The sequence below is a fragment of the Streptomyces sp. NPDC003042 genome (genome assembly GCF_053591315.1).
The window spans coordinates 56,783-146,327 of record NZ_JBSFTP010000011.1 but is presented as its reverse complement, the minus strand read 5'-3'; the positions used below and the strand labels follow the sequence as shown (position 1 = coordinate 146,327).

Here is an 89,545-nt window from a genome sequence, read left to right as displayed (position 1 = left end):
ATACGACGGGTCGAGAAAAGCTCGAACATGGGAATTCTCCATTCGGAATCAAAAGGGTTTACAACCGCCCCGCGGAAACAGGCCGGGAACAATTCGTCGGCCTCGGATTCTCCGGAAGTTCCCCGGTGAGGACCTGCTTCAAATAAACCCTGAGAGAGAACACCCGTCACGCCACTCGAATACGTGGCTTGACGTCGAAAACCGATCTTGGTAAAAGGCTGCCGCCGTTGCCGGTGCAAGCCGTGCGGCATCCGGCGCAACCCTCCGGCGGCCACGTCTCCACCGGCCGCGACCAGCTCGGTCGGTACCGTTGCCGTCCGCCACGGATCTGTACCTGCGCGGAGTCGACCGCGTGGGAGCTGTCGCCGCGGTGAGCGGGGCGCCCCGGGGTCAGACGGCTGTGCGCCGGAGCGTGGTGCTGGGGGTCAGTCGAAGTCGAAGGTGGCGACGACGGGGGCGTGATCGGACTCGGGGAATTTGCTGTCGGTGGCGAAGGCGAGGGAGTCGTCGTGGAGGATCTCGCTGTGGATCTCTGAGCCGCGGTAGTGGGCCAGGAGATCGCGGGTAACGAGCATGCGGTCGATCATCTGGCCGCGGCCGCCGCCGCTCCGCGTTTCGCCTCGTACTGCGCCCGGAGCGCCGCGTCCCACCTGTGGCGTGGCGCCACCGATGATTCGCTCGAACCGGCGATACGACCACATCTGAGCTCGATCATGCTGTCGCCGACGACTTGAAACCGACGAGTTCGTCGAATCTTGGAGGACCCCGCCCGGGAACCGGCGGCAAACCTCCGTCCTCATCAGGCTGAGCGGGGCGCGTGCGTTCGCTCGGCAGAAACGGCCTAGCCGCCCGGCCATCGTGGCAAACGGCGGCCGGAGGGGTCGGCGCATGCGTCCGGTGAGTGCCCGGGCAACCCGCCCGCCCGCCCGCCCGCGCGTGCCGCCGGGGACCGCCCACCTCCACCGTGGGGATTTCGCGATGTGGACCTCGTCCCAGCGGTGAGGCCCTCAGCGGCCGGGACATCGGCGATGCGCGTGCGATCATCCTGCACCTGCCCCAGGAACTGGTCCCGCTCTGCCACGTGACAGGCTCAGCGAGCTCTTCGCCCGCGGGCTGTCGGCCCGGTCCGGGCATGGGTAGGGTCCTGGCGCGCTACCTGGAGTCCGTGGCGGAGGAAGCGGCGACCCTGGACGATGGCGCGGGGGCCCGGCTCGGCGCCACCAGTCTCGACCTGGCCAGCGGTTTCCTCGCCGAGCAGGTAGGAGTCCAAGAGCGGCTGCCGCCGGAAACGCGACAGCAGGTCCTCCTGGCCGCCATGGACACCTTCATCGAGGACGACCTCGCTGAACCGCACCTCACCCCCGAGGCCGTCGCGGCCCGCCACAACGTCTCGGTGAGGCATCTGCACCAGCTCTTCCGCAACCGGCCGGAGACCGTCTCGGCCGGGATCCGGCACCGGCGGCTGGAGCGGTGCCACCAAGATCTCGCGCCGCCGCACTTGAGCGCCGTGCCCGTGTACGCCATCGGCGCGCGCTGGGGCCTGACGAGCGCCGCCGGGTTCAGCCGATCCCTGGGCCACGTACGCAATGGCTCCCGGGGAACACAGGAGCCTCGCGTTGAGCGCCCGCGATCCGGGCACAGCGTCCGGGCGACCCTCGTCATGACCCTCGTCATGACGTGCCACGGGATCCCAGGTGCGCGAGGCAGCGACACGTGCCCCCGCAGCCCCCGCCGTGCACGTGATGACAAGAAGCACAGCGCTGTACGCCAACGACAGGGCCCCCTCCGCTGCCTGAGCCGGCCTCCCCGGCGACCGCCACGTACTGGTCTGCCTTCACAGCTCAGTACGGCCGAGCCCGCTTCGCGAAGGCCGGCGACAGCTCGTTCCGCGAGGCGCTCGGGAAGGCGACGGTGTTCGGGTCCCCGTCCGAGACGTACCGGTTCTTCCCGGCGGCGAGCTTGTCCAGCCAGCGCGACGAACCGAACTCGGCGTCCTCATCCCTGGGCCCCGCCGAGCGGATCCGAGGGATCGCGCCGGGCGTGAACGCCTTCGCGAACGGCGAGACCGAGGGGTTGGCCCCCACGAGGTACACCCCGTCGTAGCGGTAGCCCGTGCCCCGCGTGGCGACCCCGGCCGGCTGAGGCATGGCACCGAAGGGCAGGGCGAGCGAAGTGACCTTCGTCCCGGGCGCTGCCTTCTCGATCGCCTGCTGTCCGGCGTAGATCGCCCGCGTGGCGCCCGCCTGGTCCAGGGAGCGCAGGTTCTCGTGGCGGTCGGTGTGGTTGGCGACCTCGTGCCCGTGCTCCTTCAGCCAGGTCAGTGCCTTGGCGGACCCTGTCGCCGAGAAGGCGTCCGCGTTGACGAAGAAGGTCGCCACCGGCTTGAACTCCGGGTGCTTCTTCGCTGTCTCCGTCAGGATGGCGATGGCGGTGTCCGGCGCCGGGGTGCCGTCTGGGTTGAGGCGTACCTGACTGTTGGTCGAGTCGTCGAAGGTGAGGACCACCGGGTGCGTGCCGGCTGGGATGTCGATGCGGCCCGTCTGGAAGTCCCGGGCGGTAACCGGCACATACTTCTCCCGCGCGAGGCGGTCCAGCTCTGCCCGGAAATCGGCCGGAGTGCGGTCGTAGACGCTGGTCGGTTTCTCGGTGAGCTGGTGGTACATCAGCACCGGCACCTGGCCGAGTTCGTTGGCGCCGACCTCCGCCGGCGCTTTCGCGGCGACGGGGCTGACCGCCGCTGGTGAGGCGGCCGCATGGCGCTCCCCGCCGGCCGGTGACGGCCCCGTGGAACAGCCGGAGGCGAGCAGGGCGGCGCCGGCCAGGGCGCCGAGCGGGACGAGCGGGTGGCGCATGAGAAGTCCCTCCAAGGCGAACGTGTCCCGCCATACCTACCTCCGACGAGAGACCACCTACCGCACGGTCCCCTGCATGGCGCAGCCGCCACGCCGGGAACGAACGCGGCGTTCGTGTGAAATCCGGCAAAAACGTGGCGACTAGGACACGGTCGGGCAATGAATGGAGACAGCATCCGGCCCACGGCACGAAGGACGTCATGATGTCCCCCAAACGCATATCGCACTCGGCCCCCTCCCTCCGTCTCCGCCGCCCGGCCCGTCGGGGCGCCCTGATAGCGACGGCCGGAGCGCTCGCGCTGGCCGGAGCGGGCGTCGGAGCCTGGTCATTCCTCGCGCCGGCTCCGGGCATCCAGGGTCTGAGCGAGGGCGCCGTCCTCGACGGGCGCAAGGCCGCACAGGTCAGCGCCTACCTCGCCGCTGAGGAGGCCGGCGGCAGGGACAAGCTGCGCGCCACCCTGGACGGCACGGCGGTCCCCGTCACAGCGGAGGGCGCTCGCCTGAAACTCGCCCTCCCGCGCCTCACCGAGGGCCGGCACACCTTGGTGGTGACGGGCAACAGCAGCTTCCCCTTCGCCTCGTACCGCAAGGTCGTGGGCTTCAGTGTGGACGCCACCGCTCCCGAGCTGAAGGTGGCCGACCCCCAGATCAAGAACGTCGCCGCCCCCGTGACCATCACCGGCAATGCCTCCACCGACGCCGAGGTGACCGTCAACGGCAAGAAGGTCCCCGTGGACAAGGCCGGGGCCTTCAAGATCACGGTACCCAAGGGCACACCCGTCGCGACGGTCACCGCAGTGGACCGCGCCGGAAACACCACCACCAAGGACGTGTCCGCCCGGGGACGCCGCCCCATGATCCGTGCCGCGCACATCACCGCCATCGGATGGGGCGACAACACCCTGCGCGGCAACATCCTCGCCCTCGTGCGCAGCGGCAAGCTCAACGCCATCGAGCTGGACGTCAAGGACGAGGACGGCGAGGTCGGGTACGCATCCCAGGTACCCCTGGCCCGCCAGATCGGCGCGGCCAAGGGCTACTACGACGCCCGCAAGGCGATCGCCGAGATCCACGCCGCCGGCGCCCAGGTCATCGGCCGCATCGTGGCCTTCCGCGACCCCAAGCTCGCCTCGGCCGCCTGGAAGTCCGGCAAGCGCGACCAGCTCGTCCTGACCCCGGCCGGACAGCCCTACGACAGCGGCCACTACGGAGCCCTCTCCTTCACCAACTTCGCCAACCCCACGGTCCGCAAGTACAACCAGGACCTCGCCGTCGAAGCGGCCCGGCTCGGCTTCGACGACATCCTCTACGACTACGTGCGCCGCCCGGACGGCCCGCTGTCGCAGATGCGCTTCCCGGGCATCGGTACCGCCACGCCCGAGCAGTCCATCACCTCGTTCGTCGCCGACACCCGGACCGCGCTGCGTCCGCACGCCAAGTACCTCGGCGTCTCGGTCTTCGGTATCGCCGCCACCCGGCCCACCGAGATCGCGCAGGACATCGGGGCCCTGGTCAAAGTCACCGACTACATCGCACCGATGGTCTACCCGTCCCACTGGGGGCCGGGAGAGTACGGCGTCGCGCACCCCGACACCGCCCCGTATGCGATCGTGCAGCGTTCGCTCGCCGACTTCGCCCGCCAGGCGAAGGGCACCCAGACCGAAATCGTCCCGTGGCTCCAGGACTTCTCGATGGGCAGCACCTACGGGCCGACCGAGGTGGCCGAACAGATCAAGGCCGCGGCGGCCAACAAGATGAATTCCTTCATCCTGTGGAACGCCGGTGCCCGCTACCAGGGCGCGGCGCTCCAGCCGATCGCCACGCGCTGACGGGGCCGGCCGTGCGTGTCTGAGTGGCTGTCGGCCGTATGGGAGGCGGGGCGCCCGGCCCGCCTCCCAAGGGAGTTGCCGCGTCGGCGCGTGCGACGGCTGGCGGCAGCGGCCGTGCACGCTCCAGCCCGACCATCGCTACGGAGTCGCCGGACGGCTCAGTTCGACGGGTGTCGCGGGCAGGAAGCAGCCCGGCCGTCTGGGCACCAGGGGTGGCCGGCTCACATACCCGCCCGGCGGAGCCTGCCACCACGTACGGATTACAGCGTTTCCCCGACCGGGTCCGCCCAGATGTCCCGAGGTCGGACCGATGCCACAAATGGGCACATGAAGATCCCTCGCTGGCTGCTCGTCGCAGCCCTGGCACCCACGCTCGCCCTGACGACCACACTCGCGAACGCCCAGGGTGTCTGGCTGACCCTGCCCGGGCTGTCGACCCCGGCCAACGGCCTGGCGTCAACGACCGCACCCTGCCCCCAGGACATCAAGGGGTTGAAGGGGACCTGTGTGTACGCCTTCGGCGGCCAGAACGGCAGTTCCCCCACCCTGAACACGGCAGAGGCCTACAGCCCGGCCACGGACACCTGGAGCACGCTGCCCGCTCTGCCGACCGCCCGCTATGCGCTCGCGGGGGCGACCGCGCCCTGCCCCCAGGACGTGGAAGGGCTGAAGGGGACCTGCGTGTACGCCATCGGCGGCTTCACCGGCACTTCGTGGCCCGACAGCGCCTTCGACACGAGCACCGTGGAGGCCTACAGCCCAGCCACCAACACGTGGAAGACGCTGCCCGGGCTGCCCACCGCCCGCAGCCAGCTGGCGGCGAGCACCGCGCCCTGCCCCAAGGGCATCGAAAAGCTGAAGGGCACGTGCGTGTACGCCATCGGCGGCGCCTTCGGTGACACGGTGGAGGCCTACAGCCCCGCCACGAACACCTGGCAGGCGCTGCCCTCGCTGGGCACCGGCCGTGACGCCCCGGGGGCGGCGACCGCACCCTGTCCCAAGGGCGTCGAAGGGCTGAAGGGGACCTGCGTGTACGCGCTCGGTGGCTTCAACTTCACCGACGAAGTCCTCGCCACGGTGGAGGCGTACAGTCCCGCCACGAACAGCTGGCACACACTGCCCTCGAAGGACACCCCTGCCGTCGCCCTCGGGGGTGCGGCCGCACCCTGTCCCAAGGACGTCGAAGGGCTGAAGGGGACGTGCGTGTACGCGCTCGGCGGCTTCAACTTCACCGACGGAGCACTGGACACGGTGGAGGCGTACAGTCCCGCCACTAACGTGTGGAAGGCACTGCCCGGTCTGCCCACTGCCCGCTTCGAGCTCGCGGGGGCGACCGCGCCCTGCCCCAAGGAGACCCGAGGACTGCAGAAGACTTGCGTCTATGCGCTCGGCGGCGCGCGCGACGACGCGTTCAACGCCCTGACCACCGTGGAAGCATTCGCCGTCGAGGACGGACACCGGTCGTAGCTGAACCGGCTCAGCATGCGCAGCGGGGTGGGCGGCCCGGCTCGCCCCGTCCTACAGCCAATCCGTCCCTGCTCCTTCGGCGGCAGCTGCGTGACCGGGCGACGGCGCTCCAGGTGGCTGGCGCAGCGCTCGCGTGTTTCAGGACGCCGGAACGTCCCGCCAACAGTCCTGCCGCTTTGCAGACGCAGTCCACGCCGAGGCCGGCGTACGTCACCCCGTACCGGACCACCCCCGACGAGCCGTCGACGGTGCCCCGCACACGCGACCGGCCAGGACAACTCCACCCAGAGCCCGCCCGCCCCCGACCTCACCCGCTCCGCACCGGGACATCGCCCAACACCGCCAACGGCGCCGACCCCGGCACGGTCAGCCCGCTTCACCGTCATCCCACCGGCCCCTCCCCCAGCTCAGCCAAACGCATCCGCGTCGATGTCCTCGGCCCAGCCGGACGGGCGGTCCATCCCGGTCGCGTCGTCCGCCAGGAGCAGCACCGGGTCGTCCACCCGGACGGGGGGTACGCGTACGCCCACCGGAACCGGACACGACCACCGTGGCCGCAGAGAGGCAGGCCGGTGGGCACGCCGATCTTGTCGTTGGCCAGCAGCCAGTCGACCACCGCACGCCGGTCCGACTCCGGACGCACCTCCGTGCCGCCCACCGGGTTCGGGACGTCCGCGTGACGTCGGCGCCAGTTCACGACTGCGGCTCGGCCCACCCCGGCCATCCGCCCGACCTCCGTCAGCCCCACCATGTCCGGTCCGTGGCGAGGGGGGCCAGCGCGGCGAGCGGGGAACGGCGGCCCGGCCCCGTCCGACCTGGTCGAAGTCCATCCCGCGAACGCCGAGCCGCACCGCGGCCTGATCCGGACCGAGTAGCACCTGCCGGCCGAGCAGGGCCGCCAGATCCCCCGGCAGCCACCGGCGGGGCCTCAAGTACCTCGGAAAGGATCACCTCGCGGCGGGTGTCACACCCCGTCCCAGAGGTTGAGGCCCCGGTTCCAGTGCCTGTACAGGCTCCGCGTGTAGCCCCCGCGCCGCTCGTCGGCGACCGGGATGGTGCTGGGCATCGTGCTCTCGCGGGCCCCGCTGCGGGCCGGCAGGATCGGGCGCCCTGCCCTGGTCGGAAGGGTGCGATGCTTCAGGCAGGCCGGCAGTGAGCCGGCTTGATGAAAGGTGACGTCACATGGCAGCAGGATTTTCTGAATGGAAAGTAAATCGACAGTATTCGGAGAACGAGCGTGTCGTTCATTCTGGTAAGCAGTACCGGTGCCTGGTAACGCACAAATCCAATTCCGCAAGCAATCCGACAACGACCGTCAAGATGTGGCAGCCCTACACCGGTTAATCGGCCTGCATTTCACCGTGCCGCAAACGCCCGAGCCGCGCTACGCACATCGTCCCAGCTCGAGGGCGCTGGGCAAGCCAGTGGGACCCTGGGCAAGCTAGTGCCGCATCAGGCAACGTTCGCCCTGTCGACCACGGCTCGTAGCCGGTGATCGTCAGCGTGACGGTTTCGCCAGATGATGTAGCGGCGGATCGTGCTGGCCTGCTCCTTGTGGCTGGTGTGGTCGGTGCCGTCGGGGGTGAAGTGGCGCAGGGCGGTGAACTGGGCCTCGATGCGGTTCGGCCACGAGCTATTGGTAGGCGTGTAGGCGAACGCGACGTTGCTGGCCGCGGCCCAGTCGCCGGCCCTGCTGCCCTTCTTCGTCGTCAGGTGACGAGGGCCAGGGTGTGGGCCGAGCTCCACCGCCTGGTCCTCGACGAGCCCGGCTCCCGCAGCGAGTTGGACTGGTCCCGCTGCGCGATCGACTCGGTGAACATGCGAGCCTTGAGAAGGGCGATCTGACGGGTCCGAATCCTGTAGACCGGGGCAAGTACGGCTCGAAGATCCACTTGATTACCGAGCGAACCGGTCTGCCCCTGTCCGTTGGAATCTCCGCAGCGAACATCCACGACAGCCAGGCCCTGATGCCCATGGTGAAGGGCATACCGCCGATCCGCTCACGCCGAGGACCCCGACGGCGCAGGCCGGGCAAGCTCCATGGCGATAAGGGCTACGACTACTCCCACCTGCGGCGATGGTTACGTGAGCGTGGCATCACCCACCGCACTGCCCGAAGAGGTATCGAGACCTCCCAGCGACCGGCATCGCTGGACCATCGAACGCACCATCTCATGGCTCGCCAGCTGCCGACGTCTGCACCGACGCTATGAACGCAAGGCCGAGCACTTTCTGGCTTTCGCGGCCATTGCCTGCACCTTCATATGCCTGCGCCGTCTTGTCAGCTGATGTGCCGATGCAGCAGCTCTATCGCCATGGTGTGGTCGTATTGCTCGGCCACGTCCATGGGTTCTGACCATCAGGGTCCTGGAGCTGCGGGTCGGCGCCGAAGGCCAGCAGGATGGCAGTGGTGTGCACGGTCAGCGGGCATCGGCTCTGCAGGGTGCTGTCTCCCTCGACGTCAATGGCGTGCGTCAGGAGCGTCGAGTTGCCTTGCACCGCGTTGGGATCAGTCCCGGTGGCCAGCAGGCGGGCCAATGTCTCGGCGTCCTCGTGCTCCACCGCAAAATGGGCAGGCGTCCAGTAGTCGTTCACGGGGCCATTCAACCGGCCCAGCCCATCCGCCAACGGGCTTCCACACTGTCCGAACCACCAATTGAGATGACGTCTTGATGCGGATCCGAGGTGGGGGACTCGCCTGGGGGTGGAACGGAGGCAGTCACGGCTTCCAGTGATCATGAGGTGTCGAGTCCCTGATCACCACAACGTGAGACAGTGACTGCCCGCTCATCTCCGCCTGTCCCCGGCGGTCCGGGCCAGCTCGCCGACGCGCCACCGGCCTCACGGCGAACTCCCCGGCTTGCTGACCTGCCCGGCCGCTGTGCCGACCCCCGTCGGCGCAAGGGCCGCCGCCACCCGCTCGCCTTCGTCCTGGCCCTGGCCGCGGGCGCGGTCTTGGCCGGCGCGAAGTCCCTGGCCGCGATCTCGGAGTGGACCGCCGACCCCCCGCCCGCTGCGCTGACCGCCCTCGGCGGCCCATGCCGGGACCCACGGCACGGACCGGCTGCCCCGGCCGAAGCCACCGTGCGCCGTGTTCTCCAGCGCATCGACGGCCACGCACTGGACGCGGCCGTGGGCACCTGGCTCGCACGGCGCGACCGCACCGCCGCCGGGCCGGATACGCACGGCGAATGGCCACGGCCCACGCCGGCCGTGGACGGCAAGACCGTGCGCGGCGCTCGCCGTTCCGACGGCACGCAGGTCCATCCCCTGTCCGCGATGAGCGAGGGCGGCCTCGTCCTCGCCCAGCGGGAAGTGGATGCGAAGACCAACGAGATCACCGCCTTCCGGCCCCTGCTCGCCCCGCTGGACCTGGCCGGCCGGGTGGTCACCTTCGACGCCATGCGCAGCCAGATCTCCCACGCCCGCTTCCTGGTCGAGGACAAGCACGCCCACTACATCGCGCTGATCAAGGGCAACCACCCCCCACCCTGCACCAGTGGCTGAAGTCGCTGCCGTGGCGGGATGTGCCGCTGGGCGACAAGACCCGGGCCACCGCCCACGGCCGCGACGATCCGCCGGCTCAAGACCGCCACCGTCAGCAGGATCACCTTCCCGCACGCGGCGCAGGTCGTGCAGATCGTGCGCCGCCGCCGGATCGTCACCACCGGCAGGATGCCCCCGGAACGCGTTTACGCCGTCACCGACCTGACGGCCCAGCAGGCCAACCCGGCCGAGATCGCACAGCATGTCGCGACGACTGGGGCATCGAAAACAAGGTCCACCACGTCAGGGACACCGACACCGCCTACGACGAGGACGGCCTCCCGAGTGCGTACCGGCACCGCGCCTCGCGCCATGGCCACCCTGCGCGACCTGGCCATCGGCGCCCTCCGGCTCGCCGGTCACGCCAACATCGCCGCGGACACCCGCCACCGCGCCCGCGACACCACCCGCCCGCTCGCCACCCTCGGCATCACGCGACCAAACGGACACATCGCCTGAACGACGCCGCCCTGCTCAGCGTCCGCGAAAGCCGTCTCCTCTGCGGTCTCGCGGACTGCCGCCTCGGCGGCGGATTGAGGTGTCCGCACCCGAGCTTGCGGCTGAGTTGGGTGCGCTGAGGTCGCTGTCCACCAACTTCCACGTCTGGTGGAGCTGAGTGCCGGCGTCAAGAGGTCGGTGCCGCCCGGCGCAGCACGGGCATGACTCGATCCCGTCGGCCAGGAGGCGGCGGGCCTAGCCCCAGCTGACCGGCTTGCCTTTGCCCTGCGGACAGTCGCCGCGGTGAACGCGGAACGGCTGCGGCCCGAGCCCCGTGCGGATGAAAGTGAGCTGCTGTGCAGGTCGTATTGTCGATCCGCAACAGGGATGCAGTCGGACATCCCCGGTGGGACATCTCTTCCGGGCCTGAAAGGGCCGCCGGGACCGTACGAATCAGAGGTGGGAAGACATGACCGTTCTGGTGGTGCTCGGCGTCTTGGCGCTTGCCGTCGGCGGGTGCGTATGTGTGGTGTGGGCGGAACGCGGCGGGCCCCACTGGGTCCGCGTGGTGGCAACCGTGACGCTCACCGCGGGCAAACTGCTGCGCCGCTCCGGGAAGAACAAGCGCCGGAGCTTGAACGGGAGCACCGACAATGGCGACTAGGCCAGAAGTCCTTTGTCAGCTGGTCTTGTCACGTTTGGTGTGCGGCAGTTCGCCGCTTGTATGAGGTCTACTGTCCGCGCCGCCTGTTCCGATCAGGCGGTACGGGCGACGACCCAGCTGGGGAACGAAGAGCGAAACCGAGGGTTCCAACCGCTCTTCTGTGACGGCTGCGTCATTCCGAGCCAGCGAAGGGGTCAGGCGGTGAGAGTGACGCAGGGGAGGCCCACGCTCGCGCCCCCGCGGAAGCCTTCCGCGCAGAGCCGGGTGCCCGCGGGGAAGTGTCGTTGCGGGTACGCCTGGTCCCGGTAGGTCCTGAACTTGGCGACGTCCTCGGCCTTGGTGTTGGCGCTCCAGCCATCCGTGGTCCACACCCGGGCACTGATGCGGTTCGGCTGGTTGGTGTTGGTGACCGACACCTCCACCCGGCCGAGGTAGGTGCCCGTGTCGTAGGTCTCGATGCAGACCGAGTGGTTGCACCACTTGCCGGCAGCCGCCGCGGGCGGGCCTGCGGCGATGACACAGCCGAGAGCCGCAGCGACCGCTCCGATTCCCGAGGCGATCTTCTTGGTGATGTCGTGCATGGCAAGCGACCTCTCTTCTTGGACCCGCGACGAGGCATGGATCCCGGCGGCACATGCGTGCCCGGCGGGGCCACACAGATCGCGTCGTCATATATGTGTGGCCCCGAACAGACCAACGCCAGGCTGTCGTCCATGCCCATGAGCACGGTCACCGCGGTGGCCTGCCGTTCGCGGAGTTGGTCCTGCCATCGCGAGTCCAGTGGCGAGGGCCTCGTCCTTCTCGGATCAGTGCGGCGCAGGGCTGTAACCGAGCCGCTTCAGTCCCGGCTGTACCCGTCGCCGAAGTTCAGCGTGTGCTCCAGCACGTCCTCCAGCGGGTCGTCGATCTGCCCGGTGTTGATCAACGCGACCACTGGCGCGTTGTGCGAGTCACGGTGATCCTCGTCTGCTGCGGCCGTACCGGCAGCGAGGATGGTGAAGGCGGCTGCGAGCGCGCCAGCGATGATCTTCTTCATGTCCCGAGCAACGACACCGGACTTCACAGGATGCGGTCATCACGCCACACGGGCCCCGAAGGGTTAACGGAGCTCGGTACGTTCAGCCCACGTGGCGGGCCCCCGCGCGGGCGAAAGCCGGCAGACGGCGGTCGGTGAATTCAGCGTCCCCCGGGCCTCCTCACGGTCACCCCCTTCCCGCGGCTGATTCGACGGCCGCACCGCAGGCATCAAGGACGGCGTACGCGGGGGTGCACCGTCTCCAGCTCAATGACAGAGCCGCGGGGCAACGGGCCCGGCCGGCGGCTTCTTGTGCGCAGGCCGGCTAGAAGGTGTAGCGGGTGTGGCTGAACACCTGGCCGTCGTGCCCGAAGCCGTACGCCGTGCCGGGTGCCACCGCAAACAGCAGGTCGTTGCCCTTGCGGATGCTGTCGCAGAAGCCGTAGAACGTCCCCTCCGGCGAGGTGATGTGGTCCCCGTACTGCGCCTCGAACGCGGCGATGACCTCGTCCTGCCGCGCCGGATCCGTCACCCGCTCCGCCGTGCCCTCGATCACGATGTCGAAGCCTTCGGAGAGTGAGTTGTGCCCTGTGGTGAGGGCGCAGTGGGCATTGGCGGCCAGGTTCTTCGCCTTCTGCTCGCCCGGCCCGGTGCTGAAGTGCAGCGCCCCGTCGTGCCAGGCGGCGATCAGCGGCGTGACGTGCAGCCGGCCGTCCGGCCGGACCGTGGTGATCCAGAAGACCTCGGCGGCCCGCAGCTGGCGCTCGGCCTCGGCCCAGTCGGTGGCGGTGACGTTCTCGGCGCCGGGGCGCGGGTTGAGTGCGGAGCTGTAGCGGGCGTCGAGCTCGGTCTTGGGCTGCTTCGGCGTCATGCGGAACTCCTTTCCCTCTTCCTGTAACGAAGGCTACGCAGCCCGGCCCGGCGGCGCTCAGGCCCGGCTTCTGGCAGAGATCAATGAGCACGAGGAACAGCACAAGCAGGACCGTCTGCTCGCCAAATACCGCAACTACCAGCAAGGAACCATACCGCCCGGCCCCGCCGCCCGCGCTCTCATCGAGATCTTCGCGAGTGTCGACGGATGCCTCACCGCCGCGTCTGACGGCGGCGACGACCAGATCCGCTCCGGCCGTCTGGGGCAGCGACCAGGAAGTGCGGGCCCGGGTCGGTGAACCAGCAACCAAGCACTCGGTTCCGCCAAGAGAGCGCTCATCCGCCACCTACGGCGCACAGTCACACCCGTGATCGCATCCCCACCTGTGACTTCGAGCGATAGGTGGCCAGGGGCGCTCGAAGCCGCCCCTGGTCAGCCCTCCGTGACGATTCGTAGTGGGCCACTATGTCGACCGCTAGTCGGCCATCGGGGATCCGAACCACATGGCCGAGTCCGATGCGGGAGACCGACGTGCTTCGGCCCCGTGCAGCTGCGCAGCGCGGGCCGAAGGGGTGCCGTCCTCGTTCCGACTCAGGTCACTGGACTCCGGTGGCTCTGGTCACCATGCGGCGATGACCGGCGCGTCGGGTTCGTGCTGCCGCCAGGCCTCGTTGAGGCGCGCGAGCCGGTCCGCGGCGGCGATGCCGCGCAGGGACGCGACCTTGCCGTCGCTGACTTCGAACGCCACGGCGCCCACGACCCGGTCGTCGACCACGGCGAGGACGGCCGGGGAGCCGTTGACCAGCGCGATGTGGAACACGGGCGAACCGCCGGCCAGCCGCCGCTTCGTCGGCGTTGGCTTGAAGCCGGCCCGCACGTAGGAGGCGACCCGCTCGGGCGTCTTGTACCGCAGCAGCCGCTTGGCCAGTCCGGCGCCGTCCGAGACCGCCGTCACGTCGGCGGTGAGCAGCGCCACCAGCCGTTCGGTACGCCCCGACGTGGCGGCGGCGAGGAACTCCTCGACGACCCGGCGGGCGGACGCGGGGTCCACCTCACCGCCGCCGCGGCGCTCGGCAGCGACCCGGCGTCGGGCCCGGTGGACATGCTGCTGGCTCGCGGACTCGGTGATGTCGAGGATCCCGGCGATCTCGGCGTGGCTGTACGAGAAGGCCTCACGCAGGACGTATACGGCCCGCTCGACCGGCGAGAGACGCTCCAAGAGGGTCAGTACGGCCAAGGACACCGATTCGCGCTGCTCGAAGGTGTCGGCCGGGTCGAGCATCGGGTCGCCCTCGAGGAGGGGCTCGGGCAGCCAGGCACCGGCCGCTCGCTCGTGGCGCGCCTGCGCCGAGCGGAGCCGGTCGAGGCAGAGATTGGTGACGACCTTGGTCAGCCACGCTTCCGGCACCTCGACCCGTTCGCGGTCTGCGGCCTGCCAGCGCAGGAACGTGTCCTGCACGGCGTCCTCGGCGTCGGCTGCCGAACCGAGCAGACGGTACGCGAGCGAGGCCAGCCGGCCCCGGCTGGCCTCGAACCGATCGATGGCTGCGCTGTCCATGCGGAGCAGCCTATGCGGCGACCCTCACACCGGCCCGGTCAGGTGCGGTGGCCAGGCGGCGCTTGCGCTTCGGCATGCCGAAGGTCGGGTGGGCGATGCCCCACCCGGCCCCCTTGAGCACGCCCGACTTGAGCCGCGCGGCGGCCCGGCCGCCCAGGTACCAGGACTTCGGCCGGACGTCCCCGTCCACCATCTGGAAGATCGCGTCCCGCCGCCCGAGGCTGATGTGGTTGCCGTAGTACTTCAGCCCGGTGGTCGGGACCTCGCTGCCCGTCAGGCGCGCGATGATCGCGGCGGTCGCCTGCATGTTGGTGAAGCCTGCCGAGGCGCAGGACATCGGCAGGGGTCGGCCGTTCTCGCCGATCGCGTAGGCGCAGTCACCGGCGGCGTAGACATCCGGGTGCGAGACCGAGCGCATGGTGCGGTCGACGACGATCTGGCCGGTCTCGGCGACCTCCAGGCCGCCGGCGGCCGCGATGGGGTGCACGGCGAACCCGGCCGACCACACGGTCACGTCGGCGGGGATGGACGGCCCGGCGACACCGCCGGCGATCGCCCGTGTCGGCTCGACGGCTTCGATGCGGGTGTGCTCGTGGACGGTGATGCCGAGCCGGTCGAAGGCCTGGCGCAGGTGACGGCGCGCCTTCGGGGCGAGCCAGGCGCCCAGCTCGCCGCGGGCGGCGAGCGCGACGGAGAGGTCGGGCCGGGACTCGGCGAACTCGGTGGCGGTCTCGATGCCGGTCAGCCCCTCACCGACGACCAGTACGGTGCCGCCCTCGCCCAGGCCGGCCAGGCGCTCGCGCAGACGCAGCGCCGAGGACAGGCCGGTCACATCGAAGGCGTACTCGGCCACGCCGGGGACGCCATGGTGGGCTACGGAGCTGCCGAGCGCGTAGAGAAGCGTGTCGTACGCGAGCTCGCCGTCGCCGTCCTCGCCGGTCACGGCGACGGTCCTGCGCTCGGGGTCGACGCCGGTGACGCGCGCCAGGCGCAGCCGCACACCGGTGCCCGCGAATACGTCGGCGAGCTTGCGGAACGCGAGGTCCTGGCCGATCGCGAGCTGGTGGAGCCGCATCCGCTCAACGAAGTCGGGCGCGGCGTTGACGACGGTGATCTCGGTGTCGGCCGGGGAGAGCCGGCGGGCCAGGTTTCCGGCGGCGAAGGCCCCGGCGTATCCGGCGCCGAGTACGACGATGCGGTGCTTCATGGCGTTGCTCCTGTCTCGTTCGCGTGCCCCTTGAACGAGACGGCGCCCCGATTGCTGACAGGAGCCGGGTGTGACGCGGGTCACCGAACCGAGACGAGCGGCCGAGCCTCCGACAGACGCTTTGGCCCGTCTTGGGCAGTCGAAACAACTTCGACACCAGGCCGCTGGGACAGCCACGCGGTCCATGTCCCGCACTCCGGACATACCGCGCCTGGCACGGTGCACGGCACGGCAACACGCACTATCACGCTATCGCGATGTTCACGTCCACCGACAGCACCGTGGCCGCACCACAGAAGTTGAGCCAGAACCCGTTCTCATGGACACAGCCAGCGCGCAGGAGCGCCGCTGGTCACGGGCTTCCGGGAGGCCGTAGCAGCTTCCGCGAGGCAGGCTGTTCCCATGAGGTCCCATCCTCGCTCACCTGTCCGACAGGGAGCGTCCTCTCGACCAGAAGTGGGCGGTCACGGCGAGGTCCTGTTCACGCTGGCGCAGTGTGCGCCCTTCGCGATCGCGCTGAGCGTGCTGGGCATCGAGCTCTCGCCCGCACACGACCTGGTCACCGGTCCCGTCCTCACCACGACGCCGGCGCTGGCCGCGCTGACGATGGGCCCGATGGGCACGCTGTCGGCGGCAGCCCTCGCTGTGGGTGTGAACGTGACCTCCGCGACCTACAACCAGTCGTGGGGAACCCAGACCCAGCTGATCATCGGCAACTTCCTGGGGCTGATCGTGGTGTCTGTGGCCAGTGTCATCCTGAGCAACGCGGTGCGCACGCGCCGGCAGAGCGAGCTCGACCAGGTCCGCCGGATCGCCGTGGCGGCTCAGGAGGTCGTCCTGCGGCCTGTCCCCGAGCGCCTGGGACCGGTACGGGCGGCCAGCCTGTGCCTCGCGGCCGGGACAGGGGCGCAGGTGGGCGGCGATCTGTACGAGGCCGTCCAGACGCGCTACGGCGTCCGCCTGATCGTGGGGGACGTCCGGGGGAAAGGGCTGTCCGCCATACGCGCGGTCGCGGTGGCATTGGGCGCGTTCCGGGAGGCCGTTCACTACGAGGACGATGTGCAGGAGGTCATGAACCATTGCGCGGCCGCGCTGCGGCGAGAGGCCGCCGTACCGGGTACCTACTCTCAGGCAGACCTTCCCGAAGTCCTCATGGAGGGATTCACCACCGCGCTCATCGCCCAGGTGCCGGACGAACACGTGGTGCACCTGGTCAACCGCGGTCACCCGCCTCCGCTGCTGCTGCACCAGGGCAAGGTTCAGGCCCTGGTGCCCGCCTCGCCACTGCCACCGCTCGGCCTCGAAGACCTCGTCGACGGCCCTCCTGCCAAGCCCGAGAGCTACCCGTTCCTGCCCGGTGACCGGCTGCTGCTCTACACCGACGGCGTGATCGAAGCCCGCAACCGTGACAACGACTTCCTCCCGCTGCCGGAGACCATGGAGCGGATACCCGCCGACACCTCCCCGCAGGAGTTCCTGGACGAACTGCACAAGGCATTGATCCGCCACACCGAGGGCCGCTTGACGGACGACGTGGCGATGATCCTCATCGACCGGCTCGCACCGGTCCTGAAGGTCGGACTGTGACAGGGCGAGCCGTGCGGCCGTCACGAGTCGGCAGTGGGTTCTGGCGGTGACGAGCAGGGCGGGGCGCTCAGTCGTCGGCGATCTGCAGGGCCAGCGCGAAGTGCTCACCGTCCGTTCCCGCGAGCAGGCTGTCGAACAGTGGGGTAAGCCCGTTCACGGCGCCGCATCCGGCATCGTGGTTGGTCCACCAGCTGGCCTCCGGTCCGAGCAGGGACACCACACGGTCCGCCGCGCGCTCGGCGGCCTCGATGGGCAGGTGCCGGTGGCTCGGCCAGACCAGGTCGACGGCCGCGACCCCTGCCAGGAACGCGGCAGCCTCGTGCGTTTCCACCGGTTCCAGTGCGGCGCAGATCTGCGGGGCGGACGGCGGGGCGTACCCGGGCAGGAAGCGCCGCCAGGCCTCGTCCACCGCGACCTCGGCCAGCAGCGTGCGGATCTGGGCCGCCAGCTCTGGCAGGTCGGGGTCCGGCTCGGTGAACCGCCCGGTCGCCACGTACACCCGCACCGGCGTGGACAGCTCTGCCATGCCGGCTTCCAGCTCGGTCAGGATCCCCATGGACGTCACAGCGGTATTCTGCCGGACGCCCCCGCTCGCTCCTCTCTGGGCCGCGCGCAGCCGAGTGGCGACGCCCGGTGCTCTCGCTGTGCTCGCCGCCGACGAGGACGGCACAGTCCGCTGGAACGCCATGCTCAACCCGCGTAGCGGCGAAGCCCTCCTGCGCGCGCTCGCGCAGCGGGAACGGGCCGAGGCGGGACCCGGTACTTCACAGGCGGTCTGTCCAGCCCGTGACGAACCGCCATGACTCATCGCGGTGTGCCGGGAGGTGTGGGGGGAAGGGTGTTCAGCAGGGTGGTGAAGTGTTGTCGGAGGTGGTCGCAGTCCTGCGGTGAGTGGCCGATGACGGTGGCTCCGATTTTGCCGTGAGGCTCAAGGGCGGTCCAGAAGTGGGGGATGACGCCGCGGGCCTGCTGCTGGTCGAAGGTGAGGCCGGGGCGGGTGGCCAGTGCCCGGATCACGGCTTGGGGGGTGAGGCCCTGGTAGGCCGGGTCGATGATGGCGTCGGTGCCGGTGTAGTGGATGTCAGTGCCGTGGTGGGTGAGGCGGCCGTCCTCGCGCCAGGTTCCCGGGACCAGGGCGCGGACGGTGCGGTGGGGATGCGTGGTGCCGGTCTGGCGGAGGTTCAGCTCTGTCGCACTCGCCTCCCACCGGCCGTCAGGGCTTTGACGGGTGATGAAGTCGATGCCGACGTGACCGCGGATGCCGAGGCGGCCGAGTTCTTTGGCGGCGGTGAGGGACATGTCGCTGATGGCGGCGCGGTAGGCGGGATCGGCGGGGAAGCGGCAGCCGAGGTACTGCAGGTCCTCCCCCAGGATCTGCTCGTGCGTACCCAGCAGTTCGGTGGTGAAGCCGCCGTCGGGGTTGCCTCGGATGTGCAGCAGGGTGCTGGGTGAGCGTTTCAGCCCGCCGCAGGGGGTGGAGAGGTACTTCTCGACGATGGCGCCGTTGGCGGCCACCCCGGCGAGGAACTCGGTGCGGGAGATGTTCGCGGTCAGCGGTGTCAGGTTGTCCAAGGCGTTCAGTACCGCGGCGTAGCGGGTGTCGGTGAGGGTGACGGAGGCGATGCCGTGTCCGGAACCGTATCCGTCGTCGATCTTCACCAGCCAGCGTCCTGGGCCATGGGTGCGGGCGAGAGCGGCCGCGTGCTGTGCCAGGGCGGGCAACCCCCGGACGGGGTCGTAGCTGCCGGCGGCATGCGGCAGCCGGGCGGCGCGGAACACGGTGCGGCTGCCGGACTTCGAACCCCACCGCAGTGTGTTGCTGGGACTCTCGCCCACCTGAAGGCCCAGCCACGCGGCGATCTCGTCGATGCGGGGGCTTGACTGGTAGCAGGACAGCGGTTCGACTACCTGGCCGCGCGCCCGGGCCCGTGCGATCAGCAGCCTTGTTCGCTCCAGGAGTTCAGGCCGCTCAAGAAGTTTCTCGCTCAGGTGCCGCTCGCTGCTGTCCGGAAGCCCGATCAGGGCGTGCCGAAGCAGCCGGTCGCCCACGGTGCCGGTGGGGACGAGGGAGAGCAGGTAGCGCTCCACCGCGGCCGGCACCGGGGGTGCCTGGAACATCAGTACCGCCAGGTCCTCCTCACACCCCACACTCAGCGACTCCCACAGCCCCCGCACACACGAAAGCCACCGGCCCAGCCCCTGCGCCATCTCCAGCTCGGCGAACTCCTGGGACGGGCAGCAGACACGAAGCCTCAGGTCCGGCCGGCCACTGAGGTAGGCCTCGAACCGGTCGAGACGCCGACTGATCTCACCACTCATCGAAACCACCTCCACGCGAGCGGGTCCGGCAGCACGGATGACCGGTCATGCGCCGCTTTACGGAACCAGCAAGACCCGGGTCCGCGATGGCTCGCCGCCGACAGCGCGCAGCAGCGAGGGCATCGGCCTGATCAGGCTGACGACGTCGCGGTCCCGCAGCAGCCCCAACTCGTGACCCGGGCTCGCGGGACGGGGCGCGCACCGGATCTCACCGTCACCGGCCGTGACCACCGTCAAGAACGCCTGCGGCACGCCTGCCTCGTCCACGACCGCGGGCCGCAGCCCCATGAGCCCGGACCCGGTGATCACCACCAGCCCCTCCACACACGCCACACCGTCCACGGTCGGCGCGTGAGCGCGGCAACTCACCTGGATGGTGGAGATGACCCGCACCCGCGATCCGGCCGGGACGTCGCAGGTGATCCGCGCCCCCGGGTCGATCAGGCAGTCGTCCCCCACCGTGACCGGCCCGAACACATGCACATCCCCGCCGATTTGCACCCGGTGCCCGATCCGCGGATGCCGGCGAGGCTGAACACCGCCCGGCGCCCTGGCGACGATGTCGCGGGCCCCCAGGACAACACTCTCCACGAAGTAGCAGTCGTCCCCGATCACGGACTCCTCCCCGATCACGGTCCCCAACCCGTGATCGACGACGAACCGCCGCCCGATGACGGCCCCCGGGTGGATCTCGACCCCCGTAGCCAGCCGGAAACGCTCGGAGATGCAGCGCGCCCGCACGGCCAGTTCCCCCGACAGCCCACGCGAGGCGTCCAGCGCCCACACAGCGTGGGCCAGCCTGTAGGCCATCACGGCTCTGAAGGCGAGGTAGCTGGAGTAGATGTAGGCCTCCTCGCCGCGCGCAGCGGCGTCTCGTTGCGCGAACGCGGCCAGATCCTCGGAGACTTGCGCACTGATGCGGCCCAGAAGCGGCCGCATGACCCCCTCCGGTACGACCAGGTCATGGGGCCCGCCGGCGTGCTGCCAGACTCCCGACAGGTCCCGGGCGATCGTTCGAAGAGTGATCTCTCTACGCGACACGGCCATCCTCCTGTCGTGCATGGAGAACCTGCAAGGTGTGGCCAGGCGATTTTTCAAGTCTCCCCCAGCCCCTGGTCGACCCCCACCAGATATCCGCCAATCGGGTGACACGGGTGGGTATCACCGCTGTTCAGAGCCCCGCGCGATCGCTTCGATACCCGCTGTGACCGCCGGTCGCCATGACCTTGGTGATGGATGCTGTGCCGCCGTCGATGCGGCCGCTGTTGCCGGTGCCCCATCGGGCGGCTGCCCGGGTTCGCGGAACCCCCGCGCGCACGCAGGGCCCCGCGCCCCGGCGAGCGCGCAGGGCGCGGCCACGCTCTGGACGCGGCGTGGCTGTGTCTGTTCCGCCCAGGTCCGGGTGAACCGTTCGTGGACGGGGTCCGGGATCGGTGTGGCGTCGTATGCCGGGGCGGAGGGCGCAGGGCGGGGGCCTTCGTCCGTGAGCCGGTCGATCAGGGTGCGGGCGCCGATCGCGGCCGGGTCGCCGATCGGGCGTTCGGTGAGCGCCCAGGCGGCGGCGGTTGCGGCGGCCCGCAGCCCGTCGGCGTCCAGGGGGGCGGGGCGCGGCCGGTGAGCAGGGCCGCGGCCCAGATCTCGGGCAGGCCGCGGTCTGCGGCGAGGGCTGCGGCGTGGCTGCCGTCGTTGGCCGTTCGCCGGAGGGGTGGTGGCGTAAACCCTGTCTGGCGCGGGAGCGACCAAGCCTTATCAGGGGGCGCAGGCCGCCCCCGCGCTGCGATCAGGTGGCCGACAGGTCAGCCGACGGCCACGGCGAGGCCTGCCCGCCGCTCCCCGCCCGGGGCGCAGCGTACGGGCGCTCGGACCATGACGAGCGGCAGTGGCTCCGGACGGGCGGGAGGTGCCCCAGGGCTCGGCGCCCGGGGCCCGGGGTGGCTCCAATCCTCCCGGACAGCACCGACGCCTCCGTGGTCGCGGCCGCCGAGCGGGTCAGCCGCTCCTGCGAACACACGGCTCCCGCCCCGAACGTCCGCCGGCTTTGCCCCTGCGAGGAGTGCAGGGCGGAACGCACCTCGGCCTGGACTCATCCACTGCACACGGCCGCGAACGAGCGGACGCATGCCGCGTCCCGAGAGGTCTCAGCGGAGCGTGCGGTGGTGGCGGCCGGAGCGCCGCAGGTGCACGACCAGGTGGATGAGGGCGGCGGCGAAGACCGCGATACCGATGATGAGCAGGTAGAGAAGTCCCTCGGCGGCGACGCCGATGATGCCCAACACGATGGCCACGATGACGAGGATCAGGAAGAGCGTCATGACACAAGGCACCTTCTGACGGGTGGGTCAGCGGCGGGCGAGCTGCCGCTCGCCGTTCGCGCCGGGCTGGTAGGGCAGGCCGTAGTGCGCGAAGACCGCGGCCTCGTCCTCGGCGGGCAGGACATCGTCCGTGCCGATCGCCGGCGACTTCTTCACCAGCGACTTGTCGTAGTCCACCTTGACGTAGCCAGGCCCCACGATCGCGCCGTTCAGCGGGACGAAGACCAGGTGGTGGCGGGTGGGCAGTCCGACCTGAACGGTGGCCATGGCCGGCTGGTCCGTGCTGGTGTCCACGTAGACGGCCTCCAGCACTCCGATCTTGTGGCCTGCGGAGTCGACGACGTCGTGAGTGCGCCACTCTCGGATATCCGCGATCTGGATCATCCCGAGTCCCTTTCCCGCAGCGGTGTGCCGGTAGGTGTCGTACTTATCAGCCTGCCCCGCAAAGCCCGCCCCCACCAGCCTGGACACCCGCAGCGGCGCGCGGCAGGGCGGGGTGCACTGGGCCTGGCCGCCGTACGGCGAGCCGCCCGGGCCAGGGGCGGGGCTGCGGGCATTCTGGGCGGCTGTTCAGCTTCCCGAGGCGCGGCTCAGCTGAGTGTGGGGGTCCCGGGCTGTCGCTGCCGGGGACCACGCCACATCCGCCGCGGGTGTGTGTCTGCGCTTCCGGAACGCTCACCGCAGGCACAACGGGTGGCCGCGCAGGCGGGCGCGGGGCGCGACAGAGCACGGCAGCGTGGCTGACCCCCGTGCCAGACCCCGCACCACCACCACCCGCATCGATCACGCTGCTCCTCCCCGACGGGGAGGAGCAGCCTCGCGTGCGACAGACGGCCATGGGCGGCGGTGCGGAGCCGGTCGAGCACAGCACGTGGGTGACCGCCGCCCGGCTCCGACCACGGCGGGCACCGGGTGCGACGCCGCCGAGGTACTTCTGCCGATCCTCCCGCCACGGCCAGAACGACGTGCCCAGCTCCGACGACGGAGTGGCCCTGGCCCTGCCGGACGGTCGTGCTCAGACGGTTACCGAGCGCACCGTGGCGCGCGTTCACACGTGCCTTGTCACACGCCTGTGACAGTCGGCGGACACTCTCGCGAAGTCACCCGAACAAGCTCTTAACAAGAGACAAAACGGGCATTCAGCCCGCTGCTTCCGAGGACGCGAGCAGTGATGACCCAGCCGATCCGGCGGAGGAAATCCCATGAGCCTCACCCTCACCATGCCGCACACCCAGGCCCCCGCAGCCGCGCTGGCCCCCCGCGAGCAGGAAGCGCTGCGACACATCGCCGCAGGCCGCACCTACCTGCAGACGGCCCGCCACATGGGACTCTCCAAGCACACCGTGGACGCCTACCTCCGCCGCATCCGCGCCAAGCTGAACGCCCACAGCACCGCCGAGCTGACCCGCCTGGCCATCGCCCTCGGGCTGTGACACTCGGCCACCCACCCATTGCATCCTGTCACCACGCCCGCCGGCCGCCTTACCGGCGGACCACAAGCACCCGCCCGCGCCCCCTCCCGGCTCAATACCCGGACAGCACCGCCGTCCCCCCGCCCGCCGCGAGCGGCCCACCGACCGAGCCACGTCCTTGCAGTGGATTCCACCTCCCGGGTGCCACTCCATCGCGGGCGCAGCGCTGCCGCGCTCCAGGAACCGGGACGCCGGGACGATGCCGCCGCAGTCATGCCTCGGGCACCGGCACTCCTCGACCAGACGGGAGTACACCACCCCCGTGCCGAACAACCCCCGACGGGGAGTCGGCGGTACCCTGCGCCGGGCCGGCCAGGACAGCTCCACCCAGCACCGGCCCGCCGCCGCAGCGGCCCGGCCGTTTAGATGTCATCGAGGGCGAACCGTCGATCGTCGTGGTGTAGGTGGCGATGCCGCCCGGCACGCAGGCGGCGCCGAACTCGACCAGATTGCTCGTGGTCCGGCCGTGCGCGCGGTGCCCTCGCTGAAGGGGCCGCTGGAGACCCGGCCACCCTCGAAGCCGTAGGACTGCGATTCACCACGAAACGACATCTGATCGATGGCGTAGCCCGGGCCGAAGGGCCCGGGGCGGGCGTCTCCTGACCCTGTGCTGACAGCGTGACTCCAGTGGAGTTGGCTCGACGCAGCTGTACAGCGATCTCGGTGATTTCCCGCTGGTTGGTCACCTCTCTGCCACCCGGGCCGCGCATGCTTCGATGATCGCCGGCGTTACCTGCGGGAGGTCCTTCGAGCCGGGGCCTGTGTTGACTTCGCAGATGGTGAAGGTGCCATCGGGTTCGAAGAGGAGGTCGACGCCGGCCAGGTCTGCTCCTACTGCGACGGCGGCCCGGCATGCGAGCCGCTCCCCTGCGGGAAAGCGCCCCAGGCACGGCTCGGACGTGCCGCCGAGCGCCACGTTGGATTTGAAGCCCTTGATGCTGGACCGGACCTTCGCGGCCACCGCGCGGCCGTCGACGACGACCACGCGCAGGTCGCAGCCTGGGCGGAACCCGTGGTAGCGCTGCAGCACGTAGGGAACATCGTCCCGGAGACTGCCGTGGAGATCCTCGAGTATCTCCCGGGTCGCCCGGAAGACACGGCTCCCGCCTCTGCCGCGCACCGCCTTGACCACACACGGGTCAGGAATACCTGTGTTGAAGAGATTCGGCAGGGCGGCATGGACAGAGCCGTAGGTGTCCGGGACCGGAAGCCCGGCCAGTGACAGCAACCGGAGCTGGCGGAACTTGTTCTCGCAGTTGAGACGGGCCTCAACTGAGTTGAAGACGACACTCCCCATGGCCTCGAGATGTGACACCAGCGAAAGCCCGCAGTCCGTGTCCGCATCAACGCGCGGATAGACCACCGTGGGGGCCTGTAGCGGGCGGCCTTCGAGGTCGCGGAGGACGAGCCGACCGCCGTGGACACCCATGACCAGATGGTCGTACATCACGACGGCCTCCGGGCCGAACGCGTCGCGGAAGGCAGCGACGTCCTCTTCCGGATAGCCGAGATTGTGCTGCCTCGGGCCGAGGAGCAGCCACATGTCAGGGCGGGCGCCCTGGTTCTCCATGCTGTTCACCACGCCCATCGCCCCTCGATCGCGAGTCCGGATCCCGAGTCTTCCGCAGTTCTCACCAGCACACGTACATTCGGGGCACACCTCTGGGCCTGATTCACACCGGTCGGCCAGGCTCCTGGCCCGGAGTGACGCCGGTCAACTCGGATCCGCGGCACTGATCGACGGAGGCCTATCCCCCACAGCGTCTTACCCACCAGCCGTCGTCGGGCGAGGCGAACGGGTCGGGCCGGGTTTGGGCTATATACCGGTCGTCGAGCGGTTTCACCAATCCCGCGCGAAGGGACGGACCTTCTCGGTGCTGAGCCGTGCGCGGTCGTCTGCCGGTAAGACTTTCTGGAGGGCCACGGGTGTTGTGCCGATGCGTAGGCTGTGACCTTCTTTCTCCTTGGCCCCGGCCGCAGACCCGATGTTGTCGCTGAGCAGTCCGGACCCGGTGGGGTGCCCGCAGCAGGCAAGCGCTCCAGGTGGCGTTGGGGGGTGTTGTGCGGCTCCGTTGTCACTGCTACGGCCGTGGTGCTGACGGGTTCGGCCGGGCCGGTGCCCGCCCGGGCCCAGGCGCCGGCCGGGATCACCGCACCCGTCAAGGGCGCGGATGTGGTTCTCGACGGCGGGCACCTGACGCTGGGCCAGATGAACGCGGTGCTGGCCGGATCGGCCGGGCCCCTGCGGCTCGCTTCGTCGGCTGCCGCGAAGATGGACCAGGCACGTGCCGGGGCGCTGGCCGCGCTGAAGAGCGGCCAGCGGGTGTACGGGTGGAATCAGGCCCTGGGACCGCTGAAGGACCATCCGCTGACAACGGTGCAGCAACGGGATTTCCAGCGCAGGATTCTGCGTTCGCACGCGGCAGGGGTGGGTGAGGAGGTTTCGGCCGGGGTCGCCCGGTTGGCTTTGGTGTTGCGGGCGAACGCCATGGCTCGCGGTCACATGGGCGTGCGGCCGGAGATGGTGCGGCGGATGCTGGCCCTGGTCAACGCCGGGGTGACCCCGGTGATGCCCTCGGTCGGGTCGCTGGGAACCGGTGATCTGCAGCCCATGGCGGCCGCCGGGATGGTCCTGACCGGAGATGGCGCGATGGCGCGGCTGCGCGGGGGTCCCGCGCGCCCGGCCGGGCAGGTGCTGGAGCAGGCGGGCCTGCCGAGCACGTTCGCCCTGGAGGCGGGTGAGGCCTTGCCGCTGATCAGTGGGAGCGGGGTACTGACGGCACGCTACGCGGCTTCGGTGGTCCGGGCGGAGAGGTTCCTGGACCAGTTCGACGGTGCGTTCGGTCTGTTCCTCGAGGCAACCCGGGCCGAGGCCGGTTCGCTCGACGCGCGTACGCATGCCGAGCGCCGTGTGCCGGCCGAGGAAGAGGAAGCAGCTTTCCTGCGGGAGCTGACCGGGGACAGCGAGTGGATGACGGAGGAGGGACGCAGGCGCTTCGGGGAAAAGTCACCTCGGGTGCAGGACGCGGTTTCGGTGCGCGCGGCCCCGCACATCGTCGGCACGGTCCGCCAGACTTTGCAAGAGGCGAGGACGATCATCGGCCGGGAGGCGAATGCCTCGACGTCCAACCCGCTGCTGTTCAAGACCGGTTCATCGTATGAGTTCGTGATGGGTGGGAACTGGGACGGGGCGCAGATCGGTCATGCGCTGGACACTCTGAACGCGCAGATCACGGATGTGGCGGTGCTCAGCCACGAGTTGTCGGGACGGTTGATCTCCTCGAAGTGGAGCTACGGGCTGCCCGACAACCTGGCCGCCGAGCCGGTCGGGCTGAACTCGGGCATGGTGCAGGTCCAGACGGTCGGTGCGGCTCTGATCCCGGAGATGCAGGCGCGGGCGATGCCGGCCGGGGTGCTGTCGCGGCCGGAGAAGTTCGGCCAGGAGGACCACAACACCATGGCCATGGCCTCGGTCCGAAACCTGGACGACAATCTCGACCGGGCCGAAACCGTCCTGGCCGTCCAGTTCCTCCTTGCCGCCCAGGGCGTCGACCTGGCCAAGCCCAAAATGGGCGAGTTGACGCCGGCGAAGCGGACCACCGAACTCCACCAGCGGTTCCGAGACCACATCCCGGCCCTGGGCCAGGACCGCTGGATGACCCCCGACGTCGAAGAGGCCGTGGACCTGGTCAGGCACGGCCGACTGCGGCCCAACGGAAGCTGAGGCAGCGTACTCCGGCGGGCCCGTCCTCCTGGGACACAGGCAAACGCTGCGCGGCGCTGAGTACCGAGGAGGCGTACCGGGCCCTGGCCGAGGGCGTACCTGGTTGCCCGCCCTGTCAGCCAGACGTTGCCCTGGGTGTGCCGGAGTGACCGGCCGGCTGCAGGGTGGAGGTCAGCGAACAGAGAGACCCCGGGGTGGTCATGGACCCGGGGTCTCGTGCTGAGGAACCGCCCGCGGCTGGACTCCCCCACCGCCGGTGGCCGCGGCCGGGACGGCAGCAGGTCTGCCCACGGGGTGTGCGGGGTCTGGGGGACGGGGGACGGGGGATCATCGGGGTGTGATCACGCAGGTGACCAGCCGACCGGAGCCGCCCACAGCAGCGGAGGTGCTTCGGGCCCGGTACGCCGGGCGGCTGCCCGCCTCCCTGGACAAGGTCGCGGGGCCCAGGACGGGTCGCATCGAGCTGCCCCCTCACATCGTGTGGTCTGGTCTTCGGGTGTTCGACCTGGACCGCCCGAAGCTGTCGCTGCCGCGGCGTCCGGACCGCGCACCCTGGTCAGCCGGCACCGTCATCGGTACCAAAATTCGGGCACTGGCCGACCGCGGCACGGCACGAGACCTCGCCGCGTCCACGCCGCCGCCCAGCACCGTCCCCGCCCGGAGCCGGAGCGCCTCGGTGCCCGTCATGCACGCGACGGCTGCTTTCCCCTCGAAGACCTCCGCGACCGCCTCGTCGGCGCCGACTGGACCGACGAGCGTCCGAAGGTCAACGGGCAGGCAAGCTTCGAGGCGGGTCAGCAAGCGCGACGCCCCCGGTGAGGTAATGCCGGTCGACGAGCAGTACGTCGCAGTTGCGCTGGCGCTGCACCTACACCGACCACTGGTTCGCCTCACCGTCGCTCTCGTCGATCTGCGGCATGCGGCATGCGGGCGGCCAGTGGCGAGCGCTGACGAGCAGGCCCGCGGCGTGCGCGGCCTGCTGACCCCCAGCTGGTGCAAGGGTGCGGGCCAGGTCAACCGAGGTCCGGGCCGGCCCGAGCATCACGGTCCTGTGCCGGTGTGCTGCTTGTTCCGTACGCTGGCGGCATGCGCATGCGCCCCACGCTGAGCTGGACGCCTACCGAGGACCTACGGCCTGGCACCACGGATCCGGAGCCGGTCGCCGACGCGCTGAGGACCGGCGGTGTGCTGGTGCTCAGCGGGGCGGGCATATCCACGGAGTCGGGCATCCCCGACTACCGGGGTAAGGACGGGAGCCTGAGTCGGCATACCCCGATGACCTACCAGGAATTCACCGCCAGTGCTCAGGCCCGGCGCCGGTACTGGGCGCGCAGTCACCTCGGGTGGCGCACGTTCGGCCGTGCCCGGCCCAACGCCGGGCACCGGGCTGTGGCGGCGTTCGGGCGGCACGGCCTGCTCGCGGGTCTGATCACCCAGAACGTCGACGGCCTGCATCAGGCCGCCGGCAGCGAGGGCGTGGTGGAACTTCATGGAGGCCTGGACCGGGTCGTGTGCCTTTCCTGCCGCGCCTTCAGCTCGCGCCGTGAACTCGCCCGGCGGCTGGAGGGGGCCAATGTGGGCTTCGAGCCGGTGGCCGCCGGGCTGAATCCGGACGGTGACGCCGACCTCACCGACGAACAGGTCGGGGACTTCCGCGTGGTGCCTTGCTCGGGGTGCGGCGGCAGCCTCAAACCGGATGTGGTGTTCTTCGGCGAAGCCGTTCCGCCGCGGCGGGTCGAGCAATGCCGCGAACTGGTCGGTGAGGCGTCCTCGCTGCTGGTCCTGGGCTCCTCGCTGACGGTGATGTCCGGGCTCCGGTTCGTCCGTCAGGCAGCTCAGGCCGGGAAGCCCGTGTTGATCGTCAACCGGGATCCGACCCGTGGCGACCGGCACGCCGTCACCCGGGTGGCGCTTCCCCTGGGGACGGCCCTCACCACCCTGGCCGACCGACTGGACATCTCCGTAGACGGCCAGACAGCGGCCTGAACTGGGCAGGAACTGAGACCTCCGCGGTAGCGGGCCGAGGGACCTGGGGCGGGGCCGGTGCGGGTGCGGGTGCGCCTTCCGCCGCGAGCGGGCCACGGGTCGGGGACCGGCTCCCTCACCGACCTCGGCACGGACTGGGCGTGACGCACCCGCCCCCGGGGCGCTGCCGCCGGGTCAGTTCCAGGCCTGTCGTTCCTGGCCGCGAGGGTCGTCGACCTGGGTCCACTGCGCGTCGATGCGCATCGTGGCCCGGCGCTCGCTGTCGTACGGGTCCCAGCCGGGGTTGCTGGTCCTGGCGAACCGGACCCACGTCTCGTGCACTCGGGCGGCGAGATCCGCGGGGGGCTTGTCGGGCCGAGCAGGCCGTTGGGTCCGTTCAACTACGCGAGGTCGAAGACGAAGGGGAGCTCCATCGCGTGGGGTGGCGCCGAGCTCTCCGTTGAGGGCGGGAGCGCCACGCGAACTCGTGGCCGAAGGGGGCGGACTGGGGGTGGGCGGCATGAGCACTGGCCAGTGCCCAGCTGCCCGCGCCGAGCGCGGCGTCGCCCATGATGGCGGACCTCAGCTCACCGAAGGACGCCTCCGGGCGCGCCTTCCGGTACGTTTCGACGAGCTGCGCCGGATTCGGGTGCGCGCGTGCCGCCGCCGCGTCGACGTCGGCGCCGAGGCCGACGGAGACGGATTCGGCGGGCTGCGTGTCGAGGACCAGGCTGAAGGGGCTGAGTCCGATCAGCGGGTCGCTGTGCGTCTCGCTCTGCAGGTCGATGCCCGCGGGCCGGTTGGCGGCCTCGACCAGACGCTCGTCGGAGATGTCCGCGAAGGCGTCGGCATGGGGATCGGTGCCCACGGCCGTGGCTGCGGCCTTGGTGACGCGGGCAGCCTGCTCGGTCGTGAACGCCCCAAGGCCGCTGCCCCTTTGGACGATGATCCGGCGGAAGAGGCCCGTGGCTTCGGGGTGGCGAGCACGCCGCCGACAATCGTTGCCCCGGCCGACTGGCCGAAGAGCGTGACGTTGCGCGGATCACCGGCGAAGGCAGCGATATCCTCGCGCACCCGGCGCAGCGCGGCGACGACGTCGAGCAGGCCGCGGTTGGCGGGCACTCCGGGGATGTCGAGAATCCCGCGATACCGAGCCGGTAGTTCAGGGTGACGAGGACGACGCCGTCGCAGGCGAAGCCGGAGCCGTCGTACATCGAGGACCGCGTCGATCCGGCGACGAATCCACCGCCGTGGACGAACACCATGACGGGCAGGTCGCCGCCCACGGAGGCGGCCGTCCAGACGTTGACAGCACGGTGGCGTCCCGTACGCCGTCCCAGGACTCGTGCGGCTGCGGGTGCGTTGTCGGCCGCCCAGCCCGGAACCTTGCGGCGGGTGGCGTGCGCACCCTGGATGACATTTCACTGTCCTTGTCCACTGCCGTGTCACCCTGCGGCCCGGGGCACGGCTCCGGGGCCGTGGTTGTGGTGGTGGTTGTGGACCAACCGGATTTCAGAGTCGGTCGAGCGGGGCCCACCGCTGGATGCCGAACGCACCGCCGCTGCGTTCCCCCACGAAGTGGGCGGGCAGGACAAGCGCAAGTCGGCTCCCGTTGCGCGGCAGGGTCGCTTCCTGCGGTGCGGTGGCGTGGGCCAGCTTCAGGGCTGTCGCGGACGGGGAGCCGGGATCGGGTGTAGCCACCACCAGGGACGGTCCGCTTCCTTGCGGGCTCTGCAGCGTCTGCTGGGTGACTGTCAGTGTCCCCACCAGCGGGTGGCGCATTTCGTGGTCGGCGACATCACAGGCCACGATCCGGTGATCGGCCCACATCGTGGCGAACTCCGCACTGCGCATGGTCAGCTCGCCGATCAGCCCGGCCAGCAATGGATCGTGCAGCCACCAGCCTCATGGCATCACGCACGTCCCGTCTGACGTGACCGGCACCGGACCCGGTGAGCAGACGGTGCCTGGCCCTCTCACGGCGTGGCCTCGCTTGACCTTGACACAGTGACAAGGTCTTCACTGCAGCCAAGGAGGTGGTCCCGATGACCATGCCGAAAGAGGACACGGACATGATGCGAGCTCTCCAGGGATGGGAGAACAGCAGCTCGTCGGTGCGGCTTCAGGCAGCGCTGGCGGTCGGCACGACCCCAGACACGCGGTTCATCGACAAGCTCATCGAACGATGCGCGATCGAGCCCGAATTTAATGTGCGTGAAATACTTACGTGGGCACTCACCCGCCACTCGTCATCGATGACGGTCCCAAAGCTTCTCGATGAACTCCGCTCGGAGCGTGCGCAGGCACGAAGCCAGGCGTTGCACACGTTGTCCAAGATCGGGGATCGGCAAGCGTGGCCGGCGATCACACGGGCGCTTCTGACCGACGCCGACGACGAGGTGGCGCGGAGCGCCTGGCGAGCAGCGGGCGTACTCGTGCCCGAAGGTGAAGAAGCAGAGTTGGCCGGAGTGCTGGCGACACAGCTCGGGCGCGGCGAGCGTGAGACGCAGTTGAGCCTCAGCCGGGCACTGATCGCGCTCGGTGAGGTGGTCATGCCGACCCTGCGCGCCGCGATGACGGATCTCGACCCTCGCGTGCGTCAGCACGCGATCGCCACGGAACGGCTGATGCGCAACCCGGATGCCGGATTCGAGTTCGCGATCGAGGAGGCCAAGCGCATCGTAGCCCTCGGCACGACCAGCAAGGAGGGGTGATAGGCAGTGTTGATCGGTGATGTGGCACGACGGTCCGGGGTCAGCGCCCGCATGCTCAGGCATTACGACTCGCTCGGCCTCGTGCGGCCAACGGGTCGTACCGCCGCCGGCTATCGCGAGTACTCCAGCGAGGACGTCCGGAGAATCTTCCATGTCGAGAGCCTGCGGTCATTGGGTCTGTCGCTGCGTGAAGTCCGGCGCGCGCTCGATGATCCCGGCTTCACGCCCTCGGAGCTCGTCGACGACCTCATCCGCCAGACGCGAGAACGCATTGCAGGTGAGACGGAGCTGCTCACGCGACTCCGTCGGATCGGTGCCGCGGAACCCGCCGGCTGGGAGGACGTCCTCCAAACCGTCTCGCTCCTTCAGGCGTTGGGGTCAAAGAGCGCTGGAACGCGCCAGCGCGCGGCCCTGTCCTCAGTCTCAGAGGTTCCGGTGCCAGTGGAAGCACTGGTCGAGGCAGCGCTGAGCGAGACGGACCCCAACGTCGCCGGAGCCCTTCGATGGGCTTTGGCGCAGTTGGGCGATGGCGGATTGCCACTGCTGGCGGAGGGCCTGGGCTCACCGGTAGCCGAGGTGCGGAAACGTGCCGTCCAGTCCATCGCCGAGATTCCGAACGGTGAGGCGACCGCACTGCTGCGGGACGCCCTCGCGAACTCCCACATCGTGGTTCGCAGGTATGCAGCTCTGGCGCTCGGGGCACGTGGAGTGGCCGACGCGGTCCCGACGCTCATCGACATGGTCGTCGAGGAGACGAATGACGTCGACGCGGCCGATGCACTGAGCGCGCTGGCGAATGATCCCGCGTTGGCGGATCAGATCGCTACGAGGCTCATTGACTGCCTCGCCGATGGCACGGTTGAATCGTCTGCACGTCGACGGCTGACACAGGCGCTCGCGGATATCCCGGGAATCACAGCGTCACGCGCCCTCGCCGATCTGTCACATGACGAAGACCGTGCCGTTGCGCTTACCGCGGCATACATTCTCGGGATACGCAACGCACGATAACGGATCTTTCGTGCGGCCACTTCCCAGGCGCGGACGAGCGCCGGCACCTCGTCCGGCGACGCACGGAGCAGGAGGACGCGGGGCGCCACAGGGGGGTCGTCCGGGAAACCGCCCGCAGTCAGCAGCTCATCGTCCGGGCCCGCCCCCACGGCGTCGTCCGGGCCACCCCCAATCGCCTTACATGTCGCCGATGGTGAAGTGGTCGATCGTCGTGGTGTAGGCGATGATGCCGCCCATCACGGCGACCAGGGCCACCCTGGCCGGAGGCTTCCCGGGGACACCAGGCCGGCCCGGCGTACGCTCGTCGACAGGGGACTCGTCGTCGACATCGTCGAGGTGGGCGGCAGGGCTCACCGGGGCCGGTTCGGCGTGCAGTGTCCACCATCACCCATCACCCATCACTTCATCGTGCCCCTCGTGCTCGTCACCTGCCTCTATAGGCTCCTCGGCGAGCCGGACCCCGACGAGACTGCGGGAGGATCCATGACCGCGCTCGGTGACCTGATCGAGATCGACGACGTGACCGTGCTTGTCCTCGGGCAGGAACTGGATTTCGAGCACGATCAGCGGACGTCGCCAACGCCCTCGTACACCGGGTCGGCGACACGCTGGTGCTCGTCGACACCGGCGTCACGGCGGCCTTCCGCGCGGCACTGCGGGAGGCGGCCGACCGGGTCGGGCACTGGTCCCGGGCACTGGTGCTGACTACGCACGGCCATCTCGACCATGTCGGCAACAACGACCTGGCTGACGAGCCCCGGACCTACGAGGAGCGACCGCTGGAGCGGATTCGGATCGGCTCGCTTCCGCTTCGATTCACCGGCTGGACCTTCGCCGACGGCGCGGTCCGCCTGCTGCGCAGCCAGGGCCACTGCACCGGGCAAGTGATCGTGCACCTGAGGGACAGCGGCGTTCTTCACCTGTCCGACGAGGGCAACGGACCCTGCGGTGCGATGGTTGACGCCGACCAGCTCAAGATCCAGACCGCGCTCGGCGCCGTTGCTCTCCTCTTCGAGGAGGGAGAAGCCGCACTCCTCACCGACGGACACACCTTCGCCGTGCGCCGTGGCGCTGAAGCGGTGTCCTACCTGGACGGGCTGCTGGAACAGGCCACCGCCCTGCAGGAGGCGGCACTCAGGCTGACCAGAGAGAGCAGGCAGGTTCGGCCAAGCGCTTTCACCACCCGCTACGCGGAAATCGTCGCTGAACTGGGGGTCGGCGGCGCCAACCCGAATGCGATGTTCACCGCCATGATGGCGGTCAACCAGCTCCGCGAGATCGGACTACGGCCGGAGTCCGGCGACGTCGACGCCCCCTGGTCCCGGCCCACGCTCCAAAACCCCGCGCAGACGGATACGGCGTGGTCTACGGCGGCATCGCCGGCTGCGGACTGACGGGCGCGGAGCCTCAAGGGCCGCCAGGACCTCGTGGGGTCAGAACTCCGCCGCGTGCCGCGCCGCTGTCGGCGACCAACTCCCCGCACGACGTGTCACGGCCGTGCGCGGTGATGGCCGCCGAGACGCCGTCCGTACCAGCACCGGAGAAGGTGACGGTGAAGCACCGATGCTCCATCGCCTGGGCCGGGCCGAGAATCGGTGCGGCTCGCTCATAGATGACGGAGAACGACACCACCGCGCGCACGGTGGTGTCCGTACGACGCAGGTCGTACAGTCCTCCGTGCGCCGGTGCCATGTCGGGGCCCGAGGTGATCACTTTCCGCAATTCCTGCTGGTCGAAGGGAAAATCGGCCTTGCGGGCGAGGACCTGGTCCGCGAACCGCTCGGCGTACACCCGAGTACCCTCGAAAGCCTCTTCCTCCCGCACGTCCTCGCTGTGACTGGTGATCAGGAAGGCTTCGGGCATCATCGCTGCCACGACCCGGCAGAACTCATGGGAAGAGGTCGGCAGAGTCCAGCTCCGTGCAGCACCCGACCTGGCGGACTTGGGGGCGCCCTAACTGCTGCACACCTCGATGACAGGTTTGGTCGAGCCGTCCGGCGTGTGGGTGACGCTCTTGCCATCCCGGTTGAACGTCACCTTGTAGGTGCGGTCCTCCGTCTGGCCCGGCTCGAGGATGGCCTGGACGTAATGGCCGCTGCCATCGATGACGACGGCGCGCCCCTGGTCGATGACGACGTATGCGTTCCCCCTCAGGCCGCACATCGGCAGCCCGTTGACGGCTGGTGCGACCTCGCCCACGCGGTAGGCGCGCGAGGGTGTCGGTGCCGGCTCGGGGGCGTGGCGCGGGTGGCTGGATTGCCTGAGGGTGTCGACAGCGACGGCGGCGTTGAACTGTGAGCCGTTCGGGCACTGTCCGTCGATGCCCCAGGTCTGTATCCGGTCGGGTTCGTAGTTGGGGTCGCCGGGCCTGCCGCGTACGTCCGAGGCGATCTTGGTCGTCCCGATGTAGGTCTGACCGCCGTACTCCGTGCCGAGCTGGAGGCGCAGCAGAGCCTCGCCGAACAGTTGGGAGCCGGCGGTGATGGTTGGGGGCGGCGACTTGCTGACGGGGCAGACCACGGTGATTTGCAGCGATTCATTGGGCCCGACAAGGGAGGGCGTGGTCCAGGCCGGGGCATCAGGCGGCGGGGCCTTGGCCGAGGTGGCGGACGCGGCGCCCACACACAGTGCGCCGGCGCAGGCGGCGGCTATCAGATGTCGAGACACACGCATGGCATCAGCCCTTCTGCGGCGGACACCCCCGAGCGGTCCATCTATAACCGCAAAGCGAGATCATTACTCCATTCAGGCCAGCCGACACACGTTCCCTCTCGCGTCGTGCCACCGCGCAGATCGGCCCCAGGCCAGGCTGGCCGAGAAGGCCGGCGCGACCGAAACGAGGCCGCGGCAACTCTCGCTCAGGAGACCCATCCGCTCATCGACGCCATCGCCTCCGAGACGGAGTCGGGCGCAGTCGCGGCGCACCAGGCCAGACCGGACGGCACGTGGGAAGGATCCTGCGGGCCGTCCAGGCCGCCGCCGATGCCGATGCGGATGCCGAAGGCCGGATCGACTGGAGCAATGGTCAGCATGGGCGTCACCTCCTGCCGGGCTCATCAGCAGCGGCAGGGCTCAGGCCCGCCCACCGAGATTCCCGGCAGACGAACCACGCCCACCCGTTACCGGCCCGACGAGGCGTTGGGCCGTTCAAGGGGGTCAGTGGGGTGATGCCCCGCAGTTGATCCCCGTGCGTGAGCAGATCCGGGTTCCGCGACCGGCGCGCGCGCCCGGCCGACGGGCGCACGATCACAGCCCTTCCAGGTCAGGTCCACGCGCCCACTGCCCGGCCGGCGGGCGCCGTCACCGCCGGACGTGTCAATTCCTCAGCCACATGCGCACGACGTGCTCAGCTCGTGCTTCGAGATGGACCTGGTCGCACGATCGTCTGATCGCTCCAGCCCTGTGCTGCCGCGGTAGGGCGTGATCTTTACGGGAGTCCGACCAGGCCCCAGCCCCGTAGTCCGGCTTGTGTGACCACCTCACCCCACTCGTGCATGAGCGCGACGGCGTCGTCGAAGGTACCGGGCCGGGCCGCCCAGCCGCGGGCCTCGGTGTTGAAGGGCTCGCGGAGGTCCTCCAACCGGGGTGCGGCCACTTCCCAGGCGCGGACGAGCGCCGGCACCTCGTCCGGCGTACGGAGCAGGAGCACGCGGGGGCGCCACGGTGCGGGGTCGTCCGGGAAACCGCCCGCCGACGGCAGGTCATCGTCTGGCCCCGCCCCCACGGCGTCGTCCGGGCCGTCCCACACCAGACCGCCCAGGAAGCGGTCGAGAGCGTCCCTCAGGTCGGGCGCGGCCGACGCCCTCATGTCGCCCCAGGCATTGGCCAGATGAAAGTGCCAGCTGTACGAACCGGTGGTCCCGAAGAACCGGTACTCAGCGCACCACAACGACTGCCGCTGCCAAACCCAGCCACCCCTCACCGCAAGGTCGGCCTCCTCGCACGGAACGCAGCAGAAGTCCGGGTACACGGCGTCGGTCAGCACCTCCAGGCGCCCGCCCGCCGGTATCCGGGCCAACTGTTCCCAGTCGGCCATGACCACGGTGATGTCCAGTCCCATCAGCACAGGCTAACCACCGGATGCGGAGCCGATCAGGCCTGGGCGGGCAGGGAGTTCTGCGCGTGATCGGCCGGGCAAGGCCTCACCGGGGTCGATGGCGGCGTGGAGAGTTTGCTTACGCGCTGTTCCTCAGGGCCGGGGTCAGTTCGTACGGTTGCGTTGAATGCCTGAGCGGGAATGGATGTTGATCGCGCGCCGTGCGCCGCCTCAGTGGAAGTGGTACTCGGCCGGCTGCGGGAGCTGGAGGACCGCGCGAGGCGGGAAAGCCGGGTACGCAGCGCGGTGGAGGAGCTGTTGGAACAGCGCCGCAGGCAGGCCCGATCTCGAAACCCCTTTGAGGGCCCAGGTCGCCGGCTGTGAAGTACGCGCAGGGCGGCGGGTTGACCGACGCGGGCCGCGCGGGGGCGGATCCGGCTGCAGGCCGTGGAACGCTTCGAGGGCGGGGAGAAGGACCGGCAGGTCGGCCGCACTGCGGCTGTCGGGTCGGGCAGGCGGCCTTCCTTCTCCCGCACGCGGTCCCCGGAGCCGGGAAGGCCGCCGCCCCCGCCGAGAGCGGCAAGGGCAACGTCACCCTCGGCTCCCGCGTCCTCGCCGCCATCAGCCTCGTCATCGGCCTCGTCTGACTGAAATACCTCCGGTGGCGGAACTGACCAGGCCTCGAAGCCGTCCAGGAGCCGTTCGCTCCCGCCGTGATCTCCAGCGTGTAAGTGGCCCCTGCGGGACCGCCCGTGTGGTGGTAGGTCCATCCGGCCGAGCCCGCCTGGCAGGGCGTCACAACACGCCCAAAGATGCTCCTGAATCCCCGCCCGGGACACCAGCCGTCTCAGGAGACACCTTGCACATCCGAAGAACATTCCCACCCACCCCCACCAGAACCTCGCGCGGCCGACAGAGGTTGTGGCTGCTGTTCCTGTCCGTCGGCCTGTTCACCTCCGCCGTCGGCTCCGGCCCCGCGGCGACCGCCGCCGGGGGCCCGTCCCCGGCCACGCGCTGCGACAAAGCGCCGACCGGCGTCAGGGTCCAGGACCACTGGCTGGACTTCACGGTCCCGGCTGGGCTGATGCCGGATCCGAAGTTCGACGGCCGCCCGGCGAAGATCCAGGTCCACCGCGTCCGGCCGGTGTACGCCCACGGCAAGTGTCGCGGCGTGCCCAACCGGGCCGCGGTGCTGGTCCACGGCAGCCGAGTCCCCGGCACGCCGTCGTTCGACCTGCGGCACAACGCGCCCGACGGGGGCACGCTCAGCACGCAGCGGGCACTCGCCCAGGCGGGCATCGACACGTTCGCACCCAGCCTGCTCGGCTACGGCCGCTCGACACGCTTCGCGGACGGTCTCGACGACCCCGGCAACGCGAGCCTCAGGCCGTACAACGCAGACGGGAGCTGCTCCCACCCCGAGGGGTGCGACCGCGCGCACCTGCCGATCTTCCCCCTCGACCAGCAGGGGACACTGTTGCTGAACAACCCTCTCGACGGGCAGCGGCGCCCCCACTCCAGCAATCACCGCTTCGCACGCACCGACGTGTTCGTACGCGACATCCGTCAGGTCATCGACCACGCCATCGCTCGCGCGAAGCCGTCGGACGGCAAGGTCACCCTGATCGGCTGGTCTTTCGGCGCCAACTACGCCGCCAGGACGCTGCACACGGATCCGGCGTTCGCGAAGGAGAAGGTCAACCGTGTCGTGTTCCACTCGTCCGGCTTCGACACACCGACCGAGGAGGTGACCCCGCCAGCGGGCTTCACCAGCTTCCCCACGAGCCTCGCCACACGGATGTCCATCGTCTCGGGTCCGACGATGCCGCCCGGGCGGGCCGAGGTCTGCACCGGCCACCGGATCCCCGGCACGCAGGAGCAGTTGTGGGGGCAGATGATGGAGGAGGACCCGTTGGGCAGCACGTGGGGTGGTGACAGCCCGACCAACCCCGCCGGCCTCAACCGCTCACCGACATTCTCCCTGTACGGCTGGAACGCCCAGGTCGCGGGAGAGCTGACGACGACGCCCTCGCTCGTCATCCACGGCACCGACGACACCGTCGCCAACCCGGCCTGGGGGCCGGCCATCTACAACAGTCTCGGGACGTCCGACAAGGTACTCGTACAGGTACGGTGCGGCAGCCACCTGCTGCACCTCGCGGGCTGCTCGGGCCCCCGCTGCATCCCGGAATCGGGAACGCCGTACGGCGGCCGCCCCGGCCGCCCCTGGGCCGGCCCGCACTCCACGTACCAGGCGGCACTGACCGAGTGGATCGAGAACGGCACCTTCGACGGGGCCGCGAACGGCCACTTCGTGGTCAATGAGAGCGGCGTGGCGAATCCGGCCGCCAGCAGGTGAACGTACGAAGGGCCCGGCATCGGCCATGTCCGATGCCGGGCCCTTCGTACCTATGACCGGCAAAGCGGCCTGCACTCCAATTCCCTTGCCGGTCTGACCATTTGTGAATCTCTCAGCCTGGGACGTCTCGGCGATCCCTTCGAGCGGGGCCCCGAACACTCCGGCCTCCGGCCACTGCCGACGCCACCGCTCCACCCACCGCTCCGACATCACCCCATCCGGGTCAGCAGCCCATTGCCCAGGTGTGGGAGTCGCCGTTGTCGTTCGCAGCTCCGTTGTAGTTGACCTCCTGGCCGGGGGCCAGACAGATGGTCATGTGGCCGCCCTGGTGTGCCCGGGAGTACACCTTGACGTGGTCCTTGATACCCGGACCCGAGATGCCGTGATTGGCCCACGAGGAGTCCTCGTCGGCGATCCAGGACTCCCACCAGCCGTCATCGCCTGACCAGTTGGCGCGCTGACCACCGAAGTCGGCGCTCTCCCAGGCGCAGAACTGTCCGCTGGGACAGTCGGCTGCGCCGGCCGTGGTGGAGACCGTCAGGGCTCCGGTCATGGCGAGGAGGGCAGCGGCAGCGGACGTGATGATGCGTTGCATGGTCATGAGGGGTTGTGCCCTTTCGGTTCTGCTGGTTCCAGATCTTTGGTCGGGTCGGTTCTCTGACTGAGCCCATGGGGGGCTTTTGCGGCGGAGGTCAGGTTGGCAGCTCGTTGCAGGGCGAGCTTGCGCAGCTGTCGGTAGGCGGCCAGTTGCTCGCGCCGCTCGGTACGTACCTTCGCCAACAGGGCGGGCTCCAGGCGGGATTCGATCTCGGCCAGGCCGCTCTCGCGGTTGCAGCGGTCTGTGACGGCCGGTTCCGGCTGGTCCGGGTGCGTTCCGGACAGGTGTCCCGTGCAGCGTTTCCAGCGGGCCGTCGCGGCGCGGTGATGGGGGTCATCCGTCATCCGCGCCTGTGCTTCCGCGCTCAGATTGTTGACGATCACCTCGGCTTCGAACCACCGCTTCTGATCGCCGTAGAGAACGCGCCGCGCGTCGGCGAGGCAGCCGTCCGTGTTGGCGGTGACCGTGTGTCCGGTGGGGAGGGTGAAGGACAGCTCGCGGGGGTCAGTGCCGAAATAGGCGGCCTGGAAGCGCTTGTTCTGGCCGGAGGTGGTCTTCGGGTCCTCCGGTACGGACGGCAGGGTCAGCCCCTGCCCGGACAGACAGCGGGTGACAAGGGCAAGCTGCGCGTACTTGATGAGGTCGCCCTGAGCTTGTTCGCCGGCCGGGATCTCCCGGTGCGGGGATGCGGTCGGAGGAGCGGTGCAGCCCGTCAGCAGCAGCGCCACGGCCGCGCCACAGACAACGCGGATCAGTCGCACAGTCCGGCCGACCTTGCAGTCCACGGTTCCGGCAACGACGCCGTCGAGACGTACCTGTCCCGCGCTACGACGGTGATGATCTTCCTCACTGCCGGTGAACGAGCGCTGTCGCCGAAGGTCACGCCTCGCAGAGAGAGGCCGCGGGTGAGGCGGCGGCGGTCGTGCCTCAGGTGGTGGGGGTCAGTCCGGTGGGAACGTCCCATTGGTAGCGTCGGCCCTTGTTCGTCAGGCGCAAGCCCTGCTTGAAGACGGCCAGGCCCAGTTCGTTGGACGCCTTCGCCAGGAGGGGCACGGTGTCACCGGCTCGGCCGTAGCCGAGGCTGAGGGGTGACTGGGCCTGGAGGGCGAGCTGGGTGAGGTCGGCCGGCGGGACGGAGACGACGTCGGCGGCGCGATCCCCGGCGAGGTGGCGGATCAGGGTGGGTCCGACGCCTGCGAACAGCGGCCCCGGCAGGCACTCGCGGATGAAGTCCAGTACCCCCTTCGTCAAAACCGTTCCGGCCTCGGAAGAACGCTGCTGACGGTGCAGGACGGCGTCCACCAGCGCGGTGCCGTCCTCGAACCGGGCTGGGTTGGCCCGCTCTTCGACGCCGAGGATGTGCCCGATGACCCGCCAGATGTGGAAGAACGCGTCCCGGTCCGCGGCCGGCAGATCCACTCCGAGCCTGCCCAGGCCCCGCGGGATGATGACCGAGAAGCTCATCAGCGTGGCGGCCAGGTCCTCTTGGTTGACGGGCAGCCCCCAGGAGGTGTCCCAGTCCTCGCGGCGGGAGAGGTGGTAGCGCATGGTCGCGTGCAGCAGGCGGATCTTCTGCGCCGAGCGCACCCCGAGGCCGCCCGGCGCCAGGCCGCCGGTGTCCAGGACGTCGACCACGAACTGCGCTGTCTCCATCAGCCGCCGGTACACCCCGGAGGTCAGACGCGTCGAGCGGTAGAGCACTTGGGCGCCGTCGGCGCAGCCGTAGCACAGCGGCAGGGAACCGCACAGCAGCGTGGTGACGATGTGGCCCTGGTAACGCCCGAGCAGTGCCTGGCCGCGTTCGATGAGGGACGGATCGGCCCAGGAGGGCAGCAGGGCGCTGCGGGCGAAGTACTCCTCAAGTTTTGGAGGCAGGCCTGCGGGGACCGCCTCACTGTTGTGGTCGATGCCGGCCAGTGCGTGGCGTACCTGCTCCTCTTGGCCGAGCTCGTAGACCTCCTCGATCGCGGCGTCGGCGAGCGGGTCGCCGGCCTTGCGCAGAGGGTCCAGCAAATCGTCGGTCCATACGTGTGCGGGCATGCGTACCTCCACAACCGGATTTACCGGCACCAGGGAAGAGAGGGCGAGTATGGGGCGATCGCTCCGAAGCGCCCGTGAACACGCACAGTTGTAGGACCCCGGCACCGGTGGGTACACCCCCGCTCACCCGCACGGCGCAAGCCGAATCGATCCGTCGCGCCCAACCGGCTGAAGCCTGCGGGCCCACTCCTCTGAGCCGCCGCGGGTTGGCCGCCGCCATCTGGGCCGGCCGGGCTCACTGGGCCGATACGACACGGTGCCCCGTGGTCCGACTGGAAGAGGGGGTGGCGCACTCCGTTTAAGTGTCTGATTAAAGCCATACAGGACCTGTGTGGTTGCACGATATTCCTTCCTCCAAGGGTGAGCCGCGGGAGATCCGAGGACGATCCCCCGCCGCCGCACGGGAGTCCGGGCGTCGGCCCGTCAACTCCTGGAGGAATGTCATGCGTCGCCGTCTCGTCCCCGCCCTCGCCACTGCCACCATGGCCGCTGTCCTCGCCCTCGCCGCCCCCGCCTCCGCCGCCCCCGCGGACAAGCCGCAGGTGCTGAGCAGTTGGACGCAGACCAGCGCGTCCAGCTACAACGCCTGGGTCTCGGCGCGTGCCAACCAGGGCAACTGGTCGGCGTACGGCTTCGACTGGTCGACCGACTACTGCTCCTCCTCCCCGGACAACCCGTTCGGCTTCCCCTTCCAGACCTCGTGCGCGCGCCACGACTTCGGCTACCGCAACTACAAGGCGGCCGGCTCCTTCGACGCCAACAAGGCCCGTCTGGACGACGCCTTCTACGCGGACCTGAAGCGGGTCTGCGCGCAGTACACGGGCGTCAAGAAGACCTCGTGCGACAGCACCGCGTGGACCTATTACCAGGCGGTCAAGGCCTTCGGCGTCTCCCCGGCCAACGGCTTCCCGGCAGATGCCCCGGCGGCGGCGCCCGCCGCCTGACCGTTACGGACCCACGGCTCGCCCGGCGAACGGCAGCACATCCTGCCGGGCGGCCGGGCGGCCGGGCCGGCCGCGACTCTTGCCTCGCCTATTTGCATCAGTCCCGGAACGTCGGCCCTGCGTCCCGTGAAGCGGGTGGCGGGTCGCGGCCCGGGCCGATGTTGGGCGCCGACTCGTCGCAGTGGGGCAGGTCCGGCGGGGTGCGTTTCCGACGGTCTTGCGCTCTAAATGTAGGAGGCCATCAGGTCACGATCCACTGTGATGGTGTCGTGGTCCAACGGGGGCAGCCCCAGGTGGTCACAGATCAGTTGGGTCAGCTGCCCCTCGTAGTTCTCGTTCTCGTAGTCCAGCCCAGCCGCTGTGATGAGGGAGGCCACGTCTTCAGCGCGCGGCCCGGTCCGCCGCTTCTCGGGTGATGTCGGCGTAGAGGCGGAAGAGGACTGGGCGGGCTTCGCCGCCTTCTCGTTCGTGCAGCGCCGCCCAGCACCGGGCGATGAGCTCCCGGGCCTGAGTGCCGGGCCAGGGCTGGGGCAGGAGTTGAGGCGGCAACAGCGGGTCGGGCTCCATGGCGCGGGTGAGTTCGGCGGCCAGCTCGACCGCGATGGTGAGGCGTGCGGACGGGGAGAGTCCGGCAGGGCCGGTGAGTCGGGCGAGGCGGGGCCGGGCGATGCGGCTGAGGCGGTGGTAGCGGTCGGCGATCTCCTGGAGGGGCCACAGGCGGCGGGCGAGTTCGGCAGGCTCTTGGGTGTCGCCCTTGCGCAGGTCCGTCGTGGTGAGAAGGGTGAGCGCGCTATGGGCGCCGAGACGGTGGGCCGCTTCTTCGACGTACGGTTCCCAGGTGTTGGCGCAGACGTACAGTCCGCCCTGGAGCGGGGCGCCGCCGAGGTGGACGAGCGTCTCGCGCAGGTCGTCACGGGCCGTGCGCGCCGATTCGGGCACCGCGAAGGCGGCCAGGTGCCAGACACCGTCCCAGGGCGCGAGCCCGGCGTCCTGCTGGAATGCGTGCCGGAGGAAGTCCGCGTTGGGGGCCAGGGCACGCGTGGTGTCCACGGTCGCGTGCAGCTCCGCCTTGCGGCCGCGGCCCTCGTGGGTGAACCGGCCCTCGGCCACGAGGCGTTTGACGCACAGCCGCACCTGCTGGTCGCTCATGCCGAGGGTGTTGGCGACGGCGTAGAGCTCGTCCGCGCCGACGGTGCCGTCCTCGCGGATCAGCGCGTGGACGAGCATGCGGGTGGGGATCTCGACGTGGTCCTCCGTCTTGGCGCTCACAGTTCTCTCACCCCTCCAGCCCCTTTCGTTCCGACGGCGCGACGCATGGTGGTCACCGCTCCGAATCCCAGCAGCCCCCGCAGGTAGGGCGTGCCCTCGGTCCGCACGGCCGTGAAGCCGCGCCGCTCGTACAGGGCCCTGGCTCGCGGATTGGTGTCGATCACATCAAGTCTGATCTCCCGGCAGTGCTGTTCCGCCGCGACGGCGGCCACTTCCTCGATGAGCAGGCTCCCGACGCCGCGGCCGCGTATGCCCGGGTCCACGGCGATGCCGTCCATGACGAGCTGTCCGGGGGCCGGGTGGCGTTCGAACAGGGCGAGGAGCAGGAGTCTGCGCAGTCCTCGCACGTGTCCGTACGCGCGCAGCACGGCGGAGGCCGATCCCCCGGTGAGGGCACGGCCGCCGAGCTGGTAGCCGGCGAGGCCGACGAGCTGCCCGTCGAGGAACGCGCACACCGCGCGATCGGCGTTCAGGTGGGCGGCGATGAAGGGCACCGCCTTGTCCGGCGGGTTCAGCGCGGGGCCGAGTTTGCGGCCGAAAGCGTCCCAGTACAGCTCGGCCGCCCGCCGCTCGGCGCCGGCCGGAAGGCCCCGCCGGACCGTCACTGGTCCAGTACCGGTGTCCGTCGCGTCCAGTCCCATGCCTGCCACACCCTCTCTTCTCGCTGCACCCGAGACTCAAAACTATCATTCTCATGACGACCGTGCTCGAACTGATAGTTTTAGTGAGCGCTCACCCGAACAGAGGCGGTCAGATCCCATGTGTCCAAAGATCCAGCCCAGACGGCACGGGCTCCGCATCACCGCGTGGTCACTCGTGACGGTCCTGGTCGTGGCCGCCGGTCTCGTCGGTGTGGTGCTGTGGCAGCACTCCTACGACATGGACGAGCAGCGGGTTTCGATCCGTCACGGCGGCCACACCCTCGACGGAGTACTGGCCACCCCCAAGGACGGCCGCAAGCACCACGGCCTGGTCGTGTACGTCCACGGCGACGGCCCCGTCGACGCCACGCATGACGACGGTTACAAGCCCATGTGGGAAGCGAACGCCAGGGCCGGCTACGCCTCACTGTCCTGGGACAAGCCCGGCGTCGCGGGCGCACCCGGGAACTGGCTCGGTCAGTCCATGGAGGACCGGGCCGACGAGGCAGCCGCCGCCATCGCCTGGGCGCGCGCCCGGCCGGACATCGACGGCGAACGGATCGGGCTCTGGGGCGCCAGCCAGGCGGGCTGGGTCCTGCCGAAGGTCGCCGCCAAGACGCCCGTGAGCTTCGTCATCGCCGTCTCGCCCGCGATCAACTGGCTCCAGCAGGGCCGCTACAACCTCCTCGCCGAGCTGCGCGCCGAGGGCGCATCAGCAGCCCGTACCAACGCGGCGATCGCCAAGAGCGACACCACCCGAGGGCTGCTGCAACGCCGCGCGCCCTTCGAGGAGTACGTCAGGGCCATGGGCGGCGACGCGGACGGCATGACCGCCGATCGCTGGGGTTTCATCTCCAAGAACTACACCGCGGACGCCACGCAAGACCTCCGCGCCCTGCGCGGCGTACCGGTGCTGCTGGCCCTCGCGGGTCATGACATCAACGTGGACACCGCCGACACGGAGCGCGTCTACCGCCAGGTCTTGGACGCGGGCGGTGCGATGACGGCCGAGCACTACCCGGACGCGTCCCATTCATTTCTCAAGCAGTCCATCGAGCAGTCGGACCTCAAGATCACGCTCACGGCGCTCTTCTCGCCCCGTTCACTCTTCGCGGACGGATTCCTGGACGACCAACGCGAGTTCCTCAAGCGTGTACCGCCCGGTGCACTGTGAAGCGAACGCCGACAGCCGACGTGCGGCCCCCGCGTACGCGGGGGTCGCACGTCGACGCCGCATGTCCGCGCCGGTCAGGCGTCGTGAGCGCCGAGGAAGTGGAATCCGGGGCGGGGGTGCATCAGGAACTCGTGGTGCGAGATGTTCCAGGCGTAGGCCCCGGTGAGCGCGAAGATCACCCGGTCGGCAGTGCGGAGAGCGTCTACCGGGGCGCCGTGCGCGAGGACGTCCTTGGGGGTGCAGAGCTGACCCGAGAGGGTGGCGTGGCCGGTGACGGTGGCCGGGCGGGGCCAGCGGTGCGGCCAGTCCTCGACGGGCAGCACGGTGAACGGCTGGTCGTGGCCGCGGGTGGCGGGGGTGCGCAGGTGGTGGGTGCCGCCGCGGACCACCGCGAAGTCCTCGCCGTGGCTCTGCTTCACGTCGAGCACCTCGGTGGCGTACCAGCCGCAGTACGCGGTGAGGGCCCGCCCGGGTTCGATGCGCAGGGTCAGCCCGGGGTGGCGGTCGAGCAGCTTCTCCAGCCCGGTCCCGAAGGCGGTCCAGTCGAAGCGCGCGGCCGGATCCGCGTAGTCGACGGCCATGCCGCCACCGACGTTGACCTCGTCGATGCTGATGGCGTGGCGTTCGGCGAGTGCGGCGGACCAGTCCGTGATCTGTTCCGCGACCTCGAGCTGGGCGGAGGCGTCCAGGCCGCTGGCCAGGTGGGCGTGGATACCGCGCAGCCGCAGTTGACGGCCGAGGGGGCCGGCCAGCAGGCGTACGCATTCCTCGGCGGTGTCCGGATCCATGCCGAACGGGGTGGGCCGGCCGCCCATCGCGAGGGCGACCGAGTCGAGTTGGCCGGAGGCGACGGGCAGGTTCACCCGCAGCATGATGTCGACGGAGGCCTGCGGCGTGGCGGCTTCCAGTACGGCCGCCAGCCGGTGCAGTTCCTGTACGCCCTCCACGTGCCAGCGGTGCACCCCGGCGCGGACGGCCTCCGCGATCTCGGCCGGGGTCTTGCCGGGACCGCCGAAGGCCAGCGGGGCGTCCGGCACGGCCCGGCGCACGTGTGCCAGCTCTCCCCCGCTGGAGACCTCGTAGCCGTCCACCGCCCCGCGCAGTGCGGTCAGTACGGCGGGCTCGGGATTGGCCTTGGCCGCGTAGTACAGCTCGACGCGGGCCGGCAGCGCGGCCCGGACCGCCGCCGCGTGCGTGCGCAGGGCGTCCAGGTCGTAGACGTACGCCGGGAGCGCTTCCGGCGTGAGCGCGGCGACGTGGTCGCGTACCAGAGGGGTGACGGTCATCGGGTGCTCCAGACGGACGGGCGGGCGGCTTCGGCGAGGACGGACTTGGCGATCGGGGACGGCAGCTGGACATAGCCGGCCGCGCGGTCGGCCTTGCGTTCCCAGCGGGTCAGCAGGTTCGCCTTGGCGGGAAGCGGGACGCCGGCGAGCAGGGCGCTCAGCCGGGGCGGGCAGCCGTGTTCGTCGGCGTAGGACCGCAGGGCGCTTCGGACGCCCTCCCAGAGGGCGCCCTCCAGCTCGGGGTACTGGTCGGCCAGCGCGGCGAGCAGCTCGGAGATGTGGTTGACGAGGAGGCAGTAGACCACCCGGTCCCAGCCGCGCTGGGCGTCGTAGGCCATCGGCCCGGCGACCTCGGGGGGCAGCTGCGCGAGCAGCGCGGCGTTCTGCTCGGGGACGAGCTTGGTGCCCTCCAGGTCGCGGAAGAGCACCTGGGCGGGGTGCCCGTCGCCGTCCACGCCGATCAGTACGTTCTGCAGGTGCGGCTCCAGCACCACGCCGTGGTCGAAGTAGGCGGCGAGCACGGGCGCGAGCAGCAGTCGCAGGTACGCCGCCCACCAGCGCAGGGCCTCCTGCGGTTCGGCGCCGTGGAGGAGCCGGGAGATGTGGGCCGAGCTGGTCGGGTACTCGTCGGCCACGGCCGCCGCGAGCAGCGGGGTGACGCCGGGCCGCACGGAGTGGTCCAGGCCGTCGCGGACGATCAGTCCGAAGCCCTCGAACAGGGCGAGGTCCGGGGTGCCGTCCGGGCCGGGCAGGGCCAGGGTGCGGAAGGCCGGCTCGCGCAGCATGGTGGCGTCCGGGAACCGCTCGGCCAGCTCGCCGAGCGCCGGGGCCAGCAGCCTGGTCAGCGCGACGGCGCCGGTCAGCTCGTAGGCGGCGTTCTTGCGCAGGCAGTTGGTGATCCGGACGTTGAGGCTGAACTTCAGGAAGGCGCCCTCGCCGTAGAGGGTGCGCACGGAGGCGGTCGGGGTGAACGGGGCGCCGCCGGGGCCGAGGTCCAGTACGTCACGGCGCTCGATGGCCGCCCGCAGCGCGGGGTTGTCGCGCAGCAGCTCGTACTGCCAGGGGTGTGCGGGCAGCAGCCGGTATCCGGCGGGGACCTCGCGCAGACCGTCGATCAGCGCGGTCGTCGCCGGGTCGAGGCTCTCCTCGGCGAGGAGGTGGGCGCGCACCGCGAGGTGGCGCAGCGGGAAGGAGGCGCGCGCTTCCGGCGCGTACGCGGCCCAGGCGGCGCGGCCCTCCGACCGCGACTTGGGGGCGGGGTGGAAGCGGTGGCCGAACAGCAGGGCCTGCTCGGACTCCAGGTAGCGGTCGGCTTCGGCCTCGCCCCGGTCCGACAGCGCGCTGGCGACGCCCTCGTGGCTGGAGGCGACCTGCCCGAGGAACTCCTCGTTGCCGACTCCGCTGCGCAGGGTCAGTTCCTGCCCGAGGTGCTCGGCCAGCTCGTGCCAGCTCAGTTCTGCCCAGCCGTCCGCGCGTTCCTCGAAGACCGGCCCGGTGAAGCGGTGCGCGCCGATCAGGGAGGTGCGTCGCAGCGCGACGCGGAGCAGTACTCCGCGCCGGGGAAGGCGGATCAGCAGTCGGCCGTCGACGACGGCGCTCTGGTGCTCGGGTCCGGACACCTCGCGCAGCAGGCAGTTGAGCAGGGTGTGCGCCACCGCGTGGTCGGCGGAGGGCAGGCCGACGGTGGGCGAGGTCAGCGACTGTACGGGCGCGGGCATCAATGACTCCAACGGGTACGGGGGAAAAGGGCGAGCGCGGCCGCGCCGAGCGCGGTGGCCAGCGCGGCGGCGGTGCCGATCAGCACGGGCGCGGAGGCGCCGAGCGTGCTGTTGGCGAGGGCCGCGACGGCGCCGGCGGCTACCGCGCCGCCCTTGGAGACGAATTCGAGGGTGCCGAACATCCGGCCGGGGGCGCGGCCGCTCGCGGCCTCGGCGGCGAGCACCGAAAGGCAGACCAGGCCGAGGGTGAGCCCGACGCCGAGCAGCAGGCGCACCAGGACGAAGGTGAACAGCGAGTGGGTGACGGCGTGGCCGGCGAGGCCGAGGGCGACGAAGGCGAAGCCCAGCGCGATGCCGGTCCGGGGGCGGTCGAGGAAGCGGCTGTGCACCCGGGCGGCGAACACCAGGTAGCACAGGTGGGGCAGGGCGAACAGCACCCCGGAGACGGTTCCGGAGACGCCCGGCAGCCGTTCCTCGACCAGGGCTATGAGATAGGGGAAGGAGATGATGGTGGAGAAGACGAACGCGAACTCGAAGGCGTAGAGCAGACGCAGCGGCCCCGCCGCCGGTACGGGCCGGGGAGCGGTGTCTTCCTCGGTGCGGGACGCCGGGCGGCCCGGTTCGGGCAGCATGGCGAGCAGTCCGGCTGCGGCCAGCGGAAGGACCGCCATCACCAGGTACTGGCGGTGCGGTGATATCCACGGGGTCAGCGCCCCGACCAGGATCGGGGCGGCGACCAGCGAGGCGCGGGCACTGCCCTGCATCAGGGTGAGGGCCTTCGACAGCCCGGGGCCGTCGAGGGCGGCGGCGAGGTAGCCGTTGGTGGCGGCGAAGGTGCCGCCGAGGAAGCCCTGCAGTACGAGGGCGACCGTGAAGGCCGGCAGGCTTTCCGCGGCTCCGGCGAGCAGGAAGGAGACGGTGAGGCCGAGTTGGGCCCGCAGCAGGAGCCGCTTGCGGCCGAAGCGGTCGGCCAGCCGGCCCCAGAGCGGGGCGCCGAGCGCGCTGAACACCGTCGGCACGATGTAGAGCACGCCGGCCCAGCTGCCGGTCGGGTCGCCGAGCGCGGGCAGGATGGCGGTGAGGTACGGGGGCAGGCCGAGGGCGGCGAAGGAGGCGACGAAGTAGCACGCGGCGATGGCGTGCACCTGCTGGCGGTCGAGGCCGGCCGAGCGTCTCCTGGCCGTCGCGGGGTCTGCCACGGTGTCGGCGCTCATCGGGCGATCCCCGCCCGGTGGAGGTAGTTCGGGCCGCTGGTGTAGTGCTTGTTGATGTCGGCGGCGCCCGATCGCTGCTTGCTGAGCAGGGTGCCCGCGGTGACCATGGCCTTCACCGGCAGCCGGTCGGCCTCCAGCAGGTCGGCGCGCAGCGCGGTGCCGTCGTCGCCGAGGCGGTCGACGGCCTCCGTCAGCCGCTGACGCAGCATGCCGAGGGGTCTCTCCAGCGGGATCCGGCCCCGCGCGGACAGGGCGAAGGCCAGGGAGGCCGTGCAGAGGTGGCCCGTGATGGTGGTGAACAGGTCGGTGAGCGGACGGTCGCTGTCGGAGAAGATCCGGGCGTCGTCGAACTCCTCGGGGCGCGGAGCGAGCTCGCCCAGGGTGGCCTTCAGGCGCAGCCCGTTGATCCGCAGGCCGTCGTTGTCCTTGTAGAGCAGCCGGAGTCTGGTGGCGCCGTCAACCCGGTCGAACACCAGCGAGGTGTTCTGCTGGTGCGACTCCAGGGCGATGCCGTAGCGGAAGAGGGCGGTCTGCCAGTCGAGCAGCAGGGTGAGGAAGGCGTCGTAGAGGGCGAGCGGGTCGCCGTCGTAGAAGCGGTCGGCGAGGTGGTCGAGGACCAGTCGGCCGCTGGGCGCGGTGGCGGGCAGCGAGGCCAGCGGTACGGTCACCGCTTCGTCCAGGCCCGCGGGGTAGCGGCGCAGCAGCACGGCGATCAGCTCGTGGCCGCCTTCCGCGTAGGTCTGCTCGTCGGCGTGCAGGATCGTTTCGGTGAAGCGCGCCTGCAGGCCGATCACCGTCTCCAGCAGGCGCTGTCCGGCGGCGCCGTCCGGCAGCACACCGGCCTTGATGGTGCGGCGGTTGCGCATGCCGAGGGTGGCGGTGGCCAGCGGCAGCTTGAGGTGGCAGCGGGGGTCCCGGGCGACGGCCACGGTCCGCATGGAGAGCGTGGGTACGACCTCGAGGTACGGCTTCGGGCCCTGCACGGCCACGCCCTCCAGGCCGGCCTCGCGCAGCGCGTCCGCCAGCGGGGCTCCGGCGGTCAGCGGGTGGACGGGCAGGGTGAGGTGGTCCTCGACGGCCAGTGCCGGCAGGCCGATCGCCTCGGGGGTGGGCCACCAGTCGGGCAGCGGCTCCGCGGTGTGCAGTTCCAGCGCGCCGACGGGTACGGCGATCCACCGCAGCAGGAAGGGCGGGTGGAACTCCGGTGCGTAGCCCGCCAGTTCCGCCTCGGTCAGGCCCGACCGGCCGCGCGCGGTCGGGTACACCGGGTGGTCCAGGTAGGCGGCCAGGGTGTCCTGGGCTATCGAGGCGCCCATGCCCGACCAGTGGGCGGGGTCGCTGCCATAGCGGGCCGCGAGTGCGTCCAACACCTCGGGCTGCGCCTTGTCGTGCAGCTCCATGGTGGCCAGGGTCTGCCGGCACTCCTCGGCGAAGGCGTCATGGCCGACCCGGTCCTCGGGCTCGGCCCGCTCGCGCAGCGCGGCCAGGATGGCGTTCAGGGTGACCAGTTCGGCCCCGTCCACCTCCAGGAGCGGCAGCCGTGCGGCGTACTCGCACTGGAAGCCCTCCTCGGCCACCGGCAGCAGCAGCGCGCCGCCGTCCTGGTCCCGGTCCAGGCGCAGCCACAGGCCGTCCGCCCGGTGTACGGGGACGCTGCGGGTGCGCAGCCCGAGTACGTCCTCGCGCAGCAGCGCGGACAGCACCCGCAGGGTCAGGCTCTGTTCGGCGCTCACGGGGTGATCTCCCACTGGTGACCGGCGGCGAACTCGGCGGCAACGCGGCGCAGTTCGTTCAGATCCGGGCCGAGTGTCCAGATCATGCCGAGGTAGTCGCGGTTGGTGCGGTAGTGCGGGTGGCGCTGGCCGACGGCCCGCAGGGGGCGGTAGGAGAGCTCGACGCCGTCGATCACCAGGTCGCACGCCTCGGGGGCGGCGCTCAGGGTGCCGGCCCGGTCGGCGAGGACGGCCAGGTTGTGGGCCAGGATGTCCGTCCGGGCTCCGAGGTCGGCGGGGAGCGCCTCGCCGAGGTGGGCGCGAAGGACGAGTTCGAAGTAGGGGATGCCCAGGAACCGGGCCATCGCCAGGTCGGTCCGGTCGCCCACGGCGCGGTAGTTCACCTCGATGATCCGGGCCCGGCCGTCGGCCTGGACGACGAACTCGGTGTGGCAGGCGCCGAGGCCGACCCCGACCGCGTCCAGCTGGGCGAGGACCTGGTCCACGACGGGGCGCGGGTACTCGTGGACGAACTCCATGACCTCCTCGATGAAGGCGGGGAGGGCGGAGATCTGGGTCCGGAAGCCGCCGAGTACGTGGCGCACGGTGCCGTCGCCGAGGGTCTCCAGCGTGCACAGTTCGCCGTCGAGGAACTCCTCGATCACCAGGGCTGCGCCCGTGCGGCGCTGCTGGATGTCCTTGGCGAGCCGGATCAGGTGGTCGAGGTCCTCGGCCAGCGCCACGTCCTCGCTGGCCACGCCCTCGCGGGGCTTGACGATGCAGGGGAACGGGATGTCGAGTCCGGCGAGTGCGGAGGGGTCCTGGCCGGGGGCCAGTTCGGCCGACCGTACGGCGTCCAGCCCGCGGGAGGTCAGGTGGCGGCGCAGTTCGGCCTTGTTCTTGGCCCGGAGCGTGGCCTTCCAGTCCTTGGCGGGCAGGTCGAAGTACTGGGCGGCCAGAGCGGCCTGGGTCTGAAGGTGGTCGCTGTTGGTGAAGACGGCGTCCGGTGCGTGGTGGCGGGAGATGCGGCTGACGACCTCGCGGAAGTCCCGGACGTCGCACTCCAGCACCTCCGGGGCGAAGGGAAGTCCCGCGTAGGCGCGGCGGTGCGGCTCGGCCGAGTCGGAGAGGACGGTGACGTCGAGTCCCAGTTTCGCGGCGGCCGGAAGGAAGCCCTCCGTGACGGAGTCGGTGGGGTTGAGCGCGAGCAGGTACAGCCGCATGGGGACGGTCCTCTCCTGTGGTGGTGACGGCGGTGGTGCGGTAGGGGCGGGCCTCGTCGGCCCGCCCCGGACCGGTGCTACTTCGGGGCGTCGACGCCGGCGGCCTTGGCGATGTCGTTCAGCATCTGGTCGGCGGCCTGCACACCGATGCCGGACATCCAGGTCTCGTCCGGGACGTTGAAGACCTTGCCGTTCTTGACGGCGTTCAGGCCCTGCCACACCGCGGTGCTCTGGACCTCGTTCTGCTTGGTCTTGGTCGGGTCGTCGGCGACGGTCACGAAGACCAGGTCGGCGTCGGCCTTGTTGATCTCCTCGGCACTGACGTCGAGCATCGCGGCGTCGACGTCCTGCGACGCGGGGCGGGCGAGGCCGACGTCCTTGAGCACGGTGCCGCTGAAGGAGGCCTTCTGGTACAGGCGGGTCGGACCGGCAACGAAGCGCACGACCGAGGCGGTCGGCACGGTACCGCCGTTCTTCTCCTTGATCGCCTGGCCGAGCTTGGCGGCGCGGGCCTGGTAGTCCTCCAGCGCCTTCTTCGCCTCGGCGTCCTTGCCCAGGGCCTGGGCGTACAGGGCCAGGTTCTCCTTCCAGGGCTGGCCGGTGGTCTCGGCCAGGACGGTCGGGGCGATGGCGTTGAGCTTGTCGTAGACCTTCCCGTGGCGGACCTTCGAGGAGAGGATGACGTCCGGCTTGAGGGAGGCGATCAGTTCCAGGTTCGGCTCCGTCATCGGGCCGACGTCCTTGGCGTCCTTGACCTTGTCCTTGAGGTAGTTGGGGAAACCGCCCTCGGTCTTCATGTGCGGGGAGACCGCGCCGACCGGGGTGATGCCCAGCAGCGTGACGTCGTCCAGCTCTCCGCTGTCCAGGACCACGACGCGCTTGGGCTGGGCCTTGATCTCGGCGGTGCCGGCGGCGTGCTTGACGCTGCGGGGGAAGGAGGCGGCGGAGCCGGCGGCGGGCTCGGAAGCGGCGGCCTTCGGGGTGTCGGCGCCCTCGCCGCCGCCGCAGGCGGCGAGCAGGGTGGTGGAGAGTGCGAGGGAGAGGACGGCGACGGGCAGTCTGCGGGCGAGAGCGGTGCGGGCCATGAGGGTTCCTAGTCTGTGCACGGGGACGGGGTGGAGCGCCGGGATCCCGCCGCTGAAGGCGGGCCGGAAGAACGGGAGCCGGTGATCGGGGACGGGTCAGACGGCTGCGGTCGGTGCGCTGACGCGGCCACGGGCGGAGACGCGCGCGGACGGGATGACCAACGGGGTGCCGGTCTCGGGGTCGGGGACGACCCGGCAGGGCACCTGGAACACGGACTCGACCAGTTCCGCGGTCAGCACCTCGGCCGGCGGCCCGGCGGCCGCGAGTTTGCCGGCGTCGAGCACGACCAGGTGGTCCGCGTACCGGGCGGCTTGGCCGAGGTCGTGAAGCACCATCACCACCGTCCGGCCGGCCTCGGCGTGCAGGTCGGCGACGAGGTTCAGTACGTCCAGCTGGTGGCGCAGATCCAGGAAGGTGGTCGGCTCGTCGAGCAGCAGCAGTTCGGTGTCCTGGGCCAGGGCGAGGGCGATCCAGGCGCGCTGGCGCTGGCCGCCGGAGAGCTGGTCCACCGGCTGGTCGCGCAGAGCGGCGGTGCCGGTGCGCTCCAGCGCCTCCTCGACCGCCGCCTGGTCCGCCTTCGACCAGGGGCTGAGCATCCGCTGGTGGGGGAACCGGCCGAGCCTCACCAGCGACTCGACGGTGATCGCCTCGGGCGTGACGGGCTGCTGCGGGAGCAGGCCCATCCGGCGGGCCAGGACCCTGGCGGGCATCCGGTGGACGTCGGCGCCGTCCAGGGTGACCGTTCCGGAGGCCGGGTCGAGGAGCCTGACCAGGCCGCGCAGAAGGGTGGACTTCCCACACGCGTTGGGGCCCACGATGGCGGTCACCGCGCTGCCGGGGATCGTGAGGTCGAGGCCGTCGATGATCACCCGGTTGCCGTAGCGCAGGTTGAGGCTCTGGGTGGCCAGCTCGTTGGCGGTCATGAGTCGTTCCTCTGGGGAAGCCGGCCCTGGCGGATCATCAGCCACAGCAGCCACGGCGCGCCGAGGGTCGCGGTGACGGCGCCTACCGGCAGGCCGTGGACGGGCAGGACGTGCAGGACGAGAAGGTCGGAGGAGAGCAGCAGGACGGAGCCGAGCAGCGCGGTCAGTGCCAGCGTCGCCACGGTGGGCGGGCCGGCGAGCAGGCGGACCAGGTGGGGTACGGCGAGCGCCACGAAGGCGACCGGGCCGGTGAGCGCCGCGGCCAGCGAGGCGAGTGCGATGGTGAGCAGGAGCAGCCAGAGCCTGTCGCGGTTCGGCTTGAGGCCCAGGCCTCCGGCGGAGTCGTCGCCGAGGTCGAGTACGGAGACCCGGCGGTTCATCAGGAAGGCGCCGGTGGCGGTCAGGGCGATCGCGCTGCCGGCCGCCCACACCTCGGGCCAGTTGCGTCCGTAGAGCGAGCCGGTGGTCCACTGCATCGCCGAGGTGGCGAGTTCGGCGGGGAACCGGACGATCATCAGGTTGACGGCCGCGGCCAGGCCCTGCTGCACCGCCAGGCCCACGAGCACCAGCCGGGTGACGGCCATCCGGGAGCGCCATGCGAAGCCGCCCAGCAGGACCGCGGCGAGCAGGCCGCCGCCCAGCGCGGCGAGCGGGATCATCGCCTGCGAGGCGCCGGTGGCGAGCATCAGGGTCGCGCCGAAGGAGGCGCCGCCGGTGACGCCGATGGTGTCGGGGGACGCGAGCGGGTTGCGGAACAGCCGCTGGAGCATCGAGCCGGCCACGGCGAGACCCGCGCCGGCGATCAGCGCCGACACGACCCGGGGTGCGCGGAACTGCTGCACGACCAGCACGTCACCGGGCTCCCCCAGGCCGACCAGTGCGCGCAGCGCGTCCCAGCCGGACATCTTCACTTGGCCGGTGGCGAGCGCGATACCGGTCAGAAGCACCAGCAGCGTGACCGCGACGGCGCACCACAGCAGCGTACGACTGCGCGCGCGGGCCCTGGCGCTACGGCGGCCGCGGGCGGGCGCGGCCTCGGGGGTGGTGAGAACGGCGGTCATCGGGCCACCTTCCGGGCCAGCACGGCGAGGAGCGGCGCGCCGAGGAAGGCCGTCACGATGCCGACCTCGATCTCGGAGGGGCGGGCCACGACCCGGCCGAGCACGTCGGCGGCGAGCAGCAGGACCGGACCGGCGATCAGGCAGCCGGGTACCAGCCACCGGTGGTCGCCCCCGAGTAGCGGGCGAACCAGGTGCGGGGCGGCCAGGCCGATGAAGGCCACCGGCCCGGCAACGGCCACCGAGCAGCCGGCCAGCAGCACCACGGCGAGGCCGCCGATCAGCCGGATCCGCGCGACCGGCACGCCGAGCGACTGCGCCGCCTCGTCGCCGAGGGCAAGTGCGTTGAGCGCCGGGGAGATGGCGAAGGAGGCGACCAACCCGATCACCACGAACGCCAGCACGGGGGTGAGCACGTCGAGGTTGCGGCCGCCGATCGAGCCGGCCAGCCAGAACCGGGCCTCGTCCAGGGTGCGGTGGCTGGCGAGCATCAGCGCGGAGGTCCAGGACATCAGCACCACGCTGAGGACGGTGCCGCTGAGAGCGAGCCGGACCGGGTCCAGGTCGCCGCCGCGGCGGGACATGGCGAAGGCGGCAAGGGCGGCGGCCGCCGCCCCGGCGAAGGCGAACCAGAGGTACTGCACCGGCTGGTCGAGACCCAGCGTGAAGATGGCGGTGACCACGGCAAAGCTCGCACCGGCGTTGATGCCGAGAGTGACGGGCGAAGCCAGGGGATTGCGGGTGACGCCCTGGGCGACGGCCCCCGCCACTCCGAGTGCGCCGCCGACCACCAGGCCGATGAGGGTCCGCGGAACCCGAAGACCCGTCACCACGTCAGCGTCGCCGCCGTGCCCGCCGCCGAACAGTGCGTCAAACACCGTGGGCAGAGGGATCGCACGCGTCCCGAGGGCAAGGCTCATGGCTGTGCACAGCAGCAGCGCACCGAGGCCGGCGGTCAGCAGCAGGAGCCGCCGCACCGCCGAGGCCCGTTGCGCCGCCGGGGCTGTGGGAGCCGGCAGATCGAGTTTCAGCACAAGAAGCGATCTTAGGTTAGGTTTACCTAAATTCGTCAAGTCGCGTCCACCGGAGCGCCGTACGAAGACTCCACCACGGCACTATAAGGTGAGCCTCACCTTAGTCGATGTTGGTCGATGGTGGTCAACGTTGGTCAATGTTTGGAGCCCCCATGTCCGAGACGCAGCTGGTCCGGCCACCCGTCGCCGGTCTGCTCGACGGGACGTACCGGCGCCTTACGGAGCTGTGTCCCGCGCTGCGCGTGGAACTGACGACGACCCAGCCGCCCCGAACGCCCGCACGGACCTGGGTCGAGGCAGCCGGACTCGATCAGCACCGCGAACAGCTCATCGCCGACGAGAAGGCCCGCATTCTGGCCGAGTACGACTGCACCCCCCGCGGACACGTGGCGGCCTCCCGCCTGCTCCATCACTACCTCTGGTCCCTCTGCCTGCTCGTCAGCGGCCCTTGGCACCTGGAGCGCAGGGTGCCGAGAATCCGGCCCGAGGACCTGTGGATCGACTCCCGGACCGGTGACCTCGCCCTGCGCCCCGGTGACTTCGCGTGCCTGCCCGGCGACCCTGCCGCCGGCCGACCCGGTGCGCGGGTCCTCGCCGGGGAGGACGAGCTGCGCGCCGAACTGCGCGCCGTCGTCGCCGAACACGTCACACCCGTACTCGACGCCTTCCAAGACCTGCTGAAGCGCGGCCCACGCGCCCTGTGGGGCATGGTCACCGACGATCTCGCCTCCGCCATCTGGTACGTGGGACGCATGCTCGGTGAGGAGGAGGACGCCATCCGCGCCGCCACCGCCGTACTCCCGGGCGACACTCCGCCCTTCCCCGGCGCCGCCGCGTTCCGTCGACTGCCGGGCACGGACGGCCGCGTCCACCACACCCGCACCCGCCTCGGGTGCTGCCTCTACTACGCCATCCGCCCGGCCGAGGCCTGCCTCACCTGCCCCCGCACCGCCGACGCCGAACGCGTCCGGCGGCTGGAGCAGCCGCCGACCGCTTGAGCGCGGCGCGATGAGAGGGAAATCACCTCTCCGCCCCGTCGTGGCCACTGCTCAAGCGTCACCAAATGGGACAAGCCACCCATATTTCATATTCAACTCGGTTTATCTACATATACCCCTTGACGGTGCGTCAGTCGCAAGGGCCCGATGCATAATCGGGCCCGGTCGTCTCCGGAAGCGGTGGAGCCATCGGAACGCCGACCCTCCCCCTCGGCGGAATTCCGCACCGGACCGATCCTCAAGGCGTTGTAGATGTCCCTGGTCAGCCGCACCCGCCTCGCGGCCCTGCTCGCCGCGCTCACCGTCGGCGCCGCCGGGGTGACGACCTGGGCCTACGGATACGGGAACGCGCAGGAGCCGACGGCCCCCGAGGTGACCTTCCGCCCAAGTGTGACCGAGGGCACAGTGCTTCAGGTCGTCGCGCATCCCGACGACGACCTCTTCTTCATGAACCCCGACCTGAGCCGCTCCATATCGACGGGCGTCAAGGTCGCCACCGTCTACCTGACCGCCGGCGAGTCCGACGGCAGGAACGAGGCCCACGGCCCGCACCTGGAGGACCCCGCGCGCCCCGCCGACCACGCCGCCTACGCGGAGGCCCGGCAGAACGGCATACGCGCCGCCTACGCGCAGATGGCCACCGGTGACCGCACCAGCGCCTGGCAGCGCAAGTCCGTACCCACCGTCGGTGGGGGGAGCGCCGAGGTGGACGTCCTCGTCGCCAGGCCCGAGGTCAACCTGGTATGGATGCAGCTGCGTGAGGCCCGCAGCATCTCCGACGACAATCCGGACAGCCTCCGCGGCCTGTGGGACGGCAAGGTTCCCGCCCTGGGCGCCCAGCTGGCCTCCGGGACGCCGGTCAAGACCTCGTTCTCGTACACCAAGGAGCAGGCCGTGGAGGCCATCGCGGACGTCTTCGCGATGTACCGGCCGACCACGATACGGACTCAGGACCCGACGCCCGGCCGGTCGCACGGCGGCGGCGCCTTCCTCGACCACCAGGACCACATGTACGGCGCCCGCTTCGCCCAGGCCGCGGCCGAACGCTACGCGAAGTCCGCGGGCCGGCCGCACTTTTCGGTCCAGAACTATGTGAGCTACCCCAACAGCTCCCTGCCTCCGACACTCGACCCGCAGGCGGCCGAAGAGAAGCTCGCCTACCTCAAGACCTACGCCTGGACGGACCACCAGGACTGGTGCGGCAGCCCGGCCGGCTGCGGCGACCGCAAGACCGCGACCCGGCCCGCCGGCGCCGGATGGAGCCAGACCATCCGCTACAGCCGGGGCGACGGCACCTCCTGGATGACCGAGGGCGTCCCCGGCCGGCTGTGGGCCTTCGCCGTCCTGGACGGCCGGATGGCGTACTGGTCGCGCAGCGGCCCCAAGGCCCTCTGGCAGGGGCCCCGGTTCCTCCCCGGCGCCGGCATCGACGCGGGCATGACAGCGGCCCGGCTCCCCGACGGCAGGATCGCGGTCTTCGGCACCCGCACCACCCTGGGCGCCACACCCCAGGAGTACGGGCGCGACCTCGTATACGCCGTCCAGGCCGCGCCCGACGGTGGCTTCGGCCCGTGGCAGTCGCTGGGCACCCCGGACACAGACGACATATCGGGCACCTCGGCGATCAGCGCACCGGCCGTCGGCGTGGACCCCACGGGCCGGATGACCGTGTACGTACGCGATTCCCGGCGCACCCTGCGCGCCCGCGCACAGGCGACCCCGGACGGCGTCTTCGGCGCGTGGCAGGCCCTGGGCGGGACCGGTCTGCAGGGCGACCCGGTCACCGCGACCGACGGGGCGGGGCGGCGCCACGTGTACGCGGCCACGGCCCAGACCGTGCTGGCCTGGGTGCAGCCGACCGCGGACACCCCGTTCGCCGGCCCCTTCCCGACCGGCCTGCCGGCGACCACCGGTCCGCTCTCGGCGAGCCCGCAGGGCGACGGCGTCCGGCTGTACTTCCGCCGCCCCGGCACGGGCACCGTCGGTACGACCCTGGCCACCGCGGGCGGGCCCGCGCCGACGTTCTCCCAGGTCACCGAGGCGGGCGGCGAGGGCGGCTACGGCGCCGTCGGCGTCGCGGGCCACCTGCTCGCGGGCCGCGCGGGCGCGGGCACGCTCGGCGTGTCGGGGCCGGACGGCGCGCCGTCCTGGTACGAGTCCCAGATGCTCTTCACCGGCGCACCGGCGGCCGTGGCCGAGGTGGACGGCACGGCCGTCGCCGCAGCCCTCGGCCTGGACGCCGGTCTGCACATCACGACGGCTCCTCCGGCCGGTTCCGAACCGCTCGGCAGCCGCCCGCCCTCCTCCCCGTGGCACCGGGCGGTCCAGCCCTCGACGGTCGGGCAGACCGGGCGCGCGGCCTCCGTGTCGCAGCGCTGACCGGTGCGGGCGAGGATGGCGGCGGGCCACGCCGGGCCCGGCGAGGCCGACTCCTCACCTCCTGACCACCTGACCACCTGACCACCTGACCACCTGACGATCGAGGCTCCCATGACCCCTTGCTCCACCGCACGCGGGCGCGCGGGAACGGGAACGGTCCGCGCCGTGGCCTCCGTCGCCGTGCTGGTGGCCCTCGCCACCGGGTGCAGGAACGACGCCACGCCGGCCTGGGGGTACCCGGAGCTCGGGGCGACCCTGGGATCGATGTCCCGGGCCCTGGAAGAAGGCTGTGACGGGACGGCCCCCGAGAGCTGTGCCGACGACCTCGACCGGCTCGACGCCTTGGCGCAGCGCGCCTTCGCCGAGGTCCTCGACCACCAGCTCCTCGACGACGCGTACCTCGAAGCCCGGAACGAGGTGGACCGGGCGAGGGAGCTCCGCCTCGCCGCTGCGGCGCACGCCCGGTCACACGGTGATCCGCACTACCTCCCCCTCGGACGGGCGGTGGCGGCCGAAAGACTCGCCTATCGGAACCTCCTGGCCGCGCTGGAGAGGATCCGCACCGCACCGCCGCCGGGTGACGGGACGGAGCCCGTCTGAGCCCCGGCCCGTGCCCGTACCCCTGCCCTCCCCTCCGCTCCCCGCCCCACCGCAGCGTGAGCACTACGGCCGCAGGGGCGGGGTGGGGAGCAAAGCGCCGTCGAGCGCCACGAGGGACAGGACGGTGATCGAGCCCGTCCACGCGAGGGGAGCGACCGAGGAGGGCCTGCCCTCCTTGTCCACCTTCTCCGGCAGCTCGCCGAGCGAGTTCCTCTTGGAGAGGATCCAGTCCAGGACCTGTTCGGCCTTCGCCGGTCTCGCCGTAGCGGCCCATGCGAGCGCGAAGAACGCCGTACTCGGCGTCCAGGCGTTCGCGCCCCAGGGCGCCGTGGGGTCGTTTCCGGGCGTCAGCCCGCCGTTGGGCAGGAGCAGCGCCCGGTACGTGGCGTCCAGCGCCCCCGGCAGGCCGACCGGGGCCGCGTTGAAGGGCGGCGCCATGAACGCCACCGCGCTGTCGTGCCCGTGCCGTCCGTCAGGGGTGCGCTGGTACCCCAGGGAAGCGAACCGCGCGGAGATCCCGGAGGAGAGCCGCCGCGCGGCCCCGGCCCAGCGTGCCGCGTCGTCCGGCCGGTTCGCCTCCCGGGCGAGGTCCGCGGCGGCGTTGAGCCCGGCGAGCAGCGGCGCGGCCGTACCGATGTTGGCGGTGGCCGTCATCAGCTCCCAGTAGTCGGGGGACGCCGGGGGGAGCCCGTCCGCCCGCAGGGAGCCGGCCGCGTGGTCGGCGGCCTTGCGGATCACCGGGTAGAGAGTGACCAGCCGGGCCTGACGGGTGGCCCGGGGGGCCGTCCGGTACCACTGCCAGGTGGGCCAAGGGACCCAGCCGTTGGCGTCGAGCTGCCACCGCCTGTGGTCGGGCGGGCCGGATCCGTCGAGCTTCGTCCGCGCCTCCCAGGTGCCGTCCTTGCGCTGGGTGGCGGCGCTGTAGCGCAGGATCCGGTAGGCCTCCGCGTCATGGCCGGTGTGTGCGAACGCGGCGGAGGCGAAGCTGGAGTCGCGCGGCCAGGAGTACTGCCAGCCGGGACTCCACCCCGCGGCCATGGCGCCGTTCGGCTGGAGCAGGGCGCGCATGGACAAAAGAGCCCGCTCGGCCGCCGTGCGGTGCGCCGCCGACCTGCCCGGGACCCGGCCGGACGCCAGCCAGGCGCGGCTCTGCGCGATCTGCTGCCGTGCCGCCGGATGGTCGGGGGCGACCACTGCCGACGCCGTCCCGGCGGCGGGAAGGTACATCCACCGGCCGGACGCCAGCCGCAGGACGTTGCTCCCCTCGACGTACCGTGCGCCTCGGGCGACGGACCGCGGAACGCCTTCCACGGCGGTCGTGTTGGACAGGAGACCGACGGTGGGGACGACGAGCATCGTCAAAGGCACGTAACGGCGCTCGGCCTGACCGCGGCTCGGTTGGCCCGCGGCGAACACGGGAACGGCGACGCTCGCCAAGGCCGCCGTCACGACCGCCCAACGGCTGAGAAGGACCCGCGGCATCGCCACTCCCTCCGCCGGTCCCGCGTAAGCGTGGACCCGGATTTCTCATCCTGGGAGAGCCATGCGAAAGTTGCCACGGAATACCGCCATCCGGGTGAACGAGGAGTCCCGAAGCGCCTCGCGGCTCCGTACCCGTCCCGGCGCACCCGGGATGCCGGTGGCGGCGAGCCGTGCACATCATGGGTGGGCCGTGCGGTCAGCGCACCCGGCCGGCGCATCGGCCGCCTCTTCGGCCCGGCCCCGCTGCGAAGGACTGGTAGATGAGCACTGCTGCGGCCGAGGACGAGGACGTCCAGCCCCCTCCCTCCGAGATCGCCCGGGATACCGGCCGCCCCCTCCTACGACTCCTGCCCGCGGCCGGGGCGACGCTCGTCGCGGCGGCCGGAGCACTGGTCGCCGTCGGATGTTTCCTCGGGCTCTACGTACGGCCCACGTCCGACGACTGGTGCGCCGCGTGGAAATCCCGCGACATGGGAGTCCTCGGCATCGCCTCCGATTTCTACATGACGCAGAACGGCAGGATCACCAACGCCCTCCTGAGCGGTCTCGTCTACGGAGACGGACTGGCCGGGACCAAGATCCTGCCGACGCTCATCGCCGTCTCCTTCACCGTCGGACTGGTCCTGCTGGGGCGCCACTTCGTCCGGTTCCTCGGCGGCAGACCCCCGATACTGGTGCTGACCGCCTGCGCCCTGGTCGTCCAGGCGCTGCTCTACTTCGCGGGCACCCGCAACTATCAGGTACTGCTGTGGGCCCCTGCCACGATCTCCCACACCATTCCGAGCGTCATCGGCCTGTGGGCGCTCCTGCTGGCCGTCCGGACCGTCGGCCATCCCCGTACCGCCGTCCGTGCGGCCGGCTTGGTCTCGGCATTCGTCATCGCCTTCGCCCTCGGCACCCTGAGCGAGCCGTTCTCGCTCGTCAGCGGACTGCTCGTCGGCGCCGTCGGGCTGCTCTGCCTGCCCCGGCTCGGCCTGGCGCGGGACTGGCGTCCCTTCACCTGGTGCCTGCTCTGGTGCTCCGGACTCGTCTGTGGTCTGGCCGTCCTCTACACCTCCCCGGGCGCCCAGTGGCGCCGGGCCCAGCAACCGGCCAAGGATTCCCTGCTCTCCGCGCGCGAACTCAAGGGCACCGTCAGGGACTGGCTGCACATGTGGGACTCCGTCAGCGGGCAGTGGGCCTACCTCGGAGCCGCCGCCGTCGGCGTCCTCCTGGGCCTGGCGTGCGTGCTCCGCGGTCCCGCGCCCGGGAAGCGGGAGCCGCGGCGGACCGTCCCGCGCAAGGTGCTGATCGCCGCGCTTCTGCTCCCGGTGCCCGTGGTGCTGCTGGGGTCGTTGGCGGTGGTGGTGGGCCTGCGCAGCGGCTACGGCCCGAGCGGGTGGACGTACGCCCGTACCTGGACGAGCTATCTCGTACCGATGGAATTGGCGCTCTGCGGCTACGGCGCACTGCTGGGAGCGCGGGGCGGTCGGTGGCTCTCGGGCCGCCGCACCACCGACGCGGTCCTCGTGACCTGCGCCGTGGCGGCGGGCTGCCTGGCGCTGGCCTCGATGGCCGCGCTCGTCCCGAACGTCCGGCAGCTCACGACCACCACGGTCGCCCGTTCCGAGGCCTGGGACGCCCAGGACTCCCGCATCAGGAGCGAGGCCGCGCGGGGCGCCACGGACGTGGGCTACCGGCCCCTGTACATCGGCAGTCTCGCCGAGCCCTTCTTCACGGGGAACTACGAGCGGGACTGGGTCGCCGCCTGCGCGTCGAAGTGGTACGGCGTCGAGCGGATCCACCGTCGCTGAGCCGCAGCCCGCGTCATCCGCCGACGGACCAGCGGGGGCTTCGCCTTCTCGGCCAGCTCCTCCTGGCCCGGGGGCGGGTCGGGGCGGGTCGGGTCGGCGATCTCGACGGGTTCAGGGAACCGGGCGCAGGCCGTCGAGGGTGACGGCGACCAGGCGCCCGACCGCGGCCTGTGAGGTGAAGGCGGCCGCGGCGGTCAGGGCGTGCAGGCAGTACTGGGCGAGCTCGCCGGGCGGGACGTCGCCGCGCAGGTCACCGGCCTCGGCTGCCTCGGCCACAAGGTGCTGGAGCATGCCGTGCAGGTGCCGCTCGGCGTGGGTGACGTGCTCCCCCTGGTGCAGGAGGGCGGCGAGTTCGCCGCCGTGCCGCTGCCGGGCGATGCCCGCGTACGCCTCCAGCACTGCGGTCAGGCGCTCCACGGCCGTACCGTTCTGGTCGCGGATGCCGGCGAGCTGGTGGAGGTGGGCGGCGACCTGGCGCTCGTGCCAGGCCAGCAGCACGGCTTCGACGTCGGAGAAGTACTTGTAGAGCGTGGCGCGGCCGATGCCGGTCTGTTCGGCGATCTGGGACATGGTCACCGACCGCAGGCCGCCCGCAGTCACCAGTTTCGTGGTGGTGTCCAGGATGGCCTCGCGCACGGCGGCGCGGTGCGCGTCGATCGTCTCGTTCCACAGCTTCGGCACCCACCCAGGATACGGGCGTCCACGGGAGATACACTCGGTTTCAGGCAGAGACACTCTGTCTCGAAAAAGCGGTGGAGGGCGTCATGGCAGGCTCACCGAATCGTCACGACGACGAAGATATGGGGGCGCCGCGCTGGGTGAAGGTTTCCGCGGTGATCGCCGTCGTGCTGGTCGCGGTGTTCGTGATCGTGCACCTGGCGGGCGGCGGCATGACGGGGCATACGCCGTGACCCTGTTCCCGCCGCGGCTGCGCAAGCTGACGCTCACCCTCCACGTCACCTCCTCCGTCGGCTGGCTGGGTGCGGTCGGGGCCTTCCTGGCCCTGGCCGTTGCCGGCCTGACCAGCACCTCACCCCAGACGGTGCGGGGCGCCTACGTGGCCATGGACGTGGTGGGCTGGTACGTGATCGTCCCGTTCAGCGTCGCCTCCCTGCTGACCGGAATAGCGCAGTCCCTCGGAACGGTATGGGGGCTGCTGCGGCACTACTGGGTCATCGCGAAACTGCTGATCACCGTGGTCGCGACCCTTCTCCTGCTGGTCCACATGCAGCCGGTCGGCCACCTCGCCGACGCGGCCGCCCGGGCCGCGCCGGCGGACGGCGAGCTGGAGGGCATGCGCATCCAGCTGATCGCGGACGCGGCTGCCGCCCTGCTGGTGCTGCTCACGGCGGCCGCCCTGTCGGTGTTCAAGCCGCGCGGGGTGACCCGCTACGGGCGCCGCCGCCAGCGCGAGCAGAGCCCACAGCCGCGATGAATCGTTCACGCTGAGCCGCTTTCGGCGCCTTCGGTCAGCCGAGGGCGCCGAACACTTCGTTGCGCGCCCGCTCGCAGGAGCGGCCGGCTTCGACGTAGACGGATCAATGCTGGTGGCCGCCGTCGTGCCCGGGCTCCTTGCTGGCGTGAGTGTCTTTCGGAGAGGCGGTGGGCTGAGGGGTCGGATTGGTGGTGTCGCTGCCATGGCCGGCGTCTTGGCCTTCGTCGCTTCCCTTCTCGGGCACGACATCACTGTGGCTGTGTCCACCTCCGGACCCCTCGGCCATGGTGGGAGCGATGTGGCGCAGGCCCAGGAAGGTGAGGGCCGCGACGACCAGCACGGCCAAGCCCATGAGGCCGAAGATGCGCCGCCACGGCCTGCGGTCTTCCTTCAGGAAGAAGGCGACGAAGGACAGGACGATGCCGAGCGGTATCAGCACGGCGCAACGGTCCGGGAGGTCCGCGAAGTGCTGCATGCCGCCGCTGAGCATGCCGAGGCCGAAGGAGAGCATCGTCGAGGTGCCGAGCACGCGCAGCATGCGTGAGAGGGGCTGCCTCTCGGACGCGAGGACGATGTCGTTGAGAACGGTTGCCAGGAGGAAGACCAGCACGCCGGACCCGGCGATCACCGAGTAGCGGGTCGGGTCCATGGGGTGGTGGACGACTGCGCCACTGATGAGGCCTGCACCTACGTAGTAGCCGACATAGCCGAGGTAGCGCCACGGCATGGAGGCGCCTTCCCGTCTGCTGTTGGAGCGGCGTTGGCTGCGGGTCGGCTGCGACGGGATCGGGGGCGGGGTCGGGGTCGTCGCGGCGAGACTGGGCGAGGAGGACAAAGCGGATTCCTTCAACGGAAGTTCAGTGGGGCCCGGGGCTCTGAACGAGACAGGCGGGCAGGACGGTGCCGGGGATCGGACCAGCTGGGCGCAGCGCGACGTGAGTCGGCCATGCCATGGCACGGCGGAGGCGCATCGCAAAAGGCATGGCCGAGCCGCCGCTGGTGCACGGGCGGAGATGGCTCGACTCACGGGTGTGCCCAACAGGTCGTCGACCGGTTGGGCGGCGTGAAGGCTTAGATCCGTAGGACCGCTGAGTCCGGCACGGGGGCAGACGCCAAGAGGGCCGTGACGGTTCGAGTGGCGCCGGATGCGTGCGCGTGCGGAGGCCGGTGAAGGCTGTGGGCCTCGCACGGGACGGGCAGCGCAGCGCCCTGTTGGGGCTGGCCGGACACGCACTGGTGAGCCGCGTGATCGGGCTCGGGAGCATCCTGGTGGTCGGTGTGCCACTGGCCGGAGTGCGGGTCGGGCGCCCCGTGGCTGTGCTCGGCGGAACCCGGGTCCGGAACGTTCAGGGCTACCGCGTTGGTCGGCGCCCCCAGGTGGGCGTGGCCTGCGGCGCTCTCCGCGCTGACACCGTGCGTGTACATCAGCGTGAGGAGAAGCGCGGCGAACACCCACGTACGCCACGGGCCCGCCGCACGAGAGCGGGACCGCGGCGCGCTACGGGTCGTCCGGGGCACAACCATGCCGGGGAGCATAGCGCCACGCCGACCGTGGACCTCCTGTGGGGCGGGCGTCAGCCGAGTGAGGTGATGAGGTCGTTGCACGCCTGCTCGCAGCTCCGGCAGGCTTCGGCGCAGATACGGCAGTGTTCGTGCGTGTCGGCATGAACGGCGCATTCGTCGCCGCAGGCCTTGCACACGGTGGCGCAGGCGGTCAGGATCGCGCGGGTGATGTGGGCGTCGTAGCCGGTGTGCCGCGAGAGGACCGCTGCGGTGGCGGTGCAGATGTCGGCGCAGTCCATGTCGGTACGGATGCACTTGGCCAGATCTCCCACCATGCCCTCGGACAGGCAGGCGTCCGCGCACGCCGTACACGCCTGCGCGCAGGCGATGCACTCCTCGATGCAGCGGGTGAGCTTGGCCTGGTCGATGTCGCCGAGGTCGGCCGGGTAGGTGGCGAGCATGTCCTTGACGGTGCTGGACATGAGGTACCTCCCTGTCCGCGGGCCGGCAGGCCGGGGCGGCCGCCTGGAAGCCCCCGGTACACCTCCAGCTAACGCCCCTCAGGGCGAACGCGCCCGGCCGCAGCGTCAGTGGTAGGCGTGGACGACGGCGTGGCCCTTGCCGCGGCCGATCATCCACTTGTTGACCGGGGTCGTGATGAAGAAGGCGACGACGAAACCGCCCAGCAGCGCGGTCCAGAACAGCGCGTCCGACAGGTGAGCGTCCATGGCCCCGGGCGTCAGGGCGATGATGCCGTTGTCGACGAACTCCATCACCGCGATCGAGACGGTGTCCGCTGCCAGCGCCACCTTGACGGCGGACTTGAAGTCCAGACCGGCCCGGAGGACCGCGAACAGGGTGAAGGAGTAGCCGAAGACGAACGCCAGCGCGATCGCCAGGACCATGGTGGGCACGTTGCCCCACAGCAGGGCGGTGCCGATGACCATGCCGAGGATCTCGCCGATGGCGCATCCGGTCAGGCAGTGCAGTGTCGCCTTCGCCGCCGTCCCCCAGGAAGCGCCACCGTGCATGTGCGCATCGTGGCCGCCGGCCGCCTGGTGTGCGGTGTGGTCGTGAGCGGTGCTGGTGTGGTGTGCGCTGCGGTCCATGGCCGTCATCCCCATTCCCGTCCAGTGTGGCCCGTGACCCACACCACACAGTGTAACGCATACCCCTGAGGGGTACCGGTACCCATCCCGGCGGGACCAGCGGGGCCACCGCCTTCGACGGGCGTGGGTGCGAGGGTCGGAGTCAGAGGTTTTCCTTGGTGACGTCCTCTGCCACCCGGCTCTCCGCCGCGTGCGGGTCGAGTTCGCTCAGGGTGAGGAGGGACACGTCGTCGCTGAGACGCTGCTCCCATTCGGCAGCCATGGCCTCCTGCTGTTCCCGGGGCAGCTGTTCCACCGCTTCTCGTCTGGCCGGGGCGAGGGCTTTGAGGAACCGCGACAGGGAATCGATGTCCATGGATGCTTCCTTCTGGTCCGCGGCAGCGCGGCCCCGCGCGCCTGTCCTCACATCCTTTCGCGGCAGAGCGGCCGGGGGACGCACCGTGCGCCGCCAAGTCACCCTCCGGAGCCACATTCACCCGCGTGCACGACACCAACACGGTTGGCGTCGCCGCAAGACGGAACGTGCGACGGGCTCGGCGGCGCGCTCCACCGGGGAAGAGTGCGATCCCCGGACCGGCGCAGCTGGCAGGCGCCGGCCACGGCCGGACGTGCGCAGTGGTCACCATGCCTCAACGTAGGGAGCGCTCCCCGGTCGCGGATGCCGCCGCGAGACGGTCAGCGACGGCCGGCGGCAGCTCGTGGTCCAGTGCGCCGGGCGGAAGGTACTCCGCGGGGCCGACCCAGTGGTCCCGTTCCCCGTACTCGAATCCCTGCCACAGGGGTTCGCCTACGCGGGCGGCGACGTCCTGCCGGAGTCGTGGGAGGAGGGCGTAGAGACGGTCGCCGGGACATTGGGTGGCGTTGTAGTCGCGGTGTCCGTGGATTTCGGACGGCGGCAGGCCGTACTGGCGACAGATGTGCGCGCACAGTGCGACCAGCGCCCCGTACTGCCGGGCGGGGGGCTCGGCGCTGGTGTAGGTGCCTTCGTTCTCAATGCCCACGGCCAGGCCGTTCTGGCCGACGCAGTGGGCGGAGCGGACCTGCCGGAGCCCGGAGGTCAGTTCAGCGAGACTGTGATGGCGTCCTTCGGTGACGTACGCGCCTCGACTGATGGTGAAGTGCTGGCCGGTGTCGATCCAGCCCTGCGTGTCCATGTGGTAGTTCTGGATCGCGCGTGCGAGGGCGAAGGCCCGTTGTGGGGAGTAGTCCTCCGCGTTCGCGGTCGCCGTATGGTGCACGATGATCCGCTGCGGAGGGGTCGAGAGGATCGCGACGGGCTCGGCCGGCGGCCTCGCGCCCCATGCCTCACATCCGAAGATCGGCGGGCCCAGGACGGCCGCCGCGTGCGCGGCCTTCGCCTGCGGCCACGTCGCCGCTGCCCCGAATCCGAGCGCACTGGTGATGACCATGCGGCGGGTCAACCGGCGCGGCTGCCCCGGAGGGCTTTGCGGGTAGGCGTAGGACGCCATGGGCAGAGGCCGCTCGCGTTGACGCGTCGGGGGTGTCCATGGCATGGCAAGGGCGGCAGCGAGGGCGCGAGTGCGCATGGGGATCTCCCTCACAGGGGGCTGGGCCTGTACGCGACCGCTGCCGCGCGTACCGCCCAACGAACAAGTGATCAAGAAGCAACGCCCCGGACGAGGCCACCACCCGAAGCGCGTGCGAGGGCCTCGCGGCTCCTTCGCGATGGGCGGCGTCAGACCTATGTTCCGCCACGACGTGGCGCTGGAGCCCGATCCCTTCACGGCCTCCCTGTGGCGGGAGGAGCCCCCTGGCGCTGCCTCGCAATACCGGGGAACCGGCCACGGTCCGGCCCGACGCCAGCCACGTCGTCACCGGTGGCCTCAGCGGCGTCGGCGCCGTGTTCGGACTCCCGGCCCTCAGGTGAGCAGGGTCCTGCGCCGTCCCCTCCCCGCAGTGTCGGCCGCGAGGGATCAGTGCCCGGGACGGCCACCTCCGGCCTTCGGTTTCAAGGAGGCGATCAAGAGCGAAACGATGCCGGTCACGACCAGGCTCCCGATCATGACCATGCCCACGCCGATCCCGAAGAGCCCGCTCGAGTCGTCCGACCAGTCGTAGGCTGCGGCCACGGTCAGCCCGGTGGTGGTACCGAACACCGCGGCCACGACGCACTCCCGGGAAGCCGCCCAGTACACCAGTGCCAGCAGAGTCACCCCGAGTCCGATCACCTGCCACGCCTCGTAGGGGCCGGTCGTCGAACCGTCGGGGTGCACGTCGCGGTGCTGGTCCCAGCCCAGCCAGGCAGCCCACACCGCCATCGTCACCCCGGCCAGCACCAGGGTCGCCAACAGTTGAGGAACAGGTATCCGCAGTCCTTTGCGCATGACTCCAGTGTTCGGCTTCACCCGAACACTCAACAGGGCGCAGGTGCTCACCTCCACCCAAGTCGATCGACTGGTGCCCGACCCGCTGTGGGAGCTGTCAGCCGTCCGTGCCGTCAGGGCCGGCGACGAGGAAGACGTCGGACAGGGGCGCGGTGTCGGCGCTGGCGCTGACCAGCAGGTCGTACGCGCCGGGGGGCAGCACGCCGATCTCGAACAGTTGCCGCTCCCGGGGGACGGTGATGGCGCGGTCGACCACCGGGAGGTCGGCGGACCGGCCGGTCACCGTGAGGCGGGCCCTGACCTCCGGCAGTTCGCTCTCGCTCAGGGCGCTGTTGGCGCCGATCTCGCAGACGACCGGTTCGTCGGCGAGGTAGAGGTCGTCACCGAGGTAGCTGAACCAGGAGGTCACGGCGGCGCGCAGGTCGTCGATGCGTACGTCGTGCAGGGACTGGAGGATGCCCTTCAGGTGGTCGAGCATCGCGTCCTGGTTCTGCAGGCTCGCGTGCCTCTGCGGGACGAAGGTGCGGGCGTCCTCGGTGCCGGAGAGGGCCGCGGAAAGCTTCGGCACGGTTCCGTCGCCTCCTTCGTCGCGGTCCTCGCGGGTCATCAGGGGCTCGACCCCGTGGTCGGCGAGCCGGGCCGACTGCCGGGTGGGCTGGTCCATGCCGACGATGGGGTGGTAGATCACCTGGTTGGCCTCCCAGGCGGGGTCCTGCCGGTTGGCGGTGGCAGCGTCCTCCATCTCGCCGAAGAAGTCGGTGAGATGGCTGTTCCACTGCGGCTGCCAGGCGGGCAGCCCGGCCTTGGCCGGAGTGGCGGCCGGGCCGTCCGCCCCGTACACGCACCTGTAGACGGGCACGAGCTGGTGCAGGGCAGTGAGGGAGCGCAGGAGTTGGGTGAGGTCCTGTTCGAAGGGGCCGATCCGCTTGCGGAAGCCGTTGCACAGGAAATCGACGGCGTTGAGCGAGCCGTAGTAGGGGGTGCCGAAGGTCACGATGGCCCGGGTGTCCTTCCAGCCGCCCAGTACCTCGACGTAGTACCGGGAGACGAGCCCGCCCATCGAGTGCCCGATCAGGACGAGTTGGGCGGAGGTGTTACCGCTCGACTCGCGCCAGTTCCGCAGCCAGGTGGTGCTCTGTTCGGCGAGTCTGCGGGCGGCGGCCCGGTTGTCGCGCCGCCAGTCGTACGGGAACGGGAAGTAGTTCTGGCCTTCCTTCAGGTCGAACTGCGCCAGCAGGAACTTCTCGATCGCCGTGTAGCCGTCGATCTTCCACAGGCCGGGCAGGGTGTGGAGATCGGGCACCAGCCGATCGGCGACCACGCCGTCGCCGAGATCGTCCACGCGCCAGTCGTCCTCCCCGAGTTCGAGGGACCGCAGTGAACCGCCCAGGCTCGCCAGGGCGCCCAGGACCGCCGTCGACGAGGGCGCCCATACGTCCTTCCCGTTCCTGGCCAGTACGCTCCCGGTGATACCGGGGAGCAGTACGACGACGTCGGCTATCGGAATCCTGGCCATGAGCGCACCTCCTCACCGCCCCCCTGGTCGAACGCGCCGGACCGGACGAACGGCTCGGCCGCGTCCCCGTAATGCTGGTAGGCGGCCCAGGAACTCGACCGCTGCCGGTTCGGCGCGGTGTCCGGCTGCTGACCCGCGGCGCCCAGCTCGTAGAGCCTCTTGCGCGCCGAGCGGACGGCGCCGCCCACCGTCCGCGCGGCCTCGCCGGCCCCAGCCTCGAACAGGTGCGTGTAGAACTGTTCGGCGAAGGCGATCGCCTGGTCGTCGGGGATCCGCCAGGCTGCCCCGATGTAGTGCCCGACACCCAGGCGAAGGAATTCGTCGGCGAGACTCGGCACCAGCGCGGCCTGCGGGTTCCCCCACGGGCTCTGGTCCGCCGCTGCGGGCGGGGCGGCCTGAGTGCCGGGACCGGTGGCACCGCCGAGCCGGGACGTGTAGCAGGCATTGGCCACGACGATCAGGGGCGGCCGTTCGAGCAGTGCCAGTTCCTGGGCGGTCAGCAGACCGTCCGCGAAGACCCAGCCCGAACGCCGTCCCATGCCGGAGACGTCGAAGTCGCTGTGGCCGCAGTAGTGGACAACGTGGTTGCCCCCGCACAGCAGGACCCGCAGAACGTCCAGACGCCTCGCGGGGTCGACGCCCGGATGCCGGGTGGAGTTCGCCGCGCCGACGAAGAGGGTGACCTCGACTCCCAGGTTTTTGAGCTGGGTGGCCACCGCGAGGGCCTCGCTGCGGGCTCCCGGCAGTTGGAACCCCTTCTCCGGGTCTCCCGGGTCGCCGATCACCAGGGCGCGCAGCGGTTCCTCCGCCAGTCCCTCGGTCACCACGCGCGAGTACGTTGTGCGCAGTTGCCGGGACAGCTGGGTCCGGATCGCCAGGGGATCGCGTTTCTCACCGCCGGGCTGCTGGATCTCGGCCAGGAACTCCCAGGGAACGGAGGCCGTGTTGCGATCCAGTTCCAGCAGCACCGTCGCGTCGTCGGTGAGCAGCCGCTGGAAGTCTGGAGGCACCACGAACCGGGACAGCAGGCCGGGCAGTTCGCGCGCGTCCTCGACACTCGGTTCCGTCAGCCGGTCCACGAGCTCCCGCAGCAGGTCCGTGTCCACGGGGACGAGCCGCTCCGGTACGGTGGCCCGCCCGGTCAGCGCCGCCCACCGCAGGCCGCCGACACCCGACTGGACGGACATCCGGACGGGCACGGAGTCGTCCTGGCCCTCCACGGATCCGCCTACCGTCAAGGACAGGTCGGTGCGCTTCACTTCGGCGAGGTGGGCCAGCTGCTCGCGGATCTCCCCGCGGATGCCGGGGTCGAAACCGGCCAGTACGGTGCGTAGGGCTTCCTCCCCGGCCGGCGGGTCCGGGCCGCCGGGCACCCCTTCGCGGGCGGCCGCGCCCGCCTGCCCGGCGAGCCGGGTCAGCGCCGTGAGGGCGTACACCGCCGCGGAGGACGCGAACAACTGGCCACCTTTCTCCTCGCGCAGTTGGGGGCTGATCCGCAGCTGCGGCACCTTCTCGGCGACTTTGGTCAGCGCGAGGTGCACCTGCTCCGCGCGCAGCCGGTCCACCTCCACGACGAATACCTCGGTGAGCCGGGGCGGCGGCGCCGGCGGGCCCAGCGACGCCAGGACGCCGGCGAATCCCCTGACGAGGGCGCGGGCCGCCTGCTTCACGGCCAGATTGCCCGTGCCCGAGCCGATGAGCACGGTCGCCATGGTCCCGACATGGCCGAGCGCGACCGCTTCGCCCAGGAGCGAGGCGTACATCTGGATGGCGCGGCGTTCCGTCAGGGTCCCCATCGGCCCCATGCCGACGACGGCGGCGGACCGCACCGGGCCCGCTGGGGAGGGGAAGTACGTGACCTGCCCCAACTGGGCGTTGATCCAGCCCAGCCTGGTGTGCTCCGTGATGAGGGGGCGAGGGCCTGCGGATATGGCGCGGTCGAGTGCCAGTTCCGCGGCGGCGGGCTCTACGGACTGGTAGTGCCCCGTGATGTGCAGATCGGCGGCGACCTCCGCGAGATCGCCCCACACGACGGTGATGTCGAGGCTCGGACCATCGGTGCGCGGTGGTTCGTCCGGGGGCGGAGCGAGAGGCTGTGCGGGAGGGTTGGAGGCCGTCGGTACGTCCTCCAGCAGGTCAGCGATGCGAGCGGCGGGAGTGCTCACCACGCTCTCCTTGTAGGCGCCCGGGCTTCTCGCGCCGGGTGCGTCACACCTGTCTCTCAAACAGGATTATCCCACTGTTACTGGAGTCAAGCATTCTGCTTCATGCCGGCCTTGTTCCGGGCGACCGCCACCGATGGACGAGGCCGTGTCGCGATGGCGTTGAGCGCCGCACGCGCGTGGGCCCTGGCTGCCGGCGTCCCCTCCGCGGCTTCGACCGACGGGGGGTCAACTGAGGCTCGTCACGCTCTCCGGCGCCGGCGACCCCGACGGTGACGCACTCGGCTTCCACATCGACGGCGTGGCCCAGGACGAGCCCGTCAGGAGCGCTGGGACCGGTGACGACACCGCCCCGGACGCGCGGCTGACGCCGGCCTCCGTCAGCCTGCGGCTCACCGGCGCTGGTGGCCTGCTCCAGCAGCTGCGGACAATGGTCGGCAGCGCCGTCGCGTACCAGCGCGAGGAGTATGGCAGCCCGCGCGGGCCCGAGGGTACGGCCCGTGGCTCAGGCGCCGATGCGCACCAGCGCGAGGGTGATGTTGTCCGGGCCGCCCGCGTCGATGGCGGCCTTCCACAACTCGAAGGCGGCTCTGCCGTCGTCGTGGACGCGCAGCAGGCCGGCGATCTCCTCATCGGTGACGGGGTCGGTCAGACCGTCGCTGCAGACCAGGTAGCGCGTGCCCACGGACAGCGCGAAGGCCGCCACATGGGGTGTGACGGCGCGGTAGGCAAGGCTGCCGCCGAGCGTCTGCGTGACGGCCGACGTGGTGCGCCGACCCGGCGCGGGTGGCGGGCTGTCGTCGACACTGACCTGGCGCAGACCGTCCTCGGCCGCGTCGAAAACCTTGCTGTCACCGACATTGAAGGCCAGCAGCGAGTCCGCCATGACGACGACGCCGGCGACCGTGGATCCCATGGTCGTCAGCTCCGGATGACCCTCCGCGGCGGCGTACACGGCGCGATTGCACGTCTCCAGCGCGTTACCGACAGGTTCCGGTGCGTCCAAGGTAGGTCCGAGCCCGGCGAGCCGGCGGACGACCAGCGCACTGGCCACCTCGCCGGCGGGCTGGCCGCCGAGCCCATCGGCGACCGCGACGACGAGCGGTGTGCCGAGGGGGAACACGAGGGTCTGCGGGTTCTCGGTCACGGTCCCGCACAGCGTCCACGGCCCGACGACCAGGCTGTCTTCGTTGTGCTCGCGCACCAGCCCGGCGTGGCTCAGGGCGGTCACCGCTACGTACGCCACCTCACCATTATCGTGCACTTCCTCGTCGACCGGGCCCCCGGGCGGGCCAAGACGCTCACCCGGTGGAGCAGGACGCGAAGGCCGTGCGGCCGAGCGGGGGCGAGGCCACCCTGTGCATGGCGGCGCGCCGCTGTCACCGTCGGAACCGATTTGTGACAGGGCCTGGTCAAAGCTGGTCGGCGTGCGCGAGGATCACGTCCGCACCACGCTCACCCACGCCGCCCACCACTCCGCGGCACCACCACATCCCAGCACAGGAGGATGTCCATGCCCCGCCGCACACCCCGCGGCCTGACCGCCGCGGCCACCGCCACCGCGGCGCTGTTCACGCTGGCCGGACCGGCCTCCGCTTCCGGGCCGGCTCCTGCCGCGTCCCTGCCTCAGGCTCGCATCTTCATGGTCAACCCGGTCCAGTCCTCCGGGGATCAGACGCTCGTCGACGCCAAGGACGGCGCCGACGCCGTACCCGCCTCCGCCTACACCACGGCCACACTGCGCAACCTGGACGGCAGTGGCGGCCTGTCCGGGAAGTGGGCGGCCGTCAGGTCGGACACCGGCCCCTCCGCGCAGACGAACGACGCGGCCGGCTTCACGCGCACGGACGACCAGTTCGAGCAGGTCATGGCGTACTTCTGGGTCAATGAGGCTCAGGAGTACCTCCAGGGACTGGGCTTCGGAACCGAACTGCCCGGGGCCAACAACCGCGCCCAGCCGGTCCGCATCAACCAGTGGGGCGCCGACAACTCCTACTTCACCGACAAGAAGGTCGAGATCCGCTTCGGCAAGGGCGGCGTCGACGATGCCGAGGACGCCGAGGTGATCCTCCACGAGTACGGGCACGCCGTGCACCACGCCCAGGTCCCCGGCTTCGGCACCTCCCCGGAGGCGGGCGCGATCGGCGAGGCCTTCGGCGACTACCTCGCCGTGCAGGTCGGCACCCGCGCCGCCGCCGTCCACGGCTGGCCGGTGAAGGCGAACCCGGCCTGCGTCGCCGACTGGGACTCGGTCACCTACAGCGCCGCCCCGCACTGCCTGCGCCGCATCGACGGGAACAAGGTCTACGCGGACAAGGTGGGCGAGGTGCACGCGGACGGCGAGATCTGGTCCCGCGCCCTCCTGGACATCCGCGACTCCCTCGGAGCCCGGACGGCCGACCGCGTCATCGTCAACGCGCAGTTCGGCTTCGCGCCGGACACCAGCTTCCAGGACGCGGCACTGACGACGATCGCCACCGCTCAGCGCATGTACGGCGCGAGCGCCGCGACGGCCGTGCGCGACGCGTTCAAGGCCAGGCAGATTCCCGGCATTCAGTAACAACCGCACCTCTGACCACAGTTGCCGGCCCCTCGAATTCGCCCTGACGCGCCTCGCGCGCCCCTGACACCGGGCGGACCCTCCTCGCGACGGCTTCCCCGCCCGGTGCATCTAGGCTGAGGGGACAAGCGCAGCAGAGGGGGACATTCGCCAGTGGGCAGGCAGGGTGCGGGCAGGAGAGGCCGCTCGCGCGGTGGGCGGGCCGCTCCGGAGGGCGGAAGCGGGGCCGCCGCGGGCCGTCGGCGGAAGTCCGGTCGACGACGTGGCGTCGGCGCTGTGGCGGGCGCGGTGCTGCCGCGCCTGCGGCCGGACTACCCGCGGCCGGGCCGGAGCGGCTGGCGTCGCTGGATCCTCTCGCGGCGTCAGTGGCTGGGTGTGTGCCTGTACGCGTTCCTCGGCGCGGTCGGCTTCGTCGCGGTCGCGTACGCAACCACGGACATACCCGATGATCTCAACTCGTTCGCTACGCAACAGGACAATGTCTACTACTGGGCCGACGGCTCCACCATGGCCCGGACGGGCTGGGTCAGCAGGCAGGAGATGCCGCTCGACAAGGTGCCGGCGAAGGTCCAAGGAGCCGTACTCGCGGCCGAGAACGCGAGCTTCTACTCGGATCCCGGCGTCTCCCCCTCCGGCGTCCTGCGCGCAGTGGGCGCCGCGGTGTCGGGCGGTGAGACCCAGGGCGGCTCGACCATCACGCAGCAGTACGTGAAGAACGCCTATCTCAACCAGGACCGCACCCTCTCCCGGAAGTTCACCGAGCTCCTGCTCGCCGTGAAGCTGGACCGGCAGACGAGCAAGGAGCAGATCCTGGAGGACTACCTCAACACCAGCTGGTTCGGGCGGGGCACCTACGGCATCCAGCGCGCGTCGCAGGCGTACTACCGCAAGGACGTCTCGCAGCTCAATGCCAGCGAGGGCGCCTTCCTGGCCTCCCTCCTCAAGGGCGCCGGCCTGTTCGACCCCGTGCTCAGCAAGGACAATCACGACCGGGCCGTCGAACGGTGGAGCTGGATCCTGGACCGCATGGTCGCGACCGGCAACCTCTCACCGGCCGAGCGCGCCACGTACACGACGTTCCCCGAGCCCACGGCTGCCTCCGCCCCCGGCACCGCCGGCGCGCAGGAGGGCTATCTGGTGGAGCTGGCCAAGGCGTACGCGGTCAAGGCCGGTCACATCAAGGACTCCGACTTCGACCTCGGCGGCTACCAGATCTCCACGACGTTCGACAAGGCCCGCATGGCGGCCCTGACCGCTGCCGTGCAGGAGACGCAGAAGGGCTTCGACGCCGATCGACGTCCCACCACGGACAAGCACGCGAAGATCGGCGCGGCGAGCGTCGCCCCCGACGGTCGGCTGCTCGCCGTGTACGGGGGCCCCGACTTTCTGAAGCAGGGCTTCAACGAGTCGAACGCGACGACGATTCCGGTCGGCACGGCGTTCACGCCGTTCGTGTACGCGGCGGCGCTCGACGACGGGGTGCTGCGTACCCGTGGCAAGGACCGCACACCCATCTCCCCGTCCGCGCCGTACGACGGCGATGACGGGGTCACCGTGCAGACGCCCGACGGCCCGTACTGGGACCGCAGCGGCAAGGTGGTGAAGGGGCACAATGACGGTGGCCGCGACTGGGGGAAGGTGACCTTGCGGCAGGCCGTCGCCGACTCCGTCAACACCCCGATGCTGCAGCTCGGCCTCGATGTCGGCCTCGACCGGGTGGATGCCCTCGCCCAACGCTCGGGACTGCTCGAGTCGAGCCTCGGACCGCGGGTTCCCGCCTTCGCGCTCGGGGAGAACTCGACCCCCAGCGCGATCCGCGTGGCCGGCGCCTACGGGACCTTCACCGCCGACGGCGTGCACACCGACCCCTACTCGGTGCGCGCGGTCACCCGTAACGGCGCTGCGATGCCGCTCGATGGGCCGAAGCCGACCCGGGCGATGTCGGTGAAAGCCGCGCGCGCGGTGACGGACTCCCTGCGGGACGCCGTGGCCGAGGGGTCGGCGAAGACGGCGGCCAAGGCGCACGCGGGCACGTCGGGCAAGACCGGAACGACCGCCGCCAATACGGCGGGCTGGTTCGTGGGCAGCACCGGGGGCGAGTCCACGGCCGTGGTGGTCTACCGGATGTCCCTGACCGATCTGGTCCCCCTGCCGCTGACGGGCCTGGGCGGCGACGCGCCGGGTACCCCGGGCAGCGAGCGGGCGGTGCGCCTGTGGTCCGCCTACATCAAGGCGGTGAAGTGACCCGGGCGCGTCGGCGTCCGTCGCCCGCGCGTACCGGCCGGCGGTCGGCCGCTCACTTGATCAGCGTCTTCCAGTCCGGCGCCTGCGCGGGGTCGAGCGTGCGCAGTTGGCCCAGGACCTTCGGGTCCTGGGCGTCGAGCCAGTCGGCCAGCTCCCGGAACGACACGCAGCGGACGTCCTGACGCGGGCAGACGTCCCTCATCATGTCCTCGACGGCCTTCATGTAGATGCCGCCGTTCCAGTCCTCGAAGTGGTTGCCGATGTACATGGGCGCCCGGCTCCCGTTGTAGACACGGTTGAAGCCGTTCAGATACGAGCCCCGGGTCTGATCGAGCCACACCGGGAATTTCGCCGGGTCACCCTGGGTGCTGTCGCCGGACTGGTTGTAGAGGAAATTGAAGTCCATGGCGAGGACTTGCACCTCTTTCCCCTGCAACGGGAGGAGTTGCAGGGGAAAGTTCCATATGCCGTCCGGCTTGGACGGCCACAGCTGGAAGTCCCCCGAGGAACTCGCGTCGTAGCGCCAGCCGTACGGCTTGATCGCGGTCAGGAGATTCTTCTGACCCTCCAGGCAGGGGGCACGGCCGCCGACCACTTCCCGGTCCGGGTCGAAGGGCAGGGGCGGCTCGTTGGTGAAGCCGGTGTTGGTCTTCCAGTTCTTCACGAACGAGTACGCCTGGTCTATCTCGCTCTTCCATTCGGCGGGGCTCCAGTCCCCGCCGCCCTCGGCCCCGCAGAAGTGTCCGTTGAAGTGCGAACCGATCTCGTTGCCGTCGCTCCAGGCACCACGCAGCTGAGCCAGCGTGGTCTTCACGTGCGGGACGGTCGGGTACGAGATGGCGGCCGAACCCTGGCTGTGCTGCGGCGGGTGGTACAGCATCCGCTTGCTCTCCGGAAGCAGGTAGATGCCCGTGAGGAAGAAGGTCATGTGGGCGTCGCTCTCCCGGGCCACCTGGCGGAAGTGCGAGAAGAGGTGGACGTCGCCTTCCAGCGCGCCGTCCCAGGAGAACACCACGAACTGCGGCGGCTTCTCGCCGGGCTTGAGCCGCTCCGGCTTGAGCTGACCCCGCTGTGGCCCGGTGTAGGAGGTGGAGCCGTCTCCCAACACCTTGGTCTTGCCGTCCCAGGCCTCCGCGTCGGTCGGGGAACCGCCCTTGCCGGCCGGACCGCCCGAGGCCGCGGGGGCCGCCAACTTCGCGTCGCGGACGGCGGTCCCCGAGGAGTCACCCCAAGTGAAGGCGTAGGCGGTGGCCGCGGAGGCACCTATGGCGATCACCGCGACGCCGATACCCGCGCGCCTGCGGTTCCGCGCCTTCCTGCGTGCCTTGCGGTCGGTCCGGGACTGCGTCTTGGTGCGCGGAGCAGCGTCGGTCTCGTCCATCGCGGTCGTCTCCCCCTGGGACACCGCGGCAGGGCGGCGCATGGATGGTTTCGTAAAAATATAGAACTTGTCGGACCGCTGCCGCACGCCGGGCCCCTCACCGCCGCCGCCTCCGGTGCGGCCGGATTCACGCCGCCGTGCGGCGCCCGAGCGGCAGCAGGTACTGGAGCGGCTGTTCGAGGTCGTCCAGCCCGAGGAGTTCATGGGCCAGATCGTCGTGGAAACCGCCCAGCGGGGTGCCCGCCAGGCCCAGGGCCGACCCCGTCAGGAGAAGCGTCTGCGCCATGTGGCCGGTCTCCAGAAGAGCCAGTCGCAGCGCGCGCAGGCCGTAGCGGCGGCGCAGCAGGCCGAGGTCCGCGTACAGGCCCAGAACCACCGGCGCCCGGTCGATGCCGATCCAGTCCGGGTCGGCCGCCGGACGGGACAGGTACGTCGACAGCGCCTTGAGCTCCGACATCGGCGGCACCGGGCCGATCCGACGCAGCGTGCGGCGTTCGGGCACGCAGTCGTAGGTACCCGGCGCAACGCCGGCCACGTCGAGCACCAGCAGGCGCACCCGGGCCGTGTACAGGGCGCCCGCGCTCGGATAGGGGCGGTGGACGGTGGCGCGGGCCGAGCCGTCCGCGAGGCGCTGCTCGGAGCGGCCGCTCTCCGCCAGGGAGTGCCACAGCAGCGCGCCCAGCGTGCCGCCGTCCAACGGCCCTCCCAGGGCGCCGCGTACCGAGGACCGCCCCGCCAGCACGGCGCGCAGCGACACGTCCGGCAGCGGGTCCGCGGGCAGGGGAATCTCCGGCCAGGAGTTCCCCGGCGGCTCGGGGGGCAGCGGCCTCAGAGCCGTGTCCTCGTTGCGGCCGATCTGGAACTTGCTCCGCTCCAGGTACTGGAGGTCCGGTGCGGTGTGCCCGGACGGGAAGTACGCGGGCGGCTCTTGCGTTTCCAACAGGGTCCGGGCGGCCAGTCGGCAGACCGCTCGCTCCTCGTCGGGGGTGACCCCGAGCCGGTTGCACAGCATGTGGAGCTGGGAGGCCCAGACCCATGCGGACGTGTCAGCGGACGTGTCAGCGGAGGCGCGCCCGGGCGTCGGCCCGCTCGCGGCGCGCAGCGACGCGTCGGCCTCGCGGACCTCGTCCACCCACCGGCCGAGCCAGGGTGCGGCGGTGCCCGCCGCCAGGTGCTCGCGCAGGTTCGCCGCGCGCCGCGCCAGTCCCGCGCGCTGCGCGGCGTACACGGAGTTGACCCGGGTGTGCACGGAGGCGCCCGGCAGCAGCTCCACCTCGGTGACCCACCGCCAGCCCGCCGCGTGCCGGCGCAGCCAGCGCGCCGCGGTGAGCCCGTCCATCCCGAGCGCGTACGCCGTCGCATGGACCAGGTCCGTCGCGAACGCCAGCCGCGCCGCGGCACCGCCCCCGTCCCCGTCCTCCTCCCCCAGTCGGCGCAGAACGTCGAGCGCCACCTGGGTGGAGGCGGCGAAGACCTCCTCGGCGACCGGCAGTGCGCGCGGCCCGCCGTAGCGTTCGGTCTCCGGTACGTACGCCACGGCGCGGACCTCCCCGTGGCGGGACGGCCAGGGGCCCGGCACCGCGGGCACCTCCTTCGCCGCCCGGGCCAGGTCGTCCGGCAGCTCCGCGGCGGCTGACCCGCTCAGGCCGCGTACCCGGATCCGTACGTGGGGGCCGCCTTCCGAGTACCGGATGAAGAACCACCGGGCGGCCTTCCCGGATGCCACCAGCCCGTCGAGGAGCGGAGCCACGTCCCGGACGAGGAACGCGTCGGTGTCCGCGGCGGCGGCGTGCAGGAAGAGGTGGTAGCTGCGCCAGGTGTCGGTCGTCGTCATGTGCGGTCCTCGTGGTGGATGCCGTGGCCGGCGTCGTCAGGGGAAGGGGTGCGGATGGACCGCGAGGTCCTCGTAGCGCAGCGGCCGGTCCGTGCGGCCCAGCCGGTACGGCACCTCCAGCAGCCGGGGCAGTCCGCGGGTGCGGTGGTTGACGTGCCCGAAGGTCATCGGCAGCGAGCCGGGTACGACGACCTTCACGCAGTGCAGGCCGAGCCGGTCGCGTGCCCCCGGTTCGCTCTGGTCGACGGTGATCACCTCCAGCCCTGCCCGCGCCAGCCGCTCGACGGTCGTTCCGAGCAGGGCGGTGAGGTCGGCCACCGGCTCGGGCGCTCCCGGCCAGGCCTCCGCGGCCGGCACGCGCGGTGTGTCGGCGAAGAGGAACTCCAGGCGCGGGCCCGCCTCGGGAAGGGTGTTCAGCCCGACGTGGTCGTCCAGGGTCACCACCAGGTCCGGCCGGTCCAGCATCGGCCGCAGCCGCTCCGGATCACGCGGGCGGCCCTTGGCGAACGAGCGGTGCGCCGACTCCAGCACGTTGGTGACGACTTCGGCCACCGCGGACCGGATCGCCGCGCGGGGGTCGTGGTGCGCTCCCGCCGCCAGGAACATCCGCGGAGCCCGCGGGTGGGAGCCCTCGTACCGGCAGACGGCCACGACCGACGGGATGCCGAAGTCGTTCGTCGCGTCGAGCAGGAGGAGCCGGTAGCCCGCCAGGGCCGCGCGGTCCGCGAGCAGTGCCGTGTCGAGGTCTTCCGGCGGCGGCTCGACGCGGCGCAGCGGCGTCACCGCGTACCACGCCATCAGGAAGGCGTCGCGCTCGGCCACCTCGAACAGGCCGTAGAGGGCGGCCTCTTCGGGACTGTTGCCGAGTCCGCAGCCGTTGGAGGACTCGTACACCACGCGGGGCCCGTCGGCGCCCGGCACGTCCCAGTACGCCACGTGCTCGGGGACGGCCGTCGCCCGCTGCCGGGTGAGCGACCATCCGTGCACCCAGTCCAGCTCCAGATCCGGCGTGTACGGGACGGTCGGCGACGCCGGGTGCCCGTGGTACGCGGGGTCGGGAAGGCCGAGCCGCTCCGGGTCCACCGCCCGCTCGGGGCCCAGGTCGGTGAAGGAGGCGCGCAGATCGGTGCGCCGGCCGGTCGGCCGCATCCCCGCGTACCGTTCAAGGCTTTCGAACAGCGCGATCCGCTCGCTGTCGGCGAAGTCCCGGGCCCGGCCGTAGCCGCCGTCGTCGACGCGCCGTCCGTCCGTCACGAACGCGGTGGTCAGGCAGAAGGCCGAGTCCTCGGACCGGAACAGCCGACGCACCGGACCGAACCGCTCGTCGTGCAGCACGGCGCGCAACCGCTCGGCGCCGGTACGGGGGTTCGGGGTGCGCAGTACGTACGGGTCCGGGAGCGGGCGGGGCGTGGAGGGCAGCGGGACCGGGCCGGACGCGGAGTCCGACGGCAGGGGACGGCACACGGCGCAGCCCCCGACCGGCCGGATGTGATGGGTGGACCAGGTAGCGCGCCCCTGGTGCACCACATGGACGACGGCCGTCCCCGGATCCTCGCGGGGCGGTGGGCCGGCGCCGCCGTCCAACAGATCCGTCACCAGGGCGCCGACCGACTCGGCCAGGGCCGGGGACGGTACGCCGGCCAGCGCCAACCGGGGGCTCTGCCAGGGCACCCGGCCGCCCGCCGTGGCCAGCCGCTGGTACTCGGCACAGCACAGGCAGGCCGCCGCGCCCGGCCCCAGCACCGGCCCGACCACCGCGAGCGCGCCGTCGAAGCGCACCGGGACGAGTGCCACCGGGTGGCCCAGCGCGTGCCGGCTCAGCTCCTCGGCGAGTCCCAGGGTCCACCGCGTCAGCAGGACCGCGCCGGGGCCGGCCGTGGTCGTCATCGCGGAACGAGCGTCGAGGACCGGCACGGGCAGGGCTCCGAGCAGGGCGGGCAGGGCCGGGTCCGTCGTCGCAGCGGTCATCGCGCCTCCTGGGGGGTGTGCGGGACGGGGTGCAGGACGGTGAATCCGAAGGTCCGTAGACGCTCGGTGAGTTCCCTTGCCCGCGCCGGGCCGGGCGCCCGCGAGTGGAAGGCCGCTCCCGTCAGCCGGCGCAGCGCGTCCTGGAACGCGTCCTCCCGTACGGCCATGTCCGCCAGCCAGCGGCCCGTCCAGCCGGAGTCCTCCCAGGCGGCCGTCCTGGTTCCGGCGGTGGCCAGCGGGGCGACCGCGCCGCCCGAGGGACGGGTACGGCCGGCCGGCAGCCCTACGGAGACAGCACAGACGGCGGAGAGCGCGGCGAGCGCCACCGCGTCACCTGGCGTGGCCTCGACGGCGTCACCGAGCACGGGGGGCTCGGACGGCGTCCGCAGCGGGTCGCCGCCGCCCGGTGCGGACCGGCGGACGAGGGCGCGGTACACCTCCTCGCCCGGAGCCGCTCGGAACACCTCCAGGCGGGCGGGCACGGCGAGGCGGACGGTCAGCGTCGTCCACCAGTGGCGGGCCTGCGGGTGGCCGGACCACCGCGCCGCGGTCACGGAGGCGTACCCGTCCGACGGCGCGAAGCGGCTGGAAGCGGCGGCGCGCAGGGCACGGCCCCGGGCGTGCCCCGGGGTGGCGCCCACCGTGAAGTGCTCCTCCCCCGACAGCAGTTCGGCCCCCCGGCAGAACATCTCCAGTCGTGCCAGGTCCAGCCGGGGTGCGGCACAGACCAGACTCCCGCCGGGGGGCGCGGTCTCGGGCAGTCGGCAGGCGGCGAGTGGCGCCGGCAGCTGCCGCAGGTCGGCCGGGAGCGGCTCGGGCAGGATCCCGCACCGCTCGTCGCCGAGCGCCGCCACCCGCCGCAAGGCCTCGCCGAGGGTGCCGGCGGGGGCGAGGTCCGCCCGCCGGTCGGCGTCGAGCCTGTCGGGTCCGAGCCAGGTGCGGTACTCGGCGTGCAACGGGCGGGCCCGCGCGAAGAGCACCGCGGGAAGCCCGGACAGCAGCCGCTCGTCGTCCCCTTCGCTCGCCGGGTCCGGCATCCCGGCGGCCGCGCACAGCAACCGGTGCGCCGCGGCGCCCCCGAGCAGGGTGACGAGCGCGGCGGAACCGGCCGCCTCGCCGGAACCGAGCCGTGCCTCCAGGGCCGCCGCGTCGGAGCGCACCTGGGCCGGACCGCCGGGGGCGGTGGCGTAGCCGCCGTCGCCGCACAGCCCTACCGCGACCCCCCGGTCCGGTCCGTCTCCGCGGGCGTACAGGAGGACCCGGTCCGCGGGCAGGGCCGTGTCGGCGGTGTAGGAAACGGGCAGCCCGCACCGTTCGAGCGCCCGCCCGGCGGCTCTGGCCAACGGTCCGTCGGGGGCGCCGGCCAGCACCTCGGCCCGCGTCGTGGCCAGCGCGGTCGCGGCGGCATCGGGCCGCTCGGCCGTGACGCCGATCCACTGGGCGACCGGACCGGAGCCGGCCGTGCGGCCGTGGTCTACGGGATCTGCGGGGCGTGCGCGCTCCTCGGGCTCTGTCACGAGCAGGTCGTGCGCGTCCAGTTGCCCGACGAGCGTGTCCACGGCCGCGCGCAGGGACGACCCCGGCTCCATGCCGTCCCGGAGCACTTCGAGACCACCGTCCCGCAGCGGCGCCTCCAGCAACCGCCACAGGGCAGGCAGCGCGGCGCTGCCCTCCAGGGTGACGCTCCCCCGTCGGCCTCTCAGATGAAGACCGTTGCGCAGCGGGGTCACGGCGACCCCGGGGCGCAGCCGCCGTACGGTCCGGGGTGGGGCGGCGTACGCCCGCACGGCGGTGGTGGGGGGCACGGCGGGAGTTCCGGCGGTCATGCCCGTCCCTCCACGGCGTCGATGGCCGCGCCGATCTCCGCGCGCCAGTCGCAACCGGTCAGGACCGGCACCGTGCGGACGACCAGGTACGCGGCCAAGTACCGCTCCAGTGGGCGGACGTCGCAGATGGCGAAGAGCCGGTACAGGGCGTTGGTGCAGGCCCGGTACACGAGGTAGTCGGGGCGGCTCCACATCGTCCCCTCCGGGTCCGAGCGCCGCAGGGAGTGGTGGAACTCGCTGTACCGGGTACGGATGTCGTGGTTCCAGCGCTCCGCCGCCCCGGCGTCCCCGGTGGCGGCGGCCCGCGTCCGGTACTCGAGTGGGGCGCCGTGCAGATCGGCTCCGGCGTCGTAGCGGCTCTGCGCCAGCTGCCAGGCGCCCGCCGAGTAGGCCGCCCAGGCGCGCTCCACGCCTTGCGCGCCGCCGTCGACGATCCGCCCGACGAGACCGGTCACGACGTGGCCCGCGCGCTCCCAGTGGCGCTCGAAGCTGTCCCGCAGCCTGCCCTCCGGATCGTCGTGGAGGAGGAAGTCCTCCAGGTGGGAGACGTACGAGTAGTGGCCGCCCGCCAGGCCGCCGGGGTGGGCGCGGGCATGCGCGGCGAGTGCGGCGACGGCGAGCTGGACCCGGGCCTGCGCCGTATCGCCGTGCTCCGCGAGGAAGGCGGCGCCGGCCCGCAGCGCGCCCAGCCCGGCTCGCAGGAGTTCGTCGCGCAGGGCGGCGCCGTCTTCGCCGAGGAGGCGGCGAACCGAGGAGCCGTCGACGGCCTCGATCCGGACGGTGTTGTCCGCCACGATCGGCCCGTAGGGCGGGGCGATGAGTTCGGCGCGCCCGGCCTCGGCGGCCCGCTCCAGCAGCTGGGCCTCGGTGAGGTCGCCGTGCGAGGGGTGCGTACGGAGCCAGTCGCGGATGTGGGAGGCGGCGGCCGCGGCGGCGGCCTCCACCTGCGCGGGTGGGCCCTGGAGGCGCAGCCGCATGTGAGGTCCGTGCAGCCAGTGCCGTTCGACGTGGGCGGTGGGTCCGACCTGCGCGTAGGACTCGGCGAGCGGCAACAGCACCTCGCGCAGCAGCGGGGCCTTGACGGGGTGGTGGTAGTACGTGACCACGCCGAGGGCACCGCTGCGGTGGGGGCCGCTGGTGTTCTGCGGGCGCGTCATCGCGGCCGCCCGGCCCGGTAGACATCCAGCACGAGTTCGACCGCGCGGGCCGGGGCCGCCAGGCCGCCGGCCGTGGGCAGCGCCTCCTCCAGGACCGCGCCGTCGCCGTGGCGGGACAGCCACTTGGCCAGACAGCGCAGGTGCAGCGCGTTGCCGAGGTCCACGAAGTGCGGTTTGGGCCGGCTGAGCCGGCTCAGGAAGTCGTCGGCGGCGCGCCCGGTGGATGCGGTGGCGACCGGGTGCAGGAAGACCTGCTCGGGGAGGTCCAGCAGCGCGCGCCAGCGGACGGCCGCCTCCGCCGGGACCGTGCCGGAGCCGAGGTCGGCGCGTAGCTCCCGCACCACGCCGGGCTCCAGCACCCAGCGGCGGCGCTGGAGCACCACGTGGCGGTGGCGCAGCCGGGGGCTGCGGGTCACCCGGCCGCCCGGCACGGCGAAGGTGTGCCGGGGGACGAGCGGCCGGAAGTCGACGGCTCCGTGGGGGTGGTCGGCCAGGTGGGCACCGATGCGGCGCGGCAGGAGCACGGGGGCGAGGAAGCCCGGGTACAGCACGTCGAGGAATTCGCCGGTGCTCCGCAGCCGCACGCGCACTTGGTCGGTGCTCTCGTCGTGGACGAGCCACAGGTCGCCTTCGCCGATCGACGCCCAGCGGCGGTCGGGGCCGATCTCGTCCGCGACCAGCCGGGGGTGGAGGTTCGCGTTGAACCCGCCGACCGGCCGGATCTGCGCGGCTCGTGCGCCGGGCCCCAGGCCGGACCGGATCTGCCGGGACACCTCGGCGGTGGCGCGCGGGTCCAGGTCGTCCAGGAACCGGCTGGTGAACCGGCCCCAGCCGCCGTACACGTGGTTCACGCAGAGCAGGCCCTGATGAGGGTCCCGCTGGAGGAAGTACGCGTAGCTGAGCGGCCGTTCGACGGCCCAGCCCGGCAGCCGCTCGCCGAGGGTCTTGACGAGGTCCGGTGGCAGGACGACCTCGTCGCCGGCCTCGTCGCTGTCGCCCGGCTTCCCGGCCACGGCGTGCCGCGGCCCGCCGACCCCGCAGCCGACCTCCGCACGGAGGCCGGCGAGTTCGTCGGCCCCGGTGGGGAAAGCGGTCCGGTCCGCGGGGTCGAGGGCGGTGAGCCGCCCGGCGGTCTCCCAGGCCGCGGCGATCTCGGCTCCGAACTCCCAGGGGTGGCGGCAGCTCCCGCCGCGGCCGTAGCGCTCGACGAAGCGGTCGCGGACGACGCGGCGCACGACATGGCCGAGGTCGAAGAGCTCCGCCAGTGCGGTGACCTCGCCGAGGGCCTCGTGATCGGCCCCGCCGAGGAAGCCGTCGAGCGCCAGCGGGCGCGGGGCGACGACGTCCTCGGACAGCACGGCGAGGGGCGCGGAGACGGGCGGGACGGGGCGCCCCGCGTCGGCCAGCGCCGCTGTCCAGCGCTGGGACAGAGCGGCGAGGAGGGCGGGACGCCGGGCGGCGGGAGTGGTGCCGTACGCCGATGTCATCCGGCCGAGTTCGTCGATGCGGTCCGCGCGTGCCGTGTCCTCGGGGGAGGCCGGGTCCTCGGCGCCGGGCGCTCGCAGCCATGTCGCGAGGCGGTCCACCGGATCGGCGTCCTGTGGCGGGAAGGGGTCGCCCGGCACCAGGAGGCCCGCCTGTCCGAGACGGTCGAGGAAGGCGGTGGCCGCGGGGCGGGCGCCACCGTCCGCCCCGGGCAGGGCCGCGGCCAGCAGGTCGGCCAACTCATCGAGCGCCACGGGGCTTTCGGCGTGCTCGGTGACCAGGCGCAGTGGGCCCGCGAAGGGCAGCTCCGCCTCGTCCTCGCGGGCCACGAGGTAGCGGCCTCCGGCGAAGGCGGTGCGGTCGCGGCAGTACGCCGCCCGTCCACCGGTGACGCGGGCGGTGCTGGTGATGCGGTGGGCGAGTGCGGTGCGGCGGTGCGGCGCGTCCAGGAGGGCGAGGGTGAGGGCGGTCGTCAGTGTGCGGTTCGCCTTCACCACCGCGCGCAGGCCGCCCTCGAACAGGGGCGCGGTGGCCCAGGAGGGGACGGGGCGGGCCGACGATTCCGGCAGTGTGCCCCAGCCGACGGCGGTGAACCAGGACAGCGGGCTCGTCTTGGTGCTGGCCCGCAGGGCGTAGCGCAGCACGGTGGCTTCTTCCTTGCGCGCCCTGCGGTCGGCGACGCCGGTACCCGCCCGCTCCACGGCCCGGAGCAGGTCGGCGCTGGTGAGGGCGACGGCCTTGCCGAGGGCGGGTGCGCGGCACAGGGCGGCCAGGGCCGTGCGTTCGGCGGCCAGGGCCCGTTCGGCGGTGGCGTCGAGTTCGGCGAGGAGCGCGCTGCGGCGCGTGCGGAGGGCGATCCACGAGGCGAGCAGGGGAACCCGGGCGGGCAGGTCGCCGAGGCG

Annotated in this window: 78 protein-coding genes and 5 pseudogenes (1 of these 83 only partly in view); 28 read left to right on the top strand and 55 right to left on the bottom strand. The window is 71.2% G+C overall.

The genetic code is table 11. The features are described 5' to 3' along the window. The 3 genes from ACWDYJ_RS09390 to ACWDYJ_RS09380 all read right to left on the bottom strand — a co-directional run. On the bottom strand, positions 1-251 hold a 251-nt coding region (locus tag ACWDYJ_RS09390; RefSeq protein WP_451564890.1), incomplete at its 3' end, for a hypothetical protein. 174 nt (positions 252-425) lie between these two features. Continuing rightward, a complete protein-coding gene (locus tag ACWDYJ_RS09385) occupies positions 426-575 on the bottom strand; it encodes a hypothetical protein (protein WP_451564889.1) in 150 nt (49 codons plus the stop codon). 1,266 nt (positions 576-1,841) lie between these two features. After that, positions 1,842-2,852 carry a polysaccharide deacetylase family protein gene (locus tag ACWDYJ_RS09380; RefSeq protein WP_451564888.1) on the bottom strand — a complete coding sequence of 337 codons (1,011 nt, stop codon included), beginning with the start codon at positions 2,850-2,852 and terminating at the stop codon, positions 1,842-1,844. 200 nt (positions 2,853-3,052) lie between these two features. Here ACWDYJ_RS09380 and ACWDYJ_RS09375 point away from each other — a divergent pair, with 200 nt between their 5' ends. From ACWDYJ_RS09375 to ACWDYJ_RS09365, 3 genes are all read left to right on the top strand, one after another. Continuing rightward, positions 3,053-4,681: a putative glycoside hydrolase gene (locus tag ACWDYJ_RS09375; protein WP_451564887.1), complete on the top strand. Its 1,629-nt coding sequence runs from the start codon at positions 3,053-3,055 to the stop codon at positions 4,679-4,681. 327 nt (positions 4,682-5,008) lie between these two features. Beyond that, entirely contained in the window at positions 5,009-6,148 is a 1,140-nt protein-coding gene (locus ACWDYJ_RS09370; protein WP_451564886.1) for a Kelch repeat-containing protein, read from the top strand. 1,182 nt (positions 6,149-7,330) lie between these two features. After that, complete coding sequence (locus tag ACWDYJ_RS09365) at positions 7,331-7,492, top strand: carbohydrate-binding protein (protein WP_451564885.1); 162 nt, start codon at positions 7,331-7,333, stop codon at positions 7,490-7,492. Positions 7,493-7,600: 108 nt separating this feature from the next. Here the strand turns inward: ACWDYJ_RS09365 and ACWDYJ_RS09360 are convergent. Further along, positions 7,601-7,864 (bottom strand): annotated as a pseudogene (locus ACWDYJ_RS09360) (IS630 family transposase); the annotation flags it as partial. Here ACWDYJ_RS09360 and ACWDYJ_RS09355 point away from each other — a divergent pair. Further along, a pseudogene (locus ACWDYJ_RS09355) lies at positions 7,865-8,437 on the top strand (IS5 family transposase); the annotation flags it as partial. 18 nt (positions 8,438-8,455) lie between these two features. Here the strand turns inward: ACWDYJ_RS09355 and ACWDYJ_RS09350 are convergent. After that, a complete protein-coding gene (locus ACWDYJ_RS09350) occupies positions 8,456-8,743 on the bottom strand; it encodes an ankyrin repeat domain-containing protein (RefSeq protein ID WP_451564884.1) in 288 nt (95 codons plus the stop codon). 180 nt (positions 8,744-8,923) lie between these two features. Here ACWDYJ_RS09350 and ACWDYJ_RS09345 point away from each other — a divergent pair, with 180 nt between their 5' ends. The 3 genes from ACWDYJ_RS09345 to ACWDYJ_RS09335 all read left to right on the top strand — a co-directional run bounded on the left by ACWDYJ_RS09345 (position 8,924) and on the right by ACWDYJ_RS09335 (position 10,796). Further along, positions 8,924-9,655: an ISAs1 family transposase gene (locus ACWDYJ_RS09345; protein WP_451564883.1), complete on the top strand. Its 732-nt coding sequence runs from the start codon at positions 8,924-8,926 to the stop codon at positions 9,653-9,655. A gap of 18 nt (positions 9,656-9,673) precedes the next feature. Further along, positions 9,674-10,153 (top strand): hypothetical protein, encoded by a 480-nt coding sequence (locus ACWDYJ_RS09340; RefSeq protein ID WP_451564882.1) that lies wholly within the window; start codon positions 9,674-9,676, stop codon positions 10,151-10,153. A 448-nt stretch (positions 10,154-10,601) separates the two neighbouring features. Next, entirely contained in the window at positions 10,602-10,796 is a 195-nt protein-coding gene (locus tag ACWDYJ_RS09335) for a hypothetical protein (protein WP_451564881.1), read from the top strand. Between the two features lie 194 nt (positions 10,797-10,990). On the opposite strand, the gene ACWDYJ_RS09330 is transcribed toward ACWDYJ_RS09335, so the two are convergent. From ACWDYJ_RS09330 to ACWDYJ_RS09320, 3 genes are all read right to left on the bottom strand, one after another. Then, complete coding sequence (locus tag ACWDYJ_RS09330; protein WP_451564880.1) at positions 10,991-11,377, bottom strand: hypothetical protein; 387 nt, start codon at positions 11,375-11,377, stop codon at positions 10,991-10,993. A 257-nt stretch (positions 11,378-11,634) separates the two neighbouring features. Beyond that, the gene (locus ACWDYJ_RS09325; RefSeq protein ID WP_451564879.1) at positions 11,635-11,832 is read right to left on the bottom strand and encodes a hypothetical protein; all 198 of its coding nucleotides are present in this window, start codon (positions 11,830-11,832) and stop codon (positions 11,635-11,637) included. 304 nt (positions 11,833-12,136) lie between these two features. Then, positions 12,137-12,682 (bottom strand): pyridoxamine 5'-phosphate oxidase family protein, encoded by a 546-nt coding sequence (locus ACWDYJ_RS09320; RefSeq protein WP_451564878.1) that lies wholly within the window; start codon positions 12,680-12,682, stop codon positions 12,137-12,139. Between ACWDYJ_RS09320 and ACWDYJ_RS09315 the strand changes: the two genes are divergently transcribed. Next, entirely contained in the window at positions 12,681-12,980 is a 300-nt protein-coding gene (locus tag ACWDYJ_RS09315; protein WP_451564877.1) for a hypothetical protein, read from the top strand. The genes ACWDYJ_RS09320 and ACWDYJ_RS09315 overlap by 2 nt on opposite strands. Before the next feature lie 321 nt (positions 12,981-13,301). On the opposite strand, the gene ACWDYJ_RS09310 is transcribed toward ACWDYJ_RS09315, so the two are convergent. Both ACWDYJ_RS09310 and ACWDYJ_RS09305 read right to left on the bottom strand, forming a co-directional pair. Beyond that, entirely contained in the window at positions 13,302-14,240 is a 939-nt protein-coding gene (locus tag ACWDYJ_RS09310; protein WP_451564876.1) for a sigma-70 family RNA polymerase sigma factor, read from the bottom strand. 10 nt (positions 14,241-14,250) lie between these two features. After that, positions 14,251-15,447: an NAD(P)/FAD-dependent oxidoreductase gene (locus tag ACWDYJ_RS09305; protein ID WP_451564875.1), complete on the bottom strand. Its 1,197-nt coding sequence runs from the start codon at positions 15,445-15,447 to the stop codon at positions 14,251-14,253. Positions 15,448-15,903: 456 nt separating this feature from the next. Between ACWDYJ_RS09305 and ACWDYJ_RS09300 the strand changes: the two genes are divergently transcribed. Continuing rightward, positions 15,904-17,034: a PP2C family protein-serine/threonine phosphatase gene (locus tag ACWDYJ_RS09300; protein ID WP_451564874.1), complete on the top strand. Its 1,131-nt coding sequence runs from the start codon at positions 15,904-15,906 to the stop codon at positions 17,032-17,034. A 67-nt stretch (positions 17,035-17,101) separates the two neighbouring features. On the opposite strand, the gene ACWDYJ_RS09295 is transcribed toward ACWDYJ_RS09300, so the two are convergent. From ACWDYJ_RS09295 to ACWDYJ_RS09275, 5 genes are all read right to left on the bottom strand, one after another. After that, positions 17,102-17,590 (bottom strand): hypothetical protein, encoded by a 489-nt coding sequence (locus ACWDYJ_RS09295; protein WP_451564899.1) that lies wholly within the window; start codon positions 17,588-17,590, stop codon positions 17,102-17,104. Positions 17,591-17,838: 248 nt separating this feature from the next. Next, positions 17,839-19,353: a hypothetical protein gene (locus ACWDYJ_RS09290; RefSeq protein WP_451564873.1), complete on the bottom strand. Its 1,515-nt coding sequence runs from the start codon at positions 19,351-19,353 to the stop codon at positions 17,839-17,841. 57 nt (positions 19,354-19,410) lie between these two features. After that, positions 19,411-20,394, bottom strand: a complete 984-nt coding sequence (locus tag ACWDYJ_RS09285; protein ID WP_451564872.1) for a serine O-acetyltransferase — start codon at positions 20,392-20,394, stop codon at positions 19,411-19,413. 1,097 nt (positions 20,395-21,491) lie between these two features. Further along, positions 21,492-21,665: a hypothetical protein gene (locus ACWDYJ_RS09280; RefSeq protein ID WP_451564871.1), complete on the bottom strand. Its 174-nt coding sequence runs from the start codon at positions 21,663-21,665 to the stop codon at positions 21,492-21,494. 27 nt (positions 21,666-21,692) lie between these two features. After that, a complete protein-coding gene (locus ACWDYJ_RS09275; RefSeq protein ID WP_451564870.1) occupies positions 21,693-22,049 on the bottom strand; it encodes a PRC-barrel domain-containing protein in 357 nt (118 codons plus the stop codon). Between the two features lie 818 nt (positions 22,050-22,867). Between ACWDYJ_RS09275 and ACWDYJ_RS09270 the strand changes: the two genes are divergently transcribed. Beyond that, entirely contained in the window at positions 22,868-23,098 is a 231-nt protein-coding gene (locus ACWDYJ_RS09270) for a response regulator transcription factor (protein WP_451564869.1), read from the top strand. 721 nt (positions 23,099-23,819) lie between these two features. Here the strand turns inward: ACWDYJ_RS09270 and ACWDYJ_RS09265 are convergent. Continuing rightward, on the bottom strand, positions 23,820-24,719 hold the full coding sequence (locus tag ACWDYJ_RS09265) for an ATP-grasp domain-containing protein (protein WP_451564868.1): 900 nt from the start codon (positions 24,717-24,719) through the stop codon (positions 23,820-23,822). Between the two features lie 534 nt (positions 24,720-25,253). Between ACWDYJ_RS09265 and ACWDYJ_RS09260 the strand changes: the two genes are divergently transcribed. The 3 genes from ACWDYJ_RS09260 (at position 25,254) to ACWDYJ_RS09250 (ending at position 28,847) form a co-directional block, all read left to right on the top strand. Beyond that, on the top strand, positions 25,254-26,861 hold the full coding sequence (locus tag ACWDYJ_RS09260; protein WP_451564867.1) for an HAL/PAL/TAL family ammonia-lyase: 1,608 nt from the start codon (positions 25,254-25,256) through the stop codon (positions 26,859-26,861). After that, complete coding sequence (locus ACWDYJ_RS09255; RefSeq protein WP_451564898.1) at positions 26,789-27,010, top strand: DUF6233 domain-containing protein; 222 nt, start codon at positions 26,789-26,791, stop codon at positions 27,008-27,010. The genes ACWDYJ_RS09260 and ACWDYJ_RS09255 overlap by 73 nt, the downstream gene beginning before the upstream one ends. 937 nt (positions 27,011-27,947) lie before the next feature. Then, a complete protein-coding gene (locus ACWDYJ_RS09250) occupies positions 27,948-28,847 on the top strand; it encodes an NAD-dependent protein deacetylase (protein WP_451564866.1) in 900 nt (299 codons plus the stop codon). Positions 28,848-29,021: 174 nt separating this feature from the next. Here the strand turns inward: ACWDYJ_RS09250 and ACWDYJ_RS09245 are convergent. Beyond that, positions 29,022-30,264 (bottom strand): annotated as a pseudogene (locus tag ACWDYJ_RS09245) (carboxylesterase family protein). A gap of 74 nt (positions 30,265-30,338) precedes the next feature. Next, entirely contained in the window at positions 30,339-30,710 is a 372-nt protein-coding gene (locus tag ACWDYJ_RS09240) for an MmyB family transcriptional regulator (RefSeq protein ID WP_451564865.1), read from the bottom strand. A 161-nt stretch (positions 30,711-30,871) separates the two neighbouring features. Between ACWDYJ_RS09240 and ACWDYJ_RS09235 the strand changes: the two genes are divergently transcribed. Together ACWDYJ_RS09235 and ACWDYJ_RS09230 are read left to right on the top strand one after the other, a co-directional pair. Then, positions 30,872-31,540: a HEAT repeat domain-containing protein gene (locus ACWDYJ_RS09235; protein WP_451564864.1), complete on the top strand. Its 669-nt coding sequence runs from the start codon at positions 30,872-30,874 to the stop codon at positions 31,538-31,540. A gap of 6 nt (positions 31,541-31,546) precedes the next feature. Next, positions 31,547-32,551, top strand: a complete 1,005-nt coding sequence (locus ACWDYJ_RS09230) for a HEAT repeat domain-containing protein (RefSeq protein ID WP_451564863.1) — start codon at positions 31,547-31,549, stop codon at positions 32,549-32,551. A 177-nt stretch (positions 32,552-32,728) separates the two neighbouring features. On the opposite strand, the gene ACWDYJ_RS09225 is transcribed toward ACWDYJ_RS09230, so the two are convergent. Together ACWDYJ_RS09225 and ACWDYJ_RS09220 are read right to left on the bottom strand one after the other, a co-directional pair. Then, positions 32,729-32,905 carry a hypothetical protein gene (locus ACWDYJ_RS09225; protein WP_451564862.1) on the bottom strand — a complete coding sequence of 59 codons (177 nt, stop codon included), beginning with the start codon at positions 32,903-32,905 and terminating at the stop codon, positions 32,729-32,731. A 30-nt stretch (positions 32,906-32,935) separates the two neighbouring features. Beyond that, positions 32,936-33,112: a hypothetical protein gene (locus ACWDYJ_RS09220; protein WP_451564861.1), complete on the bottom strand. Its 177-nt coding sequence runs from the start codon at positions 33,110-33,112 to the stop codon at positions 32,936-32,938. Between the two features lie 23 nt (positions 33,113-33,135). Between ACWDYJ_RS09220 and ACWDYJ_RS09215 the strand changes: the two are divergent. Then, positions 33,136-33,945 (top strand): annotated as a pseudogene (locus tag ACWDYJ_RS09215) (MBL fold metallo-hydrolase); the annotation flags it as partial. A gap of 13 nt (positions 33,946-33,958) precedes the next feature. On the opposite strand, the gene ACWDYJ_RS09210 reads toward ACWDYJ_RS09215, so the two are convergent. The 4 genes from ACWDYJ_RS09210 to ACWDYJ_RS09195 all read right to left on the bottom strand — a co-directional run bounded on the left by ACWDYJ_RS09210 (position 33,959) and on the right by ACWDYJ_RS09195 (position 36,611). Beyond that, the gene (locus ACWDYJ_RS09210) at positions 33,959-34,426 is read right to left on the bottom strand and encodes a hypothetical protein (RefSeq protein WP_451564860.1); all 468 of its coding nucleotides are present in this window, start codon (positions 34,424-34,426) and stop codon (positions 33,959-33,961) included. Between the two features lie 78 nt (positions 34,427-34,504). Beyond that, positions 34,505-35,173, bottom strand: a complete 669-nt coding sequence (locus tag ACWDYJ_RS09205) for a hypothetical protein (protein WP_451564859.1) — start codon at positions 35,171-35,173, stop codon at positions 34,505-34,507. Positions 35,174-35,409: 236 nt separating this feature from the next. Continuing rightward, positions 35,410-35,583 (bottom strand): hypothetical protein, encoded by a 174-nt coding sequence (locus ACWDYJ_RS09200; RefSeq protein ID WP_451564858.1) that lies wholly within the window; start codon positions 35,581-35,583, stop codon positions 35,410-35,412. 395 nt (positions 35,584-35,978) lie between these two features. Then, a complete protein-coding gene (locus ACWDYJ_RS09195) occupies positions 35,979-36,611 on the bottom strand; it encodes a hypothetical protein (RefSeq protein ID WP_451564857.1) in 633 nt (210 codons plus the stop codon). 356 nt (positions 36,612-36,967) lie between these two features. On the opposite strand from ACWDYJ_RS09195, the pseudogene ACWDYJ_RS09190 reads away from it, so the two are divergent. Together ACWDYJ_RS09190 and ACWDYJ_RS09185 are read left to right on the top strand one after the other, a co-directional pair. Next, positions 36,968-37,101, top strand: a pseudogene (locus ACWDYJ_RS09190) (IS630 family transposase); the annotation flags it as partial. 345 nt (positions 37,102-37,446) lie between these two features. Continuing rightward, positions 37,447-38,946 carry an alpha/beta fold hydrolase gene (locus ACWDYJ_RS09185; protein WP_451564897.1) on the top strand — a complete coding sequence of 500 codons (1,500 nt, stop codon included), beginning with the start codon at positions 37,447-37,449 and terminating at the stop codon, positions 38,944-38,946. 223 nt (positions 38,947-39,169) lie between these two features. Here ACWDYJ_RS09185 and ACWDYJ_RS09180 read toward each other — a convergent pair whose 3' ends face one another. The 3 genes from ACWDYJ_RS09180 to ACWDYJ_RS09170 form a co-directional block, all read right to left on the bottom strand. Further along, entirely contained in the window at positions 39,170-39,547 is a 378-nt protein-coding gene (locus ACWDYJ_RS09180; protein WP_451564856.1) for a peptidase inhibitor family I36 protein, read from the bottom strand. Next, positions 39,544-40,272, bottom strand: coding sequence for a hypothetical protein (locus ACWDYJ_RS09175; protein WP_451564855.1), 729 nt, complete (start codon positions 40,270-40,272; stop codon positions 39,544-39,546). Before ACWDYJ_RS09175 ends, ACWDYJ_RS09180 begins: the two co-directional genes overlap by 4 nt. Before the next feature lie 199 nt (positions 40,273-40,471). Continuing rightward, entirely contained in the window at positions 40,472-41,584 is a 1,113-nt protein-coding gene (locus tag ACWDYJ_RS09170; protein WP_451564854.1) for an oxygenase MpaB family protein, read from the bottom strand. A gap of 443 nt (positions 41,585-42,027) precedes the next feature. On the opposite strand from ACWDYJ_RS09170, the gene ACWDYJ_RS09165 reads away from it, so the two are divergent. After that, the gene (locus tag ACWDYJ_RS09165) at positions 42,028-42,528 is read left to right on the top strand and encodes a phospholipase (RefSeq protein ID WP_451564853.1); all 501 of its coding nucleotides are present in this window, start codon (positions 42,028-42,030) and stop codon (positions 42,526-42,528) included. Positions 42,529-42,909: 381 nt separating this feature from the next. Here the strand turns inward: ACWDYJ_RS09165 and ACWDYJ_RS09160 are convergent, their stop codons facing one another. Beyond that, positions 42,910-43,755: a PaaX family transcriptional regulator C-terminal domain-containing protein gene (locus tag ACWDYJ_RS09160; protein WP_451564896.1), complete on the bottom strand. Its 846-nt coding sequence runs from the start codon at positions 43,753-43,755 to the stop codon at positions 42,910-42,912. Between the two features lie 38 nt (positions 43,756-43,793). Next, on the bottom strand, positions 43,794-44,438 hold the full coding sequence (locus ACWDYJ_RS09155) for a GNAT family N-acetyltransferase (protein WP_451564852.1): 645 nt from the start codon (positions 44,436-44,438) through the stop codon (positions 43,794-43,796). 118 nt (positions 44,439-44,556) lie between these two features. Between ACWDYJ_RS09155 and ACWDYJ_RS09150 the strand changes: the two genes are divergently transcribed. After that, the gene (locus ACWDYJ_RS09150; RefSeq protein ID WP_451564851.1) at positions 44,557-45,612 is read left to right on the top strand and encodes an alpha/beta hydrolase family protein; all 1,056 of its coding nucleotides are present in this window, start codon (positions 44,557-44,559) and stop codon (positions 45,610-45,612) included. Between the two features lie 74 nt (positions 45,613-45,686). On the opposite strand, the gene ACWDYJ_RS09145 is transcribed toward ACWDYJ_RS09150, so the two are convergent. From ACWDYJ_RS09145 to ACWDYJ_RS09105, 9 genes are all read right to left on the bottom strand, one after another. Further along, the gene (locus ACWDYJ_RS09145) at positions 45,687-46,898 is read right to left on the bottom strand and encodes a type III PLP-dependent enzyme (protein WP_451564850.1); all 1,212 of its coding nucleotides are present in this window, start codon (positions 46,896-46,898) and stop codon (positions 45,687-45,689) included. Next, positions 46,895-48,616, bottom strand: a complete 1,722-nt coding sequence (locus ACWDYJ_RS09140; RefSeq protein WP_451564849.1) for an IucA/IucC family protein — start codon at positions 48,614-48,616, stop codon at positions 46,895-46,897. The genes ACWDYJ_RS09145 and ACWDYJ_RS09140 overlap by 4 nt, the downstream gene beginning before the upstream one ends. Continuing rightward, entirely contained in the window at positions 48,616-49,830 is a 1,215-nt protein-coding gene (locus ACWDYJ_RS09135; protein WP_451564848.1) for an MFS transporter, read from the bottom strand. The genes ACWDYJ_RS09140 and ACWDYJ_RS09135 overlap by 1 nt, the downstream gene beginning before the upstream one ends. Further along, the gene (locus ACWDYJ_RS09130; protein ID WP_451564847.1) at positions 49,827-51,563 is read right to left on the bottom strand and encodes an IucA/IucC family protein; all 1,737 of its coding nucleotides are present in this window, start codon (positions 51,561-51,563) and stop codon (positions 49,827-49,829) included. The genes ACWDYJ_RS09135 and ACWDYJ_RS09130 overlap by 4 nt, the downstream gene beginning before the upstream one ends. Then, a complete protein-coding gene (locus ACWDYJ_RS09125; RefSeq protein WP_451564846.1) occupies positions 51,560-52,765 on the bottom strand; it encodes an ATP-grasp domain-containing protein in 1,206 nt (401 codons plus the stop codon). The genes ACWDYJ_RS09130 and ACWDYJ_RS09125 overlap by 4 nt, the downstream gene beginning before the upstream one ends. Positions 52,766-52,842: 77 nt before the next feature. Next, on the bottom strand, positions 52,843-53,850 hold the full coding sequence (locus tag ACWDYJ_RS09120) for an ABC transporter substrate-binding protein (protein ID WP_451564845.1): 1,008 nt from the start codon (positions 53,848-53,850) through the stop codon (positions 52,843-52,845). Between the two features lie 96 nt (positions 53,851-53,946). Then, a complete protein-coding gene (locus ACWDYJ_RS09115; protein WP_451564844.1) occupies positions 53,947-54,774 on the bottom strand; it encodes an ABC transporter ATP-binding protein in 828 nt (275 codons plus the stop codon). Then, complete coding sequence (locus ACWDYJ_RS09110) at positions 54,771-55,835, bottom strand: FecCD family ABC transporter permease (protein ID WP_451564843.1); 1,065 nt, start codon at positions 55,833-55,835, stop codon at positions 54,771-54,773. The genes ACWDYJ_RS09115 and ACWDYJ_RS09110 overlap by 4 nt, the downstream gene beginning before the upstream one ends. After that, positions 55,832-56,752 (bottom strand): FecCD family ABC transporter permease, encoded by a 921-nt coding sequence (locus ACWDYJ_RS09105; RefSeq protein ID WP_451564895.1) that lies wholly within the window; start codon positions 56,750-56,752, stop codon positions 55,832-55,834. The genes ACWDYJ_RS09110 and ACWDYJ_RS09105 overlap by 4 nt, the downstream gene beginning before the upstream one ends. Positions 56,753-57,018: 266 nt before the next feature. Here ACWDYJ_RS09105 and ACWDYJ_RS09100 point away from each other — a divergent pair, with 266 nt between their 5' ends. The 3 genes from ACWDYJ_RS09100 (at position 57,019) to ACWDYJ_RS09090 (ending at position 60,843) form a co-directional block, all read left to right on the top strand. Beyond that, on the top strand, positions 57,019-57,864 hold the full coding sequence (locus tag ACWDYJ_RS09100; protein ID WP_451564842.1) for a (2Fe-2S)-binding protein: 846 nt from the start codon (positions 57,019-57,021) through the stop codon (positions 57,862-57,864). Between the two features lie 252 nt (positions 57,865-58,116). Further along, on the top strand, positions 58,117-60,243 hold the full coding sequence (locus ACWDYJ_RS09095) for a PIG-L family deacetylase (RefSeq protein WP_451564841.1): 2,127 nt from the start codon (positions 58,117-58,119) through the stop codon (positions 60,241-60,243). Positions 60,244-60,408: 165 nt separating this feature from the next. Then, on the top strand, positions 60,409-60,843 hold the full coding sequence (locus ACWDYJ_RS09090) for a hypothetical protein (protein ID WP_451564840.1): 435 nt from the start codon (positions 60,409-60,411) through the stop codon (positions 60,841-60,843). Positions 60,844-60,906: 63 nt separating this feature from the next. Here ACWDYJ_RS09090 and ACWDYJ_RS09085 read toward each other — a convergent pair whose 3' ends face one another. Next, positions 60,907-62,325 carry a hypothetical protein gene (locus tag ACWDYJ_RS09085; protein ID WP_451564839.1) on the bottom strand — a complete coding sequence of 473 codons (1,419 nt, stop codon included), beginning with the start codon at positions 62,323-62,325 and terminating at the stop codon, positions 60,907-60,909. 260 nt (positions 62,326-62,585) lie between these two features. Between ACWDYJ_RS09085 and ACWDYJ_RS09080 the strand changes: the two genes are divergently transcribed. Continuing rightward, positions 62,586-64,118: a DUF6056 family protein gene (locus ACWDYJ_RS09080; RefSeq protein ID WP_451564838.1), complete on the top strand. Its 1,533-nt coding sequence runs from the start codon at positions 62,586-62,588 to the stop codon at positions 64,116-64,118. A gap of 111 nt (positions 64,119-64,229) precedes the next feature. Here the strand turns inward: ACWDYJ_RS09080 and ACWDYJ_RS09075 are convergent, their stop codons facing one another. Continuing rightward, on the bottom strand, positions 64,230-64,799 hold the full coding sequence (locus ACWDYJ_RS09075) for a TetR/AcrR family transcriptional regulator (RefSeq protein WP_451564837.1): 570 nt from the start codon (positions 64,797-64,799) through the stop codon (positions 64,230-64,232). 83 nt (positions 64,800-64,882) lie between these two features. Between ACWDYJ_RS09075 and ACWDYJ_RS09070 the strand changes: the two genes are divergently transcribed. Further along, positions 64,883-65,029 carry a hypothetical protein gene (locus ACWDYJ_RS09070; RefSeq protein WP_451564836.1) on the top strand — a complete coding sequence of 49 codons (147 nt, stop codon included), beginning with the start codon at positions 64,883-64,885 and terminating at the stop codon, positions 65,027-65,029. Continuing rightward, positions 65,026-65,553, top strand: a complete 528-nt coding sequence (locus ACWDYJ_RS09065; RefSeq protein ID WP_451564835.1) for a hypothetical protein — start codon at positions 65,026-65,028, stop codon at positions 65,551-65,553. Before ACWDYJ_RS09070 ends, ACWDYJ_RS09065 begins: the two co-directional genes overlap by 4 nt. Positions 65,554-65,656: 103 nt before the next feature. On the opposite strand, the gene ACWDYJ_RS09060 is transcribed toward ACWDYJ_RS09065, so the two are convergent. The 9 genes from ACWDYJ_RS09060 to ACWDYJ_RS09020 all read right to left on the bottom strand — a co-directional run bounded on the left by ACWDYJ_RS09060 (position 65,657) and on the right by ACWDYJ_RS09020 (position 75,434). Then, positions 65,657-66,388, bottom strand: coding sequence for a hypothetical protein (locus tag ACWDYJ_RS09060; protein ID WP_451564834.1), 732 nt, complete (start codon positions 66,386-66,388; stop codon positions 65,657-65,659). Positions 66,389-67,127: 739 nt separating this feature from the next. Beyond that, positions 67,128-67,538, bottom strand: coding sequence for a four-helix bundle copper-binding protein (locus ACWDYJ_RS09055; RefSeq protein WP_451564833.1), 411 nt, complete (start codon positions 67,536-67,538; stop codon positions 67,128-67,130). A 105-nt stretch (positions 67,539-67,643) separates the two neighbouring features. After that, a complete protein-coding gene (locus ACWDYJ_RS09050; protein ID WP_451564832.1) occupies positions 67,644-68,165 on the bottom strand; it encodes a DUF4396 domain-containing protein in 522 nt (173 codons plus the stop codon). A gap of 142 nt (positions 68,166-68,307) precedes the next feature. Next, positions 68,308-68,520: a hypothetical protein gene (locus ACWDYJ_RS09045; protein ID WP_451564831.1), complete on the bottom strand. Its 213-nt coding sequence runs from the start codon at positions 68,518-68,520 to the stop codon at positions 68,308-68,310. 274 nt (positions 68,521-68,794) lie between these two features. Beyond that, positions 68,795-69,634, bottom strand: a complete 840-nt coding sequence (locus tag ACWDYJ_RS09040; protein WP_451564830.1) for a peptidoglycan recognition protein family protein — start codon at positions 69,632-69,634, stop codon at positions 68,795-68,797. 465 nt (positions 69,635-70,099) lie between these two features. Next, positions 70,100-70,510, bottom strand: coding sequence for a hypothetical protein (locus ACWDYJ_RS09035; protein WP_451564829.1), 411 nt, complete (start codon positions 70,508-70,510; stop codon positions 70,100-70,102). Positions 70,511-70,607: 97 nt separating this feature from the next. Beyond that, positions 70,608-72,026: a lipase/acyltransferase domain-containing protein gene (locus tag ACWDYJ_RS09030; protein ID WP_451564828.1), complete on the bottom strand. Its 1,419-nt coding sequence runs from the start codon at positions 72,024-72,026 to the stop codon at positions 70,608-70,610. Continuing rightward, complete coding sequence (locus ACWDYJ_RS09025; RefSeq protein ID WP_451564827.1) at positions 72,008-74,191, bottom strand: CHAT domain-containing protein; 2,184 nt, start codon at positions 74,189-74,191, stop codon at positions 72,008-72,010. Before ACWDYJ_RS09025 ends, ACWDYJ_RS09030 begins: the two co-directional genes overlap by 19 nt. 502 nt (positions 74,192-74,693) lie before the next feature. Beyond that, on the bottom strand, positions 74,694-75,434 hold the full coding sequence (locus tag ACWDYJ_RS09020; protein ID WP_451564826.1) for a PP2C family protein-serine/threonine phosphatase: 741 nt from the start codon (positions 75,432-75,434) through the stop codon (positions 74,694-74,696). 267 nt (positions 75,435-75,701) lie between these two features. Between ACWDYJ_RS09020 and ACWDYJ_RS09015 the strand changes: the two genes are divergently transcribed. Both ACWDYJ_RS09015 and ACWDYJ_RS09010 read left to right on the top strand, forming a co-directional pair. Continuing rightward, on the top strand, positions 75,702-76,748 hold the full coding sequence (locus ACWDYJ_RS09015) for a M4 family metallopeptidase (RefSeq protein WP_451564825.1): 1,047 nt from the start codon (positions 75,702-75,704) through the stop codon (positions 76,746-76,748). A 276-nt stretch (positions 76,749-77,024) separates the two neighbouring features. Then, positions 77,025-78,992, top strand: coding sequence for a transglycosylase domain-containing protein (locus ACWDYJ_RS09010; protein ID WP_451564824.1), 1,968 nt, complete (start codon positions 77,025-77,027; stop codon positions 78,990-78,992). A gap of 52 nt (positions 78,993-79,044) precedes the next feature. Here the strand turns inward: ACWDYJ_RS09010 and ACWDYJ_RS09005 are convergent, their stop codons facing one another. The 6 genes from ACWDYJ_RS09005 to ACWDYJ_RS08980 all read right to left on the bottom strand — a co-directional run. Continuing rightward, on the bottom strand, positions 79,045-80,415 hold the full coding sequence (locus ACWDYJ_RS09005) for a hypothetical protein (RefSeq protein WP_451564823.1): 1,371 nt from the start codon (positions 80,413-80,415) through the stop codon (positions 79,045-79,047). Positions 80,416-80,500: 85 nt separating this feature from the next. Then, the gene (locus tag ACWDYJ_RS09000; protein ID WP_451564822.1) at positions 80,501-82,207 is read right to left on the bottom strand and encodes a thiopeptide-type bacteriocin biosynthesis protein; all 1,707 of its coding nucleotides are present in this window, start codon (positions 82,205-82,207) and stop codon (positions 80,501-80,503) included. 36 nt (positions 82,208-82,243) lie between these two features. After that, positions 82,244-84,175: a TOMM precursor leader peptide-binding protein gene (locus ACWDYJ_RS08995; RefSeq protein WP_451564821.1), complete on the bottom strand. Its 1,932-nt coding sequence runs from the start codon at positions 84,173-84,175 to the stop codon at positions 82,244-82,246. Next, positions 84,172-86,001, bottom strand: coding sequence for a hypothetical protein (locus tag ACWDYJ_RS08990; protein WP_451564820.1), 1,830 nt, complete (start codon positions 85,999-86,001; stop codon positions 84,172-84,174). The genes ACWDYJ_RS08995 and ACWDYJ_RS08990 overlap by 4 nt, the downstream gene beginning before the upstream one ends. Beyond that, positions 85,998-87,158: a lantibiotic dehydratase C-terminal domain-containing protein gene (locus tag ACWDYJ_RS08985; protein WP_451564819.1), complete on the bottom strand. Its 1,161-nt coding sequence runs from the start codon at positions 87,156-87,158 to the stop codon at positions 85,998-86,000. The genes ACWDYJ_RS08990 and ACWDYJ_RS08985 overlap by 4 nt, the downstream gene beginning before the upstream one ends. Then, on the bottom strand, positions 87,155-89,545 hold the 3' portion of the coding sequence (locus ACWDYJ_RS08980) for a lantibiotic dehydratase (protein ID WP_451564818.1). Its footprint extends 294 nt past the window's final position; only the last 2,391 of its 2,685 coding nucleotides appear in the window; its start codon lies beyond the right edge, outside the window; it ends in the stop codon at positions 87,155-87,157. Before ACWDYJ_RS08980 ends, ACWDYJ_RS08985 begins: the two co-directional genes overlap by 4 nt.

What these genes read in the sequence shown, in the direction of transcription:
- ACWDYJ_RS09385 (WP_451564889.1), bottom strand. Translation starts at nt 575, where the DNA reads ATGCTCGTTACCCGCGATCTCCTGGCCCACTACCGCGGCTCAGAGATC.
- ACWDYJ_RS09380 (WP_451564888.1), bottom strand. Translation starts at nt 2,852, where the DNA reads ATGCGCCACCCGCTCGTCCCGCTCGGCGCCCTGGCCGGCGCCGCCCTG.
- ACWDYJ_RS09375 (WP_451564887.1), top strand. Translation starts at nt 3,053, where the DNA reads ATGATGTCCCCCAAACGCATATCGCACTCGGCCCCCTCCCTCCGTCTC.
- ACWDYJ_RS09370 (WP_451564886.1), top strand. Translation starts at nt 5,009, where the DNA reads ATGAAGATCCCTCGCTGGCTGCTCGTCGCAGCCCTGGCACCCACGCTC.
- ACWDYJ_RS09365 (WP_451564885.1), top strand. Translation starts at nt 7,331, where the DNA reads ATGGCAGCAGGATTTTCTGAATGGAAAGTAAATCGACAGTATTCGGAG.
- ACWDYJ_RS09340 (WP_451564882.1), top strand. Translation starts at nt 9,674, where the DNA reads ATGTGCCGCTGGGCGACAAGACCCGGGCCACCGCCCACGGCCGCGACG.
- ACWDYJ_RS09335 (WP_451564881.1), top strand. Translation starts at nt 10,602, where the DNA reads ATGACCGTTCTGGTGGTGCTCGGCGTCTTGGCGCTTGCCGTCGGCGGG.
- ACWDYJ_RS09330 (WP_451564880.1), bottom strand. Translation starts at nt 11,377, where the DNA reads ATGCACGACATCACCAAGAAGATCGCCTCGGGAATCGGAGCGGTCGCT.
- ACWDYJ_RS09325 (WP_451564879.1), bottom strand. Translation starts at nt 11,832, where the DNA reads ATGAAGAAGATCATCGCTGGCGCGCTCGCAGCCGCCTTCACCATCCTC.
- ACWDYJ_RS09315 (WP_451564877.1), top strand. Translation starts at nt 12,681, where the DNA reads ATGCGGAACTCCTTTCCCTCTTCCTGTAACGAAGGCTACGCAGCCCGG.
- ACWDYJ_RS09320 (WP_451564878.1), bottom strand. Translation starts at nt 12,682, where the DNA reads ATGACGCCGAAGCAGCCCAAGACCGAGCTCGACGCCCGCTACAGCTCC.
- ACWDYJ_RS09310 (WP_451564876.1), bottom strand. Translation starts at nt 14,240, where the DNA reads ATGGACAGCGCAGCCATCGATCGGTTCGAGGCCAGCCGGGGCCGGCTG.
- ACWDYJ_RS09305 (WP_451564875.1), bottom strand. Translation starts at nt 15,447, where the DNA reads ATGAAGCACCGCATCGTCGTACTCGGCGCCGGATACGCCGGGGCCTTC.
- ACWDYJ_RS09295 (WP_451564899.1), bottom strand. Translation starts at nt 17,590, where the DNA reads ATGGGGATCCTGACCGAGCTGGAAGCCGGCATGGCAGAGCTGTCCACG.
- ACWDYJ_RS09290 (WP_451564873.1), bottom strand. Translation starts at nt 19,353, where the DNA reads ATGAGTGGTGAGATCAGTCGGCGTCTCGACCGGTTCGAGGCCTACCTC.
- ACWDYJ_RS09280 (WP_451564871.1), bottom strand. Translation starts at nt 21,665, where the DNA reads ATGACGCTCTTCCTGATCCTCGTCATCGTGGCCATCGTGTTGGGCATC.
- ACWDYJ_RS09275 (WP_451564870.1), bottom strand. Translation starts at nt 22,049, where the DNA reads ATGATCCAGATCGCGGATATCCGAGAGTGGCGCACTCACGACGTCGTC.
- ACWDYJ_RS09270 (WP_451564869.1), top strand. Translation starts at nt 22,868, where the DNA reads ATGAGCCTCACCCTCACCATGCCGCACACCCAGGCCCCCGCAGCCGCG.
- ACWDYJ_RS09250 (WP_451564866.1), top strand. Translation starts at nt 27,948, where the DNA reads ATGCGCATGCGCCCCACGCTGAGCTGGACGCCTACCGAGGACCTACGG.
- ACWDYJ_RS09235 (WP_451564864.1), top strand. Translation starts at nt 30,872, where the DNA reads ATGACCATGCCGAAAGAGGACACGGACATGATGCGAGCTCTCCAGGGA.
- ACWDYJ_RS09200 (WP_451564858.1), bottom strand. Translation starts at nt 35,583, where the DNA reads ATGCTGACCATTGCTCCAGTCGATCCGGCCTTCGGCATCCGCATCGGC.
- ACWDYJ_RS09195 (WP_451564857.1), bottom strand. Translation starts at nt 36,611, where the DNA reads ATGGGACTGGACATCACCGTGGTCATGGCCGACTGGGAACAGTTGGCC.
- ACWDYJ_RS09180 (WP_451564856.1), bottom strand. Translation starts at nt 39,547, where the DNA reads ATGACCATGCAACGCATCATCACGTCCGCTGCCGCTGCCCTCCTCGCC.
- ACWDYJ_RS09170 (WP_451564854.1), bottom strand. Translation starts at nt 41,584, where the DNA reads ATGCCCGCACACGTATGGACCGACGATTTGCTGGACCCTCTGCGCAAG.
- ACWDYJ_RS09165 (WP_451564853.1), top strand. Translation starts at nt 42,028, where the DNA reads ATGCGTCGCCGTCTCGTCCCCGCCCTCGCCACTGCCACCATGGCCGCT.
- ACWDYJ_RS09160 (WP_451564896.1), bottom strand. Translation starts at nt 43,755, where the DNA reads ATGCTCGTCCACGCGCTGATCCGCGAGGACGGCACCGTCGGCGCGGAC.
- ACWDYJ_RS09155 (WP_451564852.1), bottom strand. Translation starts at nt 44,438, where the DNA reads ATGGGACTGGACGCGACGGACACCGGTACTGGACCAGTGACGGTCCGG.
- ACWDYJ_RS09150 (WP_451564851.1), top strand. Translation starts at nt 44,557, where the DNA reads ATGTGTCCAAAGATCCAGCCCAGACGGCACGGGCTCCGCATCACCGCG.
- ACWDYJ_RS09145 (WP_451564850.1), bottom strand. Translation starts at nt 46,898, where the DNA reads ATGACCGTCACCCCTCTGGTACGCGACCACGTCGCCGCGCTCACGCCG.
- ACWDYJ_RS09140 (WP_451564849.1), bottom strand. Translation starts at nt 48,616, where the DNA reads ATGCCCGCGCCCGTACAGTCGCTGACCTCGCCCACCGTCGGCCTGCCC.
- ACWDYJ_RS09135 (WP_451564848.1), bottom strand. Translation starts at nt 49,830, where the DNA reads ATGAGCGCCGACACCGTGGCAGACCCCGCGACGGCCAGGAGACGCTCG.
- ACWDYJ_RS09125 (WP_451564846.1), bottom strand. Translation starts at nt 52,765, where the DNA reads ATGCGGCTGTACCTGCTCGCGCTCAACCCCACCGACTCCGTCACGGAG.
- ACWDYJ_RS09120 (WP_451564845.1), bottom strand. Translation starts at nt 53,850, where the DNA reads ATGGCCCGCACCGCTCTCGCCCGCAGACTGCCCGTCGCCGTCCTCTCC.
- ACWDYJ_RS09115 (WP_451564844.1), bottom strand. Translation starts at nt 54,774, where the DNA reads ATGACCGCCAACGAGCTGGCCACCCAGAGCCTCAACCTGCGCTACGGC.
- ACWDYJ_RS09110 (WP_451564843.1), bottom strand. Translation starts at nt 55,835, where the DNA reads ATGACCGCCGTTCTCACCACCCCCGAGGCCGCGCCCGCCCGCGGCCGC.
- ACWDYJ_RS09105 (WP_451564895.1), bottom strand. Translation starts at nt 56,752, where the DNA reads ATGAGCCTTGCCCTCGGGACGCGTGCGATCCCTCTGCCCACGGTGTTT.
- ACWDYJ_RS09100 (WP_451564842.1), top strand. Translation starts at nt 57,019, where the DNA reads ATGTCCGAGACGCAGCTGGTCCGGCCACCCGTCGCCGGTCTGCTCGAC.
- ACWDYJ_RS09095 (WP_451564841.1), top strand. Translation starts at nt 58,117, where the DNA reads ATGTCCCTGGTCAGCCGCACCCGCCTCGCGGCCCTGCTCGCCGCGCTC.
- ACWDYJ_RS09085 (WP_451564839.1), bottom strand. Translation starts at nt 62,325, where the DNA reads ATGCCGCGGGTCCTTCTCAGCCGTTGGGCGGTCGTGACGGCGGCCTTG.
- ACWDYJ_RS09080 (WP_451564838.1), top strand. Translation starts at nt 62,586, where the DNA reads ATGAGCACTGCTGCGGCCGAGGACGAGGACGTCCAGCCCCCTCCCTCC.
- ACWDYJ_RS09070 (WP_451564836.1), top strand. Translation starts at nt 64,883, where the DNA reads ATGGCAGGCTCACCGAATCGTCACGACGACGAAGATATGGGGGCGCCG.
- ACWDYJ_RS09055 (WP_451564833.1), bottom strand. Translation starts at nt 67,538, where the DNA reads ATGTCCAGCACCGTCAAGGACATGCTCGCCACCTACCCGGCCGACCTC.
- ACWDYJ_RS09050 (WP_451564832.1), bottom strand. Translation starts at nt 68,165, where the DNA reads ATGGACCGCAGCGCACACCACACCAGCACCGCTCACGACCACACCGCA.
- ACWDYJ_RS09045 (WP_451564831.1), bottom strand. Translation starts at nt 68,520, where the DNA reads ATGGACATCGATTCCCTGTCGCGGTTCCTCAAAGCCCTCGCCCCGGCC.
- ACWDYJ_RS09040 (WP_451564830.1), bottom strand. Translation starts at nt 69,634, where the DNA reads ATGGCGTCCTACGCCTACCCGCAAAGCCCTCCGGGGCAGCCGCGCCGG.
- ACWDYJ_RS09035 (WP_451564829.1), bottom strand. Translation starts at nt 70,510, where the DNA reads ATGCGCAAAGGACTGCGGATACCTGTTCCTCAACTGTTGGCGACCCTG.
- ACWDYJ_RS09030 (WP_451564828.1), bottom strand. Translation starts at nt 72,026, where the DNA reads ATGGCCAGGATTCCGATAGCCGACGTCGTCGTACTGCTCCCCGGTATC.
- ACWDYJ_RS09015 (WP_451564825.1), top strand. Translation starts at nt 75,702, where the DNA reads ATGCCCCGCCGCACACCCCGCGGCCTGACCGCCGCGGCCACCGCCACC.
- ACWDYJ_RS09005 (WP_451564823.1), bottom strand. Translation starts at nt 80,415, where the DNA reads ATGCGCCGCCCTGCCGCGGTGTCCCAGGGGGAGACGACCGCGATGGAC.
- ACWDYJ_RS09000 (WP_451564822.1), bottom strand. Translation starts at nt 82,207, where the DNA reads ATGACGACGACCGACACCTGGCGCAGCTACCACCTCTTCCTGCACGCC.
- ACWDYJ_RS08995 (WP_451564821.1), bottom strand. Translation starts at nt 84,175, where the DNA reads ATGACCGCTGCGACGACGGACCCGGCCCTGCCCGCCCTGCTCGGAGCC.
- ACWDYJ_RS08990 (WP_451564820.1), bottom strand. Translation starts at nt 86,001, where the DNA reads ATGACCGCCGGAACTCCCGCCGTGCCCCCCACCACCGCCGTGCGGGCG.
- ACWDYJ_RS08985 (WP_451564819.1), bottom strand. Translation starts at nt 87,158, where the DNA reads ATGACGCGCCCGCAGAACACCAGCGGCCCCCACCGCAGCGGTGCCCTC.